Raw genomic sequence first — 115085 nt, 5'->3', positions numbered from 1 at the left:
CTGGTGCTGGTGATTCTGGTATTCCTGCACATTATGGCGCTGCATGAAGTGGGTTCGAACAATCCGGATGGTATCGACATTAAACGCGATAACGACGGTAGCGTTGAGCTGACTGAGGCCGATAAGAAATTTACCTTCCATCAATATTTCACCCGTGGCGGTAAAAAGGTGATTGTGGATGCCATTCCATTCCACCCGTACTACACAGTAAAAGATTTAGTCGGTGTGGCCGGCTTCCTGTTAGTCTTTGCCTTTGTGATCTTCTTCGTACCTGAGGGCGGCGGTTTCTTCCTTGAGCCACCAAACTTTGAAATTGCTAACCCGATGAAGACCCCAGACCATATTGCGCCGGTTTGGTATTTCACACCGTTCTACGCCATCTTACGGGCAATTCCGGATCCATTATTGGGTGCTATTGCGATGTTTGCTGCGATAATTGCGCTGGCGTTATTACCGTGGATTGACCGTGGCAAGGTGCGTTCTGTGCGTTACCGTTGTGAACTGCACCGCTGGAACCTGGTGATGTTCTGTATCAGTTTCGTTGTATTAGGTGTACTGGGCGTGTTACCAGCAACGCCAACCTATGCGTTACTGTCACAAATCTTCTCATTCACTTACTTCGCGTTCTTCGGTTTGCTGTGGTTATACAGTAAAAATGAGAAAACCAAACCACTGCCAGTGAGGTTAACCTGATGATGAAAAAGTTACTTTCAGCTGTTGCATTGTTAGCGTCGTCGCTGGCAATGGCAGCCGGCCCGAGCATTCCACTGGACAAGGCGCCGATTGATCTGCACGACAAGGCGTCACTGCAAAATGGTGCCAAGCTGTTCCAGAACTATTGTCTGGGCTGTCACCAGATGCAGTATCAACGTTACTCACGTACTTTTAAAGATTTAGGTATTCCGGACGATATCGGCATGGAAAACCTGATGTTTACCGGTGAAAAAGTGGGTGATCATATCACCAACTCGATGCCTGCCGATTACGCGGCCAATTCCTTTGGTGTTTTACCTCCGGATTTGACCAACGTAGCCCGGGTACGTGGTGCAGACTGGTTATATACTTACTTACGGACCTTCTATGTTGATGACAGCCGGCCCTTTGGCGTCAATAACAAAGTATTCCCGTTAGTCGGTATGCCACACGTACTGCAAGAGTTACAGGGTGTACCTTATCAGGCTTATGAAACCCGCCTGGTAGATGGTGAGTCCAAAGAAGTTTATGTCGGTATCCGTACCGATGGTTCAGGTGAATTAAGCCCGGAAGAATATGACCGTGCAGTAGCCGATCTGGTAAACTATATGGTCTATACCGGTGAGCCAAGCAAGCTGGAATCGCATTCACTGGGGATCAAGGTATTGATCTTCCTGTTAATCTTCTTCGTGCTGGCGTACCTGCTGAAGAAAGAATATTGGAAAGATGTTCATTAATCAGCTGATTTAAAATAAGTTATTTTTCGGGGGCCCTAGTGCCCCCTTTGCCGTTTTAACTGAACCGGAGGAATAGATGGCGATCATTGCCAATAAACGCCCTGTGATGACATTATTTTCAGCTGTTGATGATATGTTCAGCCATCAGGTCCGCATTGTGTTAGCGGAGAAAGGCGTCACGGTTGATATTCTTCAGGTAACACCGGACAACGTGCCGGAAGATCTCTATGAAGTAAACCCATACGGCAGTTTGCCGACGCTGTTGGATCGTGAGTTGGCGCTGTATCAAGCCGATATTATTATGGAGTATCTGGACGAGCGCTTTCCGCATCCACCTTTAATGCCGGTATATCCGGTTGCCCGTGGCCAGGCTCGCTTAATGATGTACCGCATCAAGCATGACTGGTACAGCCTCGCAGAGAAAATTCTGCAGGGTGACGACGAAGCGGCGATTGCCCGCCAGGAGTTAAAAGAAGGCCTATTATCGATTGCGCCACTGTTCAGCGAAGCGCCTTTCTTTATGAGTGAGGAATTTGGTTTAGTCGACTGCTATATGGCTGCTCTGCTGTGGCGCTTGCCGTTACTGGGCATAGAGCTAAACGGTACTGGCAGCAAACAGCTAAAGGCCTATATGAACCGGATTTTTGAGCGTGATGCCTTTCAAGCATCGTTGACTGATGCTGAGCGCGAAATCCGTAAGGGGATCCCGCTCTGATGCAAAAGATGACAGCCAACCGCCCTTATTTGTTACGGGCCTTTTATGACTGGATAGTCGATAACAAATGCACACCCTATCTGGTGGTTGATGCAACCTATCCGGCGGTAAAGGTACCGCAGCAATTTGTCCAGAATGGCCAGATTGTGCTGAATATTTTGCCTTCCGCTATTGGCAATTTGCAGTTGGGGAATGATTTAGTCACCTTTAATGCCCGTTTTGGGGGGCAACCTTTTGCACTGTCTATTCCGGTAAAAGCAGTACTGGCAATCTACGCCCGTGAAAACGGCGCCGGTACCGTCTTTACGTTGGAAGAAGACGAAGAGGATGATCAGGATTTTGTTTCTGATGCGGCGCCGGAAGACTTGCCGCCAGAGCCGCCTAAGCCAGGGCGTGGCAGCCACCTGAAAGTTGTGAAGTAATGTAAGTCAATAAAGCCGGGTTTCCCGGCTTTATGCATCTTATCCTGTTAGGTATTTCCAATCTTGTTTTAGCTGCTGCAAAGTTGGCGCGATGCCGGTGTGACCAACATTGGCTGTCAGCTTTTTTGCGCCAGCTGCCAAAAGCTTTTTATCAGCGGTTCCTGCTGCCGCTTTGCCAGCATACAGATCCCCAGGTCAAACGGCTGAAACGGATATTGATGTTCCAACACCCGAACCCGCTCTTTTACCGGGCTATGCTGCAACACCGGATCCGGCACTATGCTGACACCGCTGCCTAATGCCACCATCGAGACCAGGGCTTCGTGGCCATCAACCTTGGCCACCACAGCCGGATTAATATTGCAGTCTTTCAGCCAACGGTCAAAACGACTGCGCGCCGGACCATGCTCGGGCAGGATCAGCGGTATCTCATTCCAGTTTACCTCTGCACCGGCCAGTAAATCATTAACCCGGCACGGGATCACAGGTGCAATCAACCGCACCGGCAGGCTAGCAATGCTTTGAAAGTACATGGTAGTTGGCAGCTGCTCAGGGCGGGCGGCGATAGCAACATCGGCTTCATCCTGCTTAATGCGGTCAATAGCCTGCGCCGCATCACCGGTACTCAGCTGAATTTCTGCCTTTGGGCAGTGCAGGCGAAATTTATCCAGCAGCGCCGGCAGATGGCTATAGCTGGCGGTAACGGTACAGTAAATCCTTAAGGTACCGCTAAGCTCGCTGCTGGCTAGCTGTAAATCCAGTTGCAACTGATGCCATTCATCCAGCCACAGCCTTACAAAGCGTTGAAAGCGGTTGCCTGCCGTGGTCAGTTTCACCGTTCGGTTATCGCGTTCAAATAGGCTGCTGCCGAGCTCTTCTTCCAGCCGTTGGATCACCCGGGTTAGGGTGGAAGGGCTAACAAACATCTGCTCGCTGGTACGGGCATAATTCAGGCTGCTGGCCAGATGTAAAAACAGTTGTGCGCTACGAATATCCATCTTTATTGCAGAATGTGAAATACAGTATTGAAAATATATCACTTCACGCAATAAAAGTCGCGTTATAGACTGCTTTCATCAAAGCAGCGCATCCCTGATGAAAAACCCGCTGCTCCTGTTGGCAACAGCCACAGCACGAATGTTGGAACTGACGATGAGCAATTACTTTAATACCTTAAATTTACGCCAGCAGTTACGCCAGTTAGGCCAATGCCGCTTTATGGACAAAGCTGAGTTCGCTAACGGCTGCAGCTTTATCAAAGATTGGAATATTGTGATCGTCGGTTGTGGCGCGCAGGGCCTGAATCAGGGTCTGAATATGCGCGACTCAGGGTTAAACATCAGCTATGCGCTGCGTGATGAGGCCATCGCCGAAAAGCGGGCTTCGTACCAGAAAGCCAGTAGCAATGGTTTTACTGTCGGCACTTATCAGCAATTAATTCCGGGTGCCGATCTGGTGTTAAACCTGACCCCGGATAAGCAGCATAGCAGCGTAGTGGATGCCATTATGCCGCTAATGAAGCAGGGCGCGACCCTGGCTTACTCGCACGGCTTTAACATTGTCGAAGAGGGTAAGCAGATCCGGCCTGATATTACGGTGATTATGGTGGCCCCTAAGTGTCCTGGCACCGAAGTACGGGAAGAATATAAGCGTGGCTTCGGCGTACCTACCTTAATAGCAGTGCATCCGGAGAACGATCCTAAAGGTCAGGGGCTGGAAATTGCCAAAGCCTACGCTTCAGCGACAGGTGGTGATCGGGCCGGGGTATTGGAGTCGTCCTTTGTTGCCGAAGTAAAATCCGATTTGATGGGCGAGCAGACCATTCTGTGTGGCATGCTGCAAACCGGCGCGATTCTGGCCTTTGACAAGATGGTTGCCGATGGGATGGAAGCCGGTTATGCCGCCAAACTGATTCAGTATGGCTGGGAAACCGTAACCGAAGCCTTAAAGCACGGCGGCATCACCAATATGATGGACCGGCTGAGCAATCCGGCCAAGATTAAAGCCTATGATCTGGCAGAAGAGTTAAAAGGCACCTTACGTCCGCTGTTTGAAAAACATATGGACGACATTATCAGTGGCGAGTTCTCCCGCACTATGATGGCAGACTGGGCTAATGATGATAAAAATCTGCTGACCTGGCGTGAGCAAACCCGTGACTCGGGCTTTGAACAGGCGCCGGTATCCAGCGAGCAGATCAGCGAACAGGAATACTTTGACCGTGGCATCCTGTTGGTGGCGATGGTAAAAGCTGGAGTCGAGCTGGCCTTTGAAACCATGGTCGATGCCGGCATTATCGAAGAGTCGGCTTACTATGAGTCGCTGCACGAAACGCCATTAATTGCGAATACTATCGCCCGTAAGCGCTTGTATGAAATGAACGTGGTGATTTCGGATACGGCGGAGTACGGTAACTACCTGTTTGCCCATGCTGCAGTGCCTTTGCTGCGCGATAAGGTAAATAGTTTAAGCAGTGAATATATCGGTAAGGGTTTAAGCAGCAGTCAGAATGGTGTCGATAACCTGAAGCTGATTGCCGTCAATGAAGCCATCCGCCAGCATCCGGTGGAAGTGGTAGGTAAAAAATTACGCGGCTATATGACAGCAATGAAACGCATTGTTGAGGCAAATTAAGCCAGCGCGCAAAGAATGATGTGGTTACAGGTCGTCAGGCCAGACACAGTGTGCCGCCTGACACCTGACCAATAATGATGTTATACGTGGACCTTGGTTGTTTTGCCCCGCTTGTCGGGGCGTTTTTTTTAATGGTTATCGGCACAATTAAGACAAAAACGACAAGCAGGATTAATATGCAGGCGGGCAGCGTTGATGGATTCGTCGCAATCCTCGCAAAAGCCATATTCGCCAGTATCGATACGCTTTAAAGCTGCGGCTATCTCAAGCAATTGTCGGGTGCGGCGTCTGGCCAGCTCTTGTGCCATAGCTTGTGCCTGCAGCGCATCCATTCTGGAGAGGCGGCCCACACTTTGCTGATCCAGCTGCACGGTGGCACTGCTGTCTAGCGCCTGTACCGCTTCTTGCTGCAGCTTGTGTTGTTCGGTTAACAATTGCTGCTTTAACTGACTGATTTGATTTTTGCTTAACATAGCTTCAGGCTGTTTTGCTGTATTTAGGCGATGCAGCCAGTTAAACACTCCGCCGCGATGGTTTCAAGCAGCAGGGTTTCGCGCACTATGGATAAGCCGGTGGTCGCGGCTTCGCTGGCCATGACGGCTTTATTGTGTGCTATGGCAGCATGGATGTTTACCCAGCGCACCTGCATTCCGTTGGCCTGCTCGTGATCCTCCAGCTGGGGTGTACCAAGCTCGCCTTCGAGCTGGCACAAATAGCAGTATGAGCGCATAAACATCACGTCAATATTATTACGGTACCAAGGTCGGTATTCATCAACCATTCCAAACTCGGAAAGCACGCGAACATGCTGAGCGCCGGTCTCTTCGCCTAATTCGCGTACCAGCGCGTCCTGCAGTGTTTCACCCGCATCAACACCGCCGCCCGGCAGGCTATAATCGTTATAACGGCGGGTATAAAGCAGCAATATTTGCTCACCTTTTAGCACAATGGCGCGGGTAGCGATGCGCTCAGCCATAGTATGCTCAGCTTTTGGCTGAATATGCTTTAAACAGGTTATCAAGCGCATAATGCTCCTTCAATATTAACGGTTGCCAGCAGGCGTGGTGGGGCCAAACGCCTGCCAGGCGCTAAGCGCGGCGAATATGACGCTAAGCGCCAGTAAGGAAAAAAACTGCCTACCGGCGATGCCACTGTCGATAAACAGGCCAAAAACCCATGGCGCGGCAGCAGTGGCCAGCATCATAATAGATGTCGCTAGCGAGCGGATGGCCCCAATATTGGCGATACCATAGACCTCCGCCCATAAAGCACTAAACACTGGATGGGCGCAGCCAATCGCCAGACCTAGCATGGCCATAAACAGCGGTGCCAGCCAGTTACCATTCAGCATGGCCAGTGCAAAGAGTGCCAGACACAGTGGTAGCATTACAAAACGCACTAAGCGCCGTGCGCTAAAGCGATCTACCAGGGCCCCGGCCCACATCGCACTGAGCCAGTGCGTAATGCCGTACAGCACAAAACCTGTCGCTAGCAGAGTGGTAGACCAATTTTTCTCCGTCAGCAAATAGTGCTGTTGAATAAATAAACCGGTAACCATAAAGGGCCCTGCCAGGATGGCCGGTAGAATAAGCCAGAAGCGTTTATCGGCCAATACATGTCGTCGGCTAAGAGCAATGGCTGTCGTGCTTGTCGTCTCGATGTTTACACTCCGTTGTGTAGTCGATTTTTGCAGTAAATACACACTTAACGGGCCATACAACAGCAGTACACTCAGGGCCAACCATAACCAGCTCTGCTGCCAGCCGAAAGTGGCAATCAGCGACACAGCGATAGTCGGCAGTAGCACTTCACCGGCCGGTACGCCGCTGGCAGACACACTTAATGCCTTACCGCGATCGGCCACAAAATAGCGAGCCATCGTAGTTTGTGCAGTGTGCGGCATTAGGCCCTGACCGCACAGCCGTAGTAAAAACAGTGCCATGCCAAATACCATTAAGTTGTCGGCTTTAGATAGCAGCAAACAGGCTGCGACTAAACCACTTGCCACCAGTGCCGTGAAGAGGCCCAGCGGTAGACGGTCAATCTGGCCGCCCAATGCCATTATTAGTAAGCCGCTGCACAGAGTCGCCACAGCATAAATCAAGCCATAATCTGCCGCCGATAAACCGAAACTTTGTTGAAAATCAGCACCGAACCAGCTAATGAAAAACGACTGGCCTAAGTTACCCCAGAATACAGTAGCAAACCCAAAACCCAGCAATGGCCACTGCCGGGTTGTGAAGATCCAGTATGATTTAATCAACTGCTAACCACTGATGCCGAACACACTAAAGCTAGCCTCATTCAGCCATAGATGCGTAAGGACACTGGCGATATAACCAAGCAGAATTACCGGCGCCCATTTTAAATGGCCGGCAAAGGTGTAATACCCTCGAGCCTGGCCCATTAAAGCAACGCCTGCCGCTGACCCTATTGATAACAAGCTTCCGCCAACACCAGCGGTAAGCGTAATTAACAGCCAGTGGCCATGAGACATGTCAGGCTGCATGGTCAGTACGGCGAACATCACCGGTATATTATCGATTACCGCAGAAATTACGCCCAGCGCCACATTCGCCCAGGTGGCATCCCATTGGGTGTAGAGTAAGTCTGACATTTGTGCAAGGTAGCCAATAAAACCCAGTCCACCCACGCACATCACAACGCCGTAGAAAAACAGCAAGGTGTCCCATTCGGCGCGTGAAACCCGGCTAAATACATCAAAGGGTACAACCTGGCCCAAAGCACGGATGCGCTCCATGTCGCCCTCACGCTCGGCCAGTGCTCTTTTTCGCGCCAGTGAGCCTGGTAGCGTGACGCGCAAAAAATAGCCAAAAAATTGTAGATAGCCCAAGCCTGTCATCATGCCCAGAACCGGCGGTAAATGTAGCACCGTATGAAAAGCAACCGCAGTAGCAATAGTAAGCAAAAATAAGGTTAAGATGCGCAGCGCACCGCGCTTAAGCTCAATATCTTCTTCCAGAGCCACCGGTTTACGGTTTTCAACAAAAAAGCCCATAATGATGGCTGGGATTAGATAATTCACCATTGACGGTACAAACAACACTAAAAATTCAGCAAAGTTTAATAGCCCGGCTTGCCACACCATCAAGGTGGTAATATCGCCAAAGGGGCTAAAGGCACCGCCGGCATTTGCCGCTATTACGATATTAATACAGCACAGGTTAATAAATTTTTTATCGCCCTCTGCCACCTTCATCACTACGGCACACATTAACAACGCCGTGGTCAAATTGTCTGCGACCGGTGAGATAAAAAACGACAATATGCCGGTTATCCAAAACAACTGTTTATAACTAAAACCTTTACGCACCATCCAGCTGCGTAGTACATCAAACAGCCGGCGCTCCTCCAGGGCGTTAATGTAGGTCATAGCGACCAGTAAAAACAGCATCAATTCGGCAAACTCAAGCAGGGTGTGGCGAAATGCATCTTCGGATTCTGCCGGCATGCCAGCCTGTACATATTGCCAACCGATCATCGCCCAGATAATGCCTGCTGCAACAAGTACCGGTTTAGATTTGCGTAGGTGTATTTTCTCTTCAAGCATGACCAGCGCATAGGCCAGCACAAAGATGCCAATAGCGATAAAGCCGGTAAGGCTGGCAGTCAGATCCAGGCCGCCAACGGCAGCAAAAGCGCTGGGGGTAAATAGCAGCGCAGCGGTTACGCTAAGCAAAATAATGAAGTTTCGCATGATTAAGTTAACTACTCACGTATGACAAAAACGATAGACCCGGCATTGCACCGGGCCTGACGACATTAACGCAGGATCAGTAAGCTGCACTTGGCCTTGCTAATCATGGCAGTGGTAGTACTGCCAACAATAAATTGGCGGATACGGGAATGACCATAAGCCCCCATTACCAGCAAATCGATATTATGCTGTTGCTGGTACTGATGCAGCACCTCTTCGGGCTCTCCGCCAACAATTGCAACCTTGGTTTCAAAACCTGCATTACGAAGAATGCCGGCTGCAGCCTCCATATGTGCTTCAGTAGCCGCCGTAGTGGCACTGGCCATCACCAAATGAACCGGTAAGCCTTTACCCAGTGGACTGGCAGCTAGCATTTCCAGACCTTTCAATGCCGTAGCGCTACCATCAAAAGCCAGCATGATGCTTTTGGGTTCAGTATAACTTTGCTGCGTAAGTAGAATGGGTTTGTGCAAGGAGCGGATCACTCGCTCGACGTGCAGGCCAATATGACCGTGAGCGTCGGCACTGGTGAAACCGCGTTTTCCGAGCACCAACAAACGGGTTTCTTCCTCCAGCGCGGCTAGAGTTTCAACCAACTGACCATGGCGCAGACGCTCGTCTACCTCTTTTACACCTGCTGCTTCGGCGCGGGCTTTAGCGGCATCAAGCATAATACGACCACGCTGTAACGCCAATTTTGCATGTTGTGCATCTAATTCGGCCAGCTGCTGTAATAAGGCTTCCTGGCTTCCCAGACCAATGCTACCGCTAAAATCGGTATGTACTGCTTTATCTGCATTGTCCAGAACATGAATCACCGACATCGCAACTTGAAGCTTTTTAGCTGCCCAGGCCGCATAGTCACATACCGCTTGTGCATAGGGTGAGGCGTCGATACACGCCAGTACTTTTCTGCTCATATTGGTTCTCCTAGTGGCCCATCAGTTTTTCAACCGCATCAGGCTGGTTATGTACAGCAAACTTGTCTACCAGCGTTGCACTGGCCTCGTTCAGCCCAATCAGCTGAACATCGGTACCTTCACGGCGGAATTTAATCACCACTTTATCCAGTGAGCTAACCGCAGTGATATCCCAAAAATGCGCCTTACTCAAATCAATAGTTACTTTTTCAACGGCTTCTTTAAAATCGAAAGCGTTAACAAATTGCTCGCTCGAACTGAAAAACACTTGGCCAATAACGTGGTAAGTGCGTTCATGACTATCTTTCGACAGACTGGAACCGATGTACAAAATTTGCCCGACTTTGTTGGCAAAGAATAACGCGCTGAGTAAAACACCAACTAAAACACCATAAGCGAGATTGTGGGTTGCCACTACAACGATAACCGTCATAATCATGACGACCGAAGAGCTTTTGGGATTTTTCGTCAGATCTTTTACTGATCCCCAACTAAAGGTACCAATAGCCACCATAATCATTACGGCTACCAATGCCGCCATCGGGATCATACCAACCCACTTATCTAAAAACACCACCATAACCAAAAGGATAACGCCTGCCAGTAAGGTCGAAAGCCGGGTGCGGCCGCCTGACTGTACATTAATAATTGACTGACCAATCATCGCACAGCCAGCCATACCACCAATTAAACCTGAACCTATATTCGCAACACCCTGACCAACACATTCACGATTTTTATTACTGTTGGTATCTGTTAAATCGTCCACAATGGTTGCTGTCATTAGCGACTCTAAAATCCCGACTACCGCCAGCGCTAATGATGTAGGGAAGATAATTTGCAGAGTTTCAAAGTTAAGCGGAACATCTGGCCACAAAAAGATTGGTAAGCTGTCTGGTAATTCGCCCATATCGGCAACGGTACGGATATCAAAGCCAAAATAGGTCGCAATAACGGTGAGAACAACGATACATACCAGTGGTGATGGAATAGCCTTGGTGACATACGGAAATAAATAAATAATGGCCAGACCTAAAGCTGTCATGCCGTAAACCGTCACTGAGCCATAGGTGCCGCTCAATTCCGGTAATTGCGCCAAAAAGATGAGGATGGCTAGCGCATTAACAAAGCCGGTGACGACAGAGCGTGATACGAAACGCATCAGGTCACCCAGTTTAAACAGGCCAAAAACAATCTGGATTACGCCGGTTAATAGGGTTGCTGCCAGCAAGTACTGTAGGCCATGCTCTTTTACCAGCATAATCATTAACAGCGCCATAGCGCCGGTTGCAGCAGAAATCATACCGGAGCGGGCACCGGTAAAGGAAATAATTAAACAGATTGCAAAAGACGCATACAGGCCCACTTTCGGGTCGACGCCAGCAATGATGGAAAAGGCAATGGCTTCAGGAATCAGTGCCAGGGCTACAACGATGGCAGCAAGAAAGTCCCCTTTGATATTAGAGAACCAATTCTGCTGAATAGACTTCAACATAAAATATCCAATAAGTAAAAAACACGGTAATAACTGGGACAACACAGCATAAATTGCACTAAAGTTGCGCCTTTTGATGTACTGGCTCCCAACTCTCAACTTTATTAGCAATTTTTCAATGTGTTGTTTAATTACACCGGCCGATCCTCATTGAATAAAAAATGAACGCTACAATATTTGAAGCGCGGTATTATAGTGGTTTATGCGACTAGAAACCAGTTAAAGTCTGTTTTTAGGGCATAAAAATGCGTTAACGCCATATTTTCTGCGGTTTATTTATGCCATCAGCCTAGGCGACTTTTGTCTGCGTGGCTAGCATCGATTGGATGACCACTTTTTTATCGCCTGGTGGTTGGTGCCGAGCTGGCAGCAATTGTTCTGCAAAGCTCACTACAACAATATAAGCGAAAATGCCGCGCTCTAGCTTACCGTTATTGCTAGCGGCATCGAAATAAAAGTTAAAGCCCAAACTTTGCAGGCTGCGGGTAAGCCGCAGTTCAGCATTTTCGTCATCGGCGCCCAGATAGTAGGTGAGGTAAGTATCTTCCCTGAGGCCATTACGTTGTAGTTTTTCAACCTCGGACTGTGCCATCCCAACAAAACCTTGGTTCAAGACTTTGGCCGATTCAACCTCATCAAACTCTAACTGGTCACTATGACCGAACTGTACCGCAAAATCTTGATTTTTCATTGCGGTAAAGAACAACTGCAGTCGTTGCTCTGTCGTTTTATCTTTGCAGGCACTAACAATCGCCTGAATTTCCAGATAGCGTTGAAACCGATTTTGCCAGCGCGGAATAAAACCACTCCGGGTCGGGCAGAGCACGTCGTCAAAGTATTTTAAGGTGCGGCGTGAGAGTGATTGGTTTTTGTAGAGTCGTTTCATCTCACCACGGACAAAGGCCGCAAATTCTGACTCGTGACGAAACTTACGTAGCGGCATGGTCAGCAACTGTCGTAACTTTATCGTTTGCATGGCGCTATAAAGCGCGATATCTTCTTGATGCATATAAATTTACCCTTTAGTAAAAAGCGGCGCATCCATGTGCCGGTAGGCTCAGGAGAGTAAATCAAAGACGATCGATGATGGCTTGTGTAAATTGATCTGTGCCGGCGTTACCCCCTAAATCGCGGGTCTTGCGGTCGCCACTGGCAATCGCGTCTGTGAGTGCCAACAGAATTCTATCGGCAATGACGTGCATCTCCATATAGCGCAGCATCTGGATAGCGGCCAGGATCACTGAGGTGGGATTAGCCAGATTCTTGCCCGCAATATCAGGAGCGCTGCCATGTACAGCCTCAAATATTGCACAGTCGTGACCGATATTGGCGCCAGGGGCCATCCCCAGACCGCCAACCAGTCCAGCGCACAAATCAGAGATGATGTCGCCAAACAGATTGGTTGTAACAATAACGTCAAATTGATGTGGGTTCATCACAAGCTGCATACAGGCGTTGTCGATGATCATCTCGTTAAATTCAATTTCAGGATACTGTTCGGCTACGGCGCGGGCTGTTTTTAAAAATAAACCCGAGGTGCTTTTTAAGATATTTGCTTTGTGTAATGCAGTAACCTTTTTCCGCCCCTCGCGTCTTGCGGTCTCAAATGCAAATTCGACAATGTTGGCCGAACTTTCGCGACTTATAATGCTTGTCGCTTCAGCAATCTCTCCGTCTGCAGAGATCTTTTGACCATGACCTGAGTACATGCCCTGCGTGTTTTCGCGAATTGTTAGAATGTCTATATTGTCGTAGCGAGCCTTGGTACCGGTGAATGATTTTACAGGTCTAACATTAGCGTAAAGGTTGAATTTTTTTCTAAGCGTAACGTTAATTGAGGTGAATCCATCTCCGATAGGAGTGGTAAGTGGGCCTTTTAAGGTGATTTTGTTATTTGCAATAGCATCGAGTGTAGTTGCTGGTAGTAACTCGCCATAGTTTTGCATTGCCGCCAAGCCTGCGTCGACATACTGATAGTGAAAATCGCAGCCAGCTTTATCCAGTATCCTTAGCGTTGCTTCTACGATACTGGGCCCAATACCATCGCCTTTAATTACAGTAATTGTTTGCATGATTGTCCTCTTTTATTTGGTTAACTGACGCGCTGGTAGCCGCCGACAACACCGTGTTTACTTAACACCCATTGCCAAAGCTGAAGATCGCGGGCTCGGAAGGCGCCTGCGCAGGAAAGTAAGTAATAACGCCACATCCGGAAAAAGCGTGGCCCGAGTCGGGCCGAAAATTGTGGCCAGTTTTGCTCGAAGTTTACATACCAAGCCATCAGGGTTTTGTCATAATCAGCACCAAAGTTATGTAAGTCTTCTACGACAAACAATCTTTGGGCTGCATCGGATATTTGCCCAAGCGCCGGTAATTCGCCATTAGGGAAAATATACTTATCTATCCATGGATCGGTATGGCTGCTGCGTTGATTTTTGCCAATGGTGTGCAGTAAAAACAAACCTTCGTCTTTCAGGCAGCGGTGTGCAACCTCAATGTACTGACGGTAATTTTTACGTCCCACATGCTCGAACATGCCCACACTTACGATACGGTCAAATGGCTCATTAACGTCACGATAATCCTGCAGTCGGGCGTGAACGGGAAGGTGACTGTACAAGGTATTAACCCAGTTGGCCTGTTCTTTGGAAATGGTTACACCGACACAGCGTACACCGTAGTGTTGCGCGGCGTATGTCATAAAACTGCCCCAACCACAGCCGATATCGAGCACTTTCATACCTGGTTTTAATTGTAATTTCCGGCAAATTAAGTCAAGTTTGGCTTCTTGAGCCTGCTCTAATGTGACCGCGTCTTGCCAATACCCGCAGGTGTAAGTCATCCGTTTATCTAGCATGGCGGCGTAGAAATCATTGCCTAAATCATAATGTTGCTCACCGACCCGTCGGGCACGTTTTGGTGTTTGGCGATTGAAGAGTTTTACTTTTAATGCTTGTAGCAGGAGTCTTGGAGGTTGTATTTTCTCGGGTAAACGGCTGCGAAGTATACGGTAAATAAATTCATCTAATCGCGGCACATCCCAGTCACCATCCATATAGCTCTCACCCAAACCAAGGTTACCATCAGCAAAAACCCGTTCCGGGACATTAAACGCATTTAATTGCATATCCCAGGGGGCGCTACCGCCAGGTTCTATCCCAGCCAGGTTTAATAATTCAATAAAGTATTGGTGTAGAGTCGATTCCGGCAACAAAAATGCAGGACGCGATTGTGCCATTGCTGTAGGCATGGGCGCTCCTCTTGCTCAGATTTTTTATGTAAAGCGTGGTGCAGCCGGTCGGCTGCTAAAACTTGATAAAGAAGTGAAAAGAAGCGGGGATACTTACACTGGTCTGAGCCTTCTCTTAACCGGCCTAAACACCGATTGAAATAATCATGAAAACTGCCGTATTTTAGCACATTTTGTTTAAAAGTCCAGCTACAAATTAGCCGAGGCTTATGCTAGGCTACATCGCATTAACGGGAGGTATGATGAATAAGCCCACCAAAACCGCGTTAGTTGTGGAGGGTGGCGCGATGCGAGGCATCTTCGCCGCAGGTGTTTTAGACGCTTTTATTGAGCAACAATTTAACCCTTTTCATTTTGCAATAGGCGTGTCTGCAGGCTCCACTAATTTAATTGGATATTTATCTGGCGACCATGGTCGTAGTAGAAGAATCTTGCTCGATCACGCCCGTAGGGATGACTTTATTAACTGGCGCCGCTACCTAAAAGGCGGTCACTTTTGTGACGTGAGTTGGCTATGGCATGCCTCCTATGATGAGGTGCCGTTAACGTTTAGCCACTATCTTGCGCAGCAAATTCCGCTATTCGTTGTGGCCACCAGTGTGCAAACCGGGCAGGCTTGTTATTTCGAAGTGACAGAAAACAATATGCATCAGTTGTTTCCCGCATCCTGTGCCATACCTCTGGCTTACCGCGACTTCCCCGCGATCAATGGCGAATGCATGACCGACGGGGGGCTGGCAGACTCGATTCCGGTTATCAAAGCTTACCAGATGGGTGCGCGAGATATTACCGTCATTTTGTCACAACCTTACGGTTACAGAAAACGAAGCAGTCGTTTTCCGGGGTTAATGAAACCGCTATTCAGGCAATATCCCTGGTTGTTTACTGCTGTTCTTAGTCGGGCTTCGCGTTATAACCAGGCTTTGGATTTTATTGCTAGCCCGCCATCAGATTGCCGTATTCATGTTATTACCCCTCCTACGCCATTTGCGGTTGGTCGTTTCTGCCAGAACCTTGCCCTGTTAGAGGCTGGCTATCAGGCTGGTCGCAACGCCGGTCTTGAGCATTGCAGATTAGCCCAACGCGCGGAAAATCCGATTTAGTCACGTATCAGTGAGTTATCCGGCGAAATCCCGGGCAATACCGTTTTATCTTTATTACAGGTTGAACCACGATGACTGATTTTGAACTTGAGAGTGAAGTAGCGAAGCGCCGTACTTTTGCAATTATCTCGCACCCGGACGCGGGTAAAACAACCATTACCGAAAAAGTCATTTTGTACGGTAAGCTAATTAAGAAAGCAGGGACGGTAAAAGGAAAGAAATCAGGAGTTTATGCTACCTCTGACTGGATGGAGATGGAAAAAGAGCGCGGCATTTCGGTAACGACGTCTGTGATGCAGTTTCCTTATGCAGATTGTTTGGTCAATCTGCTTGATACGCCAGGCCATGCAGACTTTTCGGAGGATACCTATCGTACATTAACGGCAGTTGATTCTTGTTTAATGGTAATTGATGCTGCCAAAGGTGTTGAAGAGCGCACAGTAAAGCTGATGGAAGTGACCAGGCTGCGGGATACACCAATTATTACGTTTATCAATAAAATGGACCGAGATATTCGCGATCCTATTGATCTTTTAGATGAGGTTGAGCGCGTGTTAAACATAGCCTGCGCGCCCATTACCTGGCCAGTGGGATCTGGTAAAGAGTTTAAAGGGGTTTACCACCTATTACGTGATGAGACCATTCTCTATCAATCAGGGCAGGGCCATACAATTCAACCGATACGGGTTATTAAAGGTTTAAACAACCCTGAATTAAAGATAAGACTCGGATATTATGCGGATGAATTACGTGAGCAAATTACGCTTCTGAAAGGGGCGAGTCACTCCTTTGATTTGTCCGAATTTTTGGCCGGTCGATTAACACCAGTATTTTTTGGAACTGCCTTGGGGAATTTTGGTGTTGACCATATGCTGGATGGATTAACGGCTTGGGCACCGCCTCCCCAACCGAGAAAAACCAATAAGCGATTAGTATCACCTATTGAATCGGCTTTTTCGGGTTTTGTATTTAAAATTCAGGCGAATATGGACCCGAAACATCGTGACAGAATAGCTTTTATGCGTGTGTGTTCCGGACGCTTTGCTAAAGGTATGAAGCTACATCATGTGCGGTTGAACAAAGATGTTCTGGTTCCTCAAGTTCTTTCCTTTATGGCGGGGGAGCGCGACCATCTGGAGGAGGCTTATCCAGGGGATATCATTGGCTTACATAACCATGGAACTATTCAGATTGGTGATACTTTTACCTGTGGTGAACAATTTCACTTTGTTGGGATCCCTAACTTCGCGCCTGAGTTATTCCAGCGGATCAGACTTCGAGATCCGTTAAAGCAAAAACAGCTACTCAAAGGACTGATGCAATTGGCTGAAGAGGGCGCGGTTCAATTATTTCGTCCTGAACAGAATAACGATCTCATTGTCGGCGCAGTTGGTGTTTTACAGTTTGACATGGTAGTTCACCGCTTAATGGTAGAATATGGCGTGGATGCAATCTATGAGCCAGTGAAAATTGTAACGGCCCGCTGGGTATATTCCGAAAATCCCAGAGCTATGCAGCAGTTTATCCAAAAAAATAATTCGGCATTGGCTCTGGACGGTAACGGAAATTTAACCTATCTCGCCCCGACACAAGCGAGTTTGCAGTTGATGATTGAGCGATTCCCCGATATTCATTTTGCAAAAACACGCGAACAAAGACGTGCGGACGAGTAAATCAGTACCACTAGTTAGTCAACTGTTGCAGTGATATGCTGATGGTTCCAGTGGAGGGGGCAACATGCGTGATGTGATCGAAGTTAAACTTGAATGGTTGAACTTGCCAGCGTTAATAGTGGATGAGACCAGCGCGATTCAGGCGAAGAATACTGCCTTTAGTCACTTACCGCCTGGCACTCAGTATGCGTTACTTCATCAGGTCACTCTCATTGTTACTAACAGTGACTTGAGTGTTTCCGGACATAAAACTGTCGATGTTGCCTTGGGTGCGTTGCAGTATTTCACGTTACATATTGTGCGGCAAGCCTCCTCTGAGTCACTCTTTGCTGTTATTTTTTATCCACTGCAGCAAAGCTCTGCGTTAACTGAGTTGTATGCCTCAGTATTTGAGCATAGTGGTGAAGCCATTATGATTACCGATGTTAATGATGACATAGTGGCAGTAAACCAGTCATTTGTAGAAAGTACTGGTTTTGCTGTCGCTGATATTCTTTATCGAAAGCCTGATTTTCTGAGGCGAGATCTTAATGAAGAGGCCACCCTCGAAAAAGCCTGGAAAGCGGTATTTGAACACGGACACTGGAGTGGTGAAATTAAGAACCGAAAAGCAAACGGTGAGTATTACGTCTGCTGGTTGTCTTTGTCTGCGGTGCGCAATCAAGAGGGCATCATTACTAATTTTGTGTCAATCTTCTCGGATATCACCAGTCACATTCACGAGCATAAAAAGTACAAAAAAATGGCGCATTACGACTTCCTCACCGGCCTACCCAATCGCGCCTTGCTCGAAGATCGTTTTGAACAGTTTGTGTTGCAACGCCAACGCCAGAGTAGTCAGGTAAGCTGTGCTTGTATTTTTATTGATGTCAATGATTTTAAATATATCAACGATACCTATGGTCATAAGACAGGTGATAACTGCTTAATTGCGATTGCTGATGCATTAACCCGCTCAATTCGGCAAGATGATACCGCTTGCCGTTTTAGCGGCGACGAGTTTGTTTTGTTGGTAAATGATATTGAAAATGTAGCCGATATTCAGCGTATCATTACTGAGATACAACAAAATGTTGCCGCAATTGCTGGTAATTTGTCGCTTGATAAAGCGGTTCGTGTCAGTGTCGGTGTTAGTCTTTATCCGGAGGATGCGGTTGACTTTGAAGCGCTGATCAATCTTGCAGATCAGTCAATGTATCAGGAAAAACGACATAAGAAAGCGTTGGATTGAGCTCCGGTAGCGATCTGACTCACCGGCGCATTAGGCCAGGCATGAACAAGTTAGATAGCTTGTGCTGATAAAAGGAGTCAGAAAAAATGAAAACGATAGCGCTGGTCGCGCATGATGGCAAAAAAGCCGCTTTACTGGACTGGATCGCCAAACACCGTCAGTTTTTTGCGGATAAAAAGCTGGTGGCAACCGGCACCACCGGCAAACTGATTGGTGAGCGTTTACAACTGCCGGTGCAGTGTCTGGCCAGTGGTCCGCTCGGCGGTGACCAGCAAATCGGTGCTTTAATAGCCGAGCAGCAAATCGACTGGCTGATCTTTTTCTGGGACCCGCTGTCATCCCAGCCGCACGACCCGGATGTTAAGGCATTAATCCGGCTGGCAGTGGTCTGGAATATTCCGGTGGCCTGTAATATCGCCACCGCAGACTTTATTATCCATTCCAGTTTGTACCAGCAGGACTACCAGCGCCATGTGCCGGATTTTCAAGCCCATAACGATAGGTTTAGCGGTTAGTTTGATAGAAAAGTTGCAGCAGCGCAAAGTTTCTTATTGAGAATTGTTCTTGTTTATGTTTAGATGTGCGCAATCGTTCTTACCTAGTGCGGAGCTGTGATGAAACTGAATAAAATGCTGTTATTGGTTGCCGCTAGCCTGGCATCCTGTGCCTTACACACCAGTGCTGCTTTTGCGGCTGAAGTGAATGTTTACTCCGCCCGACAGGAGGAGTTAATCAAACCGTTACTGGACAAATTTACTGCCGAAACCGGGATTAAGGTCAATTTAATTACCGGCAATGCTGATGAGCTGATCACCCGCATCAGCAGCGAAGGTCGCAATAGTCCGGCCGATCTGCTGTTAACCACCGATGTTGGCCGGTTAGCCCGCGCTAAGCAGCAAGGCGTATTGCAGGCCGTATCCTCTGACACCTTACAACAACAGATCCCGGCTAATCTGCGTGATCCGGCTGGCGTGTGGTATGGCCTGACCGTGCGCGCCCGGCCTATTATGTATGTTGAAGGTAAGGTCGATCCGAAGCAGTTATCAACCATGGCTGATCTGGCCGATCCGAAGTGGAAAGGCAAGATTTGTGTGCGTTCATCCAATAATGTCTATAACCAGTCACATGTTGCCTCGTTAATCGCCCATGATGGCGCAGCAGCGGCAGAAGCCTGGGCAAAGGGTCTGGTTGCCAATTTTGCCCAGCCACCACGTGGTGGCGACCGCGATCAGATTAAAGCGGCGGCAGCCGGGGTGTGTGATATCGCCTTAGCAAATACTTACTACCTGGCTGGTATGCTGGCTGACCCGGCTGAACAGGCCGCAGCGTCTAAAGTCAAAGTGTTCTGGCCGGATCAGCAGGGTAATGGCGCTCATATCAATATTTCTGGTGCCGGTGTGGCGACTTTTGCGCCAAACAAGCAGAATGCGGTAACATTGCTGGAGTATATGGTACAGCCGGCAGCGCAACACTGGTATGCTGAAGCGAACCATGAATATCCAATCCGCGCTGATGTGAAAATCAGCACGCTTCTCGAAGGTTTTGGCACCTTTAAAGCAGACAATTTAGAGCTGGAGCAGTTAGGTGAACTCAATGCCGAGGCAATCCGCGTTATGGATCGTGCTGGCTGGCGCTAACACTATACCGCCAGAGCAAGGGGGGCTAACCCCTTGCTAAAATCACTGTTATTTGATCGTTGGCGCTGGGCAGTATTACTGCCCGCGCTACTATTAGCCCTGCCTGTTATTATTATCTTTGCCAGCTGGCTGGAACCGCAAACCGAGATCTGGCGGCATCTGCGCCAAACGGTGCTGGCCGACTATGTGGTTAACTCTTTGCTGCTTGCCGGTGGTACTGGTCTGGGGGCGCTGTTCCTTGGTACCGGCAGTGCCTGGCTGATTAGTCAGTATCAATTTATTGGCCGCCGCTACCTGCAATGGCTGTTGCTGCTGCCACTGGCGATGCCGGCCTATATTATTGCTTACACCTATACCGGCATGCTGGATTTTGCCGGCCCGGTGCAAACACAGCTGCGCAGCTGGTTCGGCTGGTCGTACGGTGATTACTGGTTTCCGGAGATCCGCTCACTCGGTGGCGCTATTCTGATGCTGGCACTGGTGCTTTATCCCTATGTTTATATGCTGGCGCGTAACGCCTTTGCTGAACAATCGGCGTCTTTGCTGGAAGCCAGCCGCACGCTTGGTATGACACCGCGGCAGCATTTCTGGAGGGTAGCATTACCACTGGCCCGGCCGGCCATTTTAACCGGCATGGCGCTGGCAATGATGGAAGCCTTTGCCGACTATGGCACAGTTCAGTACTTTGGCGTACCAACCTTTACCACCGGTATTTTCCGCACCTGGTTTGGTATGGGCAGTGCCCAGGCGGCAGCGCAACTGGCGGCGCTGCTGACCAGCTTCGTGTTATTTCTACTGTTACTGGAGAAATGGTCCAGACGCAAAATCCGTTACTTTTATCAGGGGCAGAAACATAGCGCTGCTGCACTGCGTAAAGTCGGGCCGCTGCGTCAGCTTGGCTTACTGCTGTTATGTTTACTGCCGGTATTGTTTGGCTTTATCTTACCCGCCTGGCGTTTATTAAGCTGGGCACTGGCTAACTGGCAACGCACCCTGAATGAGACGTTCTGGCAGTTGGTATGGAATAGCTTTTCGCTGGCAGCGCTGGCGGCAGTGCTATCGGTAGTGTTGGCATTACTCTTTGCGTACGCTAAACGTTTACGTCGCGATCCGGTCGTGCGCTTACCGGTACAACTGGCGGCGCTGGGTTATGCCGTTCCAGGTACCGTTATCGCCATTGGTGTGATGATTCCACTGGCCTGGTTCGACCGTAATGTCGATTTACTGGCGGAGCAGTGGTTTGGCGTGCGCACCGGTTTACTGCTCTCCGGTACCCTGTTGGCGTTGTTACTGGCTTACAGCGTGCGGTTTTTAGCCGTATCACTGCACGGCATTGAAGCAGGACTGGAACGGATTAAACCGAATATGGATAATGCGGCACGCTCGATGGGGCTAAGTCCGTTACAGGTACTGCGCCGGGTGCATGTGCCGTTACTTAGCGGCAGTGTGCTAACCGCGCTGTTGCTGGTGTTTGTCGATGTGTTAAAAGAGTTACCCGCGACCTTGATTTTGCGCCCGTTTAATTTTAATACCCTGGCGGTGCGGGCTCATGAGCTGGCGTCGGATGAACGACTGGCAGATGCGGCGTTACCGGCACTGGCCATTGTACTGGTCGGTTTATTGCCGGTGATTTTACTGGCGCGCTCCACCGAGCGTCGGATGCGAGGAACAGATTAATGTTGGCATTAGAGCAGTTGGCCATCGCTTATGGCCCGCATACCGTGGTGAAAGATATTACTCTGTCGCTGGCTGAGGGGCAGATTGGTTGTTTAGTCGGGCCCTCAGGCTGCGGTAAAACCACCATTTTACGGGCGATTGCCGGTTTTGAAGCGCCGCAAAGTGGTCAAATCCGTTTGCAAGGGCAAGCGGTCAGTACCGCTTTACAGCAGCAAGCGCCCGAGCAGCGCAAAGTTGGGATGGTGTTTCAGGATTTTGCGTTGTTTCCGCATTTAACGGTGGCTGACAATATCAGCTTTGGATTACAGCAGCATAGCAAGGCGCAAAAAGCCGCCAAGGTAAAGCAGTTACTACAACTGGTTGGCTTGCCTGATCTGGGGCAACGCTATATTCATCAGTTATCCGGTGGCCAGCAACAACGGGTAGCACTGGCGCGGGCACTGGCACCAGAGCCAAAGGTATTGCTACTGGATGAACCCTTCTCCAGTTTAGATGCCGAGTTTCGTGAAGTGCTGGCGCGGGATATCCGCAAGATTTTAAAACAACTGCAAATCACCGCCGTGCTGGTGACCCATGATCAGTTTGAGGCCTTTGCCATGGCCGATATGATTGGCGTGATGCAACATGGTCAGCTACAGCAATGGGCGACGCCTTATGAGCTGTATCACCGCCCTGCCAGCCGTTTTGTCGCTGACTTTGTTGGTCGCGGCGTGATGTTACCCGGCGTGATGCTGGATGAGCAGCGGGTAGAAACCTGTCTGGGGATTTTCCGCCAACGCTATCTGCCAGATGTGCGTGCCGGTGACCATGTCGATGTCCTGATCCGGCCGGACGATATCGTGCACGACGATGAAAGTGCGATTCAGGCCACTGTTGCCGATAAAGCCTTTCGTGGCTCACATATTCTGTATACGCTGGCGCTTACTGGTGGTGAGCTGGTCTACTGTCTGGCACTCAGCCATCATAACCATGCTATTGGTGAGCAGATCGGCATCCGCCTGGATTTAGACCATCTGGTGCTGTTTCCGCGCACCCTCGGCGCGGTCAGTGGTTTAAACTGAAAAAAAGGTGCGCTAAGCCAAGCCGCACCGCCAGGAAGAAAAATTATCTCAGCATCGAAGTTGCGGCTGAGGGTTAGTTCAGAAAAGCTGCGATCTTGGCACTCACCGCCTGAATATTAAAGACGCCGTCCAGATGCCCATAGTCACCGGGGATCTCTGCATATTGCACCTGTGCTGCCTGTGGCATAGCAGCGGCACTGTGCTGCGACATCGTCGGTAGCAGCAACTGGTCGCCGCTGGCTGGTAGGAACAGGGTTTTCGCTTTAACCTGTTGCAGCGCTTGTTGCCAGTTATCACCCATACCAGCACGATACAATTGCGAGGCGCGTACCAGATACAGAATATGGTTGGCATCCTGCAGTTTGCTGCGTTCCGCCGCCTGCGTCATCAGCTGCTGCCAGGCTGAAAAGGGAGCACGGATATCCTGATGTGGCGCTGCAGCACTGGCTGGTGCTGGATAGCGCTGATTAAAAGCTGTGGGATAGAGCGCATCCTGAGTAATATAGGCGACCGCCGTGGTTAAACCCTGCCGTGGTTGGCCATGCTCATAGTAGTTCCCGTCACGCCAGGCCGGATCCTGCTTAATAGGATAGGCCCAGCGCTCTAAGCGCACTGCGGCCCAGGCATCCAGATAGGCACTGCCAATCACCGGGATCAGCCGTTCAACCCGCTCCGGATAACGAACCGCCCATTCAATCGCCTGAAAGGAGCCCATCGAAGCGCCAATAACTGCGTGTAATTTCTGGATCCCCAGGCTGTCTAGCAGCTGGCGCTGTACTTCGACAAAATCGGCAATAGTCACCACCGGGAAACTCAGCCCCCAGGGTTTGCCCGTGGCGGGGTTAATGGTTGCCGGGCCAGTGGTAATCACATTGGGATCAAACACATTAGCGTTGACGAGGGTATCGACACTGATCACATAAAACTTATTAGTATCAATAGCTTTACCCGGGCCAATAATGGCATCCCAATAACCGACTACCGCGTCTTCCGGCTGATATTTGCCGGCAGCATGGGAGGTACCCGAGAAAAAGTGGGTAATCAGGATGGCGTTCGATTTGTCAGCATTCAGCGTGCCGTAAGCCTCCCAGCCAACCCGTACCGGGCTGATCGTTTTGCCTGACTGGGTGGTAAAGTCGGCGATTTCAAAGGCTTGCTTTTGAACCAGCAGTATTTCGCCATAGCTTAACAGCGGACTTAATAGCAGGAACAGCGCGGCCAGAACGCGGCACAGTGCAGTCATCAGTTTACTCCATTAAAACCATTGAAATAAAAGAATCGCCAGCGCAACGCCGAGTAGGGGCATCAGCACGCTGACTACCGCTACCGGCCAGTAGGCGTTTTGGTGACTCTCGCCACAGATAGCACGGATAGTGGTCACGACATAACCGTTATGCGGCAGGGAATCCAGCGCACCAGATGAAATCGCCACCACCCGGTGTAATTGCTCGGCATCGACACCGCGATCCAGATAGGTTGGAGCAATTTCCGGCAGTGCGATAACCTGGCCACCAGAGGCAGAGCCCGTCAGGCCGGCAATGGCGCTAACCGCAACGGCGGCACCAATTAACTCCGGGCCGGGCAGATGCGTCATATAATCTACCACCTGACTAAAGGCCGGAGTCAGTTTAGCTACGCCGCCAAAGCCGACCACGGCGGCGGTATTACCGATAGCCAGTAGCGCACCCAGTACCCCTTCGTTGGTGGCGGCCGCCGGGTTATGCAAAAAGCGGAAGTTCAGCAAATAAAGGCTAACGACGCCGCCCGCCAGTGCAATAATCAGCGCGGCTTGTTGTAAACTGTCATGCAGCAGAAAAGACGTAACCAAAACCACTAACAGTGGGATCAAGCCAGTCAGCCAGTGCGGCAGCGGTTTATCACTTAATTCCGGATCGGTCGGACGGGCGATAAAATGTTCGCCCCTGGCAACGGCGCTTTTAATCATCCACATCAAGGCGTAGTAGCCACCGACTGCCATAAAAGCCGCTACCACTAAACTGACTTCCCAGCCGGCGTAGGGTGTAGTGCCTAAATAGGGAATAGGGATCCAGTTTTGGATCTCCGGTGAACCGGCCGAGGTCATGGTAAAGGTAACTGAGCCAAGCGCTAGTGCCGCCGGAATAAAGCGTCGTGGCAGATTGGCGCCTTTAAATAAGCTGACTGCCATCGGGTAGGCCGAAAATGCCACCACAAATAAGCTGACGCCACCATAGGTCAACACTGCACAGGCCAACACAATGGCCAGTACTGCCCGGGTGTGCCCCAATCGTTTGACAATCGCCAGTGCCACCGCATCGGCAGCGCCAGTATGTTCCATCAGTTTGCCGAACAAGGAACCGAGCAGAAACATTAAGAACCAGGCCGCAACAAAGCCGGAAAAGCCTGCCATATAGCCATGCACGAAATCTACCTTGTCGGCGACTTGCCAGAACGGGATACCATTGGTTAGCGCCACCAACAAGGCACAGAGCGGGGCGGTGATAAATAAATTGAAACCGCGCATGGTCAGCACGATCAGCAAACCCAGGCCCAGTAGTAAACCGAATAAACTTAACATCGGATAATCCTTGTTCTTGTTTTTTTCTAGTCTGATACAGTCTGGCGGGGACAGCCATAGTACTAAGGTACAGGTTAATAATTCCGCAATCGCGGCTACTCTATGAACATAACAAAACCGGAACTGATGTTTCGGCAACTAAAAACCAGACAGCAACACATCGACCCAACAGGAGGGCCTGGTATGGCCAACAACAATAAGACGAAAAATCGCGCCGCTTATGCAAGCAATCTTAAACCCAGTATGCTGGCTCTGGCTGTCAGTAGCTGTTTAGCCTTCCCGGTACTGGCTCAGGACACGGCCAATACCGATGACGAAGCGGTGAAACTGGAGCGGATTGAAGTCACTGCCCGCCGTACCGTGGAAAACCTGCAAACCGTGCCGGTCGCAGTGACCTCTCTGGGGGAAGAGCAACTGGCACAACGCGGGATCGATAATATTACGTCGGTGCAGCAATACTCACCAAACACCACCTTACAAGTATCGCGCGGTACCAACAGCACCCTGACCGCTTATATCCGTGGTATTGGTCAGCAGGACCCTCTGTGGGGCTTTGAACCTGGCGTTGGTATTTATATTGATGACGTGTATCTGGCGCGGCCACAAGGCGCGGCGCTGGATGTGTATGACGTAGAGCGGGTTGAAGTATTACGTGGCCCGCAGGGTACACTGTATGGCCGTAATACCATTGGTGGTGCGGTGAAATATGTGACCAAGCCACTGACCGGCGACCGGCAGTTAGCGGTACGTGGTACCTTGGGCAGTTATAAACAACATGATTTACGCGTATCAGGTCAAACAGGTCTAACAGATACTTTATTTATCAGTGGTGCCTTTGCGTCTTTTAATCGCGATGGTTTTGGTAAGTTTATTAATACCGGTGACCACAACTACAACAAAGATCTGCACTCTGGTCGTATTAGTCTGCAATGGAATCTGGCTGACAATTTCCGCTTAAATCTGTCTACCGACAAGACGGTGGACAACTCTAACCCGCGAGGTGGTTTCCGCCTGTTCCCAAGCGCACTGGCGCCAACAGACACCCGGCCAACCAGCGTATATGATGCAAACATCAGTATGCCGGTCGAGAATAAAGTAGAGACCAAAGGCCATGCATTAACCCTGACCTGGGATGTTAGCGATAACTGGACTATTAAATCTATTACTGCCAAGCGCGAAGGTGTAACGGATACCAATATCGATTTTGACTCAACCTCTTTCCCAACCCTGGATATTCCGGCTTTCTATGAAGACGAGCAAACCTCGCAAGAGTTACAGTTCCTGTATACGGGGGAACGTTTGAAAGTTGCCAGCGGTCTGTACTATTACAGCGGCGAAGCTTGTGGTGCCTTTGGTCAGGTGGTTTACGGTTTATCCACTACAGAAAACGGTGGCTGTGTTGATACTGACAGCACCGCGTTCTATTCACAGGGTTCGTACCAGCTGGACGAAAAGTGGTCGCTGACTCTGGGTGGCCGTTACACCAAAGATGATAAAGATGCTTCTGTTTATCGCTATGTGTATAGCGGTTATAAATTCCCGCGGCAAACCGGCGGCACCCGCATTGGCGTGCAAACCGATTTTACTGACAGCGCCAGTTTCAGTCACTTCTCGCCACGCGCGGGGGTTGAGTACCAATACAGCCGCGATCTGATGTTATATGGTAGCTACACCAACGGCTTTAAGTCAGGCGGCTTCGATATGCGGGCAAACCAGGCAGTAAACCCTGATGCTAACAAGCCGTATACTGAAGAAACGGTAGATACCTTTGAGTTTGGTATGAAGAGCGAATGGCTGGATCAACGTTTACGTTTAAATGCCGCGGTCTTTATGTCGAAGTATGATGATATGCAGGTTACGGTGCAGCGTTCTGTCGAACTCAATGGCGCAGTCACAGTAGCATCTCAGGTATTAAACGCCGCTAACGCCGATATTAATGGTGCTGAAATCGAAGCGACCTTTGCTGCAACCCGCGATCTAAACTTAAGCCTGATCCTGGGCTATGTTGATGCCAAGTTTAACGAAGTGGAATTCTTCGATCCTAACCAACAACAGGTAATTAATGTTTCTAATCTGTGGTCTTTTGCCAATACGCCGGATCTGACAGCTACGCTGGCCGCTACCTATAGTATTGCCATCAGCAGCGGTGAGCTTGTCTTTACCGGTAATATGGCACATCGCGGTGCAACGCAAATCTTTGAAATCCCGTCGTTGTTAGATTACGGTAGTTATACCCTGTTTAACGCTGGTGTTACCTGGTACTCCAATGATGGCCACTGGGATATCTCGTTCCAGGGCAAAAACCTGGGCAACAAAGAAGCGCGTATTGCCGGCTATAACTTTGCCGGCCCGGTGTTGGATAACTCCGTACTGGGTTTCTATATTGACCCACGGACCTTTAGCCTGAGTGTCGGTTACCGCTTTTAACTAAAAAAACCTTGCCGGGGCGTCAGCCCCGGTTCATTATTGGGTAAAACTCCCAACACGAATTTTATGATTGCCATTATCGCTGATGATCACCCGCTGTTCCGCGTTGCCCTATCACAGGCTTGTGCTGCGATTCTGGGTAGCGATGCCTTATTATTACAAGCGCAAACCATGCAACAAGTTTGGCCGCTGTTACGCCAACACCCTGATACTCATCTGATTTTCCTTGATTTAAAAATGCCTGGCTCTGAAGGCTTTACCGGTTTGACAGCACTGCGCACCGAATATCCGGATGTGCCGGTGGTTATGGTCTCAGCGGAAGAAGATCCGGTAATTATTAAGCAAGCACTAACACTGGGTGCTGGCGCTTATATTCCAAAATCGGCACCCTTGGATGTGTTGTCCGAGGCGATTAATGCGGTATTAAATGGCGATAGTTGGATCCCAGCCGAGTTATCTGATGATGTAAAAAATGCCCGGCCGCTGATCGATAACGACTTTGCGCAGCGTTTGGAGCAATTAACCCCGCAACAATTCCGCGTGCTAAAGATGATCGCTGATGGTTTGCTAAACAAACAAATTGCTTATGAGATGCAGGTGCAGGAAACCACTATCAAGCAGCATGTGTCGGCAATTTTACGCAAGCTAAACGTCAATAACCGCACTCTAGCCGGTATCCTGTTCGATAAATTGCGCCTGCCAGAGCAGGGGTAGTTAGTTCAATAATCGCTTTCCGCAAAGTTGTTGCCCCTGTTACTGGTTTTGCCTCAGTGCGCTATTTTTGCCCGAGTTGGGCGCGGTAAGCCTGGGTGATATCTGTCAGTTGTCCGTGCTCTAACAATAAAATGCGCTCAGCTGCTGCTATCGTTTGCGGACGATGCGCAATAATAATCCGCGTCATTTTCAGCTGCTGAACTGCCTGATTCACATACTGCTCCAGTTGCAGATCCAAATGGCTGGTTGCTTCGTCCAAAAACAGAACTTTTGGTTGCCAACTATTTTTGTGTAATTTGAGGGATAAAGAAAGTTTCTGACAACTGATGAGCCATTCTAGAAATTTAACTCAGTTACCAAGTTGAAAATAGGTTATAAAAACAGATAAAAAACAATGACTAAAAACTCAACCTGTCTCTGGCAACATTATCGATAAATCAGTTGGGTTGTAGTGTGGTTTCAAAAAACGTCAATTAATGATAGATTGCTCAATTTACGATTAATTGATTTGTTCCAAAAAACTACAGGACGTCCTCAGTAACTGCCAAGCGCAATGCTGATCTTAGCAAAATATTGATGACTGAAAAGGGATTAAAGTTTGAATAACCGTGTCTACTCTCTGGATGTGCTCCGAGGCATCGCTGTATTACTTGTTCTAATCGTACACGTAGCACAAAAAACATTAAATTATGAGAGTCTTGGCTTTGAAGTTGCAAAGCTCGGTAGCCTGGGCGTGCAATTATTTTTCATGATTAGTGCATTTACAGTCTTTATGACATACGAAAAAACCATGTTGAAAGATAGAAAGCCAATCACTAGTTTTTTTATTAGGCGCTTTTTCAGAATAATGCCAATATATTGGATAGGTATTATCCTGTATAGCACTTATTATGGTGTCTATGGTGATAGAAACTGGGGTGATGCACCAGAGGGGTGGCACTACATACTCCACTTCCTAACTTTAAATATGTTGCACCCCAGTGTTCAGAGTACTGTTGTTCCAGGTGGGTGGTCTATAAGCGTGGAAATCATGTTTTATTTAAGCTTTCCAATCGCTTTTTACTTCGTTAGAACTTTGAAAAGCTCTTTCTATTTTCTGGTTGCAACTGTTGTGCTATCAGTATTCTTTAGAATGCTATTTACTGAGTATTTTTTTGAAGAATACCTCTATGGAATGATGGGTGATTCTACGGATGAGATTAAGAGTAGATTTGTTTATCGTTTCATAATAAATCAGTATCCGTTATTTGCGGCAGGTTTTTTTATGTATCACATGATTAAGTCTGGACAATATAACAAGTATATTGATGAGAAACTTATTTTATTGTCTACTTTTTCATTTTTGATTATTTCTTTATATGTTTTTCTCGTTTACTCAGGTTCCTTTTTGAAGCTACCATTAGAGGCATTTGTTCACATAGTAATTGGGTTCCCAATGCTCATTCTTTCAATTGTTTATTTGGTTCGTAAGGCTAAATCATCTCCATGCTTGCTCGAGATAGCATTCGCAAGTATCGGGAGGGTTAGCTTCAGCTTCTATATAGTTCATTTCATAATCGTTGATGAAGTATCCCGCGCAGTCATAGGGGTTAATGAAAGTTTTGGAATGAGCTTTGGGTTTTTATTTATTTCAACAATATTTTTGTCTCTAGTTATTACTTACTCTATTTCTAACGTTAGTCATTTTTTTATCGAGAAAAAAATTCAAAACTTTACAAAAACGGTATTGGCGCGTTTTAAATTTTCTTAGTTATCCTAAAGGTAAAATTTATGAAGAATATTGCTTTGCTGTTATTGCTAGTTACAATTGTAGCTTGCGGTGGATCAGGTGAGAATAAAAATAATGACGAGAAAAGAACGGGAAAAATCGTACTAACATTTGATGATACATGGGTCGATAATTGGGAGAAGTACAGTTACATCATTGACAGTAGATCAATACCTGCAACCTTCTTTGTCTCGAGGTATGGTGACTCAACGGCGCCTTTTAATACTAGAAACCCTGACTCTGTCTCTATTCTTCATAGCTTACAGCAACGCGGCCACGAGATCGCATCTCACACTCTAAAACACTTACGAGTTAGAGATTTTGTAGCCGAATTCGGTGAGGATGCTTGGATAAATGAAGAGGTATTACCTGCTCTTTGTAACAAAATAGAAGATGGATTTTCTGTTTATTCATTCGCATATCCAAATTCTAATTCCAACTCAGTCGGGACTGACTCACGTCTCAGTAATATTTTTGGAAAAATAAGGCTATTTGACGGTTCTGATAACACGCATTTAATCGGAATCAATAAAAATGAAAACAAAATTATATTAAGCACCGGGATAGATGAGCAGTTTCTTAATATGTCAGAGCTTAAAAAGGTTATTTCAAATGTAAGTCAAACCGGCGGTTTTCTTGTTCTTACCGCTCATGATATTACCGATGGCAAGGAATCAGGTTTATATATAAAACCAACGACTTTACAGGAAATTGTCGATTATTCTCTTAGCCTAGGGCTTGAATTCATAACAGTAAAAGAAATGTTCGGTTCCTCATCCAATAAAATCGAATTCGAAGATTTTTGTATATGAAATATTGCACTGACGAACTTTAAATAATCATTTATTGTAAAGATCATTGGCCTAAAGTTGTATCCATCACAACGGAAACAACAGGTTTAAGCTGGGAGTGATCAAAACTATGTGAGTAAGTAATTTTTACGCCTGGAATCGCGCTAAACGCAGCGAAGTGTGTTGTCGCTGCATTAGTCGCCAAGCTAGAAAATACCGACTTCATCGAACTAACACCCTGTTCAGTTTGCAGAAACGCCAGATTTTCATCATCGCTCTGTTGATTTTCCGCCGCCATTTCTTGTAAGAGGTGGGCGCTGGATACCACATAGTTATAATTCAGCAAACAATTACCCGATACGAACAGCGCCTGCACGCCGGTTAGTTTCGTCATATAGTCAACATCTTGGGGAAGTTGAGTTCGCAACTGGCTGACAACCGGCTGTAACTGCTCGCACATTGTTTTGGCATCCAGGGCTGATACACCAAAAGGTAGCAAGGTCAGTGCAACTAAGGTAAAAACTAGTTTCATAAAGGTCCCTCTATCATAAGTTCACTTTTACTATACCTAGTTTTATTAAAATTTCACTTTAATAATCGCTGAAACAAGCGCTTTAGCGCCACTGGCTTTAACGGTTTTAGTAAAAAGTAATAACCGCTATTGAGTGCCAGCTCGCGGATTTGCTGATCATGATCGGCTGAGTTAATAATAACGGGTGCAGTCAGTGCAAAATGAGCACTAAGTTGATTCGCGACCTCAATGCCGGTGGCATTATTATCCAGGTGGTAGTCAAAAAGGCACAGATCGGGCTGAAACCCCTGTTGCAGCGCAGCCAGTACCTCAGCCGGTTGTGATAACGCCCGCACTTCACACTGCCAGCTTTGCAGCAGGCTTTGTACGGCATATAACAACTGGGGTTCGTTATCCAGCAGCAGGATTTTTTTGCCGTTAAAGCTGGCGCTGATATCGTTGCTAAGTGCCGGGCTAACGCTAACCGCAGTGCTACCGCTGATCAGCGGCAGGGTAACGCTAAAGCAACTACCGCGTCCCTGTACCGATTGCAGCTGCAGTGGATGATCCAGAATAGTACTGATGCGATGGGCAATTGCCAGACCCAGGCCCAGGCCTTTTTGATCCGGCTGGCTGCCTTGTTGAAACTCTTCAAAAATCCGCTGCTGATCGGCGGTGGCAATGCCAACGCCGCTATCCAGTACGCAGAGCCTTAAGGTGTGGCCAGTGCGTTTTACGCCGAGGATCACACGGCCACTTTCGGTATAACGAATGGCATTGGCTAATAAATTCTGTAACACCCGTTTTAGCAGTTTCCGGTCGGTATTTACCACTAACTTGCTGCTATGCAGCTTAAACCTTAGCCCTTTACGTTCGGCGAGTACGGCTGCATCGCGGGCCAGATCCTGTAGTAACTGCGCCACGGCCACAGGTTGATGATGCGGTTTAACCACCCCGGAATCCAGTTTAGTCAGATCAAGAATGGCAGTTAGCAGCTCCTCTGCTGAATTTAGCGACTGGCTAAGGTTATCAGTTAATTGCCTTAGCTCTGGCTCGGCGATTTTTTGGCGCAACAGGCTGGCGAATAGAGCTGCAGCGTTAAAAGGTTGCATTAAGTCATGGCCGGCCGCGGCAAAAAACCGGGTTTTGGCCTGGGTGCTGGCTTCCAGCTGGCGCTGGGTTTTTTGCAATTGATCATTGAGTTGCTGCAGTTCGCTGGTGCGTGTTGCTACCCGTTGCTCCAGTAATTGATTACTTTGCTCCAGCTGTTGCTGCACAGCAATAAAAGAGCTGACATCAGTATAGGTGGTAACAAAGCCGCCACCGGGCAACGGATTGCCCTGAATTTCCAGCACCCGGCCATCTTGCTGCCGGCGCTGCACTTTATAGGGGCTGCCCTGGCGTAAATAGCCAATCCGTTTTTGCACCTCAGCTTCAATATCGGCCGAATCAATCAGACCGCGTTGTAAGTTAAAGCGAATCAGCTCGGCCACAGGCTTACCCACTTCAACCATGCCAGGTGGATAACTAAACATCTCAATGTAACGTGAATTCCAGGCGATTAACCGTTGGTCGGCGTCTACGACGGCGATACCCTGGCTGATATTATCAATGGTTGACAGCAGCAAGCTCTGGTTAAAACGAAACACCTGTCCGGCTTCATCAACAAAGCGTTCGACTGTCTCCATCGGTAGGCGGGCGTGACGGCCAATTGCGCCCATCACCAGGCGCATTGAGGCGCCACCTAATACCGCAGCTAAGCTACGCTCAGTGGCCTGAATAAAATTGGCGGATGCCTGGCGCTGTAAATCCGGTTCGCGTTCGCGCAGGTTGCGTTGCAGTAAACGCTGTGCCTCGCGTTCGCCGGCAAAACGGCGCACCAGCAGATAACATTCTTCAAAACTGAGTTGTTGTTGTGGCTTCGGTGCGGGTTCTTTGTTGCTGCGCAGAAAGCGGCCACTTTGCAAATATTCACCCAGTCCGGTTTGGGTTAACTGACTGACCACTATAATCATCAGGCTATTAACACTTAAACTCAGTACTACACCCAGGGTAATGCTATCACCCTGCCAGCCAAACAAATGCTGTGGTGCTAACATGGTCAGGCCGAACAAGCCTTGCTGCGGGATGCTACTGCTGATAATGCCGGCGCGTACTAACTCTGGAAACAGTAGGATATAAGCCCAGATCAAGGCGCCACTAACCAAGCCGGCAATAGCGCCGCTGCGGTTGATGCGCCGTGATAGCAAACTCATAATTAACACCGGCGCCAGTTGGGCAACCAGAGCAAAAGCAGTCAGGCCAAGCTGTGCCAGACCAGTACCACTGCCGATAGCGCGGTAATAAATAAAGCCCAGCAGCAACACAAATAGCATCGCCAGCCTGCGTAAGGTAGCAATTTTTATCGGGTTTTGCGCGGCGGTATCCAGTTTACTGCGCCGGAACAGCAGTGGGACTAACAGTTCATTGGTAATCAGAATACCCAGTACCACTGTTGCGACCACCACCATACTGGTGGCAGCGGAAAAGCCGCCCAGATAAGCCAGTAATGCTATGTCGGTGCGGTTGGCGGCCAGCGGTAATTGTAAAACCACCAGATCAATATTTGCTTGTTCACCCAGCAGCATCACCCCGGCCAGGCCCAGCGGCAGGGTAAAAATGCCCATTAACAGCAGATATAACGGAAATAACCAGCGCGCGCTGCGTAAGTGGCTGAGCCGTTGGTTTTCTACAAAGCTGACATGAAACTGGCGCGGTAAACACAGGGTAGCGGCAAAACCCAGCAGCACATGCACCCAATAGGTATGAGCCGGTAAAGCCTGTTGCTGAATTTTTTGCACTGCACTGCTTTCTGCCGCCCGGCTAAAAATATCCGCAAAGCCGTCAAACATGCCCCACACAACAAAGGCTCCAATTGCCAGTAAGGCCAGCAGCTTAACCAAAGATTCAAAGGCAATCGCCGTCATCAGCCCGGGGTTAGGTTGGTGTGCCTTAGCGCTGCGACTGACAAATAGCATGGCAAACACGGCCATCCACAAACAAACATAAAGCCCGGTATCGGTATACCAATCTTCGCCGGTGGCGCTGCCAACTAAGGTATTAATGCTGGTTGCGACGGCCTGCAGTTGCAACGCGACATAGGGCATTACGGCTAAAAACAGAATCACTGTAATTAAGATGGCCAGTAAGCGGGAGTGCCCAAAACGGGTAGCGATAAAGTCGGCAATAGAGGTAATACGGTAGCGGCGGCAGGCAATGGCAATACGTGCGACTAACTTAAAACCAAACCAAAACAGGATAAAGGAGCCGATATAGGTAGGTGGCAGCCACCAGCCATTAACCACAGCTTGTGCGGTAACACCATAAAAGGCCCAGGAGGTACAATAAATCGACAGCGCCAGGCTAAACACCCAGGGCGCCAAAGGGTGACGGGCGCTGACCCGGCGGCCAAATAAGCCCACCGAATACAGCACCAATAAGTAAAGTAGTGAAATGGCGGCAAGGGTCGCCAGACCGATGCCGCTGGCGTTTTGAATCATTTCAGCCGCAGAGTTCATCTCAGAATATTGGCTGATTGTGCCGAATAAGCGCGCAACTTGCTAGCGCGCCGTCCAGCCACCATCCAGCACCAGGGTTTGTGCCGTAATATGTTTAGCGGCGTCCTGGCAGAGAAACAGGGCGGTGCCGGCAATTTCACTCACGTCAATAAAGGCCTTTTGTGGCATCGGCGCTAACATAATCTGCTCTACCACCTGCTGTTCGGTCAGGTTATGCTCTTTGGCCTGGGCGGCAATTTGTTTTTCCACCAGCGGCGTTTTTACATAAGCCGGGCAAATGGTATTAATCGTAAAGTTACAGTCGGCATTCTCCAGTGCCACGACTTTACTAAAACCAAGTAAACCATGCTTGGCGGCAACATAGGCCGATTTAAACGGCGAGGCCACCAAAGCATGAATAGAGCCGATATTAATTACCCGGCCAAAGTTGTTGGCGCGCATTTGCGGCAACATGGCACGGGTTAACATCGCCGGCCCGGTCAGCATGACCTCAATTAGCAACTGCCACTTTTCCGGAGGAAAATCCTCCAGCCGAGCCACATGTTGAATACCGGCATTATTGACCAGAATATCGGCCGGAAAGCGCGCCGCGCAGTCGGCAATCTGTGCCGGGTTAGTCACATCCAGCACACAATAATCAGCATCATAGCCCTGTGCCTGTAACTGAGCTGCTTTTTCGGTTAACAACTGTTCGTTCAAATCGGCCAACACCACCTGGTGCTGCGCTTTGGCGAATGCCTGTGCCACAGCAAAACCAATGCCGCCGGTCGCGCCCGTAATAACAACCCGCATAATTACTCTCCGCTTAACTGCTATGGTCTGATACTAGAAAAGCCGGCGCCGTTACTCAACGGTACTTTAGTGCTATGTTGCAGTGCGATGTTGCCATCACCGGCTTCGCAAAGGGTCAGCTGCGAAGTGCCCCGCGGCTTTGCGAACCGGGGAACCTGTGATAGATTTAGCCACTTTAATAAAAACCAACGCGCTTCATTGAACCCTGTTATCAGCATACCGCAACAAATTTTTTTGCCGTATTCAGATCAACCGAAGCTAAAACAAAGGCCTGCCAAGACAGCGCCAAGCCGCAGACCAAGAGGATACACCTATGACAACTACCAGCAGGACGCCGCCAGGCGCCCCGGAAAAACGTGGCTGGTTTACCCGCTTTCTCGATACTGTAGAATTTTTAGGTAATTTATTACCGCATCCGGTTACCTTATTCGCCTGTTTTGCAATTGCCGTGGTAATCGGCAGCGGTATTGCCGCTTACTTTGATTTTAGTGCCATCGACCCGCGGCCAGAGGGCACTGCCGGCCGCGCAGCCGACGGTATGATTAAAGTCGTCAGCCTGATGAATGTTGACGGCTTACAGCGCATTGTCTCTAACCTGGTGACTAACTTTACCAACTTTCCGCCATTAGGGGTGGTGTTAGTGGCGTTACTGGGCGTTAGTATTGCTGAGCATTCCGGGCTCATCTCGGCCGCCATGCGCGGTTTGGTGATGAATGCCTCCAAGCGGATGGTGACGGTAACCATCGTCTTTGCCGGTATTATTTCGAATACCGCCTCTGAGCTGGGCTATGTGGTATTGATCCCGATGGCAGCGGTCATTTTCCACTCTTTAGGGCGCCATCCGCTGGCAGGTTTAGCGGCGGCCTTTGCCGGGGTATCCGGTGGCTACAGCGCTAACCTCTTTATCGGCACTGTGGATCCGCTGTTAGCCGGCTTTACTACTTCTGCTGCCAATCTGATTGACCCGAATTATGTGGTTGGTCCGGAAGCTAACTGGTTCTTTATGATTGCCAGTACCTTTGTTATTGCCGCTCTAGGTGCCTTTGTTACCGAGAAGATCGTTGAGCCCAAGCTGGGCAAATATAATGTCAGCGAAGCCGCTGTCGATTTGGGCGAGCAAAAGCTGGAACAGCTTACCGCTATTGAGCGTAAAGGTTTAAAACTGGCTGGTTTGGCGTTTTTGGCAATCGGGCTGCTGCTGGCGCTGAGTGTGGTGCCGGCCGATGGCGTTTTACGCCACCCAGACACTGGCCTGGTGGCTGACTCACCGTTCTTAAAAGGTATCGTAGTGTTTATCTTTGTGTCCTTTGCCATTCCGGGTTTTATCTACGGCAAGGTAGTCGGCACTATGCAAACTGATCGTGATGTGATCAATGCGATGGCAAAAAGCATCAGCTCCATGGGGTTGTATATCGTACTGGTGTTCTTCGCGGCGCAGTTTGTGGCTTTCTTCGGCTGGTCGAATCTGGGCGCGATTCTGGCGGTAAAAGGCGCCACCTTGCTGCAGGATATCGGGTTAACCGGCCCAATGCTGTTTGTATTTTTTATTGGCATGTGCGCCATTGTTAACTTGTCGTTGGGTTCGGCCTCGGCGCAATGGGCGATTTTTGCGCCGATCTTCGTGCCAATGCTGATGATAGTTGGTTATTCACCAGAAGTGATTCAGGCGGCATACCGGATTGGCGATTCGGTAACCAACCTGATCACGCCGATGATGAGCTACTTTGGCCTGATCCTGGCCGTTGCCGCCCGTTATAAGAAAGACTTAGGCATCGGTACCCTGATTGCGACCATGCTGCCTTATACCATGATTTTCTTTATCGGCTGGGTAGTGCTGTTTTATCTGTGGGTCTTTGTGCTGGGGTTACCGGTTGGTCCTGGCTCACCCACTTACTATGAATTCACGCAGTAATGGGCTTGAGGGTCTTACTGCTGTCATAAAGCTGTGATATAACAACGGCAGCTTAGACGCCAATTGCAAGCTTGGCGTTTGCCGAATCGAAGCAGGCTCCTGCCGATGTAGCGGGAGCTTTTTAAACATTCAGAGAATAGAGTTGTATATGGAACAGAATAAAGTTGTAGGGTTGCATAAAGAAAAACACGCCAAAACCAAAATCAGTTCAGTGCGCCCGTTTAATCATATCGCGCAGGAGCATATGCTGCCGGTGGTGGTACACGAGTTTGTGGTCGCGGGTGCCGAATTCCCGGTGGTGTTTGTTAAAGATCCCGCCAGTGAGCGCTTTCAGTCGGTGGTATTGCTAGGTCTGGCGGCCCGGCAGAATCTGCTGATCAAAGAAGACAAATGGGACGCCATGTATGTACCCCGTGTCGTGCGTAATTACCCACTGTTACTGGTACAGGAAGATCCAAATAGCGACCGCTTAATCGTCGCCATTGATGAAGCCTCTGAGCGCGTTAACGAAGCTGAAGGTTTCCCACTGTTCAACGACGATGGCAGCGAGAGTGAGTTTTTAACTGTACGTAAGCAGCAGATGGGCGAGTATGTTGATTTTGCGCAAATTACCCAAGCCTTTGTTGAAAAGCTGAAGAGCCTTGAGCTGTTAAAAGAGCAGGTGCTGACAGTGACCATCAACGAAGAAAAACGCAATATCAACGGCATTTACATGGTCGATGATAAAAAGCTGAATGAATTATCGGATGAAGCTTTCCTGGATCTGCGTAAACAAGGTTATTTAACGGCGATTTATGCGCATCTGATGTCACTGCAGCACACGCAGAAGCTGGTACAAAAATTAGCAGAGCGCGAAGAAGCTGCCAAGGCCTAAGCCTTGTACGGATAAATCGGCAAATAACACAACGGCAGCTCAGGCTGCCGTTGTTGTTTAAAAATAAAAACTAATTCAACAAGTTAACTGCGGCCAAATTTAGTCAGTAATGCCAGTCGCACATGTTCCGGTACAAAGCTTGAGACATCACCGCCATGCCGGCACACTTCTTTAACCAGGGTTGATGAGATAAAGGTATTTTTCTCGGACGGCGTCATAAAAATACTGTCCAGCTCCGGGTTTAATGAGCGGTTCATGCTGGCCAGCTGAAACTCGTATTCATAGTCGGCGACGGCCCGCACACCGCGGATCAACACCTGTGCCTGCTGGCTTTTGGCAAAATCGGCCAACAGACCGGAAAAACCAATCACACTGACATTACTACAACCGGCAAAGGCCTGTTTTGCCAGCGCTACCCGTTCATCTAAACTAAACAGTGGTTGTTTACTGGGGTTAGCTGCAACCGCGACAATCAGGGTTTCAAACAAGCGCGCCGCACGCAGTACAATATCGGCATGGCCATTGGTTAAGGGATCAAAAGTCCCGGGATACACAGCGCGAATATGCATTAAAAGCAGTTCCTGTAAGGGCCAGCATAGTGCCTGCTGGCAATTAACGACAGTTTGGCGTTACTATAGCAAAATAACCGCTTAAAAAAAGAAGCCTGCAGTTCGCAATGGAAAAGAAGCTCAGAACCAAAGACCGGATTATCCAAGCCAGTATCGCCCTGTTTAACGAAGTCGGTGAGCGTCAGGTTACCACTAACCATATCGCCGCCCATCTGGGCATCAGCCCCGGTAACCTGTATTACCATTTCCGCAATAAAGAAGACATTATCCGGCATATCTTCCGCGAATATACCAAGTTACTGGAAACCCGGATTAAACCGCCGTCAGCCCAGGCCAGGCCGCTGGATGCCCTGACTGATTATCTCGATGTGGTATTTGAGCTGATGTGGCGGTTTCATTTTTTCTACGCCAATTTGCCCGACATTTTGGCGCGCGACCCGGCGCTTCAGCAGGATTACCTGCAGGTGCAGCAGGGCGTACTGGCGCGGGTGATGACGGTAATTAAAGCCTTAAAATCCCAAGGCGTCATTGCAGTTGATGAAGCCGATATCCGCGATCTGGCGCACAATATCAAACTGCTGGTTACCTTTTGGATCAGCTATCTGAAAACCCAGGCGCCGCAGGCCGAAGTCAATCAGGCTAACCTGTACCGTGGCGTATTGAAAGTCCTGTTGTTATTTAAGCCCTATGCCACCGCCGCCGCCCGCGCTGATATGCTGCAACTGCAACATTACTACAGCCAGCTGGTCGGAACAGATCTGGCAGCGGCCGATTTGTAGCCAATTCTTTACAAGCGGGGCAGGCAAGCCCCGCTAATCTTCGGTATAATCGCTGCAGCGAGGGCCGCTAAAAAGTACAATAGCGCGTCAAATCAACTTACCCGCCTACATTGCCAGAGGAGGCTTTATGCGCAATGGCGCTTTTCTGCACCATCTACAACAACAAATCGAAGAGGTGAAAGCAGAAGGTCTGTACAAAGCAGAACGTATTATCAGCTCACAACAACAAGCCAGCGTTACCGTTGGCAGCGAGCAGGTACTAAACTTTTGTGCCAATAACTATCTGGGCCTGGCCAATAACCCCGAGCTAATTGCTGCCGCGCAGCAGGGCCTGCAAAGCCACGGCTTTGGTGTCGCCTCAGTGCGTTTTATCTGTGGTACCCAGGATATCCATAAACAGCTGGAAGCAAAAATCAGTGCCTTTTTAGGTACCGAAGATACCATCCTGTACTCTTCCTGTTTTGATGCCAATGGCGGTTTGTTTGAAACCATCCTCGGTGCCGAAGATGCGGTGATCTCGGATGCACTGAACCATGCTTCCATTATTGACGGTGTGCGGCTGTGTAAAGCCAAACGCTACCGTTATGCCAATAACAATATGGCCGAGCTGGAAGCCCAGCTGCAGCAGGCCGATGCCGATGGCGCCCGTTTTAAGCTGATTGCCACTGATGGCGTGTTCTCGATGGATGGCGTGATTGCCGACTTAAAAGCGGTCTGTGATCTGGCCGATAAATATAACGCCATGGTAATGGTTGACGATAGCCATGCCGTGGGTTTTGTGGGTAAAAATGGCCGCGGCACCCACGAATACTGTGAGGTGATGGACAGAGTCGATATTATTACCGGCACCCTGGGCAAGGCGCTGGGCGGTGCTTCCGGTGGTTATACCTCAGGTAAAAAAGAAATTATCGAATGGCTGCGGCAGCGTTCACGGCCTTATCTGTTCTCGAACTCGTTAGCGCCTTCTATTGTTACTGCGTCAATCAAGGTGCTGGAGATGCTGGAGCAGGGCGGCGCGCTGCGGGAAAAGCTGTGGCAAAACGCCAATTATTTCCGCGAGCAGATGACGGCCGCCGGCTTTACGCTGGCCGGTAAAGATCATGCCATTATTCCGGTGATGCTGGGTGATGCCAAGGTGGCCGCCGAAATGGCGAAACGCATGCTGGCCGAGGGCATCTATGTGGTTGGCTTCTCCTTCCCGGTAGTACCAAAAGGGCAGGCGCGGATCCGCACCCAGATTTCGGCGGCACATACAAAAGAGCAGCTGGATAAAGCCATTGCGGCCTTTATCCGCATTGGTAAAGACATGGGCGTGATCGCATAAGGCGGGGCGTAATAATGAAAGCATTAGCAAAATTAAAAGCAGAACCGGGCATTTGGCAAACCGAGGTTGAGAAACCGGAAGTGGGGCCAAACGATGTGCTGATCCGGATTAAAAAAACCGCCATCTGTGGCACAGACGTGCATATCTACAAATGGGATGAATGGGCGCAGAACACCATTCCGCATGGCATGGTAGTGGGCCATGAATATGTCGGCGTTATTGAAGGCATGGGCTCAGAAGTGCGCGGCTTTAAAGTGGGTGACCGTGTCTCCGGCGAAGGCCATATTACCTGCGGCTACTGCCGTAACTGCCGTGCCGGCCGCGTGCATTTATGCCGTAATACCATTGGCGTAGGGGTAAACCGTACCGGCTCCTTTGCTGAATATCTGGTGATCCCGGCTTATAACGCCTTTAAGCTGCCGGACAATATCCCGGATAATATCGCTGCGATCTTTGACCCCTTTGGCAATGCCGTACATACCGCCCTGTCTTTTGATCTGGTGGGTGAAGATGTGCTGATCACCGGCGCCGGCCCTATCGGTATTATGGCGGCCGCGGTAGCGCGCCATGTTGGTGCCCGGCATGTGGTGGTAACAGACGTTAACCCGTACCGGCTTGAGCTGGCGCTGAAAATGGGCGCCAGCCGCGCTGTTGATGTCAGCAAACAGAACCTGAAAGACGTGATGCAGGAGCTGGGCATGACCGAAGGCTTTGATGTTGGTTTGGAGATGTCTGGCGTTCCGGCAGCCTTTAACAGCATGCTGGATACCATGAACCATGGCGGTAAGATTGCCATGCTGGGTATTCCGCCATCGACCATGGCGATTGACTGGAATAAGGTCATCTTTAAAGGCCTGGTAATTAAAGGCATCTACGGCCGGGAAATGTTTGAAACCTGGTATAAGATGGCGAGCTTAATTCAGTCTGGTCTGGATTTAAGCCCGATTATTACCCACGAAATGCCGATGGAAAACTATAAAGAAGGCTTTGAGATTATGTGCTCAGGCCAGTCGGGTAAGGTGATCCTAAACTGGTCTTAAGCCCCGGCTTAAGCAGCCCCGTCCGCTGTGGCGGGGCAGTACACCTGATTACGTCCCTGCTGTTTGGCCTGGTACATCGCAGCATCAGCTGCTGCCAGCAGCGCACTTAAATCGTAACCGGCCTGATTGCTGTCTGCTACACCAAAGCTGGCGGTCACTTTAAATTGCTGCTGATAACCACTGGTATCAATATCTGCCAGCGCCGTACGACAAATTTCGGCCAGCATCGACGCCTGCTCGGCAGTGCAGTCAGTCAGCAGGATCACAAACTCTTCGCCACCAATACGGCCAAAAATATCGCTATGCCGGATAAAGTTACGGCAACTGAGTACTACCTGGCGCAAGGTCCAGTCACCGGCGGCATGACCGAAGCGATCATTGATATTTTTAAAGTGGTCTAAATCAAACAGGATCAGCGCTACCGGCCGTTTAGCCCGGATACAATGGGCAATTTCCCGCTGCGCCTGCTCGGTAAAATGATAACGGTTGCTAATGCCGGTAAGTTGGTCAAACTCGGCCATTTTGCGATAACGCTTACTGCGGGTCAGGCCACGGTAGGTCAGCAAGCCAAGGATTAAACTCAGGCTACCAATCAGTAATAGCAGCAGGTAACGGTTTTCCGCCTGCTGCTGATATAAATTACGTTCCAGCGTAAGCAGTTCATTATCTTTATCCAATAGCTGGATCCGTTGCTCTTTCAGACGGGCTTCGCCACTGGCCAGCTGGTAAGCCAATTGCTGCGAGGCTTTTTCTCTGGCAATCGCCAGCTCGGTATCACGGCGTTTTTCGCTATAACGCAGCAGGTTGTCAAAGTTACGCTCCGCCTGCGCCAGCAGCGTTAATACCCGGTAGGTACTCAGCACCGCCGGATCATTCCGATCGCCCGGTAAACTTTGCTCAGCGCGCTGCGCCAGCTCGCTGGCTGCAGCCAACTCGCCCTGTTGTAATAGCGCTTCTGCGGCGGCGGCGTTAAAACCGGCGGTTAAAATCGGATAATTAATCTGTTCAACCTGAGAATAATACTGCTGATAAAACGCCAGGGCAGCAGCGGCTTGCTGTTGTTCCAGTAAATAGAACATATGGTTGCGGATAATTAGCAGTGAGAAAATAACTTCGTTGGCTAGTTCGCATTTGGTTAGAGTTTCGCTAAATTTCGTAGCGTATATATCAAAGTTAGATGTGAAATAGTCGCCCTAGAGTCCGAATGAGTTTAATCTGCAAACCAAGCTGGAGCTATCTGTTAAATTCAATCCACGTTGAACTAGCTGCTTGGAAAGATCATAACGCTCAATGTTATTGAACAAAACGATAATCTGACCAACAAGCTGGTAGTATTCATTTGCATTATTTAACGCTGGCAATGCATTTAATAGCTGCTCAATGTTGATAAATGCATCGGTGTATCTAAAGCTCAAAGCATAGATATTGACCTTCAGTCCAGTCATTCTGAGAGATAAATGGCTGTCTGGCCGCAATTCGGTTTGCTCCAGCATATCAAGAGCAGTACTAAAATCACCCCTGGCTGTAAGGTCGTATGCTTTAAGTAAATTTAGATACTGTTGTTCTGTAGGATTTAAAGCTTCCGGTTTTAACGTGTCCGCCAGCTCAGCAAGCGTGCGTCTGAACTCAGCGAAATCTTTTAATCTCAGCTCGTCCAGAGTGCTAAGTTGCTCCGATATTGACTGCGCAGGTGCCTGATATGGCCAAAAGCCCATCAGCAGCAGAACGCACAGGAGCAACGAATTTCTCATCTGCATCGACAGCTAGCATGCGAGTTTAACGTTAAAGGACACTTCCTCGGGGACCTGCTCTGGAGTATCAGGCTCGTCAGGTTCAGGTTGCTGCGGTTCTTCAGGTTCAGGAGTGACAATAAAGCAGATAATCTTTTCCCGCAGTAATGCCTGCTCTGCCGTATTAAGCTTAGCCAATAGCTGAGCATTATCGGATTCGACGCTGGGTTGCCAGACCGGCGTAAGTGCCAGGCTTAGTAGTTGCTCAGATAAAGTAGACATTAGCAGGGCTCGGTAATTAAAGGTCGATATGCCTAATGTAGGCAGTTTTTATGACAGCAGCAAGGGGCCTTTGGTTTTATTTTCGGGATTCTTCCGCCGGGTTTAGCTTAAGTGGCCGGCTTAGCCGTAAAAAGCCATCCGCTAGTTCGGCACTGACCTTAAACCCCAGCTTGGCTGCCGAATGCAGGGCGGCGAGATTTTGCTGCTGGATCCTTTTGCTCAGGGTTTCAATTCCGCCCAGACACCCGGCCTGCGCAATCAACAATCGGCTAAGTTGGGTGCCGAGCCCCCGTTGTTGCCAGGCAGGTAACAGCATACGGCCAAGTTCAGCCTCGCTGGCATTGGCGCTCGGTAATAACATCGCCAGCCCGATAGCGCCCACTCCGGCCAGTTGTACCTGAAAATACGCTGCCGGCCAGCTGGTGGTTGTCGCTGTGGTCACAGGCAAAGAGGCAGGCTGCTGCAGGTGCTGTAGCAGCGTATTAAAACGCGCCCGCGCCTGCGTTATGCTTAGTGCCGGACCGATATGCCGCATTACCTGGGGTTCGCAAAATAACGCCAGAAATAGTGGCTCGGCCGCAGGGTCAAGAGCCTGTAACGTCAGGCCGGGTTGGCTGGTGCCGTTAACGGCTAACATCGGTTGCCTGATCCAGTGCGGCCAATTGTTGCAGCAGTTCCGTATTGGCCTGTAGCGCGCTACAGGGCGGGATCACCAGTGTGGTTTTACCGCTGACAGTGGCCTGTGCCAGCTCTGATAGAGGCAAATGCTCAATGCGGGCTTGCTGGGTCGGCAGGCTGGCCGCTTCATACAGGGTAACCTGATGTGCCGGCGGATAAAAACGGCATAAATAGTCGCTTAACAGCTGCCGGTATTGGCCGGGGGTGGCAAAGCGTGCCAGACTGCGGTCGCCGGCAACACCCAGTTGCCATAAAATAAGGTAGGCGGCGGTATCGATAGTGCGCTGATAAAACATAAACTGGCTGCATTCGTACAGCTGGCAACCATAGCGGCCCGGGTCAATCCCCAGATCGGCATACAGACAGTCTTCGGCTGAGATCGCCGGTAGCATCCGGCTAAAATAACCTTGTTGCTGCGCCTGTTTCACTGCCTGATGCGGTACCCAGGCAAAGACCCCCGGATGACCATAAAAGGCGCCAACCACCTTTTTACCGGCCGCGACTTCAGCCAGCATCGCCTCAACCATTAGCTGATAGCTATGCTGGCGTGATGGCCCCTGATGATAATAAGGCTGCAGTGAGCGGGCGTCCGGGCGCATTTCCAGTAACCATTGCTCGGTTAACGCATCGGCCATTAGCACAAAGACCACATCGGCAGCAGCGATATAGTTGCGGCTAAGCGGGTCCAGATGGGCGCCCAGCATAATGCCGGTACCCAGGCAAATCAGACTGCCCTGCGCCATGTGGTCTCCTAGTCGCTGCGTTGTTGCTCAAGTAACTGCAAAATATCCCGGCTTTTGGTCAGTAAGCGCAGCTGGCTAAATAACTGCTGCGCCTCAGGGTATTGCAGTTTCAGGTAACTAAACCATTGCTTTACCCGGTTAGCGTAATATTTGCCTTTATCGCCGGCAATTTCAAATTCGGAATAGTGCATCAATAACGCCAGCACCTCTGGCCAGGGCAGTGGGGCGGCCTGATCCCGGATATGCCGCGCCAGATTGGGCATCGCCAGTGCGCCGCGGCCAAGCATAATATCCTGGCACTGACTTTGCTGCTGACATAGCAGCGCCTGTTCGGCATTCCAGATCTCGCCATTAGCAACCAGCGGTATTTTTACCTGCTGCTTTATTTTGGCAATCCAGGGCCAGTACGCCGGTGGCCGGTACCCATCGCTTTTGGTGCGGGCATGGATCGCCAGGCTGCTGGCGCCGGCCTCGGCAATGGCCTTAGCATTGTCAAGCGCCAGGCTGGTATCGTCATAACCGAGCCGAATTTTGGCGCTGACCGGGAACTGCGCCGGTACGGCGTCGCGCACGGCTTTTACGATCCGATACAGGGTCTCGGTTTCTTTTAATAGCACAGCGCCGCCGCGACTTTTATTCACCGCCTTGGCCGGGCAACCAAAATTCAGATCGACGCCGGGTGAGCCCAGTTCCACCGCCCGCGCTGCATTTTCGGCCAGCCAGTGTGGTTCCTGCCCCAACAATTGCACCCGTACCGGGGTGCCGGCGCGGGTTTTACCACCTTGCAGCAGTTCCGGGCACAGCCGGGTAAATACTCTCGCCGGCAGTTTTTGGTCCACCACCCGCACAAATTCGGTAATGCACAAGTCATAGCCGCCAATTTGCGTCAGCATCTCGCGCATCAGGTGATCCACCACGCCCTCCATTGGGGCCAGTACGATTTTCATTTAGTCACTGTCTTGCGGCGAGGTGGCGTGCGCATGCTGGCGTTGCCGGCGGCAGCGTTCAGAGCAGTAGCGCACGTCATCCCAGTTACGCTGCCACTTTTTGCGCCAGCTAAAAGCTAACTGACACACCGGGCAGATTTTTTGCGGCAGGGTGGTTTTGTGGTGGGCCATAAAGCCGCCTTAAACGCTATAGATGGTGCGCAGTTCCTGGCGGTGCAACAGCTCGGCCAGCTCCGGTAATTGCAGCGGCTCCAGCTCCAGCACATCCAGAATACGGCTTTGATGCAGCTGCCATTCCGGATCCAGATTAACCTGAAATAGCTGCCGGCTTTCACCACTGAAAAATTCGGCAATTTTTAAAATGGCAAAGCGCTGATGTTCGGCCTGGTTATCGGTTTCCAGCAACAGCGCCGGGCTGTGGTGATAGGCAATAATATTACACAGTGTCTGGGTCAGACCCCAGGATTCGGCAATCAGATAGCCCAGCACTTCATGACTGGTATGAAAATGCTGCTCTTCAATGCTGCTGACCGCCTGCTGTTGCAGCAAACCTTGCTGCAGCACAGCGGCATATTGCGGCGCCTGTTGGCTAATCAGTGCCATGCCGGCGTTGCGAAATAACCCCAGCGAGTAACAATCGTCCTGACACTGCTGGTCAAAATTCAGCTGTTTCGCCAGCGTCATCGCCAGGGTGGCGGTATGCAGCGCATTGGTCCAGAGCTTGCGGCTAAACTCATCCTGACGGCCTTCTTCCAGCGTAAAGCGCAGCAGTACACTGCGTACCAGCATCACTACCCGGTTTAATCCCAGATAGCGGCAGGCTTGCTCCACCGAGGTAATTTTATTGCGTAGCCCAAAGTAGGCCGAGTTGACCACTTTTAGCGTAAAGCCGGCAATACCGATATCCAGCGCAATCAGCGAGGCAATACGGTTTAAGTCCGGTTCGGCGGCATTCAGTTGTTGCTGGATATGCCGCAGTACCTGGGGTTGTGGCGGAATGGTAAAGCCCTGCAGCGCATGCTCAACCAGGCTCATATCGATTGCTTTGACCATCTGCTGTACTCCCGCGCCCTTTTGGGTATGCCTTTTGTCGTGCGCTGCTGCTAATCAGAATTAAGGATTTACGAATCGAGGTAAGGCCGGCCCAGCATCAATTGCTGTGCCAGTTGCGTTTCTGCCTGCTGATCAGTGAGCTGCAGGTCGAGAAACTGCACATCAAATTGCAGCAGGTCGTCGTCTGCTAAATGCACCGCCACCAGCTTATCCGGTACCTGATGCACCTGACGGTAGGCATTAATTGCCACCTGGGCGGCTTGCTCCATTAAGGCCAGAAAATGCCCGAGCGGATAGCGCTGAAATACCGGATCATCCAGATGCGCCCAGCCTAATAAGTCACCGCTGATGCTGCCATCGGCATGATCGGTAAACAGCATTGAAACGGCGGCGCAGCTGGGGTTTTCACCCGGGGTAAATTGTTCGGCATCCTGCTCGGAAAACAGCAGTACATAGCCAAAACCCGGGCAGCCTTCGGCATCCATTTCGTCGAACGACGGATCGTACAACAGGAACAAACGATTATCAGACATGGGCACCCCGGCTAGCTAAACAAAGCGCTATTCTACCTGAGGTCGGAGCTGCACTAAAGCCCTCTGGCCGGATCCTGCTGCGAATTAACCGCAAGCGTGTTTAGGCGGTAGAGTTTGGCGTTGCAGTTTTAGCTGAAATCGTCGGTAACGGGTAATGGCATTTCCAGCAGCAGCGCCAGCAGGTTAAGCAGACCTTGTTCCGCAGCAGAAGCGGTTTTATCAGCGGTAACAGCGGCGAGTATGGCTTGCCATAATTGCTGCTTAACTGCCGGTGACGCGGTAAGCAGTGGCCGTAGCGCCTGATCTAACTGGCTAAATTGCACTGCCGGTTGTGCGGTGGTCGTGTCCAGCTGCAGGGCAAGGAGTGCGGCCTGCCAGGCTTGCTGTTGCCGGCTGCTGTCGCCAGCGGCATTGGCCACAGCGCTTAGCAGCGGTAGCAACGCAGGTAACAGCTCCGCCAGATTATGCCGGTTGTATTGGCGTACTAGTTCCTTACTGTCGAACTCGCTGGCGACCACATGCTCCAATAAGCTTAAACTTAACCACTGCGCCAGATCCGGCGTGTTACCGGCAAGGTGTCGCAGTAACTTGTCAAAGGCGCGGAACTCTGACTCACTCAGCTGCTTAAGCGCTGGTACCGACATTTGTAATAACTGTACCTGCTGTGGCAGGGCCAGGCGTTGTACCGGATCGGAGAGCTGATCGACTTCGGCCAGCAGCTGGCTGCCACCATAGGCTTTAATGGCGGTTAACTGCGCAGCTAAGGTGTCGGTTCTAAGGAGTAAAGCACAGGCGATGGCTTGTGCCGGGCGGGTCTGATGACTGCTTTGCGTCAACAATACCGGGATCGCCGCCAGCATGGCCCGACGTTGCCGTTCCTGCGGTTGTTCTGCTGCTTGTGATGGCGAGGGTTTAACCGGCGCCTGACTTGCCGGGTAGCGGCCATTCCAGCTCGGGTCGAGCCGGCGAATACGCTTTTCCAGTGGCGGATGAGTGGCAAAGATAGATACCCAGCGGCTTAGCGCTTCGCCAAAAAATAAATGACTGACTTCATCGGCATTGGCGTGCTGCACTTTGGCGCCGTATTGATGGCCACCGATACGCTTTAAGGCGCCGGCAATACCGCTTGGATTACGGCTAAACTGTACCGCCGAAGCATCGGCCAGATATTCACGCTGCCGGCTGACGGCCGCTTTAATCAGATTACCAAAAAATGAACCAAGGTAGCCAATAACAATCAGGCCAACCCCTAACAGCAAAATGGCGCCGGCACCCTCATTATTATTGCGTCTGGAGCGGGCATAGCTGGCGCCGCGGCCAGCGCGTAACAGGTAATAACCGAGATGGCCAATAAATAAAATGCCATTCAGTACCGCGATGAGTCGGATATTCATCCGCATATCGCCGTTTAGAATATGGCTAAATTCATGGGCGATTACGCCTTGCAGTTCGTCGCGGCTAAGTTGCTCCAGCGCACCTTGGGTGACACCTATCACGGCATCGGCCGGGCTGTAACCGGCGGCAAAGGCATTAATGCCTTTTTCCGGTAACAGGTAGACCGGCGGTACCGGCAGGTTAGCGGCCAGCGCCATTTCCTCAACCACATTTAACAGCCGGCGTTGCAACGGTTCCTGGGCTGAGGGGGATACCCGGTTACCGCCAAGTGCTTCGGCGATGGTGCGGCCACCGAGCTTTAAGCGCTGCCATTTTGCCATTATGGCCAAACCAACCACGGCAATGACCACCAGACTGATACTGCTGATCACTTCCCACGGCAGTTGTAAGGGTGCGCCCTGAAACAGGCTGAAACTGACCATCACCAGCAGGTTGGTCAGAACTATCAACGCCAGCACCGCCAGCGCGAACAACAGGATCAGCACCTTAGTATTGCGCCGGGCCAGATCCTGTTGCTGAAAGAAATTGGTGGCCATTATTTAGAAGCTGACTTTTGGCGCCTGTTGAATTTCTGCGCTGTCGGCAAACTCCAGCAGTTTGGCATCCTGTTTGTGGCCAAAGCTGGCGGCAAAAAACATCGGCGGGAAACTTTGTTTGTAACTATTGTATTCGGTTACCGCATCGTTAAAGGCCTGCCGGGCAAAGGCAATGCGATTTTCGGTGCTGGTCAGCTCTTCCGACAGCTGCTGCATATTGGCACTGGCTTTTAGGTCAGGATAGGCTTCCATCACCATATTAAAGCGGCTCATCGCCCCTTGCAGCGCCCCTTCGGCCTGGGCTAACTGGCTGATGGCGCCGGCATCGCCCGGATTATTGGCGGCGACTTTCAACCCGGCCAGCGCGGCGTTACGGGCCGCGATCACCGCTTCTAAGGTTTCGCGCTCATGCTGCATATAGGCTTTGGCGGTTTCGACCAGATTAGGGATCAGATCATAACGGCGCTTAAGTTGTACTTCGATTTGCGCAAAAGCATTTTGAAAGCGATTCTTCAATTTAACCAATTGGTTAAAGATACTAATAATGTAGAACACCAGGGCGGCGATGATCGCCAGAATAATTAACAGGGTCATGCTAAACTCCGTCAGTAGACTTTTATCTATTGTTAATGAAAGTTTAAACTATTGTCCAGTGCTGTGGTAGCGGATTTCGCCAGAATAGTACTAAAGTGCGGCAACCTACGGTATGATAGCGGCCTTGCATCGGGAGTAGCTATGAGTGATTTTAAACGTATTTCAGTGGCAGAAACACTGGAGTTATTAGCACAGCAGGCGGTGGTTGCCGATATCCGCGACGAACAAAGCTTTGCCAGTGGTCATATGGCGGGCGCCTTTCATCTGACCAACACCAGCCTGGGGCAGTTTATGCGTCAGGTGCCGTTCGAACAGCCGGTGGTTGTGGTCTGCTATCACGGTAACTCCAGCCAGGGCGCCGCCCGCTATTTGGCCGAACAGGGTTATGAACAGGTCTACAGTATGGACGGTGGTTTTGAAAGCTGGCGTACCCAGCAGCCTTTTGTTAGCGGCCAAAGTGATAGCTGATGCTAACTAAAGTTGCTGAATTCCGCGCCCAGCCGGCGGCGTTATTGTTTGCCGATTATTGTCGTAGCCAGGGATTGCAGGTCAAACTTGAACTGCAGGGTGAAGTCAGTGTGTTAATGGCAGCTGCGGATGATGTGCCTCAGGTCGAAGTGTTGCTAACTGAGTTTATCCGCCAGCCGGATCATCCGCGGTATCAGGCGGCGGCCTGGCAACAAAGCCAGAGTGTAAAGCTGGCGCACAAGGTTAATTTAAGACCCCAGCTGGCATGGCGGCAAATGCCGTTAACGCTGTTAGTTTTGCTGCTGACACTGGCGGTCTATGCCTGGCAGCAAATTGATTTTCGTGCCGCGGCGGCCAGCCTGATGCTGCTGGATCAGGCTGAGCTCTGGCGTTGGATTACGCCAATTCTGCTGCATTTCTCATTAACCCATCTGGTATTTAATCTGGCGTGGTGGTGGCTGTTAGGCAGCAAAATTGAACGCTATCAAAGCAGCGGTTTTTTACTGCAACTGGCACTGAGTAGTGCAGTGATATCCAATGGTTTACAACTGGCATTAGCCGGTCCGAATTTTGGTGGCTTATCTGGCGTGGTGTATGCCCTGGTTGGCTATTGTTACTTAAGCGACCAGCTGAGTGGTCGGCAACGTTATTTGCTAAGCCATGGTTTATTTGGCTTTATGTTAGTCTGGCTTGTTCTGGGCTTTATGGATCTATTATGGGTTAATATGGCAAATTGGGCACATTTAGGCGGCTTGGGTTGTGGGCTGTTGTGGGCTTTTTTAAGCCGGGACCGGCGCCGGCCTTAGCCAGCGCTATTGGTACAGATACTTGGTAAATAAAATATCCTGCACTATGGTTTGACCGGTTTCGCGTTTCATCACGGTTTGCAACTGTTCCAGAATTTGCAGTCGGATTTCTTCGCGACCACTCAATGATTTAACCCGCTGCTCGGGTTGTTTGCTAAGAATGCCGATGATGGTATCCAGTATTAGCGGCTCGTGGTATTCAATGGTTTTTAACAGTTCTTTGTTTGGCAGCATCAGCTCAACTGATACCCGTAAATAGCCCAGACTACGGCGATTTTCCGACACATAGTTGGTCACAATATCGGGGTCAAAACCATAATACACCACTTCTGCAGGCGGTTGTTGCGCCAGCGCAGTGCCAGCACTCATCAGCCAAAGAGAAACAGACAATATTGTAAGTTTAAGCAAGCGCAAGGGCAGTAGTCCGGAAGTTGGCAATTACTATTTATCATATCAGCAGCATCAGACTTTGCCTAATTACCGGTGAAATCTTCCTTAAAAAAATCATCACCCTTGCTATAATGCCGGCACTTTTACAGGCCGACTCCGAATTGTTATGACCGCAGTAATATCACTGAATGCGCCCTGGCTAGCGGCTGACACCCTGCGTTTACCTGAAAAACTGCAGCCCTGGTTATTAGAGCCTGCCTCTCTTACGGCGCGGTTAAAGGCACATTGTCAGCAGTTTCGTCTGGCACTGTTGGCTGAAACCACAACAGAGCTGCCAGACTTTTTGTGGCCTTGTTTACCGGCGATTAGCGGTGCCTGTGTGCGGCGCGAAGTTTTGATGTCGTGTAACCAGCAACCGGCGGTGTATGCCCAAAGTTGGCTGCCCGAGAGCAGCCGGCGGCAGTTGCACCAGCTCACTGCACTGGGTGAACAACCATTAGGCGAATTTCTGTTTCAGTTTCCTGATTTATGCCGTGGCCCGATTGAGGTGGCCCGTTTGCAGCTAGCTGAGGCGACCGCAGGTATAGCTGCCGGGGAGTACTGGGCCAGACGTTCGGTATTTTCGGTCGCTGATGCACCGTTACTGGTGGCCGAAGTGTTTTTACCGGCCGTGGAGTTATTATGATGGCACTAAGTTGGCAACAGCGAAACGCATATTGGCAGCTGATGCGGCTGGACAAGCCCATTGGTATTTATTTGCTGTTGTGGCCCACCTGGTGGGCGTTGTGGCTGGCAGCAGATGGTATTCCACCTTTTGATTTGTGGTTGATTTTTACGCTGGGCGTGGTGTTAATGCGCTCCGCCGGTTGCGTGATCAACGATTATGCCGATCGGCAGTTTGATGGTCAGGTTGAACGGACCCGCGACCGGCCTCTGGCCAGCGGTCAGGTTAGCGCGACGGAGGCACTACAACTCTTTGTCCTGTTGTTACTGCTGGCTGCCAGTCTATTGCTGTTTCTTAATCGGGCAACGCAATTGTTGGCGCTGGTAGCCGTGCTGCTGGCCAGCAGCTATCCCTTTATGAAGCGTTTTACTCACTTACCGCAGGTCGTATTGGGTGCCGCTTATAGCTGGGGTATTCCAATGGCTTTTATGGCATTACAGGGTGAGATCCCCAGTTATGCCTGGTGGTTGTATCTGGCCAATTTGTTGTGGACAGTGGCTTATGATACCTTCTATGCGTTAGTCGATAGGCCCGATGATCTGAAAGCCGGCATTAAATCTACTGCGGTATTGTTTGGTGGTTGGGCGTTGCCGATTATTGCCGTCTTCCAGTTAGGCTTTCTGTTGCTGTTAGCGCTGATTGGGCAGCAGTTAGCATTAAGCTGGCCGTTTTTTCTGGCGTTGCTGTTAACCGTTGTGGCTTTTGGCTGGCAGCATTATCAGGCTGCGCAGAGTCGGCAAGGGGCTTTCGCGGCTTTTTTACATAACCATTATGTCGGATTAATGCTGTTTACCGGGCTGGTATGCAGTATGGGGTTTTAACATGAAGAAATGGCTGTTTTCGTTGCTGCTGGTGCTCAGTAGCTGTGCGGCAGTGCCGGATAGCAGCGGTTTTCCGTTGGTGAAACTACAATTGGACCAGCAGGTTGTTGCGGTGCAGCTGGCTGATACCCCCGAGCTGAGAGCTCAGGGCCTGATGTTTCAGGACAGTGCTGAGCCGGGGATGCTGTTACTGTACAGCACGCCACAGCAAATTAGTTTATGGATGCGTAATACCGGTATTGCTCTGGATGTCGCTTTTATTGATGCCAATTGGCAGATCCATCAAATCCGGCCGTTAGAGCCTTTTGATGAAACACCGGTGCCTTCAGAAATTGCGGTGATCGCTGCATTGGAAATGCCGAGAGGCTGGTTTGCCGCCCGCAATCTGGGGGTGGGGAGTCAGCTAAAGTTGTTGGCCGATTAAGTTCCCGGATCGACCATACCCTGCAGACTGTTGTTACGCCTGAACCAGCCAGCGATGCTCAGGCGCTCGCTGGTTGCAGGTAACACCTCGTGCGGAAAGCGCTCACTTTCAAACAGGATTAAGCCTCCCGCGGCCGGCGGCAGCCGTTGCAGTAGCTGATCCTGCTCATCATAAAGCACCAGCTCGCCACCGGATTCCGGAGTATTCAGATAGGTTACGGTGGTAAGTACCCGGTTTGAACGGCCGCGAAACGCATCCAGATGTTTTTGATAAAAATCACCCTGTTGGTAGCGTGCATAGTGGCATTCATAATCAAATAAGCCAAGAAAGAAGCGTTGATTAAAGGCTTGCTGTAACTGCTGCATCAATTGCAGATAGTCTTGCTGGGCGCTACTGCTGCCATCGAGCCAGGCAGTCTGATCGCGCCGGATCTGCTGGTTTTGCAGATGATCTTGTTGGCGGCCGACACCGGCACTACGTAACTGCTGTTGCTGTAAATCATCACAGAGTGCAGCGATGAGAGCGGGCGACAAGAAATGAGGCAGCCATACCCAGCCGTGCTGATAAAAGGCGCTGGCCAGCTGTTCCCAGGTCGCCACAGTAATTGATGACATGATGATTCCGCTTAGTATGGGGCCGTTGCTGATCTGGCGGCTAGTTTGCCATAGCACCGCGAGGCCTTCAATGTGTTGCCTGATTGCCGGGTGAGCCAGTAGGGGCTTTGCTACGTATAGCTTGCTATCACATGGAGGAACCTTTATGCGTATTGCTTTTCTGGCTGCGGCAGCCTTGCTTGCTGGCTGCAGTCAATCGGTCACAGATTACCGGCAGCAAACACCGGTATTACAGCTAGACCAGTTTTTTGCCGGCAGTGGCCGCGCTTATGGCGTATTGCATGACTGGCGAGGCCGGCAAACCTTGCGTTTTACCGCTGATCTTTGTGGTGAATGGCAGCAAGGTCGTGGCGATTTATACGAAGTGTTTTATTTTAGTGACGGCAGGGTGGAACAGCGGCATTGGCAGTTGCAGCAGGATAGTCAGGGCAAAGTTAGCGGTACGGCCGGCGATGTGATTGGCGAAGCAGCAGGACAACTGGCGGGTAATGCCTTGTACTGGCAATATGTGCTGCGCATTCCTTATGATGGCAGTACGCTGGATGTCACGGTAAAAGACTGGTTATATCTGATCGACCCACAAAACCTGATTAATCGCACGACGATGCATAAATTTGGCATTAAGGTCGCAGAGCTCACCTTATCGATTCAACAAACCGATGCCGGGGCCGATTGCACTGACTTAAAGCGAAAGGTGGCGGAAGTGGCGGCTACACAGGGGCAAATCTTGTAAGACTGCAGGCGTTCCGCCGTATTACGCGGTCGCCTGCTACCATCGCATCCTTAGTTAGTCGGGCGACCAACCGGAAATTGACTGAAAATCTGGCTGACAACCCGTGCTGTTGCTTCACGCGGTTGTTGTAAATCCTGCTGTTTCAACACCCCTTCTGCAATACCTTCCCATACCAGTTGCTTACGGCCGGCGTCTACAACATCAATATTCACAGTGCCGACTTTATAATGCACGGTTTCAACTTCAGTCTGATAGTACGGGAAAGGGCTGTAATAACCGCGGCGGTAATGATAATAACCGTAATATGGTACAGCTGAGGTTGTCGTGGTGCGAATATCAGACCGTTGCTGCACGTTAGAGTTGAAATTAATCAGTAAATCAGGCTGTTGCTCGCTAAATTGATAGCCGCGGGCAGTCATCTCGGCGCTGATTGCCGCTTTCATATGCTGCGTGACCAGGCTGGTATAGCCGGCACGATCTGTGGCTAATTCAGTCATAAAACCAAAGGTGCGATAATTACTCAGGTTGGCATCCGGTGCCTGATCAGACCGCACATTCGGGCCAACCGCACAGGCGCTTAACCAAAGGACACTACTTACAACTAAGGTCCGCCAGACTACAGATAACAGCTGCATTTTTATCACCCTTTGCTATTGCATTCAGTTATAGAATATACCAAACAATCGGGCAACACGATCAGTTGGTTTTGTGCTTCAGTTGCCAGATTAGATAACTGAAAAGGTTCGAAGTTCCAACAGCATTGTTGTGCGATTCGCTTTCAGTCCGCAGTCATATTACACTTAGCAAAGCAGATTGCCAGATCAGGCCACTGGTATGAATGAGAATAACATGAAAACGCCAGCTCAACCCAACGCCAAGCCGGACCCGGATAGCCTTAGCCAACAGGCGGCCAGTGCTTTGCAGCAAAGTATGCAAGGCTTTGCTGCTGAACTTGCACAGCAACAGCAACACTGGTTAAGTCAGATGCAGCAGCAGGTCGAAGCGCGCTGGCAGCAGCGGTTAATCGCGCATGAACAGGCGTATCAGAAGCTTTACAAGGATTGGCAGCAAAGCCGTCAACAATTAGATTTCAGTGTGCCGGCACCGGGTGCTGACCCACGGATCCAGGCCGGGCTGGAGAAACATAACCAGCAACTGTTACAAAAACTGCAGCAAACCGAGGCAGAGCTGGCCGCTGTCCAGCAACAATTAGTGCAGCTTGGTGAAAGCCACACGGCACAACAAAACCAAAGCGAGAATCAGCAAACGCAGTTAGCTGAGCAAGCTGAGCAGTTACAGCTGGCACTACAACGTCAGCTTGCCGCCGAACAGGCACTACAACAGACGCAACACGCCTTGCAGCAGGCCGAGCAAGATAGGCTGCAACTGCAGCAGGCGGCAAAGCTCGAGCAGCAACAAGCGGAGCAAAACGGGCAGCAAGAAATCGCCCGCTTGCAGCAACACCTATCTCAGGCTACGACAGCTTTACAACAGCAGCAGGTGCAAGCTGCAGCGCAACGCAGCGAGCTGACCGCACTGGCACAGCAACTGGCAGCTGCCAGAGCTGAGTTACAGCAAGAACAGGCGCAAGCTGAGTTGCAGCACAATCAGATCACAGACTTGGAGCAACAACTCGCCCGGGCAAGTGCTGCCTTGCAGCAAGCACATAACCAAACAGAGCAATTACAAAGCCAGATTTCAGAGTTGGAATCACAAGTCGCCGCTCAGACCTCACAAAACGCCGACTTGCAGCAGCAGCTGGCTGCCTTACAGCAACACGTACAGGAGCAGCAACAAAAAGCACAATTTAAACATCAACTTAACCAACAATTGCAGCAAGAAAACCAACAGCTAACTGAAACTCAGCAAGCATTGCAGCAACAACTGGCAACTCTGCAGCAGACGGAAACGGCGCTGCGCGAGCAGAGTGAGCGCAATGAATTATTACTGCAGCAGGCGCGTTTACGCTTAGATATTGCGCTGGAGAAACAGCAGCAGGAGAGCGATCAAGCCCGGGAAACCATTCGGGTACTGCGGATGGAATTAAGTCAGCTTACCGAACAGTATCAACAGCAAATCTCTGATCTGGAACAACGTGTTACCGAATTTAAGCTGAAGTTTGAATACGCGCAGCGACAACTTTCAGCGACCTCATAGCGCGGCGGGTGTTTAGCAGGGTGTAAACACTGCCGCGCGCAATTTACAGGAAATCTATGAAACAAAAAGCCAATAATTTTCAGCAAATGCGGGATTTAACCTTAGCGCAGCAAGGTGCCATTGCTGCGACGCTACTGGAGCGGATGTTACCGAATTATCAGTTGTTTTCCGAAGTCAGTCAGTTTGGTGATCCACAGCTGGTGCGGAAGATTCTCGATTTGTGCTGGGAGTGGTTGACGGTACCCAAAGCCAAAATTAACTTTGAACGCCTGGCCGAAGAGCTGGAGTTAGCGACACCTGAAGTTAATCATTACGATATGTTTGGTGTGTATCCGGCCGTCGACTGTGCCACAGCACTGGATATGATGCTAAATGGGATCAGTCAGCAAGACGGTGCTGAGTTTATTAATGTGGCAAAGATTTCTCAGGCTACCGTCGCGCGCTTAGTGGAATATCAGGCGACTGATGCTGAGATCACCACCGAAGCCGAGTTGAAAAAGCTGGTGCGTGATGATCCCTTGATGCAATACGAAATGGAGTGTCTGGCCGAGCTGATTGCGCTGGTGCAACCGATGCAGCGCATCGGCCGCGAACAAATGCAACAACTGAAAGCCTGGGTGAAGGAGTTAGGGCTAACCAACCTTGGTATGGAGCTGACTCCGGCAGAATCCTGAGTTCTCAGCGGGCAGCGGCTAAGCCGTTGCCCCTGCTCTTAACCACAGCCGGTACGCCAATTGCCCGGCGATTTTCTCTTTTAATAATTGCCAATTTGCCGGCATCGCATTAAGTGCCAGCTCTTTCTCCGTTTCCAGATAAATCAAAGCGCTGTCGCTTAACCAGCCATGCTGCTCCAATGCCTGACAGCAAGGTAAGGCCAGACCTTGCCGAAAGGGGGGATCGATCAGGACCAGATTGTACTGTCGCAAAGCCGGGCGTTGCAGCCACTGCAGACAATCCGCGTTGACCACCTCGGCATTGCTGGCGCTCAGGCTGTCTAAATGCCGTTGTAATTGCCGGGCTAGGGCCGGTGCTTTTTCTACTAGCGTGACATAGTCAGCATAGCGTGACAGCGCCTCTAAACCCAGGCTGCCGCTGCCGGCGAAACAATCCAAGACTGTACTTTGCGCAGTGTCGTGCATCAGCCAGTTAAACAGCGTTTCTTTCACCCGATCCGTGGTGGGGCGCAGCCCCAGTGCATCCGCTACCGGTAGCTTTTTTCCGCGCCATTTGCCGCTGATAATTCTGACAAATCCACTTTGCCCGCCGCTGGCGGCGCGGCTATTCGATTGTTTCATTGATTCGTTTTTGCCTGACAGATAAAGGTGTTAGTATAAGTCCAATTTTATCCTAGTTTTCACTCTCTGACCTAACAGCATATGACAAAACAAAACAAACTCTTCTCCTGGCTCGGGTTTGGCAAAAAACCAACACAGCCGGAGCCGACTCCAGAGCAAGCACCAGAGCAAGCACCAGAGCAAGCATCAGAGCAAACAGCAGAGGCCGCAGCCATCGCGACGCCAGAACAGGTTGCCGCTACGGTAATGGTCGCGCCGCCGGTAGTGGCAGAGGCCAAGCAGAACGTTGCTGCGCCACAGGCACCAGCAGAATCAAGCCTGGTGTCGCCTAACGAGCCCACAGCCACCGCTGAAAGTCAGGCTGGTAAGTTAGTGGTTGAGGTACCTGCAGTGAATACAGTGCCGACACTAACGCCAGCTGCTGCACCGGATAATCCGAAAAAGCCCGGTTTTTTTGCCCGCCTGAAGCAAGGTTTGGCAAAAACCAGCCAGAATCTGGGTGCCGGTCTGGCGTCATTATTTGTCGGTAAGAAAATTGATGATGAGCTGTATGAAGAGCTGGAAACGCAGTTACTGCTGGCGGACGTGGGTATGGATACCACACAGAAACTGATTAAACAGCTGACCAGCCATGCCGATCGGAAAGCGCTGAAAGATGCCGGTCTGCTATACGAAAAATTGCAGCAGGATATGGCAGAGCTGTTACAGCACGTGGAGCAGCCGTTGCTACCTGTCGCCCAGGATGGTCCTTTTGTGATCCTGATGGTTGGGGTGAACGGTGTCGGTAAAACGACTACGATCGGCAAGATGGCGCAGCAATTTAAACAACAGGGTAAATCGGTGATGCTAGCCGCCGGGGATACGTTCCGCGCCGCTGCCGTAGAGCAATTACAGGTTTGGGGCGATCGTAATCAAATCCCGGTAATCGCCCAACATACCGGTGCTGACAGTGCCTCTGTTATCTTTGATGCCTATCAGGCGGCGAAAGCCCGCAAAGTGGATGTGCTGATTGCTGATACTGCCGGTCGGTTACAGAATAAAGCGCATTTAATGGAAGAGCTGAAAAAGATTGTGCGGGTGTTACAAAAAATTGATGCCACAGCCCCACATGAAGTGATGCTGACGCTGGACGCCGGCACGGGTCAGAATGCGCTGAGTCAGGCCAAATTATTTAACGAAGCCGTGCCGCTGACCGGTATCAGTTTAACTAAGCTGGATGGTACCGCCAAAGGTGGGGTGATTTTTGCCATCGCTGATCAGTTTCAGGTGCCGATCCGCTTTATCGGTGTCGGCGAGGCCATTGATGATTTGCGGCAGTTTCAGGCGCAAGACTTTATCCGGGCGCTGTTTAACAAGGAATAACCGCTATGCTGCAGTTTGATCATGTTAGTAAAAGCTATCCGGGTGGTTTTGTCGCACTGGAGCGGATTAATTTTCGTATTGCCAAAGGTGAGATGGTGTTTTTAACCGGTCACTCCGGTGCCGGCAAAAGTACCATTTTAAAGCTGATTAGTATGATTGAACGGCCCAGCACAGGGCGGGTGATGATTAATAATATCGATCTGAGCCGATTGAAACGCAGTCAGGTGCCCTATGTGCGGCGCGATGTCGGTATTATTTATCAAAATCACCGCTTACTGATGAATCATACAGTGTTTGATAATGTGGCGCTGCCTTTAGTGATTGAAGGCTTTACTGGCAAAGAAATGGTGAAACGGGTGCATGCAGCGCTGGACAAGGTCGGCTTGTTAGATAAGCAGCGTTGTTTACCGCAAACGCTGTCTGGTGGTGAGCAGCAGCGGGTTGGGATCGCCCGGGCCGTAGTAAATAAACCGCCGTTACTGTTAGCAGATGAGCCAACCGGGAACCTGGATCCGGAATTGTCGCGCGACATTATGCGGGTGTTTGAAGCCTTTAATCAGGTTGGCGTCTCGGTGCTGGTGGCAACTCACGATCTGGGGCTGATCGCGCGAATGCGTTACCGGACACTAACGTTAAAGCAAGGGCGGATGATTAATGATGGCCTGATGCCGGTGCAGGAGCCACTATGAGTATTCTGTTCAGTGGTCGCGCCAGCGGCGCCAAAGCCAATAAAATCAATTTTATCCGCCGCTTTGTCATGTTTTTCGTTAATCATTTGCGCCAGGCGCTGTTTAGTCTCGGTGAGTTATGGCGAACCCCGGGTTCGTCTTTAATGACCATGGCGGTACTGGGCCTGAGCTTAACCCTGCCAACCACCCTGCATTTACTGGTAAAAAATGTGCAGCAGGTTAGCGGTGGTTTTGCTAAAGCTGCTGAGATCAGCCTGTTTATCCGGGACAGTGCTACCAGCCAACAAGTGCAGGGACTGAAAACTATCCTCGAGGGTGATCCGCAAATCGCGGCGGTACGGCATATCTCTAAAGATGCCGCGATGCAGGAATTTCAGCAGGCTTCTGGTTTTGGCGCCGCGCTGAACTATCTGACCGAAAATCCGTTGCCGGATGTGTTGGTGGTGTTGCCGCTGCATACTGAGCCGGCTGCTGCGCGGGCGTTGCAGCAACAGCTAGAGAAAGAACGGATTGTTGAGTTTGCCAAGTTGGATCTGGAATGGTTGCAACGCCTTGATGCCGTGGTACTGCTGTTACAACAAGCGGTGGTAGCGATTGGTTTGTTGTTACTCAGTGCCGTGCTGTTGATTGTCAGCAATACTATCCGGCTGTCGATTATCAGCAAACGGGAGGAGATTGAAGTTATGAAACTGGTGGGTGCCACTGATGCCTTTATTCAGCGGCCTTTTCTATATACCGGTTTCTGGTTCGGGGTCTTTGGTGGCTTATTGGCTTTTCTGGTAACCGAAGTTCTGCTGTGGTGGCTAAGGGGCGCGATAGCCGGTATCAGTGATCTTTATCAGAGCGACTTCCGGCTGCAGGCGATGAGTTTGCAGGAGTTTGGCGGTTTAATTCTGTTAGCGGTGCTGCTGGGGGTCATTGGTTCCTATTTATCTGTACGCCGCCATTTACGTGCCATTGAGCCATCCTAGCGGCTTAACGCTAGCCCTAACAACCGTGTTATTAAAAATCCTTTCTTTATAAGAAGCAGATCTAAAAAGAGATGAAACTAGTATTAGCACTCTCAGTCAAAGAGTGCTAATATCATCTCACTTAGCTCAATACAGGATAAGCAAAACCATGACGAAATCAGCTTATATGCCACTTACGGTAGCAGCCAGCGGTAGTCTGGAGGCTTACACCCATGCCGTCAGTACCATTCCGATGCTTAGCGCTGATGAAGAGCGCAGTCTGGCAGAACGCCTGCAGCAGGATGGTGATTTAGAAGCGGCCCGCCAGTTGATTATGTCGCATTTACGCTTTGTGGTGCATATCGCCCGTAGCTATGCGGGTTACGGCCTGCCAATCAGTGATCTGATCCAGGAAGGCAATATCGGCCTGATGAAAGCCGTCAAGCGCTTCGACCCCACTGTCGGTGTGCGTCTGGTGTCCTTTGCGGTACATTGGATTAAAGCAGAAATTCATGAGTATGTGCTGAAAAACTGGCGCATTGTAAAAATTGCCACCACTAAGGCGCAGCGCAAACTGTTTTTTAATCTGCGTAAAGCCAAAAAACATTTAGGCTGGTTTAATCAGCAGGAAGTACAGCAGGTTGCGGAATCGCTGGGCGTGGCTGAACACGAAGTACGCGAAATGGAATCGCGAATGAGCAACTATGATATGCCGTTCGATGCGCCGGATGAAGATGACGAGCAGGCGTATACCGCACCGGTATATTACCTGGAAGATAAAAGTTCAGATTTGGCGGCGCAGGTCGCGGATGATCAGTGGGATACTGCAGCAGTAGACCGGTTACAGGCTGCTATCCGCACCCTGGATGATCGCAGCCAGGACATTGTGCGTGCCCGTTGGTTGGATAATCACAAGCTGACCTTACAAGAGCTGGCGGATCGTTATCAGGTTTCAGCAGAGCGGGTGCGGCAGTTGGAAAAAAATGCTATGAAGAAACTGCAGCAAGCGTTACAACACTAAGCCATCATAGCTTCGAACACGGCGCCTTTTGGCGCCGTTTTGCTATTAAGAACCTCTAGGGCGTGTTGACGTTTGCTGCTTGTTTTTGCAGCCGTTTGGCTGGTGTTTATACAAGGCAGAGCTTGTGATGTGTAGTTATTCTACATGAACAAGCGATAACGCAGTAGAAACGCCAGCCAAACGCTGCCCGAAGGGTTCGCGCTGGCGGCGCTTTGCTCTTTGTCACTCGTCACTTATTTAGAATAACTAAACTGCGCTCCTCGTTTCGCGATCAAAGCGCCGCCAGTGCGAACAAAATCTAAGCAGAAAACGTCAACACGCCCTAATGCTTTATTGTCTATTCTTGCGGTGCGGCAATGGCGGGAGCGGTAAAGCCGGCGGCAATGACGGCATGGCTCTCCGGTAATAAGGCCGAAATACCAACCAGTTCAATCCCTTCTGCCTCTAACTGCGGTAGGCGTCGCTTTAGAAAGCGGTAAGTTTCCGGATACGGGTGGCCAATGGCAATGGCCACCTGGTGACGGCGCGCGATCTGCAGTAGCTGTTTAAACTGGCGCTCCAACGCGGCTTCTGTTAATTCATTATCCAAAAACACATGGCGCGCCAACAGCGTCACGCCATACTGGCCGGCATACTTTTTGGCGGTGCTTTGTGGCGTGGTCAGACTATCAACAAAAAACAGCTGCCGCTGTTGCAGATATTCCATGGTCCAGGCCATCGGCTTGTCCAGAGCGGTAAACAAACTGCCCATATGATTATTGATGCCAATAGCGTACGGAATATCGTCGAGCGCGTGTTGCAGGCTATGACGAATTTGCTGGCGACTCATATGTTGCGTTAGGGCACCCGGGCCTAACGCATTTTGTTGACTGGCTTCCATTGGCATATGCAGCATCACGTCTTTTTGTGAGCGTGAAGCTTGTCTTGCCGCCTGACGGCCATAAGGCGTGTGCGGTAAAACAGCATAAGTCAGGGCGTGCGGCAACTCGACCATCTTTAAGTCTGCTCGCTGATAACCAATATCATCGATAATGATGGCAATGCGGGGATTAGCGAAAGCCAGGCTGCTTACGCAGAACAGACTTAAGCACAGAGCACGAAACAACGGCACAGCAATTCCTTTTCAAAGCCGGTTTTGCAGCTTGCCAGACGCAGCACGCTGTAAAACCTCAGTTTTACCTCACCCATTCAGGTTATAGGACAGCGCGAGTCTGGTGCAAGTTTTTTATTGTTTACCGAGCCAGTTTAATGGGTTGACTGCATCGCCTTTTTCACGGATTTCGAAATACAGGCCCGGATCGGCTTGACCACCGCTGGCGCCGACTTGCGCAATCGCTTCCCCGGCTTCGACATTGTCCCCTGGCTGTTTTAGCAAGCTTTGATTATGGCCGTACAGGCTCATAAAACCTTTACCATGATCGACGACGATGACCCAACCATAGCCTTTTAACCAGTCGGCATAAATCACCCGGCCGTTGGCGATGCTCTGCACATTAGCGCCGCTGACGCCCTGGATCAGAATGCCGCGAGACGCCAGCCCGCCCTGGCGGTTTTGACCAAAGCGCTGCAGCACCCGGCCGCGTAATGGCCACGGATATTGGCCGCGACCTGCGGTCAGACCGGACAGATCTTTATTGCGCTCTGCCAGGCGACGCAGCTCATTAATGGTATTTTGTAGGCTGGTTTCGTTCTGACGTAAATAGGCTAACTGGCTGCCTTGCTGTTTTAGTAGTGCTTGCAGGTTGCTAACCGATTCCTGCTGGCTACTGCGAGCCGCCGTTAATTGCTGCTGCTGTTGTTGCAACGCGGTCAGTTCAGTTTGCAGCTGTTGTTGTTGGTTGTTTAGCTGCTGTTTCACCTGCTCCAGCTGGGTAACGGTATGATTAATCTCGGCTAACTGCCGCAGCCTGGCTTGGTTAAAGTATTGATAATAAGTAAGAATGCGCTCCAGCTTGCCGGTTTCCTGTTGGTTCAGGATCAGTCTGGAGTAATCATGCTGGCCCAAACTGTAGGCACTTTTCAGCTGCGCCGCTAACAACTGTTGTTGCTCAGTCAGTTGCTGTTGCAGTTGTTGCTGTTGTTGGCTGAGGCGGGCACTTTCTTGCTCCAGCCGTTGTTTACGGCTTGCTGTATCGCGGAGTTTTTTCGCCGCTTCGGCCAGCGCTTTATCTGCAGTTTGTAATTTTTGTTCAGCTTGTTGTAGTTGGCGCCGTTGCTGCCGTACCTGCTGTTCAGTTTGCTTAATCTGCTTTTGCAGTTGTTGCAATTCCTGTTCAGCCTTTGGCGCTTGCTGGGCGACTGCTACAGGCAGCATCAATACTGCCAGTAGCATACTATTGATTCCCAGACAACTTAGCCGCATCTGCATTAAGCCAACTGCATCAATACTTTGCCGGTCATTTCAGCCGGAACGGGCAGGTCCAGCAGCGACAACATCGTAGGGGCAATATCACTCAGCACGCCGCCGGCAACTGCGGTTGCGGGCCGGCCAACATAGATTAAAGGCACAGGATCACTGGTATGGGCCGTATGGGCCTGACCAGAGACGGCATCCTGCATCTGTTCAGCATTGCCATGGTCTGCGGTAATCAGGCATTCGCCACCTACCTGTTGTAAGGCTGCAACAACGCGACCAATACTGCGATCAACCGCTTCCACTGCTTTAATGGCGGCAGACATTACACCGGTATGGCCGACCATGTCGCCGTTTGGATAGTTACAGATAATCACATCAAACTTGCCGCTTTGAATAGCCGCGACCAGTTGATCGGTGAGTTCTTCTGAGCTCATTTCTGGCTGCAGATCATAGGTTGCAACCTGTGGTGATGGCACCAGAATCCGCTCTTCACCCTGAAACAGCTCCTCGCGGCCACCACTGAAGAAAAAGGTGACGTGGGCATATTTTTCGGTTTCTGAGATCCGTAGCTGGGTTTTTTGATGTTTGGCCAGCCATTCGCCGAGCACATTATTAAGGCTCTCTGGTGGATAGGCGCAGGGCGCCTTAATATCTGCGGCATACTCGGTCAGCATCACAAAGCTACTGAGCTGCGGTCGTGCCTGACGGGCAAAACCCTGAAAATCAGCATCGACAAAGGCGCGGGTAAATTGCCGCGCCCGGTCGGCCCGGAAATTCATAAAAATCAGCGCATCGCCATCCTGTAGTGCTATTGCCTGGCCCTGCGGATCGAGAATTGCTGAGGCTTTGACAAACTCATCATTTTCATCTCGGGCATAAGCCGCCTCAAGCGCTGCGCTGGCACTGTCAAAGCGGTAGGCTGCTTTACCCTGGGTAATCAGATTATAAGCCTGTTCGACCCGATCCCAGCGCTTATCCCGATCCATGGCATAGTAGCGGCCGATAACCGACGCAATCTGGCCTTTACCTGAGCTGGCAAAATGTTGCTCAAACACCTTAATCGAGGCAGCAGCGCTGCGTGGTGGCGTGTCACGGCCATCCAGAAAGGCATGCAGATAAACTTGAGTTGCGCCGCGTTGTTCGGCCAGTTTTACCATCGCTAATAAATGTTCTTCATGGCTATGTACGCCGCCGGGCGACAGTAGCCCCATCAGATGTACGGCTTTACCCTGGCTGACGGCCTTATCAACAGCTTCAACCAGCACCGGGTTGTGATAAAAGTCACCATCGGCAATGGCTTTGGTAATGCGGGTAAAGTCCTGATAGACAATGCGACCGGAACCCAGATTCACATGGCCGACTTCTGAGTTACCCATCTGTCCATCAGGCAGACCAACGTCCAGACCCGAACCGGAAATCAGCGTATGCGGATACTGTTGCCATAAGGCATCCATTACCGGCGTGGCTGCCTGCGCAATGGCATTATGCTCTCTTTCCTCACGGTAGCCCCAGCCATCCAGGATCAGTAAAACCAGGGGTTTCTTCGGTGTGGACATACAGTCTCCCTTAACAGGTCAATCGATTTTGCGGAAATAGCGGAATAATGCTGCTTATCTTACCGTTTTTTTGTTTTTGCACCAGCGATCATTCGCCATCAGTGGCCTCGCGTTGTGGCTTGCGGTGTTTTTTAGCTGTCGATTTGCCATAAAATCGGTATACTCAGCGCTGTTTTTAATCTCAATCAGAAGAAAAGTTGCGCTATGGACCAATTACTCGAATTTGCCGGAAATCATCTGCTGTTAGCGATCATTTGGCTGGTGTTAGTGATGCTGATTATTGGCAGTTGGCTGAAGTCCAAGCTGTCGCCAATCAAAGCGATCAGCCCGACTGAATTAACGCTGAAAGTGAATCGCGAAAACGCTGTGGTGTTGGATATCCGCGGGGAAGAGGATTATCGCAAAGGGCATATTACCGACGCCCGTAACGTAAAACTGGACCAAATTGATAAACAGCCACTAACCGGGCTTGAAAAGCAAAAAGATACGCCCATTATAGTAGTGTGTCAGGTTGGGGTTACCGCGCAAAAAGCGGCAGCCGCACTGGCGAAACAAGGTTATAGCCAGGTATCCATTCTGCAAGGTGGCATGAATGCCTGGACCGGCGCCAGTTTGCCGGTAGTAAAAGCGAAGAGGTAAGCATGGCTGAAGTCACTATTTACACTAAAGCCTATTGTCCTTACTGTGTAAGGGCGGTGGGTTTGCTGCGCGAGAAGCAGGTGTCTTATCAGGAAATCCGCATTGATTTGCAACCCGAGCGCCGGGATGAAATGATTAACCGCGCTAACGGCCGCACTACGGTGCCGCAGATCTTTATTGGTGAGCAGCACATTGGTGGCTGTGACGATATGTTTGCGCTGGATGCCCAGGGTAAACTTGATTCATTATTACAAGCATAACTTAAAACAGGATCTATCATGGCAGAACAACAAGCCAACGGCGTAGCAGCAGAGCAGGCTGCACAGGGCGTACAATTTGCAATTCAGCGTATTTTCGTAAAAGACATTTCTTTTGAAGCACCGAATGCACCGGCGATTTTCCGCAAAGAGTGGAAGCCAGAAGTCAAATTAGATCTGGATACCCGCAGCGAAAAGCTGGATGACAGCACTTATCAGGTGATTCTGTCTTTGACCGTGACCACCACTGTGGGTGAAGAAACCGCTTTCCTGTGTGAAGTACAACAAGCCGGTATCTTCTCTATCAGCCAGCTGGAAGAGGCGCAGATGGCACATATGCTGGCAGCATTCTGCCCGAACATTCTGTTCCCATACGCCCGCGAAGCCGTATCGAACCTGGTTAACCGTGGCACCTTCCCACAGTTAAACCTGGCGCCGGTCAACTTTGACGCCTTATTTGCCCAGTATCTGCAGCAGCGTCAGTCTGAAAGCCAACAGCTGAACGCCTGATGAGCCGCACCTCAGCGATGACGGTCTTAGGAGCAGGGTCTTATGGCACTGCTCTGGCAATTTGTTTAGCCCGCAATGGTAATCCTATTACCTTATGGGGGCGCAATACCGCAGAAATCGCCCTGATGCAGCAACAACGGCTAAATCAGAAATATCTGCCGGATATCCCGTTACCTCCGAGTTTAAGCCTGACGGCCGACTTAGCCTCCGCTATTCAGCAAAGTCGCGACATTCTGGTAGTGGTACCGAGTCATGCTTTTGCCGATACGTTAAAGCAAATCAAGCCGCTGTTAGCGCCGGATGCCCGGGTTGCCTGGGCAACCAAGGGGCTGGAACCAGAAACTGGCCGTCTGTTACAAGAGGTCGCACGGGAAATTCTCGGCGAGCAGATCTCGCTGGCCGTATTGTCCGGGCCAACCTTTGCTAAGGAGATGGCCGCGGGTTTACCAACAGCCATATCGTTATCTTCGGCTGATCCAGAGTTTATCCGGCAACTGTCTGATTTATTGCACTGTGCCAAGACATTCCGGGTCTACACCAATAGTGACTTTATTGGCGTACAGCTGGGTGGTGCCGTGAAAAACGTGATCGCCATCGGTGCCGGTATGGCAGATGGTATTGGTTTTGGTGCCAATGCCCGTACTGCGCTGATTACCCGTGGCCTGGCCGAAATGTGTCGTTTAGGCTGTGCTATGGGTGCCCAGAAAGATACCTTTATGGGGATGGCGGGGCTGGGCGATCTGGTGCTGACGTGTACTGATAACCAGTCACGTAACCGGCGCTTTGGCTTATTACTTGGTCAGGGTAAAGGGGTTGAGGAAGCGATGCAAAGCATCGGCCAGGTGGTCGAAGGCTATCGCAATGCCAAAGAAGTCTTTAATCTGGCACAGCGGGTCGGGGTCGAGATGCCGATTACCGAGCAGATTTATCAGGTGTTGTATCAGGGTAAAAACGTCAAATTGGCAGCCCAGGATCTGCTGGGCCGCGAACGCAAGGATGAAATCAGTTAGCTATCTGGCGCTGGTTATTCAACAGTTGGTTCTCTTTCAGCAATAACTGACCTATGTCTTCAGCCGGGATCGCCCGGCTGAATCTATGGCCCTGCTGACAATCACAGCCCATCACATGCAGCAAGTAAGCCTGCATCTCAGTTTCGATATTGGTTGCGGTCACATCCAGCTCCAGATATCCGGCTAACCGGATTAAGGTGGCGCAGATATTGCGCTGTTGTTCTTGCTGTTCGACATAACGCACCAGTGATGGCGCCAGCTTTACGCCGTTAAACGGAAATTGCCGTAGTTGCGTCAATGAGGAGACGCCCTCGCCGAAATTATCCAGAATCAGCCGAAAACCAAGCCGTTCCAGGCTATTCATGCGTTCGCGCAGCCAAATTGTCGGGTGTCCGAAGATCGCTTCTGACAGCTCTAACTCAAACAGGCTGGCCGTTAATTCAAATTCGGCTAAGGTGTCCTGCATAAAGCGCAGAAAATCTTTTTGCGCAAACTGTTGAGCTGAAATATTCAGTGCCAGCCTGCCGCGCATCAGGCCGGTCTGCTGCCAGTAGCTGACTTGCTGACAGGCTTTACGGAACACCAGGCGATCCAGGCTGATAATCAGGCCGGTTTCTTCAACCACCGGCAAAAAAGTCGGCGGCGGCAACATGCCCCGGCGTGGGCTGGGCCAACGTAATAAGGCTTCAAAACCAACAATGCGGTTGCTGCTGATACTGAATTTAGGCTGGTAGTACAGTTCAAACTCACCTTGTGCCGCACTACGATACAGCTCAGCCTCCAGCGCTAATAAATCTGGCGCCTGTTGCTGGCTGGCGCTATCGGCAAAGCAGAGCGCACTTTCGGCTTGCTGTGCGGCGCGACCGGCAGCTTTTTCAGCACTGCTGAGTAGACTGCTGACATCCTCACCATCATTTGGGCTAATGCTGATGCCAATATAGATCCGTAGCGGAGAACGCAGCCCCTGCGCATCTTGTTGATTAAAACCACCGATCACTTTATGGGCTAACTGGTTGAGAATAATATTATTATTGTAAAGGCATAAATGAGGTGGGATCAGGATACTAAAGTTTGCGCCAGCTTGCCGTGCCAGCAGAAATTTACTGGGTATCAGTGCTTGTAGTCGCTCGGCGGCCTCACTCAAGCGAGCATCTGTCAGTTGTTCGGGGTGTTGCGCCAAACTGCTATCATGCAACCGTAGAAACATCACTGCCACTGAGGGGTAGTGTGCGTCACAGCTGAGTAATGCCTGACGTAGTTGCTCTTCAAAGATAAAGGGGTTGGGTAGTAGCGTCAGGTCATCCCGTACCTGCAGCTGCTGCTGACGTTCGTTTTGTTGCCGTAACTGGGTAATATTTTGTCCGTAGAGCAAATAGAAAGGGCCTTTTACACTTTCGGTTGCCAGCGCGTGAATACTGATTTTATAGGCTTCAGCATAACGTTCTGTTTTCAGCCAGACTTCGCCGTGCCAGACACCGTGCTGACGTAGCTGGCTTTTCAGGGTGCTATCCAGACTAACACTGCCCTCGGCATCCGCATACAACGGCAGCGCTGAGGCCAGGGTACTATGATCCTGCACCTGCAGCAGACTTTTTAACGAGGTACTGGCATTTCGCAGTAACAGGTTCTTGTCGAGCACGGCTATAATGCCGGGTGTTTCTGCCAGTAGCTGCTGAAAACTGCGCTGCTGGCGTAACAGCCTTTTGCTGCGACGGCTCAGGCTGCTCAGGGTGAGTAACAGTGCTAAACCCATTAAACAAAGCACGGCTGTAGTCAGTAACAGACCGCCTTCGAGAAAGGTTTGCTCGGCATAGGCAGGGGTTGCCAGTGTCATCAGCAAAATGATCAGGCCGGAGCTGAGCTGCAGCATGCTGTTATCGTCCTTGGTTAATTAATGACCACTATTGAATATAGTTGGTTTGAGCTAACAGGCACAAGTACCTGACAGAAAAATATTTTGTGTTGTCATGACTGCGTAGCGCTGATGACGGCAAAGGAGCTTTAGCATGTTACATATTGCGCTTTTTCAGCCACAAATTGCCCCTAATACCGGTAATATTATTCGGCTGGCGGCGAATAATGGTTGCCGCTTACATATTATCGAACCGATGGGCTTTGATTTTGAAGAAAAGAAATTACGGCGCGCGGGATTGGACTACCATGATCTGGCGAATGTCAGCCGTTATCCGGATTACGCCCATTTCTTACAGGCGATGGCCGGTAGACGGATTTATGCTATTACCACCAAAGGAAGTCGCTTTTATCATCAGGTGAGTTACCAGAGCGATGATGTGCTGTTGTTTGGTTCAGAAACCAGCGGCTTACCGGATAGCGTACGCGATAGTTTGCCGGCAGAGCAGAAAATTCGTATTCCGATGCAAGCCGGTGCCAGAAGTTTAAATCTGTCGAACAGTGTGGCTATTGTCAGTTATGAAGCCTGGCGACAACTACAATTCGCCGGTGGTGTCTAGAGCACCATATAGCTGGCGCTAAGCCAGTTGCTGCAGAAACTGATTAATGGCAGCAAACACCTGTTGGCGCATGGCATCCTGCTCCATCAACAACTCGTGCCGGCCAGCGTTAATACTGCACAGCGTCTTCGGTAAAGCTGCTGGCAGGGCATTAAACCATTGCCGCTGCGCAGTATTGGCAACCACTTTGTCGGCGCTGCCTTGTATTAGCAGCACCGGCGTTTGACAGTTCACCACATCCCGCCTTAGCTGACGCATAGCCAGAATGGCCTGCACCAACCACTGGCAACTGACACCACCCAATTGCAGTTGCGGTTCACGTAAATAGCAGTCACGCAGTGCCTGATAGCGGGCCGGGCTGGAGGTCAGATCATTACCGGCAAAGACTTTATCACTATAAGCTTGCTGGCCCGGAAAATAGCCCGCCTGCGCCAGTGGGTTGGCCCTTAAGCGACGGCAATAGGCTAATGCCAGACCTTCAGCTACGCGGGTCGGGACCGGCCCACTGTGAATACCAAACATCGGAGAGCAAAACACGGCAGCACTGAAAAAGCTATGCCATTCCTGCCACATGGCACCAGTCAGTAAAGCGGCGGCAATAGCACAACCCATTGAGTGAGCTAATAACAGATGCTGCTGGTGACCGTTCGGTTGCACTATCTGGCGTAGAAACTGTGCTAAATCCTGCTGATAACATTGAAATGATTCAACATAACCTGGTTGTGGATCGGGCAATAAGCGGCCAGAGCGCCCCTGACCGCGATGATCCAGAATAAAGACACTGTAGCCCGCACTTACCAGCTCGTACATCAGTTCACTGTATTTGACGGCGGTTTCGATGCGGCCACTGCTAATCACCCAGGCCGCAGTGGCACCTGGTGTCAGCTGGTAACTGTAATGGATGGGGATACCGTTGACACCGGTAAAATGGCCGTGCTGCAGCTGCTGCCAGAAGGGGAGCAAGGTTTGTTGCCAGTGATCACTCAGTGTCGTCTCGTTGGCAAGTTGTCGGAGTTCAGGAAAGCAGCGGTTAGTCATCTGGGTCAAGCGTCTGGTTTGGCGGTGGCAGCGGCAGTGTAACATTGATTTGCAGGCCGCCACCAGCCGGCAGGCTGGCACTGACCTGGCCGTGATGCTGGCGAATAATTTGCGCGACTATCGCCAGGCCAAGGCCTGTACCGCCGGTTTGGTTGTTGCGGCTATCACTGACCCGATAAAAAGGCTGAAAGATATCACTTAGCTGCGCCTGCGGAATACCTGGTCCATAATCGCGCACTGTCAGCAGGAGTTGTTGCGCCTGCACTGTAATGGTGCAGTCAATATGCGAGTTAGTTGGGGCATATTTCAAAGCATTGCGCACGATATTCTCAATTGCCCGTCCCAACAGGTGGCTGTCGGCCAACAGCCACACCTGAGCCGGTGCCTGGAACCGGAAGTGCTGTTGCTTCGCATCGGCTTCCAACTGATTAATATCCAGCACCTGTTCGGTCAATGCCACCAGATCAACCGGGTGGTACTGTAATTGATACTGACCGGCGTCGAGTTTGCTATAGGTCAGCAGTTCATCCAGCATCGCCTCCAACCGTTCCAACTCGCTTTTCAGTCGTGGTAATTGTTGTAAATCCTGCTGGCGCTCGCTTAAACCCAAAGCCAGTTGCGCCCTGGCCAGTGGCGATCGTAATTCATGTGAAATATCGCGCATCAACCGCTGTTGATTATGCAATAGCGCACTGATCCGCTCGGCCATGGTATTAAAACTGCGGCCAAGCTGCCCCAGCTCATCCTGACGCTTGGCTAACTGTTCAACCCGGCTATCTAACTGACCATGCGCAAAGCGCAGGTTTTGCTGCAATAGTTCGCGCAAAGGTCGCGAGATTGAAATGGCCAGGACAAAGCTGGCCGCGGCGGAAATCAGTAATAGCAGCAAGACTAAAATGGGCTCTGACAAACTACTTAACCGCCACCAGGGCTGCGATGGGCGCTGGCGTAATTGATACAACGCCAGTTGCTCGTCAGCCAGTTGCAGCATAAAGGGGCCGGCGAGATGAATATTATTATGCCGTAACAACCGTGGCCGGTTGAGTTGGTTAAGTTCCGTTAACCAGTTCAGGTTGAAGTTGCGTGGCAGTAACTGCGGCGTCAGTAACTGATTGTCGCGGCTCCGGACTATCACCCAGCGCTGCTCGGCCTGCTGCGACAGGAGTTGTAATAGTGACGGCGTGTCCGGTAACTGTTGCCATTGCAAAATCTGCTGCTGCAATTGCGCAGTAATACCGGGGGGTAGACGGCGGATATCGGTATCTTCAATTAATTGCCTGGATAGCAACAAGGTGAGGGCGACCGTCAGCATTAACACTAACCAAAACCAGATAAAGATGCGTCCAGCCAGTGAATTAACCGGGTTGAGCCAGCCGAACTGCATCAGGATCCCTCCATTAAAAACAGATAGCCACTGCCACGTAAGGTTTGGATTTTTTCACTCTGGCTATGCTGCGCCAGCTTTTTCCGGATATTACTGATATGCATATCCAAACTGCGATCATACTGTTGTAAGCGCCGTCCTAATACAGCACGGCTTAAATCATCTTTACTGACCACCTCTCCGGCCCGACGCATCAGCTGCTCGAGTAATTGAAATTCGGTGGCGGTAAGGCTGATCGGATGACCGGCACAACTGACCTGGCGGTTTTGTGCATTCAGACGGACCTCATTCAGCTCCAGTAGCGGTGAGAGATCGTGTTGTTCTTGCTGTAACAGTTCGATACGGCGCAAGATGGCTTTGATCCGTGCTACCAGTTCGCGCGGATTAAAGGGTTTTGCCAGATAATCGTCTGCCCCGAGTTCCAGTCCCAGAATCCGATCGATATCGTCACCGCGGGCCGTTAACATTAATACCGGACAGTAGGGGCCCTGACGTAGCGCCTTTAATACCGACAAGCCATCACGTTTTGGCAGCATCACATCCAGCAGAATCAAATCGCAATTGCTGTCATTGGCCCGGGCCAGCCCTTGCTCCCCATCATGCACCGCCTCAAACTCGAAACCGTCCAATGCCAGGTATTCCGCCACCAGTTGGGTCAGTTCGGTGTCATCATCAATCATCAAGATTTTGGGCATAGCTAACCTCCTGCTTTAGCTCAGTTTACGTGGTTGTCAGCATACTGTCAGGTCCTTTACAGAACCTTTACCTGAGGTTTGCGTTGCTTTGCACTTGGCGGGCTAAACTGAAAGCGTCAACAAAGTGGAGTGCACAAAATGAAGGTTAAAACGATTTTAGTCAGTATCACTAGCGGTTTATTATTAATCAGTAGCCTGAATCCGGCGCTGGCCGGCGACAAAGGCGAGTGGCGGCAGAACATGACCGGCGCCTGGCAGCATGGTCAGCTCTGGCAGCAACTGGACTTAACTGACCAGCAACGCCAACAGATCCGCGAGTTGATGCAAGCGCATCGAGCGGCTAAGCCAACAGCACAACGTGAGGCGATGCAAGCGCTGCTGGACGCTCCGCAGTTCGACGAGCAAGCTGCGCGCGACTTACTGGCGCAACGCGCGGCACAGCGTGAACAAAGGCAACTGGCCGGTTTAAAGCTGCAGCATGAGATCCGGCAGTTGTTAACCAGTGAACAACGTGAACAATTGCAGCAATTGCAGCAACAACGCCACAGCAAGCGGCATGACAAAGCCGGCAAGCCAGGACGTTGGCATAAACAAAGCGCCGATAATAACTAATCGACGCCGAGCTCTTTCAGTTTCCGTGTCAGGGTATTGCGGCCCCAACCCAGTTTGCGGGCCGCTTCTTGTTTATGGCCATGGGTATAACGTAGCGCCTGTTCCAGCACCACTTTTTCAAAAGCGGGTGCTGCTTCGGCCAGGATATTATCCTGCCCGGCTGCCAGGCGCTCACTGACCCAGCTCGCCAGTAAGGCTTGCCAGTTATCTGCGGTTAAACCGCTACCGTTAACCGGCTGCGGCTTGGGCTGCTGCAGCAATTCTGGCGGTAAGTCCGATACCACTATATGCTTGCCACTGGCCATCACGGTTAGCCAGCGACAGGTATTTTCTAACTGCCGGACATTACCTGGCCACTCCAGATTGCACAGTACTTGTTCTGCTTCTTTACTTAGTGTCTTCGCTTCAACGTTAAGCTCAGTGGCAGCTTGCTGTAGAAAGTGTCGCGCCAACTTGCCGATATCCTCGCGCCGATCTTTTAACGCCGGCAAATGAATCCGAATGACATTCAGGCGATGAAATAAGTCTTCCCGGAATTTACCTTCCCGTGCTAATGATTCCAGATTTTGATGCGTGGCGGCAATGATCCTGACATCCACGCCAACCGGCTGATGACCACCTACCCGGTAAAACTGACCGTCGGCCAGCACCCGTAGTAAACGGGTTTGCACATCCAGTGGCATATCTCCGATTTCGTCGAGAAACAGGGTGCCACCATCTGCCTGCTCAAAGCGGCCTTTGCGGGCATTATTGGCACCGGTAAAGGCGCCTTTTTCATGACCAAACAACTCGGACTCAATCAGATCTTTTGGAATGGCCGCCATATTTAGCGCGATAAAGGGCTGCTCATGTCTTGGGCTATGTTTGTGCAGTGCCCGCGCCACCAATTCTTTACCGGTACCGGACTGACCATTAATCAGCACACTAATACTAGAGCGGGCCAAGCGGCCAACTGCTCTGAATACCTCTTGCATCGCTGGTGCCTCACCGATGATTTCGGTGCTCAGCAGCGGTGGCGTCGGTTGCTGTTTCGCCCGGCGGTTTTTGTGATGTTCCAGCGCTCTGCTGATCAGTGCTACCGCATCATTAACGTCAAAGGGCTTAGGCAGATACTCAAAAGCGCCGCGTTTAAAGGCATTGACTGCGCTGTCCAGGTCGGAGTGCGCGGTCATAATGATGACCGGTAATTCCGGGCTGAGCTGTTGTAATTTACCCAGTAACTCCATGCCATCGGTACCCGGCATCCTGATATCGGATACGACTACCGCCGGCTGCTCGTAATCGAGTCGTTGTAACATTAAATCGGCGGAGGCAAAGCTTTCACAATGAATGTCATTGCGACTAAGGGCCTTTTCCAGCACCCAACGGATCGAATTATCATCATCAATTATCCAGACATCCTGGTTCATAGTGGGTCCTCATGGTCTGAAATTGGCAGATAAAGCGTGAAAGCGGTGTAGCCTGGCCAGCTTTCACAATCAATCCAGCCACGCAGTTGATGGATAAGCGTTTGTGCAATAGATAACCCCAGGCCGGTCCCGCCGGCTTTACCACTGACCATTGGGTAAAACAAGGTGTCTCGGATCTCGGCCGGAATGCCGGGGCCGTTATCAATTACCTTGATACAGGCTACCAATTTATACCTTTTGCCATGTAGGGTATGTTGCGACAGAATCCGGGTCTGCAACGTAATATCGCCGCCCTGGGCCAGGGCTTGTTGGGCATTGCGCACAATATTCAAAATGGCCTGTTGCAACAATTCCGGATCAAAGTAGAAATCCGGAATACTGGGATCGTAGTCACGATGAAAATGGATCGGTGCCGGGTTATCAATGCGGGCCAGTTGCAGCACCTGCTCGACCATCTGATGCAGGTTGCTCAATAACAGCTGTGGTGGTCGGTAAGGCCCGAGCAGACGGTCGACCAAATTACGTAAACGGTCAGCCTGAGCAATAATTAATTGCGTATATTCTTTTTGTTCTTCGCTTAATGACTCTTCCAACAATTGTGCGGCGCCGCGCAAACCACCAAGTGGATTTTTGATTTCGTGCGCCAGATTGCGCACCAGCTCCCGTGCTGCCAGATGTTGATGCTGCTGTAAGCTCTCCATACTAATTTTACGTTGCTGATCAACCTGCCTCAGTTCCAGTAATAATTGCAGTGGTTGCTGGTCGAGCAGGGTGACGGCGATATCGAGCAGTAAATGGCGCCCATCCGGTGTGACCGCCTGCACGTCGCTTACGCTAAATGACTGCCGGTGCAACAGTGCATTCTGCAGGTGTGAGGCTTTTAAATCCAGATGCTGAAATACGGTTGGAAAATGTTGATTACTGAGCCGTTTCTCACCCAAACCCAAGACAGCACAGCTGGCGGTATTGAAATAACGGATATGTAATTGCTGGTCGAGCACCAGCACAGCGGTGGTCAGCTGGTCGGCAAGCGCACTGGCAAACAGATCCTCGGGCATAAGCTATCCTCTTGCACCAAATTGGTGCTTTCGACCGGTAGTTTAGCCCGAGCGGTGTCAGATTACACTGACTTTGCACTAATTTGGTGAAATTACACTGGCACGGTGTAAGTAAAACGTTGTTACAGGACTTATTGCAATTAGCTTGCCGTTTTGATCGATGAGTTCTAATTGAATGGTGTGTTCGCCACGGTCAATATCACGTAACACAAAGACCGCACTATTTTGGGGTTCGCCATAAGCCAGGCCGTCGAATACCAGCCGCACCCTTAAGCCGCGCTGAAAACGTGGTTTGATCCGACCTTCAATATAGACTGAGCCGGTATTATCACGCAACGTCGCCTGATCTTCTGGTTGAAACACCTGGACTTTAAAGGGCTCTGGCGCAGCAGGCTTGGGCTCGGGGAATTTGACTTCAGTCGGATCCATCAGATTAGGCCGAACGGTAAGGGTAATTTCCTCCGCTCCTGGCGATGGACTATCAGAGAAAATCACCACTCCGTTGGCATCGCGGCTGACATAAATACGTTTCTCCTGCGCCAAAAGGGTGCAGCTTAGCGTGAGCAACGTCAGTATTAAAATCAGTATCCGCATCTAGCCTTATTCCCATATTGTCATCCTGACCCAGTTTTATAACTCTAGCTGGAAAATGTTAAATTTTCTACAAAAAAAAGCCCACCGAAGTGAGCTTTCTGTTTTAGTACTTTTGCACTAGTCGGGCTTAGACACTGTAGTACAGTTCGAATTCCAGTGGGTGCACAGCCATTGAAACCTTGCGGGCTTCTGCGCGCTTGATAGCGATGTAGGCATCGATCATTTCGTCGGTCATTACGCCGCCTTTGGTAAAGATCGTGCGGTTTTTGTCCAGTTCGTTCAGTGCTTCATCCAGTGAGGTGGCAACCTGTGGAATATTCGCTGCTTCTTCGGCTGGTAAGTCGTACAGATCTTTATCCATCGCATCGCCTGGGTGGATCTTATTCTGGATACCATCGATACCGGCCATCAACTGAGCGGCAAAGGCCAGGTATGGGTTAGCTGCCGGATCCGGGAAACGACACTCAATACGACGCGCTTTAGCACTTGGTACCAGTGGGATACGGATTGACGCTGAACGGTTACGGGCTGAGTAAGCCAGCATCACCGGCGCTTCAAAGTGGGGTACCAGACGCTTGTATGAGTTAGTCGACGGGTTGGTAAAGGCGTTCAGCGCCTTGGCATGCTTGATAATACCGCCGATGTAGTACAGTGCCAGCTCAGATAAACCGGCATATTTGTCACCGGCAAACAGGTTTACCCCGTCTTTAGCCAATGACTGGTGGCAGTGCATACCTGAACCGTTATCACCAACCAGCGGTTTTGGCATAAAGGTCACGGTTTTACCGTACATATGTGCCACGTTGTGGATCACGTACTTTAATTGTTGAATTTCGTCGGCTTTTTTCGTCAGCGTATTGAAACGGGTGGCAATTTCGTTCTGACCAGCGGTCGCCACTTCATGGTGGTGTGCTTCTACGGTCTGACCCATTTCTTCTAACACCATACACATGGCGCTACGGATATCGTGGCCTGAATCGACCGGCGGTAATGGGAAGTAACCGCCTTTCACGCCCGGACGGTGGCCTTTGTTGCCGTCTTCATAAGCAGTACCTGAGTTCCAGGCAGCTTCAGTCGAGTTAATTTTGAAGAATGAGCCCGACATATTGGTTTCAAAACGAATATCGTCGAACATAAAGAATTCAGGCTCTGGCCCGAACAACACGGTATCCGCAATACCGGTCGACTTCAGATAGTCTTCAGCACGCTTGGCAATAGAACGTGGGTCGCGGTCATAACCTTGCATGGTGCTTGGTTCAATAACGTCGCAGGTGATGTTAAGGGTGGTTTCTTCGAAAAACGGATCCAATACTGCAGTGCTTGGGTCCGGTAACAGGATCATGTCTGAATCGTTGATGCCTTTCCAGCCAGTGATCGACGAACCATCGAACATTTTGCCGTCTTCAAACATCCCTTCTGAAACCTGACTAACCGGCACTGTTACATGCTGCTCTTTACCTTTAGTATCGGTAAAACGCAGGTCAACAAACTTTACTTCGTTTTCTTTGATTAACTTTAATACGTTTTCTACAGACATGTAATCCTCCAACTAACCCATTTTGAGCATTGCGCTGATTGCTTGCCCCAATAATGCCAATACCATGCCAATATATTAAGTGTATGTATTACATGATTTTAGTATTTTTGCACCCAGGCTTAAACACTGGTCATGCACCAAGTTGGTGCGCTTGTGCGCTAATTTGGTGCCTGTCTGGCAAGGCCTTGAGTGTAGCTGATAATCAGGCTGTTGAAAAAAAATACCAAAATCCTTACAGGAGTTTTTTATTTCAGTGCAAAAACAGAGTAGAATACGCGCCCTTTAGTTTTTATTTGCGTTCGCCTGGTGGTCATTCTGGTCATCTAGTGCCACACAGAGGATAGTTATTCATGAGCGTCACAGCGTCATCCATCGACAAACTTCGTAATATTGCCATTATCGCCCACGTTGACCACGGCAAAACCACTATGGTTGACCGGCTGTTGCAACAATCCGGTACCCTGGATTCACGCGCCAAGCTGCAAGAGCGGATCATGGACTCCAATGCTCAGGAATCTGAGCGGGGTATTACTATCCTGGCAAAAAATACGTCTGTGCGCTGGAATGGCTATCAGATTAACATTCTGGACACGCCGGGCCACGCCGATTTCGGTGGTGAGGTTGAGCGGGTACTGTCGATGGCCGACTCAGTTTTGCTGCTGGTTGATGCCGTAGAAGGCCCGATGCCACAAACCCGTTTCGTAACGCAAAAAGCCTTTGCGCATGGTTTAAAGCCAATCGTTGTCATTAACAAAGTCGACAAGCCTGGTGCCCGGGTAAACTGGGTTATCGATCAGGTGTTTGATTTATTCGATAACCTGGGCGCCTCTGACGAGCAGTTGGATTTCCCGATTGTATATGCATCGGGCTTAAACGGCTGGGCATCTTTAGAAGCCGATGTGAAGAAAGACGATATTACTGATCTGTTCGAAGCCATCGTGAAATATGTCGAGCCACCAAAAGTTGAACTGGAAGGTGAGACTCAGGTGCAGGTATCACAGCTGGATTACTCAAGTTACTTAGGCATTATTGGGATTGGTCGGATCAAACGTGGTACCTTAAAGCCAAACCAGCAAGTGACCATCATCGGTGCCGATGGCAGCAAACGTAACGGCAAGGTCGGTCAGGTATTCGGTTATTTAGGTCTGGAACGGCATGAAACACTGGAAGCGACTGCGGGTGATATCGTCGCATTCACCGGTTTAGGCGAGCTGAAAATCTCTGACACTATTTGTGCCACCAGTAAAGTTGAAGCCTTACCAGCGTTACAGGTTGATGAGCCAACTGTAACCATGACGTTCCAGGTTAATACCTCTCCGTTTGCAGGTAAAGAAGGTAAGTTTGTAACTTCGCGCCAGATCCTGGAGCGTCTGAACAACGAGCTGAAGCATAACGTGGCGCTGCGGGTAGAAGAAACCGAAGACGGCGATAAATTCCGGGTTTCAGGCCGCGGTGAATTGCACTTAGGCGTATTAATTGAAAATATGCGTCGCGAAGGCTTTGAATTAGCAGTATCACGGCCGGAAGTGATTATGAAAACCATCGATGGCGTGAAACAAGAGCCATTCGAGGTAGTGACCATCGACGTGGAAGAGCAGCACCAGGGCTCGATCATGGAGAAGATGGGTGAGCGTAAAGCAGAAATGACTGATATGCAGCCGGATGGTAAAGGCCGGATCCGGATGGATTTCGTGATGCCAAGTCGCGGTTTAATTGGTTTCCGTACCGAGTTTATGACCCTGACCTCAGGCACAGGTCTGATGTACCATACATTTGACCATTACGGCGACTTTAAAGGTGGTAACATTGGTCAGCGTAACAATGGCGTACTGATTTCTAACGCGACCGGTAAAGCGCTGGCTTATGCGTTGTTCACGCTGCAGGAGCGCGGTCGTTTATTTACCAGCCATGCAGACGAAGTATACGAAGGCCAGATTATCGGTATTCATAGCCGTAGCAATGACCTGACTGTTAACTGTTTAAAAGGTAAGCAGCTGACCAACATCCGTGCCGCCGGCACAGACGAAGCCTTAACCCTGACGCCACCGATCAAGTTGACGCTGGAAAGCGCACTGGAGTTTATCGATGATGACGAACTGGTTGAAGTGACGCCAAAATCAATCCGGATCCGTAAGAAGTTCCTGACGGAAAACGAGCGTAAACGCGCCAGCCGTAATGCTGAATAAGCGTCTTACCCGGTAACAAAAAGCCCCGGCAACCTTGCCGGGGCTTTTTTTATCGGCTTGGGTTACCGATGCTTAGGGCGCGACCTGCTGCAGAATCAAACCACAGATATAGGCTCCGTAAGTGCCTAAACCATAACCTAACACAGCCAGCAAGACACCAACCGGTGCCAGCGATGGATGAAAGGCTGCGGCAACTACCGGCGCAGAGGCTGCACCGCCGACATTAGCCTGACTCCCGACTGCCATATAAAATAACGGCGCCTTTATCAGACGTGCGACAAACAACATCAGGCCGGCATGACAGGCCATCCAGACAATACCCACCAGGAACATCTCCGGATAGTCTAAGATCGCCGTGACGTCCATATGCATACCGATGGTGGCGACCAGAACATATAAAAATACGGTGCCAAGCTTAGAGGCGCCGACCGCTTCCAGTTTCCGGACCTTAGTACCGGATAACAGTAAACCCACGGTAGTGGCAATCACCACAATCCAGAAAAAGGAGCTGGTCAGGCTGTACATTTCTAAATGTGGGGCCTCGCGCTCAATCCACGGCACAATCAGATCGGCCAGTAAGTGCGACAAGCCGGTTACACCAAAGGCCACCGCCAAAATCAGTATTAAGTCGGTAACCTGAGGAATTCGCGCATTTTCAGCATGATATTGTTCAATTTTCTGCTGCAGATGACGAATCGCACTGGTATCGGCGCCGGTCTTATGATCGAAATAGCTGGCACGGCTGGCCATAAACAGCAGTACCGCCATCCAGATATTGGCAACGATCACATCGACCGTGATCATCACTGAGAAGATACTGCCATCGACGTTAAACACTTCTTTCATAGCAGCCTGGTTGGCGCCACCGCCGATCCAACTACCGGCAATGGTGGTCATGCCACGCCAGATATCGCCACCAAGAGCCTCCGGGTAGAGACTCCCAAGCATCAGTAGCGCCAGAGGGCCACCGATAATAATGCCAGCGGTACCGGTTAAAAACATGATTAAGGCTTTAGGGCCGAGACCCAGGATGGCTTTAAAGTCGACACTTAAGGTCAGCAACACCAGACTGGCCGGTAACAGATAGCGCGATGCCATCTTGTATAGGGATGACCCCTCACCGTCGATAATGCCAAAGCTGTTAAGTAACGATGGGAGAAAGTAGCAGAGTAACAATGCCGGAACGTAACGGTAAAAGGCTTTGCAGTAACGGTTTTCGCTATGGCTGGTATAGAACACCAGCCCCAGGATCACCGCCAGGATGCCCAGTACTACGGCATCATTAGTGATCAGAACAGTGGTTTCTTGCATATATTATTCTTGTAGTTAAGGCCGCAGCCTGGATTAAAGTCGCAACATAACGCAGCAGGGTTAATGTTTGCCAGCTGCCTGCGGCAGTGTGCCGTAAAATGTGGTCTGCTGGCAACACGCTGACACAGCCAGGCACAAAAATCGGCAGTGGCTTAAACACAATTAATACCTAATATAGGTCGCCCGGTATGGCGTTATCTGCTAACCTCTAAAGCGGCTAAAGTTGATATTTATCAAATCCGCGCAGACGGATCCCCAGTATTATTTACTAAACAATGCAGGAGTTTCAGAATGAATAATATTAACCGTCGTAATTTCTTTAAGATTTCAGCCGGCGCCGTCATCGGTATGACTGTTGGTGGCGTCAGTTTGCGCGCCTTTGCCGCTGAGCCGGTAAAGCTGGATGATCCCCTGGCTGCCGCCATGAAATACACCCATAAATCAGAAAAAGCTGATCAGAAATGTGCCAACTGTAATCTGATCCAGGGTGAAGATGGTCAGGAATGGCGGCCATGTGCCATTTTCCCGGGCAAGTTGGTGGCTGCGGAAGGCTGGTGCTCTGCCTGGGTGAAGAAGGTGTAAAACTTTTTCCTGGTACAAAAGCGCCGGCAATTTGCCGGCGTTTTTTATCAGGGTAACGAATCAGGGCAGGTTTAAATGCCGTCCGCCGTCCAAAGCTAACACCCGGCCGGTCAGGTATCGGCTGCTCAAAATATAATTGACCGCCTTAACCACTTCCTGTGCACCCGGTTCGGTTTGCAGTAACGACTTTTGCAAAGCCTGCTGTTTATAGTCTTCGCCATCTCCGGCATTAAACATCAGTAGGGCTGGCGCTATGGTATTGACCTTAATGCCGGGGGCAAACTGGCGGGCAAAGGAGAGTGTCAGATTTTCCAGCGCGGCTTTTGAGGCGGCATAGGCAATATGTTTAGCACTGCCAACACTGGCGACAAAATCACTTAACTGAATAATATCCGCCTGCTCACTTTGCTGCAGTTGCGGCAGCAAGGCCCGGTTCAGTAAATAAGGCGCTCTGGCATGCACCTGCTGCAGATAATCAAAACTGGCTGCTTCGGCTTCCAGTTGTTGTAGCAGGCTCTGGTGCTGTGCTGGCGGATCTTTGCGCCAGTCTGAGGCATTGTGAATCAGTGCCCGCAGTGGGCCCAAGCTTTGTAGCTGGCTGATAAAGTTCGCCAGGCTGGGTAAGTCGGTTAAATCACATTGTAGAGTTATGACGCCGGCGGCCTGCAACTGCTCCAGCCCGGGCCGCACCGATCGGTAGCTGGCGACAACCTGATAACCCGCTTGTTGTAGATCTAACGCCAATGCCAGGCCAACGCGTTGCGCGGCGCCGGTGATTACAATAATTTCGTTCTGCATAAGGTGTTTATTCGCTTGATTCGGATACGTTCGGCTTTTTACGTGCAATACGCGGTTTAGCTCAGTTGCTGCGATCACTTCGTTGTCATAAAAAAGTCATATCGCACTGCTAAGGTTCGCCGCAGCGAAAGGCTGGCTGAGGAGAAAGCGATGACGTTCGGGATAAAAATTGCGACCAGGGTAATGCTGTTAGGGTTGGTACCTCTGGGATTACTGGTCGCGGTGTTATTGGCTTCATTTTATGCTGCCAACGAGAAAGATCAACTGTTTAACCGCTTATACAGCGAACACCTGGTGATTCTGGCTGACGTCATGCATACGCAGAAGATCCTGCAGCAACAAGGTCTGGCTGAGCTCCAGCAATATCGAACTGGTTGGGCTTCAGCCGAGGCAACCCATACTAAGGTCACCACTCTGCTGCAACAGGCCGAATTACACTGGCAGCAATTTCAGGCGCAGCGGGTCGTAGATAGCGAAGAGACAGCCGCGGCCTTTACCGAGCTGGATCAGACGTTTGCCCGGGCTTTGAAGCACTATCAGGACTGGATTGGTTATGTCGGAACAGACGCTTTGCTGGTCAGAATTTTAAATGAGTCGACGATTAGTAACGAGGTGAAGCAGCAGATCCAGCCGTTTACCGATCTAGCTGACCAATTTATTCAGCAGCAAATTGCGACGGCGGCGAAAGTACGGGATCAAGCCACAGCCCTGACTCAGCTGATGTTGCAAGTTTATCTGCTCGGGGGCCTGTTATTAGCGCTGCTGATTTTGGCGTTGATTTGGCGCACCCGGCGAGCCGTTAATTTGCCACTGCGCCAATTACGCGATTTGTTGTTGCGATTGGAGCAGGATGCGGATTTAACGCTGCGTGCCAATGCGCAGGGCCAGGACGAAATAGCAGAAGCCGCAACCGCACTTAATCGGATGTTGCAGCGATTTGCAGACTTGCTGCAACAATTAGGGGTGAGCGCAGCCCAGCTTAGTCAGCAGGCAACAGAGGTTTCTGCCTTTGGTGAACAGGTTAAGGGCGGGGCGGCTGAACAAGCTCAGCAAGCAGACCAGCTGGCGCTGGCAGCCGCTGAAATGCAGCAGGCATTACAGCAGGTAACCGCGCAAACGCAAGCGGCATCGGAAACTGCCCAGGAGGCGACAGAACGCTGCGCCAACGGGCGACAGGTGAGTCAAGCCAGTATGCAGAGTGCCGAACAACTTGCGGCAGAATTGGCACAAAGTGCTAAGCTTACCGCAGCCTTGCAGCAAGACTCGGCAAAAATTTCCGGGGTGCTGGAAGTGATAGGCAAGATCTCCGAGCAAACCAATTTGCTGGCGCTGAATGCCGCCATTGAAGCGGCACGCGCTGGCGAGGCCGGCCGGGGCTTTTCGGTCGTTGCCGATGAAGTCCGGACCCTGTCTGCGAATACGAAAGCGGCAACGGAATCGATCCGGCAAATGATAGTCAGCTTGCAGCAACAAGCTGACAAGGCGTTGGCAGGGATCAGTGTCGCCGATCAGCGGGCATTACACAGTGTGCAGCTGGCACGGCAAACCGAGCAGATGTTTGGCGAGTTAGCCAATGAAGTCACAGCGCTACACAATTTTAATGCCAGAATTGTCAGCGCCAGTGCCGAGCAACAGCAACTGGCCGTGCGTTTTAATCAGGGCATTAATCGCTTACATGATGCCAGCCAGCAGTTGCATCAGGGCACAGCGGCATCCGCACAGGCCAGCGAACAACTCTCAGCTGTCGCTGCACAGCTGGAGCAGGGGTGGCGTTCATTTAAAGTGGTTTGATTTGCCGTTTGTCATATTAGTGTCACAAAAATATCGCAAACTGAGTGCATCAACTAAGCAGGTACTGAGGGTACTCCAGATGAAAATGTCAAAATTACACACCGTTGTCGTCGCTGCAGCTGTCAGCATCAGTCTGCAGGCCGTTGCGCAAAGCACGCGTGATACTATCCAAATTGCCGGTTCGTCGTCGGTATTACCGTTCTCATCGGTTGCAGCAGAAGAATTTGGTAATAACTTTGCCCAGTTTAAAACACCGGTCGTCGGTTCAGGTGGTTCGTCAGGCGGTTTACGCCAGTTCTGTCAGGGCGTCGGTACCAACACTATTGATATCGCCAATTCATCACGGCCAATGCGTCCGGGTGAAGTAGAAGCCTGTAAAGCCAATGGTGTAAATTCAATTATTGAAGTCAAAATCGGCTATGACGGTATCGTGTTTGCGTCACGGATTGATGCCGGTGATTTTGCGTTGAAACCAGAACATGTGTTCCTGGCGCAGGCAGCGCAAGTACCACAAAATGGCAAAATGGTCGCTAACCCTTATACTAACTGGCGCCAGATTGATGCCAGCTTACCAGATCAAAACATTCTGCTGGCGATCCCGGGTTCTAACCATGGTACCCGTGAAGTCTATGAAGAGAAGGTTGTGGTTCCGGGTTGTCAGGAATTACCGGAAGTCAAAGCCATGAGCAAAGATGACCAGGGTAAATTCTGTGTTGCGATGCGTACCGATGGCCGGGTAGTAGAAATTGCCGGTGACTACACTGAAACTCTGGCGCGTTTACAAGCACAGAGAGATGCGATTGGTGTCTTTGGGTTAACCTTCTATGAAAATAACCGTGACCGGATCAAGGTAGCGACCGTTAGTGGTGTCGTGCCGACCGTTGATACGGTGTTGTCTGGTCAGTATCCGGTAGCCCGCCCATTGTTCTTCTATGTCAAAGGCGCACACATTGGTGTGATCCCGGGTTTACAGGAATTTGCCGAGTTCTTCGTAGCAGATGCCACCTCAGGTTTTGGTAGCCCGTTAGAAGCGGTAGGTTTAATTCCGTTATCAGATGATGAGCGTGAGCAGATACTGCAGCAAATTCGCAGCAAGCAGTCACTGTAATCTGAACTATGCTTAATAAAAAAGAGTCGCCCGTCGGCTCTTTTTTCGCCACTTACGCTGGCTGTAATAAAACTGTCATTTTTGGCGTTTATGCTGTCGACCTTTGGCTGCAGGGCAATGGCGCACTGCTAACACGGAGCAAAGATGAGTAACCTAACGTTAATTGTATGCTTGCTGGTAGTGATGGCAATGGCCTATCAGCTAGGCATGGTGCGCAGCCGCAAGGTAGCGACAATTAACCCGGTACAGCGGATGCATTCGCGACCACAGCACTACGGCATGATGGTTGCGCTGTGGGCCGTATTACCGGCTTTTTTTATCTTAGTTATTTGGAATCTGTTGGCACCTGATGTGATAGCTGCACTGGTACAGCAGAGTTTACCGCCGGAAATTCAGAGCCAGGATGCACAGGCAGTGGCGGTAACGCTGCGCCGGATTGCCAATCTGGCGGCAAATTTCGGCATCGTCGCGGAAGCCGCTGATTGGGAACTGGCAGCAGCAGCTTATATGCAGCAGTTACAGCATAGCAGCGGTCTGATGCTAACGGCGTTGATGGCGGCGATTGCGGCAGCAGGCCTGACCTTCAGTTACTTTAAAATTGCACCACAGCGCCGCGCCCGGCATCAGGTGGAACGGGTCGTGAAGGCAGTGCTGGTGATCTGTTCAACTATCGCCATTTTGACCACTATCGGCATTGTGTTGTCGATGGTGACCGAGACGCTGAAATTTTTTAGTTTTATCAAACCGACAGACTTCTTTTTTGGCACGACCTGGAACCCGCGGTTCTCGACTACCGGCGCCACCGACCAGGGCAGCTTTGGTTTATTGCCGTTGTTAAGCGGTACCATGATGATTGCGGTTATCGCATTATTAGTCGCGATTCCACTGGGTTTAATGGTGGCGATTTATCTGGCTGAATATGCGCCCGCTAAGTTACGTAATACGGTAAAACCGGTGATTGAAGTTTTGGCCGGTATTCCGACCATCGTCTATGGCTTCTTTGCGTTGGTGACTGTCGGTCCTTTTCTGTCCGATCTGGGGCAAACACTGGGCCTGACCATCCGTGCCACTTCCGCATTAACTGCGGGGGTAGTAATGGGGATTATGATTATTCCTTTTATCTCGTCTTTGTCTGATGACATTATTACTCAGGTACCCAAGGCACTGCGCGATGGCTCGCTGGGCCTGGGCGCCACTAAGTCAGAAACGATTCGTAAGGTGGTATTACCTGCTGCCTTACCCGGTATTGTGGGGGCTGTGTTGCTGGCCGCGAGCCGGGCAATAGGTGAAACGATGATCGTGGTGCTGGCCGCTGGTAATGCGCCGGCGCTGACGGCTAACCCGTTCGAGGCGGTATCGACGGTCACAGTAACTATTGTCAATCAGCTGACCGGTGATAATGACTTTGCCAGCCCACAATCGTTAGTGGCCTTTGCCCTGGGTCTAACCCTCTTCGTGATTACCTTATTGCTGAATATTATTGCGCTGGTGATCGTCCGTAAGTATCGCGAACAATACGAGTAAGCCAAGATGACTGTCGCAGAAACTGAAAAGAAACCCTTGCCGGCGCCGTCTAAGGTGCAGCAAAAGGTGCAGCAATCGCTGGCACGGCGCCAGCGCCAGGAAAAACTATTCCGTGGTGTGGGTATCAGTGCGGTCGCCTGCAGTTTGTTGTTGGTGGCGCTGCTGTTTATTAATATCTTCTCCAAAGGCTTGCCGGCGTTCTGGCAGGCCACCATCACGCTGGATATTTACTTTGATCCGGCAATAGTGAAGATTCCGGAGCAGCCGGTGCAGGGCGCAGAGGAATCTGATAATGACTTTCGCGAGCGCGATCTGGCGTGGCGCTCGGCGGTGGGAATGGTCAATTACAACCGGCTGATTCAGGCCGGTCTGGAAAAAGTGATCCCGGATGCGTTGCAGCATCGCCGTGATCTGGCACGTATCGTGACTTCGGGTGAACGTTTCGCGCTACGGGATCTGGTGATTGCTGATCCAACTTTGGTTGGTCAAACCAAAACCCTGCATTTACTGACCGATGCTAATATCGACGTCTGGTTAAAAGGCAATATCGATCGCAGTTTGCCGGATGCTCAGCAGCAGCTGAGTGCCAAGGTGCGGGAATGGGTTGACCAATTAGCTGCCGAGGGCGTGATCCAGAATCGTTTTAGTTTTGCACTCTTTATGAACCCGGATTCGCGCAGCTCGTTGGCCTCCGCCGGTCTGGCTGGCGCCTTTATGGGCTCCTTATATATGATGCTGGTGGTGATCCTGCTGGCAGTACCTATGGGTGTCGCCGCCGCGATTTATCTGGAAGAGTTTGCACCAAAAAATAAACTCACCGATTTGGTTGAAGTGAATATCAACAATCTGGCAGCGGTACCTTCTATCGTGTTTGGTTTGCTCGGTGCCGCGGTGTTTATCGGCTGGTTTAACCTGCCGATGTCGGCGCCGGTGGTCGGTGGTTTGGTGTTATCATTAATGACCCTGCCAACTGTCATTATCGCCACCCGCTCGACCTTAAAAGCGATACCGCCATCGATCCGGCAAGCGGCGCTGGGCTTAGGTGCCTCGAAGATGCAGGCAATCTTTCACCATGTATTACCGTTAGCCATACCGGGCATTTTGACTGGCGCCATTATCGGGGTGGCGCAGGCGCTGGGCGAAACCGCTCCGTTGCTGTTAATCGGTATGAAATCCTTTGTGGCGTCGGTACCGGCAGGTCCATTTGAACAATCTACAGCTTTGCCGGTACAGATTTATCTGTGGCAAGGTAATGAATTACGTAATTTCTTTGAGGCCAGAACCTCAGCGGCGATCATCGTGCTGCTGGCGTTAATGCTGAGCCTGAATGCGCTGGCCATCTGGCTGCGGAAAAAATATGAGAAAAGGTGGTAAGGCCGATGAGTAATGACAAGCTTCAGACTGCGACCGTAACAAGCGCTGATATCAACGACATTAAGCTGCAGGAGTCGCTGGCAGCGACTGCGGCGCAGCCGGTCAAGATTACGGCACGGGATGTGAAAGTATTTTACGGCGATAATCAGGCGATTCACGGTATTGATTTAGACGTTTACCAAAACGAAGTCGTCGCCTTTATCGGGCCGTCTGGCTGCGGTAAATCAACCTTCTTACGTTGTCTGAACCGGATGAACGATACCATTGATATTTGTCGGGTAACCGGTGAGATTAAGTTGGATGACCGGAATATCTATGATCCGACGCTGGACGTGGTGCAATTGCGTGCACAAGTTGGCATGGTATTCCAAAAGCCGAATCCGTTCCCAAAGTCCATCTATGAAAATATTGCCTACGGGCCAAAATTGCACGGTTTAGCCGAGAAAAAGTCGGATCTGGATGATATTGTCGAGTCGAGTTTGCGACGTGCCGGTTTATGGAATGAAGTTAAAGATCGTTTAAATCAGCCAGGCACCGGTTTGTCCGGTGGTCAGCAGCAACGGTTGTGTATTGCTCGTACTATTGCGGTGAGTCCGGAAGTGATTTTGATGGATGAACCCTGCTCGGCGCTGGATCCGATTGCGACCTCGATTATTGAAGAGTTGATCGACGAGTTAAAGCAAAACTTTACCATCGTTATTGTGACTCACAATATGCAACAGGCCGCCCGGGTATCGGATCGTACCGCTTTCTTCCATTTGGGCAACCTGATTGAGATTGGTGCCACTAACGAGTTATTTACTAACCCGAAGCAAAAACGCACCGAAGATTATATTACCGGCCGTTATGGTTAAGGGTGATAGTGAAGGTTTTGCAAACCCGCCGCCATGGCGGGTTTTTTGTTTGCTGATCAGGGCGTGTTGACGTGAGATTTTATCTGAGGTTATGACAAGTCTAAGCTTAAAGTCATTAATATGACAAAAATATGACATTATTATTAAGCGCTGCATTTTAAAATTTTATAAAAATCATAAGCTTAAAATAAAAATAAATAATTTTATCACCTTCATTAAACTGTAACAAAAATCTGCTAGACAGGCCGATTTTTGCTGTCTATAGTTCAAGCAAGTTCACAGGTGAGGGCAGGCAGATGAAAAAATCCATTCCAACCATAATCGCAGTCGCCGCCGCTTTGGCATTAACCGGCTGTTCGACTTTAGATACTAACCGTTATACCTACCAACTGGATGAAGAGCGGATGAAGCAGGCGCCGGCATTAACCCGCACTGCTGCACATACCGGCCATGTTGTCTGGGTTAACCCACCGCAAAAGCGGGTTAAAGCTGAGCAAAAATAACAGGCAGATACAAGGTTAAGTTGTAAAAAGGCCCGCATTGTGCGGGCCTTTGTCTTTGGGGCTCAGAGTGTGGTTAGTACTTATAGGAAAAGCTTAACGAGTAACTCTGGCCTTCGGTACGCTGCTGTAGGATTTCACCTTGTTGCAGAATTTCGACCTGCTCATCCAGTAAGTTCTTTAAGCCCAGCTTCACCGTCATATTGTCCAGCGGACTGTAGCTGTAGGTAAAGTCCAGCGAGTGGAACGGCTGCTCAAAGGCATCGTCTTTCTGGTTTACCCCGGCAAAGGCAATGCGCTTGCCAAAGACGTTATAGGTCAGGGTCGCGTTGTGCTTGTCATCATCCGAGTCAAAGCCCAGCTGGAAGTTAACCACATATTTAGAGTGACCACTTAAGCGCCGCTCCAGGTTGGTCAGGTTAGCGCCCGGGAAGCGTTGGATCTGGATTTCTGAGTCGCTTAACGTCAGGTTACCGGCAACGAAGAAATTATTGGCAAGACTGCCAAAATCGCCGCTAAACATATCGAGCTGTTGTAAAAACTCCGCTTCGATACCATAGACTTTACCGCTTTCTGCGTTACGGAATGACATCAGCAAGTTACCGTCAGAGCCAGACAGTTCAATGGCTTCGATCGGATTATCCAGCTTCTTGTAGAAAGCACCGATACTGTAGTTGCTGTTATCGTAATACCACTCTAAGCGTGCATCGACGCTGTCGATATCAGTACTTTGCAAACCGGCAAAACCTGTGACCTTAAAGTCGGTCAGCGGGTCAACATACAGCACCGGTGTCACTTCCCGTAAGTCCGGGCGGATCACGGTCTGGCTGTAACCAAAGCGGGCTTGCAGCTCGTCATTGATAAACCAGGTTAGTGATAGTGCCGGGTAGAAGCCATCCTCCAGCAACGCCGACTCTGCCGGGTTGGCCGAGACTTCACCACGGGCATTTAACGGCAACGAGATTTGTTTAAAGTCCTCATAGCGTACACCCAGGTTTAAGCGCCACTGATAATCATAATTGATTTCCAGCGCGGCATAACCTGCATCCAGCATCTGTGCCGCCAGATAATCATCTGCCTGAGTGGTAACGTTTGAGACCTGGAAGCCATTAGCCGGGTTCAGAATATTGGCATCGGAGAAAATCTCTGAGAAGCTGCCGCTTAATTGCTGCAGGCTATAACCAACAGTATTGAAGTTAAACAAGTTAGTGCTGGCATCACGGCTGCGCTCAAAATAGGAATAGCCACCGCTCAGTACCATTTCGGCTTTGCCGAGGCTCAGTGGTAATTTGGCGTTCCAGCTACCGTTTTGCGTTTCGTCCTGCATATCGCCAAAGCTGTAGTTCACTGCATTTTGATTACGACGCAGGAAGCGGAACAAACTGTCATCAGCCTGCCGTTCGTTCAGATAACGGAACTCGACTTCAGAGGGCGCATAACGACGGGCTTTGGCATCGGTAAATTGCCAATCTACTGCTAAGTCAGACAAAAACGGGAAATTATGCCGGCCACGTAACTGATTGCTCAGCATAGTGCGCTCTTCGTAGCGGATGCTGGTGTCGGTATTAAAGCGGTTCGTTTCATTGATGGTTTCAATGGAGTCACCGGTTTTAATTTTGATTTCGTCCTTGGTATCCAGCAGATAGATGGTTGAACTTTCCAGCCGGTGGTCGACACCCAGCTCTAAACCGAAGTTCAGCATGCCAGACAGTTTGACCTGATGCTCAGTACCACGGATATCATCGTAACGATTTAACGGCACCAGATTGTCGCCGGAAACGGAGAAATAGCGTTCTTTCTCTTCAATGTTCTGAGTTGAACGGTCATAGCTAACACCGGTCATCATACCAAAGACGACGTTTTTGCTGAGTTCAAACCGCTCACCATAAGACAGACTGCCATCAAAATCCGGCTTAATACTGGTTTCGCGCAGATCGAGATCCCGGTTAAAGCTCAGGCCCAGCTCGCGCAAAATGGTGTTGGCCTGCGCCAGAGTACCAGCATTCAGACCGCCCAGGCTTTCAGCGATATTAATTTGTGAGATGGTGCCATATTGCTGCAGCGCATTTGCCAACACCGGGCTGATACCACGGGTGCCATCATCACGACCACGCCAGTCATCACTACCGCCGGCATAATCGACGCCTTTGTCACTGTTCAGGCTGTTATAGCCAGTGCCAACAGACAGGTTAAAGCTACGTTGTAACGGAATGGTCGCGGTACGGATATTCACATTACCACCGCCAAAGGCTGCCGGTAGCTCCGGAGAATAGGCTTTTTGTACCACTAAACTTTCAATAATACCGGCTGGAAACATATCCAGCGGAATCACGTTCCGGGTCGGATCCGGGCTCGGTACCATAGCACCGTTTAACAAGGTGCTGGAGTAGCGTTCACCCAAGCCGCGGACATAAATAAACTTGTCGTTCACCAGTGTTAAACCGGTAACCCGACGTAGCGCAGTGGCGGCATTACTGTCGCCGGCGCGGGAGATTTGTTCCATGCCGAGTAATTCGGCGACATAAGGTTGCTCGCGGCGCTCAGCGGCAGCGGAGGCGGCTGAGCTTAGCAGGCGGCCCGACACGGCAATGCGCTCCAGCTCTTCATCAGTAGGAGCCGGCGCGGTGTCCTGAGCGAGGGTAGAAAAAGAAACCAGGGCGGTGGCGGTCGCCAGGGCCAGCATTACGCTGCGGCCAACCCGGTTAATGGTAAAACTTGGCATGCTGCTCATCTGAACGTTGTCCTGTAAGCTTATTTTCTGCAACAACGCCGGTGTACTACCGGCTTCAGGTCAAAAAAAGGGGCTGCTGCAGCCTGGCTGCAGCAGCACTCTGACTTAACGCTCTAAGCCAACGGTCCAACCGCGGGTCCAGTCCTGACCTTCTTTAACCGCGCCGATAAAATCGACATCTTCAAAGAAGCTATTCACGGTTGACAGCGCTTTTGGCTGGGTAGTGTCGATAGTGAACACGCCATTTAATACTGCACTCATACCCGCGGCGGTACTGTTACCTTCTTGCGCCAGGAACCACTGTTCTACGGTAGTATTGGCATCGACGGTGCCGCGGAACGGCTCACTACAAGCGATCACTGAGTGAGTCATTTGCAACTCACCACTGGCTGCCAGAGCGCGGGACTCGTTCGATTCAATCTCTAAGCATTCACCCATGCCGGTTGGGCCGGTAATAATAAAGTTGTGCAGCTTGGCGTTAGTACCGGCACGCAGCAGAACACCCTCAGAATCATCATCACCGTCAAAGGTGTTACCAATAATGGTCATGTTGGCGATAATCGGGTTAGAGATTGGCAGGGCACCAAAGTTACCTGATTGGTTATCGGCTTCGATACCACGGTTGGCTTTCGCGCCGTCAGTAGCGTGTTGTACCAGCACAAACTGCATATTACCGCGCCAGCCATCAGCCCAATCCAGAGAGTCATCACCGTTGGCGGTTAACACCACGTTTTTACAGCTGACCGCACCACCGAAGAACTCCACGCCGTCATCAACGTTTTGGTGTACCTGGATGTTTGAACACTGAGTACCTGAACCGACACCAGCAAAGGTGATACCGTTCAGCTCGTTATCCGGAATAACTTCAAAGCCGGCATGTTTTACTACTACATAGTTCAGCACACCACTGTTATCTTCCCAGTTAGCACCGCCGTATGGACCAGCATCACCCTCGGCTTCTACCCGGCAGTTAGCCAGATCGTTCTGATCACATTTATTCGTTGGTGCATTGCCCAGTAACACCAAACCACCCCACTGACCAGCAGCTGTCGGTGAGCCGATCACGTCCTGTACTGACGTCATCACGATTGGGTTAGCGGCGGTGCCGTTAGCATTAATTTTCGAACCGCGGGTAATCACCAGGAAATCAGCACCTGACTTACCATAAATCCGTACGCCCGGCTCAATATTCAGAGTGGCATTATTCTGGTTGTCCTGGCCGATACGTACCCGACCGCTTAACACATAGTCAGCACCGGCTTGCAGCGTAATACTGGTGGTAATATCACCCGTCAGCTGACAGTTAATACGGCCAGTCAGGCTGGCGACTTCAGTGGTGCCAGTCGGGCAGGCTGCCAGGTCGTTATCTGGATGCAGGCCAAAGGTCCAGCCAACCGTCCAGTCATTTTCGCCATCAAAGGCACCGATATAGTCAACGTCATCAAACCAAGGGTCAATAAAGTTAGACACATTGAGGCCATTGCCCAGCGCCGGTGAGTTCGGTGCCGGAATATAACCGCCTAATAAGGCATCGGCCACGATATTGCCTGGTTGTGCGCGGAACCATTGTTCTGCATTGAAGGTGCTGTTACCTGAACCATCAACGGTGTCTTTGAATGGCTCGGCACAATCGATAATTGAATGTTCAAAACGGATCTGACCACCGTTCGCATTGGCGACTGATTCATCTGAGTTAATCTCAAAACATTCACCCATACCCGCCGGGCCGGTAATAATGGTGTTGTAGATTTCACCGGCAGTACCAGCGCGCAGCAGGATACCTTCAGAATCATCGTCACCGTCAAAGTTATTACCAATAATGGTCATATTGGCAATGCGCGGGTTAGAAATTGGCTCAGCGGTAAAGTTACCAGATTGGTTATCTGCCTCGATACCGCGGTTAGCTTTGGTATCGTTAGGGTTATGGCGGATTAAGATATGTTGGGCTCTGCCGGTCCAACCATCAGCCCAATCCAGCGAATCATCGCGGTTGCCGGTTAATACCACGTACTTGGCATCAACGGTACCACCAAAAAACTCAACACCGTCATCCAGATTATTATGCACCTGAATATATTCTACGCGGGTGCCTGAACCGACACCGGCAAAGGTAATGCCGTTTAATTCGTTGTCCGGGATAACTTCAAAGCCGGCATATTTCACCTGTACATAACGCAGCGCACCGCTGTTATCTTCCGGGTTATTACCGCCATAAGGGCCCGCTTCACCTTCGGCTTCTACCTGGCAACTGGCCAGGGTGGCAGGGTCACATTTATTGGTTGGGGCATTACCCAGAATAACGACGCCACCCCATTCGCCAAAGGAGTTTTCATCCGATAAGCCCAGCATGTCGTTGACAGAGGTAAAGACGATTGGCTCGCTACGGGTACCAATGGCCTGAATTTTTGAACCACGAGCGATAACCAGATAGTCGGCACCGCTTTTACCAAACACCTGCGTACCCGGCTCGATGGTCAGGGTAGCGCTATTGGCATTATCATTACCGACAGTCACCTTGCCGCTTAACGCCCAGGCAATGTCTTTGGTCAGGCGGGTATCTGCAGTGATAGTGCCTGTGACTTCACACACTGGCTTCGCTACACCAGCCAGGCTGGCGCCTTGGGTAGCAAAAGATGGACAAGCACTGACTGGTGGGGTAGTACCGCCGCCTGAGCCACCACCATTGTTACCACCACTATTACCGCCTGTATTGGTGTTTACCACCAGATCGCCGCCACAGCCGGCTAGCATTAAAGCCGAAGCCACAGCACTTAATTTCAGGAAGTTGCGTAACGCCATTACCATCTCTCCGTTGGATTTAAAGTTTATCGGGTCAGTGTTAACTCGGTGGCTGTAAACTAAAGCAGGGCTGTGACGCTTTTATTACAATTGGCTGCGCTGATATCAGTACCTGCCGCCAAGCCAGTAAAAATGGGCTTAGCGGAGCTGGCTGCAATAAAAAATTCATCCAGCTGTCATTTTTCAGTGGGTTGATGGGAATTCTGGCTGGCGTGATAACTGCTGTTATTTTTCATAAAACTGTCATAATTTAAGAAGATACTAGGTCGCAACCCGATTAGCTGGAACTCAGGTAGGATAAGATGTCGTCACGAAGAATATTGGTGGTAGAGGATGAAGCACCAATCCGCGATATGTTGTGCTTTGTATTAGAACAAAACGGTTATCAGGCTGCGACCGCTGCTGACTACAACAGCGCGTTGAACATGTTGGCTGAACCCTATCCGGATCTGGTGTTGCTGGACTGGATGCTACCCGGTGGTAGTGGTATTCAGATTGCCAAAAAAATGAAACAACACGAGATCACCCGCAATATTCCGATTATTATGATCACGGCACGTGGTGAAGAGGAAGACAAAGTGCGTGGTTTGGAAGTCGGTGCTGATGATTATGTGACTAAACCTTTTTCGCCAAAAGAGTTAATGGCACGCATCAAAGCGGTGATCCGCCGCGTTGCACCGACCAGCCTCGATGATGTGATTGAAGTACAGGGCTTAAAACTGGATCCGGTATCACATCGGGTGTCAGCGGAAGAGCAACCACTGGATATGGGACCGACCGAGTTCCGGTTACTGCATTTCTTTATGACCCACCCGGAACGGGTTTACAGCCGGGAGCAGTTACTGGACCATGTCTGGGGCACCAATGTTTATGTCGAGGATCGGACTGTTGATGTACATATCCGCCGCTTACGTAAAGCCATTTCGCCGACCGGGCACGACCGTCTGGTACAAACGGTGCGTGGCTCTGGCTACCGTTTTTCGGCGAAGTAACGGCTGATGCGCCTGCTGCTGTCGAAAAAACGGCTGGCCAGCAAGGCGCTGCTCTACTATGGGCTAACGGCCTTTGTCGGCTGGATGTTCGGCCAGGTGCTGCTATTTTTATTGCTGCTGAGCCTGGGGCATCTGCTGTGGCAATATAAACATATTTTTCTGCTCGATAAGTGGTTATGGCGCGATCGCAAGTTAACCCCACCCGCCGGTGATGGCAGCTGGCAGCAAATCTTCGATGGTATTTACTTTCAACAACGTCGTGAGCGCCGTAAACGCAAAGAGCTGCGCACTCTGGTGCGGCGCTTTCGCGACGGTGCCGAAGCGCTGCCTGAAGCGGTAGTGGTATTAAACGAAGACTGGAGCATTATCTGGTGTAACAAGCTGGCACAGTTGCTGGTCGGGTTGCGTTGGCCGAGTGACGAAGGTCAGCGTATCGATAACCTGATCCGCTCGCCGGAATTTCATCATTATCTGAAACAACAAAACTTTCAGCAGCCGTTGGAAGTGATGTCGCCCACATCATCCAGTGTGATGCTGGAATGTAAGATGATGCCTTATGGCAAAGCGCAATTTTTGTTGATAGTGCGTGATATCACCCAGCTTAAACAGTTAGAGCAAATCCGCAAAGACTTTGTTGCCAACGTTTCACATGAACTGCGCACGCCACTGACGGTATTACAGGGTTACCTGGAGGTGATGGATGGTGAGCAGCAACCGCCGGCTGCCATCTGGCAAAAAGCGCACGGCGTGATGTTGGAGCAAACCCGGCGCATGGATAGCCTGGTGCAACAGTTACTAACCTTATCGCGAATTGAAGCCGCAGCGCGGGTGCAATTTGATCAGGAGGTGGATGTGCCGGCAATGTTGCAGCTGATTGCGACGGAAGCGGAAACCCTGAATCGGGATAAGCAGCACAAATTACACTTTTCGATAGACACCACGCTGAAAGTCACCGGCGCGCCGGATGAGCTGCGTAGCGCTTTCTCGAATCTGGTGACGAATGCGATTAAATATACGCCGGCTGGTGGCGAAATCGAGGTCAGCTGGCAGCGCGATGGTCAGCGCGCCCTCTTTACCGTTACCGATAACGGTGAAGGGATCGCAGCGCATCACGTTAAACGCCTGACTGAACGGTTTTACCGCGTCGATCAGGCCAGGGCGCGCAATACCGGCGGCACCGGGCTGGGCTTGTCGATCGTTAAACATGTATTATCCCGGCATAACAGCCAATTATTGATTTTTTCTGAGCCGGGGAAAGGCAGTAGCTTCTCTTTTGCCTTACCACCAGAATTGGTGATAGGCGTGCAGACACCGAAGAAGCGTGCCAAGTTTAAAGTGAAATAATGCTAGAGCGTATCGAGCGCGGGCAAATCGCGATAGCCAGCAATAATTTGGTCGCGCCGAAAACAATCCAGGCTGTGATCATTGACCATACCACAGGCCTGCATATGGGCGTAAATAATGGTCGAGCCGACAAATTTAAAACCACGTCGCTGTAAGTCTTTACTAAAGGCGTCCGAGATGTCAGTGCGCGCCGGATAGTCACTGAGTTGCTGGCGCTGATTCAGCAGCGGCTGGCCATTGACGAACTGCCACTGATAACGGGCAAAGCTGCCAAACTCTTGTTGTACCTCTAAAAAGCGTGCTGCATTATTCACCGCAGCCCGAACTTTGAGTTGGTTACGGATAATGCCAGGGTTTTGCAGCAGGCTCTGGATTTTAGCCTCGTCGAACATTGCGACTTGCACCGGGTCAAACCCGGCGAACGCCAGCCGGTAATTCAGGCGCTTTTTTAACACCGTATACCAGCTTAAACCGGCTTGCGCCGCTTCCAGAGTCAGATATTCAAATAACTTGCGGTCATCAAATACCGGCACGCCCCATTCCTCGTCGTGGTAAGCGACATAGTCGGCTTTGCTTTGATCAAGCCAGGGACAGCGACACATCAGGATGCCAGCTCGGTAAAAACTGCACCATCGGGCAGATCCTGCAAAGTCGGGATCTCCAGTTTAAAAGCAATTTTCTTCAGAATTTTCTGCTCTTGCAGTAAGTCGGCGGCCAGCACGCTTTGCAGTTGCAACCATTCCGGAGCCAGTTGTAACTGCAGATATTGTACCTTGGCGGTTGCGGTCAGAGGCGGTAGAAAATCATCGCGGCGTTTTTGATTTAACAACACAGCCAAGCGTAACAGTACCAACAAGTTAATCACCTTCGGCAACTCATACAGGCTGAAATAGGGGATTTCATCAGCACGAATTTTACGGCGGTGAAAGCGCACCAGACAGGCCAGCAAACTTTGTTGCTCCTGATTGAAGCCCGGCAGGTTAGCGTTTTGCAGAATGTAAGCCGAGTGTTTTTGTACCCCGGATGAGTTAATATGCAGGCCGATTTCATACACGGTTGCGGCAAAACCGAGCAGCAAGGCATCTTCGTCATCCAGTTGCCAGCTATCGCGCACCAGCGCCAACAGCGCCAGCGCCGTTCCCTTAACCCGATTGGCTTGGGCCTGGTCGATATCATAGCGTTGTAGCAAGCTGTACATAGTTTGTTCGCGAATATCCAGATGTTGCATCCGATCACTCATCTCATACAGCACGCCTTCACGCAGTGCGGCGTCAACATAGACCAATTGTTCAATTTGCAGCATCTGAAAGGCGGCAATCAGAATACTCAGACCCGAGCAGAGCAGTAGCTTGCGGTCATCGGTGAGGCCGGTTAGTTCCAGCTCTGCACTGTTGTCAAAGTTAAGCAGGTAATCGCGTAATTGCAATAAATGACATAACTCAACCGGTCCGTTGGTCCAGCCAAAGTTGACCACAATATCACGCAGTGTTTTGATGGTGCCCGAGGTACCGACGACTTGCTGCCAACCCGTAGCCCGGAAGCTGCTGATAATCGGCTCCAGTTCCTGCTCGGCCTGAATAATGGCCTTGTTAAAGCGCCGGGCACTGATTTTCCCTGCCGGAAAATGGCTCTTCGCGTAGCTGACGCAGCCCATATTGCGACTGCTCAGCCGCAGTGGCTGGGCGCCGTCGCCGATGGCAAACTCGGTACTGCCACCACCGATATCGATGACCAGCCGCTTGCCACTAAAGTGCTCAAAATGTGCGACGCCCTGATAGATAAAACGTGCTTCTTCCTGACCGGAAATCACTTCAATCGGAAACGGAAATAAGGTTTTTGCCCGTCGTAAAAACGTGGCGGCATTTTTGGCGCGACGCAAGGTATAGGTGGCAATCACCCGCACGGACTGCGGTGCGAAAGGTTGCAGAGTATCGGCAAACTGCCGCAGCACATTCAACCCGCGCTCGATGGCTTCTTCACTTAGTACCAAGTCTTCGTTTAAGCCTTCGGCCAGTTGAACTTTCTGTTTTTCCCGATGCAGCAGTTGGATGTCGCCCTTGACAATCCGGGCGATCACCATGTGAAAGCTGTTCGAGCCCAAATCAACTGCGGCGATATAAGGGCTGGTGGTGCTGGCTGATTCAGTTATGCTCAAAATTCCGGTTCAGTCTGTTGCAGTAACAGCTGGCTTTGGGCAGCAAAGAAATCATAGATGCTTTGCTGCGAGCGGATATTCCGCTTATTGCCACGCTTTACATAAGGGTTACTCTGTTTAGCGTCAATCATACGGGCTTTGACGTTATCCCGCCACTGGATATCCAGAGTGGTTAAAATCGTTTGCTTAATTTTTGCATCCAGAATCGGCACGCCAACCTCAACCCGCTGGTCGATGTTACGCGTCATCCAGTCGGCCGAAGATAAGTATAAATCAGTGTCACCGCCATTGTGGAATACATACACCCGGGCATGTTCGAGAAAACGGTCCAGAATACTGATCACTTTAATATTCTGGCTCTTGCCGGGAAGGCCGGGTACCAGGGTACACATTCCACGAATAATCATCCGGATCTTGACACCGGCCTGACTGGCTTTGTACAGCAACTGCACAATTTCTTCGTCGACCAGATTATTCACTTTCAGGAAAATCTCTGCTTTACGGCCACTCACCGCGAAGTCGATTTCACGCTGAATTAACTGCAGCAATTTCGGCCGGCTCCAGGTAGGCGACACAATTAAATGATTAAACTGGAATGGCCGGTATGAGTATTGAATAAACTCAAAAACCTGCTCAATTTCAGCGGTGATTTCCGGATGGCAGGTAAATAAGCTCATGTCGGTGTAGATACGCGCTGTTTTTTCGTTAAAGTTACCACTGCCGATATGGCCATAGCGTACCGGCTTACCTTTCTCAAGCCGGGTAATTAGACAAATCTTCGAGTGAATCTTTAGCGTGGTCTGGCCAAAAATGACTTCAATACCGGCATCGGTCATTTTTCTGGCCCAATTGATGTTGTTTTCTTCATCAAAACGCGCTTTTAATTCGACTACCACGGTAACTTTCTTACCATTACGCACCGCATCCAGCAGCGAATGAATAACCCGCGAATGTTTCGCTACCCGGTACATGGTGATTTTGATATGGGTGACCTTAGGGTCGAATGACGCCTGCCGTACCCACTCGGTAAAGTAGCCAAAGCTGTGATAAGGGTAGTACAACATAATATCGGCATTACGAATGGCGTCAAAAGTAGTGGGATGCGCTTCAAAATCTGCACTGGGCAACGGCGGCAGCGGCGCAAACTCCATACTCTGGTGGCCCAGGTTGGGAAAACCGATAAAGTCTTTGAAGTTACGGTAGCGGCTACCGGCAATTAACGCATCCATCGAGCCGGTGCCAAGCTGTTTAGTCAGCACTTTTAACATTTGCTCCGGCATAGCAGCATCATAGACCAAGCGCGTCGGTTCTGATTTCAGCCGCTGGCGGATCCCTTTGGACATTTTATCAATCAAGCTCTGATCCAGCGTATCGCTGATATTGTACTCAGCGTCACGGGTCAGCTTGAGCGAGAAGGCACAGATTTGGTCAAACTCAAAAAAGCCCTGAAATAAATCGCCAATACAGTGATTAATAATATCGTCCAGTAACAAAATCTGCCGGCGGTAATGACCGTTCTTCTTCCGGGTATTCAGATTTAGCGGCAGCTCAATAAAACGCGATACTTCATCTGTGGGTACCTGCACTATGGCATATTCCGGTTTATTACTGCCGGTCATTTCCACCATCAGATAGGTCGTATTATCTTCAAGGATCTTACTGAGCGAGGCATCAGTGCTGGACAGAATGATCGGTGAGATATGCTTTTTAACTTCATTTTTAAAAAAGCTTTTTACCCAGCCGGATTGCAACTCGGTCAGTTTACTGTCGTCAATTAACTCAATATTGTGTTTACGCAGCTCCAACTGAATATCCAGGTAGATTTTGTTGAACTGCTTACCCAGCTGCAATACCTGGTTTTGAATTTCAATCAGCAGCAGCTCAGCATCTTCGTGTTCATAGGTTTGATATTTTTTCAGCAGAATACGGCGTTTCACATCGGCAACCCGCACCCGGAAAAACTCATCCAGGTTGTTAGAATAAATACCGAGAAATCTCAGCCGCTCAATGGGTGGGTTGCGGGTATCGGCGGCTTCCTGTAACACCCGGCCGTTAAAGGCCAACCAACTGAGTTCTCTCGGAAATAATGGATACTCAGAGGACGGGGCCGGGGTGTGCTGCTGTTCCATGAATTTGCTCCTGCTTACTGCTTGCAAAGCACTCTATGTCAGTTTTGTGACAAAGCGATGACAGTGCCGTGCGAGGGCACTGTGGGTCCTGGTTATTCTAGATCGACAACAATATCGGTGGCGATAGCCTCGAGTGCGGCAGTGACATCATCCCGCTTTAATCCTGCTGGCAATTGCACGGTCGCTTCGGCATGAAATAACGGCGAGCCCCAGTTCGGCGCGCTTTGTTTGCTGCTTTCAAAGGCAATAATATTGGCACCTTTGTGGCTTAATACCGTTGAGAGTTCGCGTACTATGCCGGGACGGTCGTTGCCGGTAATGACAAAGCGTAATTGCTGTTGCTTATCCAGCTGGCTATCTTCGCCTTGCTGCACCCGGATATCCAAATCTTTCACCTGGCCAAGCGCCTGGGTCAGATCAGCCAGGTCCGGCTCAGCAACTTCAATTTGCACTATACCGGCAAAATAGCCAGCTAAGTGACTTAAGTTACTGGCCATCCAGTTACCACGATGCTCATTGATTACCCGGGATAATTGCTCAACGAGGCCAGCTTTATCTTTACCGATAATGGTTAACACCAACTGCTTCATGCGAACTCCTGTATTAGGGAAGATATAATGCTTTTGGGTATCGTTTTTTCTCTGCATAGAGTTTAGCGGCAACTTGATGTTTTTACAGTTATCTGTGAATTTTTATTTACTCTGCTAGGCGTCAGCGCAGTCGCTGCGCTAAGATGGCGTTTTTGACAAGATGCTTAGGCTTTGATGTTAGTTGCAACCGCAAAATTGCGCCTGATGATAATTAGCTTAGTGCTGGCGGCGTTAAGCCCGGCACTCAGGGCAGTCTCGCCTGAACAAAGCGCAACGCTTGCTGTGGCCGAGCCCACGCCGCTCAGCGGCACCTTGTCCAGCACCGGCTCTGACACCCTACATAATATGATGATGATCTGGCGGCGGCAGTTTGTGGCGTTACATCCGCAATTAAATTTACAGATCCAAAGCAGTGGCTCGGCGACAGCGCCGGTAGCACTATTAGAGGGCACTGCCAGCTTGGGGCCAATGAGCCGGCCGATGCTGGCCGTCGAGCAAGAACGGTTCCGGCGTCGCTTTGGCTACGATGCTATAGCCGTGCCTGTCGCGCTGGATATGCTGGCGCTCTATGTGCATCAGGACAATCCGCTGCGCAGTATCAGCATGGCGCAGCTGGAAAGTATTTATGCTCAAAATCGCTTATGTCATCGCCAGGCCGCGATTGAGCGCTGGGGTGAACTCGGCCTCGCTGGCACCTGGCAATCCCGTCCAGTCGCCGCTTATGGCCGCAATCCGGCCTCCGGAACCTATGGTTTCTTCCGCCAGCAGGTGCTGTGTGAGGGCGATTATCAACAACGGGTGCAGCAATTACCCGGCGCGGCGGCGGTGGTGCGGGCGGTGAGTCAAAGTGTCAATGCCATTGGCTATTCTGGGCTAGGCCAGCAAATTGCCGGTGTGAAAATACTGGCGCTGCAGGCTGACGCCAACAGCCCGGCGCTAATGCCGACGCCGGAACACGCCATCAGTGGTCGTTATCCACTGGCCAGGGTACTCTATATTTATCTGAATAAAGCGCCGGCGCGCGCCCTGCCTGCCGCTGAACAGGCATTTTTGCGTTTTGTGTTATCGGCCGAGGGACAAGCCTTACTCAGTAATGATGGTTTAGTACCAGTGCCAGCGGCACTGCGAGCGCAGGCGATTCAGGAGTTGGGATTATGACACAAGGCACCCCGCCGCTGAGTCGCTTACCCGCCGGTAAACAGCGGCAGCGTCGAACGCAGCAGCGCCGCTGGTTGAACCGACTCTGGTCCTGGTTGATTACACTGGCAGGTGGCAGTGTGATTCTGGCCTTGCTTGGGATCTTCGTTTATCTGCTGACAGAGGTCACGCCGTTGTTTAAACCGGTTTCTGCTCAGCCGATAGTGGTAGAACACTCCCCCCCCGCTTTTGACATAACGCCAGCTCCGATACCGGCAGCAGCGGCGACTGCTGCCGGTTTTGAGGTGGCCTTTAGCTTAGTCGAGCCATTGCAAGGTTATCTGTTGTTGGCTGCCAGTAATGGCGAGGCTTGTTTATGGTGGCAACGACAACCTGAAGCGGGCTGTTTGCAGCGTTTATCGTTAACGGATCGCACTGTGAATTTAACGACGCTGCGTTGGTTGGCAGGCAAGCAAAGTATTGTTTCCGGTGACAGTAGTGGCCAGCTGAAACAATGGTTTTTCTTGCCTGATGAGCACGGGCAGCTCCGTATCAGTTGGATTAAGCCTTTTGCCAGACGCAATGCGGCCATTGTCGATATTGCACCTGAACAGGGCCGCAGTGGTTTTGCTGTGCTGGATGCCGCGGGGGGCGTGAGCCTGTTTTACGCCAATCTGACTAAACCTTTGTGGCAGGGGCAGGCTGCGGAGTATCAAAGGGCGACCAGGTTACAGTTTAGCCAGCGTAACGAACAGTTATGGTTGCTGGGGCCAGGCGAACCAACTGCATTACAACTGGACAACCGTCATCCGGAAATCTCCTGGCGCACCCTGTTCCAGAAGGTCTGGTACGAAGGTTGGCAGCAGCCGGAGTATGTCTGGCAAAGTAGTGGCGGCGCCGAGTTAAGACAGGGTAAGTACTCACTAGTGCCTTTGACTATTGGCACCTTGAAAGCCGCATTTTATGCCATGCTGGTTGCGGTTCCGCTGGGCATACTGGCGGCACTTTATACCGCCTGTTTCCTCAGTGAGCCGTTACGTAGCAGGCTCAGTCAGCTGATTGAGCTGTTGGCCTTGTTTCCAACGGTAATTATCGGTTTTCTGGCCGCGATCTGGCTGGCGCCGGCGTTGGAGCAACATTTGCTGGCATTGCTGCTGTTTTTATTGCTGCTGCCCTTGCTGGTGCTGGCTTTGGCGCGGCTGTGGCCGCGGCTGCCGAAGCGCTGGCAACAGATCCCTGGCAGCGGCTGGGATTTAATGCTGCTGGCCGCCTTGCTGTTTGTTACAGCTTATCTGGCGTTACTGGGCGGTGACACCCTGCAACAACAGTTTTTTAGCGGCAGTTTTCGGTTTTGGTTAAACGAGCAGGGCGTCAGTTATCAGCAGCGTAATGCCTTGGTCGTTGGTCTGGCAATGGGCTTTGCGGTGTTACCAATCATTTTTAGTATTTGCTACGATGTGATGTCACAGGTACCGCGGCAGTTAACGCTGGGGGCATCAGCACTGGGCGCGACGCATTGGCAAATCGTGCGGCGGGTGATTTGGCCACTGTCGTTGCCAGGCGTCCTGGCTGCGGTCATGTTGGGGCTGGGCCGGGCGCTGGGCGAAACGATGATTATTTTAATGGCAACCGGTAATGCGCCAATCAGCAACTTTAACCTGTTTGAGGGGCTACGCAGTTTAACTGCCACTCTGACCATTGAGTTACCGGAAGCTGCAGTTGACAGTAGCCATTACCGGATGTTGTTTTTAGTCGCTATTCTGTTATTTATTTTCACCTTTATGGCTAACACCCTGGCTGATCTGGTACGCCAGCGGCTAAAACGCAATTTCCAGAGGCTGGACACATGACGCCGGATTACCATCAGCGCAATTACTGGTTCTGGCTGGCCGCCCTGGCCAGTGCTTTTGTTTTGATGCTGCTGCTAGCGCTGTCTTATCTGATGTTAAGCCGTGGTCTGGGGTTGTTCTGGCCGGCTGATATTGTGCAATTTCGGGTTAGTCAGAACGCAGAATCACCACATGAGGCTTCTTTGGTGCTGGGTGAAGTGGTTAGTCAACAGCAGTTGACGGCTCCACAGTTGGCCGCGGCGGGGTTAACTTTTTCTGCACCTGCAACGCGTATATTAGTCAAGCAAGGATATCAACCGTCAGGCGCACCGGCTTTTCGCTGGTACTGGCAACAGCAGCTTAGTGACGTGCAGCGACCACCAGAGGTCTTGCTGGTCAGGCATCGGCAGTTCGGTGAGCTGTATGGCTGGCCGCAAGCGATGTCAGAGGGCCAGTTACTATTGCAACTGGCAAATGGCCAGCAACTGCGGCTGCAGCAAGCAGATATTATGCTGCAGTTGGCACCCAATAGCTTAAGTTGGTTGCAAAAGATGCGCTGGTTTGCCGGGCAATGGTGGTCTTTTCTCAGTACTGAACCGCGTGAAGCGAACAGTGCCGGTGGCATACTGCCGGCTATTACCGGTACGCTGTTGTCGGTGTTACTTATGGCGGTAGTCGTAGCACCGATCGGTATTATGGCGGGGATTTATCTGCACGAATATGCACGGGATGGCCGTTTGGTGCGTCTGGTGAGACTCAGCGTACATAATCTGGCTGGCGTGCCGTCTGTGGTATTTGGCGTCTTTGGCCTGGGCTTTTTTGTCTATGTGTTGGGTGGCAGTATTGACCAGCTGTTTTACCCGGAGCGATTACCGCAACCCACCTTTGGCACCCCCGGCCTGATCTGGGTATCGCTGACGCTGGCGCTACTGACTCTGCCGGTGGTAATAGTCGCAACCGAGGAGGGATTGGCGCGGATCCCATCCAGTTTACGCTTAGGGGGTTATGCGCTGGGCGCGACCAAAGCCGAAGTGTTGCGTAAGCTGATCCTACCGGCTGCCCGCCCGGCGATGTTAACCGGTATTATCCTGGCGGTATCTCGCGCCGCTGGCGAGGTAGCGCCGTTGATTTTTGTTGGCGTAGTAAAATATGCGCCGGTATTGCCGCTTAGTAGTAGCGCACCTTATATCCAACTGGATCAGCAAATTATGAGTCTGGGCTTTCAAATCTATGATGTCGGTTTACAGAGCTCGAATGCGGATGCCGCTGAACCCAGAGTATTTGCGATTGCTCTGGTGCTGCTCGTGTTGATTGGTGTATTAAATTTACTGGCGATGCGGTTACGGCGTTACTATCGGCGTCGGGTGGTCTAGGTCGAGTAAACGTCAACACGCCCTATTAGTCATAAAATTGTCATATTATCCGGTTACACTGGCCGGCAGAGGATTAAGGTTTGAAAATATCAGTTCGGGATTTGTCAGTGAGTTTGGCAGGGAAAAAGGTGCTGGATAATATCAGCCTGAACATCCCTGCTAACCAGGTCACCGCCCTGATCGGCCCTTCCGGTTGCGGTAAATCCAGTTTATTGCGGAGTTTTAACCGCATGAATGAGTTGCTGGATGACGCTGTAACCGAGGGTGACGTCTTGCTTGATGAGCTGAACATCTATGGTCCGGGTGTTGACCTGGCTGAGCTTAGGCGCCGGGTCGGTATTGTGTTTCAAAAGCCTAACCCTTTTCCATTGTCAGTCTATGAGAACGTGGCGTTCGGCTTACGCTTACAAGGTGTGAACAGTTCGCGACAGCTCGATGAGCTGGTAGAGGAGGCGTTGGTCAAGGCAGCGCTGTGGCAGGAGGTCAAAGAGCGGCTGTTCGATAATGCTCTGACCTTATCCGGTGGCCAACAGCAGCGTCTGGTTATTGCCCGGGCGATTGCAATTGAACCCGAGGTCTTGCTGTTGGATGAACCCGCCTCGGCTTTGGATCCAATCTCGACTCTGAAAATTGAAGAGCTGATTTATGAATTAAAGCAGCACTACACTATAGTTATTGTAACGCATAATATGCAGCAGGCAGCTCGAGTATCCGACTTCACTGCGTTTATGAACTTGGGGCGGCTGGTTGAGTTTAATACCACCAACCGGATTTTTACTGATCCCAGCGAGCCACAAACAGAAGATTATATTACCGGGCGCTTTGGTTAAGGCTGTCTGGACGTCGTCAACAGACCACAGTGGGGTGTACCAACATGGATAAACTGAATTTATCGAAGCACATTTCCAGCCAGTTTAATGAAGAGTTGGAGCAAATCCGCAACCATGTGATGTCGATGGGCGGCCTGATTGAGCGTCAGTTGTATGATGCGCTGACTGCTATCGCCAATAACGACAGTGAGCTGGCGCAGCAGGTGATTGAAAACGATTTGAAAGTTAACGAGTGGGAACTGCAAATCGACAAAGAGTGTACCCGGATGATTGCGAAGCGGCAGCCAGCGGCCAGCGATTTACGCTTAATTATGGCGATTTTAAAAAGTATCGCGGATCTGGAACGGATCGGTGATGAAACCCGCCGTATTGCTAAGGTGGCGCTGGAATCCTTTAACAGCGATCAGCAAGATCTGTTAGTTAATCTGGATAATCTGGGACGCCATGTGGCGCAAATGCTGCACGACGTGCTGGACGCCTTTGCCCGGATGGATGTTGAAGCAGCCTTAACGGTACACAAAGAAGATAAAAAAGTGGATCGGGAGTATGAAGCCATTACCCGCCAGCTGATGACCTATATGATTGAAGATCCGCGTTCTATTCCAAAGGTGATGAATGTGCTGTGGTCTGCCCGCTCGCTGGAGCGGATTGGTGATCGTTGTAAAAACCTGTCCGAGTACATTATTTTCTTTGTTAAAGGTAAGGTAGTACGGCATAGCAGCCAGGAGCAGCTGGAGCAGGAAGTACGTAGTTAATTCGACGCCGCAGCTCGCTTTTTGACAGCGCCTTAGCCAGAATAATGGCTAAGGCGTTTTTGTTACTGGTCCGATATTTCATTTTTATTGCATTCTGATTGCGGTTACAATGCGCGCCGACTAGAGTCATTCAACACAAAGAGGCCTTTTATGCCCGCTAATACTTTTTTATCTGTGTTTGCCAAATCGCCGATTAAGCCGATTGAAGAGCACATCCGCAAGGTGTACGAAGCCAGTACCTTGTTACTGCCTTTTTTTGCTGCGGTATATCAAAAAGATTGGATTCAGGCTGCCGATGTTCGGAAAAAAATTGTCGCGCTGGAAAAAGAAGCCGACAAATTAAAACGCGAGATCCGGGTTAATTTACCCCGTGGCTTATTTTTACCGGTCGACCGTACCGATATTCTGGAGCTGGTGTCGCAGCAAGATAAGATTGCCAATAAAACCAAAGATATTTCTGGTCGGGTGCTGGGGCGGGAGTTAGAAATTCCGCTGCCGTTACAGGATGATTTTACCGCCTATATCAAACGCTGTTTAGATGCGACAGAGATGGCGTCACAAGTCATCAATGAGCTGGATGAACTGCTGGAAACCGGTTTCCGTGGTCGAGAAGTGGATCTGGTGATTAAGATGGTAGAGCAATTGGATGCCATCGAACATGATACTGATGAAATGCAAATTAAACTGCGCAAGGCCGTGCGGTTAGCCGAGAAGGATTTAAACCCGGTCGATGTGATCTTCTTATATCGCACACTGGAATGGTTAGGCGATCTGGCTGACGTAGCACTGCGCGTTGGTTCTCGTCTGGAAATTATGCTCGCCCGCTAACCACACAGGTATTTTTTATGGGAATTTTAGAATCTTACGGCCTGATCCTGATTATTCTGGCCGCCGTTTTTGGCTTTATTATGGCCTATGGCGTTGGTGCAAATGATGTTGCCAATGCGATGGGAACTTCGGTCGGCTCCAAAGCCTTAACCATCAAACAGGCGATTTTTATCGCAGCAATTTTTGAGTTTGCCGGCGCTTATCTGGCCGGTGGCTCTGTTACTTCGACCATTCGTTCCGGCATTATTGACCCGAGTTATTTTGCTGAAGTACCGGAATACCTGGTTTACGGCATGATTGGTGCCTTACTGGCAGCCGGTACCTGGTTGTTGGTGGCGTCATACTTTGGCTGGCCCGTTTCTACCACGCACTCGATCGTTGGTGCGATCATCGGTTTTGCCCTGGTTGCAGTGGGTTCGGAGGCGGTACAGTGGAATAAAGTATCGGGTATTGTTGGCAGTTGGGTAGTGACACCGATGCTGGCCGGTATTTTAGCCTATCTGATCTTTATGAGTGCGCAGCGGCTAATCTTTGATACTGAGAACCCCATCGCTAATGCAAAAAAGTATGTACCATTTTATATGGTGTTTGCAGGCTTTATTATGTCGTTAGTGACAATTCAGAAAGGTTTGACCCATATCGGTCTGAATATCTCAACAGCGAACGGTATCTATCTGGCGTTAGGGATTGGCTTAGTAGTCGGCCTCATTGGTAAGGTGGCGATTTCACGCTTGAAAATCGATCCGGAAGCCGATCGCGAAATGCACTTTAATAATGTCGAGAAAATCTTCGGTATTCTGATGATCACAACCGCCTGTTGTATGGCCTTTGCCCACGGTTCAAATGATGTCGCCAATGCTATCGGCCCGGTGGCAGCTGTGGTTAGTGTGGTCACTTCAGGTGGTGAAATTGCTTCCAAAGCGACCTTGGCGCCCTGGGTACTGCCATTAGGTGCTGTAGGTATTGTGATTGGTTTGGCAACACTGGGTGCCCGGGTAATTAAAACTATCGGTACTGCTATCACGCATTTAACGCCAAGCCGGGGTTTTGCTGCTGAATTATCAGCGGCTTCTACGGTGGTTATCGCATCAGGTGCTGGCTTACCTATCTCTACCACGCAAACGCTGGTGGGTGCCGTACTGGGTGTGGGTTTAGCTCGCGGCATAGCGGCACTAAATCTGGGTGTGGTGCGGAATATCTTTATCTCCTGGGTCATCACCTTACCGGTGGGTGCCGGTTTAGCGGTTATCTTCTTCTATCTGCTAAGAGCGATTTTTAGTTAAATCAGCCGAGGCCAGCGTTAGCTGGCCTTTTGCTATCAGCTCAGGCGTTAACTTAGCGCCAGACGCACCTGATTGCGGCCGGTTTGTTTGGCGCGATACAAGGCTTCATCCGCCTGCTTTAAAAACAGCTCGTGTTCCAGATTGTCTGGGGTGAACGGAGCAACCCCAATGCTGACGGTGACCTTACCGACTTGAGGAATATGCAAAGCTGCAGTACTCACCCGCAGCTTTTCGGCCAGCAAAACAGCATCGTCCAGATTGGTTTGGGTAGCAAGTACCAGAAACTCTTCGCCACCTAAACGCGCCAACAGATCACTGCTGCGTAGTTCGGCTTGCCAGGCTTGCGCCAACTGTTTTAACACCAGATCGCCGATATCATGACCAAAGTTGTCGTTAATCCGCTTAAAGTGGTCGATATCCAACAGTAAAACAGTAGCCGGGGTTTGATAGCGTTGAAATTGAGCTATCGCCAGTTGCAGCTGCTGTTCAGCCCGGCGGCGGTTTGCCACCCCGGTTAAGGGATCGGTCAGGGATAATTGCTGCAGTACCTGATTCGCGTGTTGTAATTCCAGAGTGCGCTCCGCAACTTGCTGCTCCAGCGTATTATTTGCCTCGGTCAGTTGCTGCTGTTTGTGCTGTAACGATTGCAGCATAGTATGTAGGGCGTTGGCTAATTCACGGATTTCAGTCAGTGATGACTCGGTCTGAAAGTCCTGCAATTTTGCGGACGAGATACTGCGGGCATCACGCGCCAATTTAATAATCGGCAAACTGAATTGACGGGCTAGTACTAATGACAGTAACAGCCCAAGCGCAATCAACGCCAGTGCCAACCACAATATTTGTTGGTGTAATAGTTTTACCGGTGTCAGTGCCGTATTGACGGGTTGGCGCAGTACCAATTGCCATTGCAGGGCAGGCTGGTTGGTTTGGATCTGAACCACAGAGGTCAGATAGTGTTGTTGATCTGGCCAGCGTATGCTGGTTGTTTGGCCTGTGTCTGGTAACGGAGGTACAGCTGTGTTACTGGCGCTAAAGGGATACAGCCACTGCTGCTTTGCATCCAGAATAAAGAATTCAAGCTGTTGCTCAGTCGCACCGTCTAGGATGCCACTGAGTAATTGCGCCACCCAGGCCCAATCGACATGGGTGCCAAGTACGGCTTTTACCTGACCTGTTTCATCGTATAGCGGGGCAACAAAATCAATAAAGCGTAAAGGCTCGGTGCTGTTAGGTCGTAACAATTGCTCTAGTAACAAGGCTTTATGGACGTCACCGACATAAGGTCCTTTTAGCCCGGCCTGAAACCAGGGGCGAGCTGCCACATTTTCGCCAACCAGCAGTTTTCCGGTGGCATTCAACACCTCGCCATCTGGTGCTGCGATACCAATCCAGGCGTAGTAGGGGTAGGACTGCTGAATATCTTGTAATCGGTTACTGACCAGGCTAGTGCGCAGATCGGCTGTTTTTAGCAGATGGCTACGACTGAGTAACAGTACCTCCCGTTCCCGTTCCTGCATATTAACAGTGATCTGCATGGCGGCGGAACGGGTAGTATTAAACAGGTTACGGGCAGCGGCTTCAGTGAGTGCCAGGGTCGCGAGCCGATCGAAATGGAACGCCAAAAGTA

General features: G+C 50.5%; 108 protein-coding genes (2 of these 108 only partly in view). 56 read left to right on the top strand and 52 right to left on the bottom strand.

Annotated elements, in window-relative coordinates; all coding sequences use genetic code 11:
• The 4 genes from AGRI_RS08835 to AGRI_RS08820 all read left to right on the top strand — a co-directional run.
• Positions 1 to 693: the 3' portion of a cytochrome b gene (locus AGRI_RS08835; RefSeq protein ID WP_008984607.1), read on the top strand. 582 nt of this gene lie to the left of the window's left edge; the window shows 693 of its 1275 coding nt (coding positions 583-1275); the start codon falls outside the window, past its left edge; the stop codon is at positions 691 to 693.
• 2 nt (positions 694 to 695) lie between these two features.
• Complete coding sequence (locus tag AGRI_RS08830) at positions 696 to 1430, top strand: cytochrome c1 (RefSeq protein WP_008984606.1); 735 nt, start codon at positions 696 to 698, stop codon at positions 1428 to 1430.
• A gap of 76 nt (positions 1431 to 1506) precedes the next feature.
• Positions 1507 to 2145 carry a stringent starvation protein SspA gene (gene sspA, locus AGRI_RS08825; RefSeq protein WP_008984605.1) on the top strand — a complete coding sequence of 213 codons (639 nt, stop codon included), beginning with the start codon at positions 1507 to 1509 and terminating at the stop codon, positions 2143 to 2145.
• An 8-nt stretch (positions 2146 to 2153) separates the two neighbouring features.
• Entirely contained in the window at positions 2154 to 2567 is a 414-nt protein-coding gene (locus AGRI_RS08820; protein WP_040291758.1) for a ClpXP protease specificity-enhancing factor, read from the top strand.
• Positions 2568 to 2683: 116 nt separating this feature from the next.
• On the opposite strand, the gene ilvY is transcribed toward AGRI_RS08820, so the two are convergent.
• Positions 2684 to 3565 carry an HTH-type transcriptional activator IlvY gene (gene ilvY, locus AGRI_RS08815; protein ID WP_008984603.1) on the bottom strand — a complete coding sequence of 294 codons (882 nt, stop codon included), beginning with the start codon at positions 3563 to 3565 and terminating at the stop codon, positions 2684 to 2686.
• Positions 3566 to 3719: 154 nt separating this feature from the next.
• On the opposite strand from ilvY, the gene ilvC reads away from it, so the two are divergent.
• Positions 3720 to 5201 (top strand): ketol-acid reductoisomerase, encoded by a 1482-nt coding sequence (ilvC, locus tag AGRI_RS08810; RefSeq protein WP_008984602.1) that lies wholly within the window; start codon positions 3720 to 3722, stop codon positions 5199 to 5201.
• Between the two features lie 128 nt (positions 5202 to 5329).
• Here the strand turns inward: ilvC and AGRI_RS08805 are convergent, their stop codons facing one another.
• The 9 genes from AGRI_RS08805 to cfa form a co-directional block, all read right to left on the bottom strand.
• Complete coding sequence (locus tag AGRI_RS08805) at positions 5330 to 5674, bottom strand: TraR/DksA family transcriptional regulator (RefSeq protein WP_008984601.1); 345 nt, start codon at positions 5672 to 5674, stop codon at positions 5330 to 5332.
• Positions 5675 to 5697: 23 nt separating this feature from the next.
• Positions 5698 to 6228 (bottom strand): NUDIX hydrolase, encoded by a 531-nt coding sequence (locus tag AGRI_RS08800; RefSeq protein ID WP_008984600.1) that lies wholly within the window; start codon positions 6226 to 6228, stop codon positions 5698 to 5700.
• A 15-nt stretch (positions 6229 to 6243) separates the two neighbouring features.
• Positions 6244 to 7464 carry an MFS transporter gene (locus tag AGRI_RS08795; RefSeq protein ID WP_202800794.1) on the bottom strand — a complete coding sequence of 407 codons (1221 nt, stop codon included), beginning with the start codon at positions 7462 to 7464 and terminating at the stop codon, positions 6244 to 6246.
• A 3-nt stretch (positions 7465 to 7467) separates the two neighbouring features.
• Positions 7468 to 8919 carry a sodium:proton antiporter NhaD gene (gene nhaD, locus AGRI_RS08790; RefSeq protein ID WP_008984598.1) on the bottom strand — a complete coding sequence of 484 codons (1452 nt, stop codon included), beginning with the start codon at positions 8917 to 8919 and terminating at the stop codon, positions 7468 to 7470.
• Positions 8920 to 8984: 65 nt separating this feature from the next.
• Positions 8985 to 9839, bottom strand: a complete 855-nt coding sequence (locus AGRI_RS08785; RefSeq protein ID WP_008984597.1) for a universal stress protein — start codon at positions 9837 to 9839, stop codon at positions 8985 to 8987.
• 10 nt (positions 9840 to 9849) lie between these two features.
• On the bottom strand, positions 9850 to 11334 hold the full coding sequence (locus tag AGRI_RS08780) for a SulP family inorganic anion transporter (RefSeq protein ID WP_008984596.1): 1485 nt from the start codon (positions 11332 to 11334) through the stop codon (positions 9850 to 9852).
• A 289-nt stretch (positions 11335 to 11623) separates the two neighbouring features.
• Positions 11624 to 12343: a hypothetical protein gene (locus AGRI_RS08775; protein WP_008984595.1), complete on the bottom strand. Its 720-nt coding sequence runs from the start codon at positions 12341 to 12343 to the stop codon at positions 11624 to 11626.
• A 61-nt stretch (positions 12344 to 12404) separates the two neighbouring features.
• Complete coding sequence (locus AGRI_RS08770; protein ID WP_008984594.1) at positions 12405 to 13406, bottom strand: isocitrate dehydrogenase; 1002 nt, start codon at positions 13404 to 13406, stop codon at positions 12405 to 12407.
• A gap of 20 nt (positions 13407 to 13426) precedes the next feature.
• Positions 13427 to 14572, bottom strand: coding sequence for a cyclopropane fatty acyl phospholipid synthase (gene cfa, locus AGRI_RS08765; RefSeq protein ID WP_008984593.1), 1146 nt, complete (start codon positions 14570 to 14572; stop codon positions 13427 to 13429).
• Positions 14573 to 14826: 254 nt separating this feature from the next.
• Between cfa and AGRI_RS08760 the strand changes: the two genes are divergently transcribed.
• The 7 genes from AGRI_RS08760 to AGRI_RS08730 all read left to right on the top strand — a co-directional run bounded on the left by AGRI_RS08760 (position 14827) and on the right by AGRI_RS08730 (position 22966).
• Positions 14827 to 15687, top strand: a complete 861-nt coding sequence (locus AGRI_RS08760; RefSeq protein WP_008984592.1) for a patatin-like phospholipase family protein — start codon at positions 14827 to 14829, stop codon at positions 15685 to 15687.
• 71 nt (positions 15688 to 15758) lie between these two features.
• Positions 15759 to 17360 (top strand): peptide chain release factor 3, encoded by a 1602-nt coding sequence (gene prfC / locus AGRI_RS08755; RefSeq protein ID WP_008984591.1) that lies wholly within the window; start codon positions 15759 to 15761, stop codon positions 17358 to 17360.
• A 64-nt stretch (positions 17361 to 17424) separates the two neighbouring features.
• Positions 17425 to 18591 (top strand): sensor domain-containing diguanylate cyclase, encoded by a 1167-nt coding sequence (locus AGRI_RS08750; protein ID WP_008984590.1) that lies wholly within the window; start codon positions 17425 to 17427, stop codon positions 18589 to 18591.
• A gap of 86 nt (positions 18592 to 18677) precedes the next feature.
• Positions 18678 to 19106: a methylglyoxal synthase gene (locus AGRI_RS08745; protein ID WP_008984589.1), complete on the top strand. Its 429-nt coding sequence runs from the start codon at positions 18678 to 18680 to the stop codon at positions 19104 to 19106.
• Positions 19107 to 19205: 99 nt separating this feature from the next.
• Positions 19206 to 20228, top strand: coding sequence for a Fe(3+) ABC transporter substrate-binding protein (locus AGRI_RS08740; protein WP_008984588.1), 1023 nt, complete (start codon positions 19206 to 19208; stop codon positions 20226 to 20228).
• A 33-nt stretch (positions 20229 to 20261) separates the two neighbouring features.
• A complete protein-coding gene (locus AGRI_RS08735; RefSeq protein WP_008984587.1) occupies positions 20262 to 21905 on the top strand; it encodes an ABC transporter permease in 1644 nt (547 codons plus the stop codon).
• Positions 21905 to 22966: an ABC transporter ATP-binding protein gene (locus tag AGRI_RS08730; RefSeq protein WP_008984586.1), complete on the top strand. Its 1062-nt coding sequence runs from the start codon at positions 21905 to 21907 to the stop codon at positions 22964 to 22966. The genes AGRI_RS08735 and AGRI_RS08730 overlap by 1 nt, the downstream gene beginning before the upstream one ends.
• A gap of 73 nt (positions 22967 to 23039) precedes the next feature.
• Here the strand turns inward: AGRI_RS08730 and AGRI_RS08725 are convergent, their stop codons facing one another.
• Together AGRI_RS08725 and AGRI_RS08720 are read right to left on the bottom strand one after the other, a co-directional pair.
• The gene (locus AGRI_RS08725) at positions 23040 to 24209 is read right to left on the bottom strand and encodes an E22 family MetX-like putative esterase (RefSeq protein ID WP_008984585.1); all 1170 of its coding nucleotides are present in this window, start codon (positions 24207 to 24209) and stop codon (positions 23040 to 23042) included.
• 12 nt (positions 24210 to 24221) lie between these two features.
• Entirely contained in the window at positions 24222 to 25523 is a 1302-nt protein-coding gene (locus tag AGRI_RS08720) for a GntP family permease (RefSeq protein WP_008984584.1), read from the bottom strand.
• Between the two features lie 183 nt (positions 25524 to 25706).
• Here AGRI_RS08720 and AGRI_RS08715 point away from each other — a divergent pair, with 183 nt between their 5' ends.
• Both AGRI_RS08715 and AGRI_RS08710 read left to right on the top strand, forming a co-directional pair.
• Positions 25707 to 27950 carry a TonB-dependent receptor gene (locus tag AGRI_RS08715; protein WP_008984583.1) on the top strand — a complete coding sequence of 748 codons (2244 nt, stop codon included), beginning with the start codon at positions 25707 to 25709 and terminating at the stop codon, positions 27948 to 27950.
• 66 nt (positions 27951 to 28016) lie between these two features.
• Positions 28017 to 28664, top strand: coding sequence for a response regulator transcription factor (locus AGRI_RS08710; RefSeq protein ID WP_008606904.1), 648 nt, complete (start codon positions 28017 to 28019; stop codon positions 28662 to 28664).
• A 61-nt stretch (positions 28665 to 28725) separates the two neighbouring features.
• Here the strand turns inward: AGRI_RS08710 and AGRI_RS08705 are convergent, their stop codons facing one another.
• A complete protein-coding gene (locus AGRI_RS08705; RefSeq protein WP_008984582.1) occupies positions 28726 to 28923 on the bottom strand; it encodes a P-loop NTPase family protein in 198 nt (65 codons plus the stop codon).
• 339 nt (positions 28924 to 29262) lie between these two features.
• Here AGRI_RS08705 and AGRI_RS08700 point away from each other — a divergent pair, with 339 nt between their 5' ends.
• Both AGRI_RS08700 and AGRI_RS08695 read left to right on the top strand, forming a co-directional pair.
• Positions 29263 to 30414 carry an acyltransferase family protein gene (locus tag AGRI_RS08700; RefSeq protein ID WP_008984581.1) on the top strand — a complete coding sequence of 384 codons (1152 nt, stop codon included), beginning with the start codon at positions 29263 to 29265 and terminating at the stop codon, positions 30412 to 30414.
• Positions 30415 to 30434: 20 nt separating this feature from the next.
• Positions 30435 to 31244: a polysaccharide deacetylase family protein gene (locus tag AGRI_RS08695; protein WP_008984580.1), complete on the top strand. Its 810-nt coding sequence runs from the start codon at positions 30435 to 30437 to the stop codon at positions 31242 to 31244.
• A gap of 43 nt (positions 31245 to 31287) precedes the next feature.
• On the opposite strand, the gene AGRI_RS08690 is transcribed toward AGRI_RS08695, so the two are convergent.
• The 3 genes from AGRI_RS08690 to AGRI_RS08680 are packed head-to-tail and all read right to left on the bottom strand — an operon-like array spanning position 31288 to position 36083.
• On the bottom strand, positions 31288 to 31755 hold the full coding sequence (locus AGRI_RS08690) for a hypothetical protein (RefSeq protein ID WP_008984579.1): 468 nt from the start codon (positions 31753 to 31755) through the stop codon (positions 31288 to 31290).
• A gap of 53 nt (positions 31756 to 31808) precedes the next feature.
• On the bottom strand, positions 31809 to 35273 hold the full coding sequence (locus AGRI_RS08685) for a PAS domain-containing hybrid sensor histidine kinase/response regulator (protein ID WP_237713052.1): 3465 nt from the start codon (positions 35271 to 35273) through the stop codon (positions 31809 to 31811).
• Positions 35274 to 35333: 60 nt separating this feature from the next.
• Positions 35334 to 36083 carry a 3-hydroxybutyrate dehydrogenase gene (locus AGRI_RS08680; RefSeq protein WP_008984577.1) on the bottom strand — a complete coding sequence of 250 codons (750 nt, stop codon included), beginning with the start codon at positions 36081 to 36083 and terminating at the stop codon, positions 35334 to 35336.
• A gap of 313 nt (positions 36084 to 36396) precedes the next feature.
• Between AGRI_RS08680 and AGRI_RS08670 the strand changes: the two genes are divergently transcribed.
• Both AGRI_RS08670 and AGRI_RS08665 read left to right on the top strand, forming a co-directional pair.
• Positions 36397 to 37995, top strand: a complete 1599-nt coding sequence (locus AGRI_RS08670) for an AbgT family transporter (RefSeq protein ID WP_008984576.1) — start codon at positions 36397 to 36399, stop codon at positions 37993 to 37995.
• A 148-nt stretch (positions 37996 to 38143) separates the two neighbouring features.
• On the top strand, positions 38144 to 38869 hold the full coding sequence (locus tag AGRI_RS08665; RefSeq protein WP_008984575.1) for a SapC family protein: 726 nt from the start codon (positions 38144 to 38146) through the stop codon (positions 38867 to 38869).
• Positions 38870 to 38952: 83 nt separating this feature from the next.
• On the opposite strand, the gene coaD is transcribed toward AGRI_RS08665, so the two are convergent.
• Positions 38953 to 39438, bottom strand: coding sequence for a pantetheine-phosphate adenylyltransferase (gene coaD / locus AGRI_RS08660; RefSeq protein ID WP_008984574.1), 486 nt, complete (start codon positions 39436 to 39438; stop codon positions 38953 to 38955).
• Positions 39439 to 39545: 107 nt separating this feature from the next.
• On the opposite strand from coaD, the gene AGRI_RS08655 reads away from it, so the two are divergent.
• The 3 genes from AGRI_RS08655 to tdh all read left to right on the top strand — a co-directional run bounded on the left by AGRI_RS08655 (position 39546) and on the right by tdh (position 42581).
• A complete protein-coding gene (locus AGRI_RS08655) occupies positions 39546 to 40217 on the top strand; it encodes a TetR/AcrR family transcriptional regulator (protein ID WP_008984573.1) in 672 nt (223 codons plus the stop codon).
• Positions 40218 to 40344: 127 nt separating this feature from the next.
• Positions 40345 to 41541 (top strand): glycine C-acetyltransferase, encoded by a 1197-nt coding sequence (locus tag AGRI_RS08650; RefSeq protein WP_008984572.1) that lies wholly within the window; start codon positions 40345 to 40347, stop codon positions 41539 to 41541.
• A 14-nt stretch (positions 41542 to 41555) separates the two neighbouring features.
• Complete coding sequence (gene tdh / locus AGRI_RS08645; protein ID WP_008984571.1) at positions 41556 to 42581, top strand: L-threonine 3-dehydrogenase; 1026 nt, start codon at positions 41556 to 41558, stop codon at positions 42579 to 42581.
• Positions 42582 to 42589: 8 nt separating this feature from the next.
• Here the strand turns inward: tdh and AGRI_RS08640 are convergent, their stop codons facing one another.
• The 11 genes from AGRI_RS08640 to AGRI_RS08595 all read right to left on the bottom strand — a co-directional run bounded on the left by AGRI_RS08640 (position 42590) and on the right by AGRI_RS08595 (position 51072).
• Complete coding sequence (locus AGRI_RS08640; RefSeq protein WP_008984570.1) at positions 42590 to 43660, bottom strand: GGDEF domain-containing protein; 1071 nt, start codon at positions 43658 to 43660, stop codon at positions 42590 to 42592.
• A gap of 114 nt (positions 43661 to 43774) precedes the next feature.
• The gene (locus AGRI_RS08635; RefSeq protein ID WP_156808371.1) at positions 43775 to 44332 is read right to left on the bottom strand and encodes a hypothetical protein; all 558 of its coding nucleotides are present in this window, start codon (positions 44330 to 44332) and stop codon (positions 43775 to 43777) included.
• 12 nt (positions 44333 to 44344) lie between these two features.
• On the bottom strand, positions 44345 to 44593 hold the full coding sequence (locus AGRI_RS08630; protein ID WP_008984568.1) for a hypothetical protein: 249 nt from the start codon (positions 44591 to 44593) through the stop codon (positions 44345 to 44347).
• Positions 44594 to 44669: 76 nt separating this feature from the next.
• Positions 44670 to 45230, bottom strand: coding sequence for a GNAT family N-acetyltransferase (locus tag AGRI_RS08625; protein ID WP_008984567.1), 561 nt, complete (start codon positions 45228 to 45230; stop codon positions 44670 to 44672).
• Positions 45217 to 46014: an SAM-dependent methyltransferase gene (locus AGRI_RS08620; protein ID WP_008984566.1), complete on the bottom strand. Its 798-nt coding sequence runs from the start codon at positions 46012 to 46014 to the stop codon at positions 45217 to 45219. Before AGRI_RS08620 ends, AGRI_RS08625 begins: the two co-directional genes overlap by 14 nt.
• A gap of 8 nt (positions 46015 to 46022) precedes the next feature.
• Positions 46023 to 46961, bottom strand: a complete 939-nt coding sequence (gene dusC, locus AGRI_RS08615) for a tRNA dihydrouridine(16) synthase DusC (protein WP_008950109.1) — start codon at positions 46959 to 46961, stop codon at positions 46023 to 46025.
• Positions 46962 to 47132 carry a DUF2256 domain-containing protein gene (locus tag AGRI_RS16380; protein ID WP_008984565.1) on the bottom strand — a complete coding sequence of 57 codons (171 nt, stop codon included), beginning with the start codon at positions 47130 to 47132 and terminating at the stop codon, positions 46962 to 46964. It abuts the gene before it with no gap.
• Between the two features lie 9 nt (positions 47133 to 47141).
• On the bottom strand, positions 47142 to 48014 hold the full coding sequence (locus tag AGRI_RS08610; RefSeq protein ID WP_008984564.1) for an HDOD domain-containing protein: 873 nt from the start codon (positions 48012 to 48014) through the stop codon (positions 47142 to 47144).
• Positions 48015 to 48082: 68 nt separating this feature from the next.
• Positions 48083 to 48547, bottom strand: coding sequence for a hypothetical protein (locus AGRI_RS08605; RefSeq protein WP_008606942.1), 465 nt, complete (start codon positions 48545 to 48547; stop codon positions 48083 to 48085).
• Between the two features lie 128 nt (positions 48548 to 48675).
• On the bottom strand, positions 48676 to 50478 hold the full coding sequence (locus AGRI_RS08600) for a M48 family metallopeptidase (protein WP_008984563.1): 1803 nt from the start codon (positions 50476 to 50478) through the stop codon (positions 48676 to 48678).
• Positions 50479 to 50481: 3 nt separating this feature from the next.
• Positions 50482 to 51072 carry a LemA family protein gene (locus tag AGRI_RS08595; protein WP_008984562.1) on the bottom strand — a complete coding sequence of 197 codons (591 nt, stop codon included), beginning with the start codon at positions 51070 to 51072 and terminating at the stop codon, positions 50482 to 50484.
• 141 nt (positions 51073 to 51213) lie between these two features.
• On the opposite strand from AGRI_RS08595, the gene glpE reads away from it, so the two are divergent.
• Together glpE and glpG are read left to right on the top strand one after the other, a co-directional pair.
• A complete protein-coding gene (gene glpE / locus AGRI_RS08590) occupies positions 51214 to 51540 on the top strand; it encodes a thiosulfate sulfurtransferase GlpE (RefSeq protein ID WP_008984561.1) in 327 nt (108 codons plus the stop codon).
• Positions 51540 to 52346 (top strand): rhomboid family intramembrane serine protease GlpG, encoded by an 807-nt coding sequence (gene glpG, locus AGRI_RS08585; protein WP_008984560.1) that lies wholly within the window; start codon positions 51540 to 51542, stop codon positions 52344 to 52346. The genes glpE and glpG overlap by 1 nt, the downstream gene beginning before the upstream one ends.
• Positions 52347 to 52352: 6 nt before the next feature.
• Here glpG and AGRI_RS08580 read toward each other — a convergent pair whose 3' ends face one another.
• Entirely contained in the window at positions 52353 to 52736 is a 384-nt protein-coding gene (locus tag AGRI_RS08580) for a flagellar basal body-associated protein FliL (protein WP_237713051.1), read from the bottom strand.
• Positions 52737 to 52902: 166 nt separating this feature from the next.
• Between AGRI_RS08580 and AGRI_RS08575 the strand changes: the two genes are divergently transcribed.
• Genes AGRI_RS08575 through AGRI_RS08565 form a run of 3 tightly spaced genes read left to right on the top strand, consistent with a single transcriptional unit; the run spans position 52903 to position 54705 of the window.
• Positions 52903 to 53421, top strand: coding sequence for a chorismate--pyruvate lyase family protein (locus AGRI_RS08575; RefSeq protein WP_008984558.1), 519 nt, complete (start codon positions 52903 to 52905; stop codon positions 53419 to 53421).
• Positions 53418 to 54281, top strand: a complete 864-nt coding sequence (gene ubiA / locus AGRI_RS08570) for a 4-hydroxybenzoate octaprenyltransferase (RefSeq protein ID WP_040291701.1) — start codon at positions 53418 to 53420, stop codon at positions 54279 to 54281. Before AGRI_RS08575 ends, ubiA begins: the two co-directional genes overlap by 4 nt.
• 1 nt (position 54282) lies before the next feature.
• Positions 54283 to 54705: a DUF192 domain-containing protein gene (locus AGRI_RS08565; RefSeq protein WP_008984556.1), complete on the top strand. Its 423-nt coding sequence runs from the start codon at positions 54283 to 54285 to the stop codon at positions 54703 to 54705.
• On the opposite strand, the gene AGRI_RS08560 is transcribed toward AGRI_RS08565, so the two are convergent.
• A complete protein-coding gene (locus tag AGRI_RS08560) occupies positions 54702 to 55319 on the bottom strand; it encodes a 2OG-Fe(II) oxygenase (RefSeq protein WP_008984555.1) in 618 nt (205 codons plus the stop codon). The two genes, AGRI_RS08565 and AGRI_RS08560, sit on opposite strands and share 4 nt — an antisense overlap.
• Positions 55320 to 55464: 145 nt before the next feature.
• On the opposite strand from AGRI_RS08560, the gene AGRI_RS08555 reads away from it, so the two are divergent.
• A complete protein-coding gene (locus AGRI_RS08555; protein ID WP_008984554.1) occupies positions 55465 to 56052 on the top strand; it encodes a DUF3833 domain-containing protein in 588 nt (195 codons plus the stop codon).
• A 50-nt stretch (positions 56053 to 56102) separates the two neighbouring features.
• On the opposite strand, the gene AGRI_RS08550 is transcribed toward AGRI_RS08555, so the two are convergent.
• Positions 56103 to 56687: a DUF4136 domain-containing protein gene (locus tag AGRI_RS08550; protein ID WP_008984553.1), complete on the bottom strand. Its 585-nt coding sequence runs from the start codon at positions 56685 to 56687 to the stop codon at positions 56103 to 56105.
• 214 nt (positions 56688 to 56901) lie between these two features.
• On the opposite strand from AGRI_RS08550, the gene AGRI_RS08545 reads away from it, so the two are divergent.
• Together AGRI_RS08545 and AGRI_RS08540 are read left to right on the top strand one after the other, a co-directional pair.
• Positions 56902 to 58209, top strand: a complete 1308-nt coding sequence (locus AGRI_RS08545) for a coiled-coil domain-containing protein (protein WP_008984552.1) — start codon at positions 56902 to 56904, stop codon at positions 58207 to 58209.
• 56 nt (positions 58210 to 58265) lie between these two features.
• Complete coding sequence (locus tag AGRI_RS08540) at positions 58266 to 58883, top strand: YjaG family protein (protein ID WP_008984551.1); 618 nt, start codon at positions 58266 to 58268, stop codon at positions 58881 to 58883.
• 18 nt (positions 58884 to 58901) lie between these two features.
• Here the strand turns inward: AGRI_RS08540 and rsmD are convergent, their stop codons facing one another.
• Positions 58902 to 59504, bottom strand: coding sequence for a 16S rRNA (guanine(966)-N(2))-methyltransferase RsmD (gene rsmD, locus AGRI_RS08535; protein ID WP_008984550.1), 603 nt, complete (start codon positions 59502 to 59504; stop codon positions 58902 to 58904).
• Positions 59505 to 59585: 81 nt separating this feature from the next.
• On the opposite strand from rsmD, the gene ftsY reads away from it, so the two are divergent.
• From ftsY to rpoH, 4 genes are all read left to right on the top strand, one after another.
• On the top strand, positions 59586 to 60866 hold the full coding sequence (gene ftsY, locus AGRI_RS08530) for a signal recognition particle-docking protein FtsY (protein WP_008984549.1): 1281 nt from the start codon (positions 59586 to 59588) through the stop codon (positions 60864 to 60866).
• 5 nt (positions 60867 to 60871) lie between these two features.
• Positions 60872 to 61555 (top strand): cell division ATP-binding protein FtsE, encoded by a 684-nt coding sequence (ftsE, locus tag AGRI_RS08525; RefSeq protein ID WP_008984548.1) that lies wholly within the window; start codon positions 60872 to 60874, stop codon positions 61553 to 61555.
• Positions 61552 to 62526: a permease-like cell division protein FtsX gene (ftsX, locus tag AGRI_RS08520; RefSeq protein ID WP_008984547.1), complete on the top strand. Its 975-nt coding sequence runs from the start codon at positions 61552 to 61554 to the stop codon at positions 62524 to 62526. The genes ftsE and ftsX overlap by 4 nt, the downstream gene beginning before the upstream one ends.
• Positions 62527 to 62674: 148 nt before the next feature.
• Positions 62675 to 63526, top strand: coding sequence for an RNA polymerase sigma factor RpoH (gene rpoH, locus AGRI_RS08515; RefSeq protein WP_008984546.1), 852 nt, complete (start codon positions 62675 to 62677; stop codon positions 63524 to 63526).
• Between the two features lie 337 nt (positions 63527 to 63863).
• Here the strand turns inward: rpoH and AGRI_RS08510 are convergent, their stop codons facing one another.
• The 3 genes from AGRI_RS08510 to gpmM all read right to left on the bottom strand — a co-directional run bounded on the left by AGRI_RS08510 (position 63864) and on the right by gpmM (position 67438).
• Complete coding sequence (locus tag AGRI_RS08510) at positions 63864 to 64637, bottom strand: divergent polysaccharide deacetylase family protein (RefSeq protein ID WP_008984545.1); 774 nt, start codon at positions 64635 to 64637, stop codon at positions 63864 to 63866.
• Positions 64638 to 64751: 114 nt separating this feature from the next.
• The gene (locus tag AGRI_RS08505) at positions 64752 to 65894 is read right to left on the bottom strand and encodes a murein hydrolase activator EnvC family protein (protein WP_008984544.1); all 1143 of its coding nucleotides are present in this window, start codon (positions 65892 to 65894) and stop codon (positions 64752 to 64754) included.
• The gene (gene gpmM / locus AGRI_RS08500; RefSeq protein ID WP_008984543.1) at positions 65894 to 67438 is read right to left on the bottom strand and encodes a 2,3-bisphosphoglycerate-independent phosphoglycerate mutase; all 1545 of its coding nucleotides are present in this window, start codon (positions 67436 to 67438) and stop codon (positions 65894 to 65896) included. Before gpmM ends, AGRI_RS08505 begins: the two co-directional genes overlap by 1 nt.
• A gap of 204 nt (positions 67439 to 67642) precedes the next feature.
• On the opposite strand from gpmM, the gene AGRI_RS08495 reads away from it, so the two are divergent.
• From AGRI_RS08495 to gpsA, 4 genes are read left to right on the top strand one after another with little or no spacing between them, the layout of a single operon-like run.
• On the top strand, positions 67643 to 68077 hold the full coding sequence (locus AGRI_RS08495) for a rhodanese-like domain-containing protein (RefSeq protein WP_008984542.1): 435 nt from the start codon (positions 67643 to 67645) through the stop codon (positions 68075 to 68077).
• Between the two features lie 2 nt (positions 68078 to 68079).
• Positions 68080 to 68337 (top strand): glutaredoxin 3, encoded by a 258-nt coding sequence (grxC, locus tag AGRI_RS08490; protein WP_008984541.1) that lies wholly within the window; start codon positions 68080 to 68082, stop codon positions 68335 to 68337.
• Between the two features lie 18 nt (positions 68338 to 68355).
• Complete coding sequence (secB, locus tag AGRI_RS08485) at positions 68356 to 68844, top strand: protein-export chaperone SecB (protein ID WP_008984540.1); 489 nt, start codon at positions 68356 to 68358, stop codon at positions 68842 to 68844.
• Positions 68844 to 69854: an NAD(P)H-dependent glycerol-3-phosphate dehydrogenase gene (gpsA, locus tag AGRI_RS08480; RefSeq protein ID WP_008984539.1), complete on the top strand. Its 1011-nt coding sequence runs from the start codon at positions 68844 to 68846 to the stop codon at positions 69852 to 69854. The genes secB and gpsA overlap by 1 nt, the downstream gene beginning before the upstream one ends.
• Here the strand turns inward: gpsA and AGRI_RS08475 are convergent.
• On the bottom strand, positions 69847 to 71724 hold the full coding sequence (locus AGRI_RS08475) for a putative bifunctional diguanylate cyclase/phosphodiesterase (protein WP_008984538.1): 1878 nt from the start codon (positions 71722 to 71724) through the stop codon (positions 69847 to 69849). The two genes, gpsA and AGRI_RS08475, sit on opposite strands and share 8 nt — an antisense overlap.
• A gap of 136 nt (positions 71725 to 71860) precedes the next feature.
• Between AGRI_RS08475 and AGRI_RS08470 the strand changes: the two genes are divergently transcribed.
• A complete protein-coding gene (locus AGRI_RS08470; protein ID WP_008984537.1) occupies positions 71861 to 72325 on the top strand; it encodes a tRNA (cytidine(34)-2'-O)-methyltransferase in 465 nt (154 codons plus the stop codon).
• 18 nt (positions 72326 to 72343) lie between these two features.
• Here the strand turns inward: AGRI_RS08470 and AGRI_RS08465 are convergent, their stop codons facing one another.
• The 3 genes from AGRI_RS08465 to AGRI_RS08455 are packed head-to-tail and all read right to left on the bottom strand — an operon-like array spanning position 72344 to position 75442.
• Positions 72344 to 73363, bottom strand: a complete 1020-nt coding sequence (locus AGRI_RS08465; protein ID WP_008984536.1) for an alpha/beta fold hydrolase — start codon at positions 73361 to 73363, stop codon at positions 72344 to 72346.
• Complete coding sequence (locus tag AGRI_RS08460; RefSeq protein WP_008984535.1) at positions 73356 to 74747, bottom strand: ATP-binding protein; 1392 nt, start codon at positions 74745 to 74747, stop codon at positions 73356 to 73358. The genes AGRI_RS08465 and AGRI_RS08460 overlap by 8 nt, the downstream gene beginning before the upstream one ends.
• On the bottom strand, positions 74747 to 75442 hold the full coding sequence (locus AGRI_RS08455) for a response regulator (RefSeq protein WP_008984534.1): 696 nt from the start codon (positions 75440 to 75442) through the stop codon (positions 74747 to 74749). Before AGRI_RS08455 ends, AGRI_RS08460 begins: the two co-directional genes overlap by 1 nt.
• Positions 75443 to 75580: 138 nt before the next feature.
• On the opposite strand from AGRI_RS08455, the gene AGRI_RS08450 reads away from it, so the two are divergent.
• Complete coding sequence (locus AGRI_RS08450; RefSeq protein ID WP_008984533.1) at positions 75581 to 76054, top strand: Spy/CpxP family protein refolding chaperone; 474 nt, start codon at positions 75581 to 75583, stop codon at positions 76052 to 76054.
• On the opposite strand, the gene glnG is transcribed toward AGRI_RS08450, so the two are convergent.
• The 4 genes from glnG to glnA form a co-directional block, all read right to left on the bottom strand.
• Positions 76051 to 77463 (bottom strand): nitrogen regulation protein NR(I), encoded by a 1413-nt coding sequence (gene glnG / locus AGRI_RS08445; protein WP_008984532.1) that lies wholly within the window; start codon positions 77461 to 77463, stop codon positions 76051 to 76053. The genes AGRI_RS08450 and glnG overlap by 4 nt on opposite strands.
• Positions 77460 to 78521 carry a nitrogen regulation protein NR(II) gene (gene glnL / locus AGRI_RS08440; RefSeq protein WP_008984531.1) on the bottom strand — a complete coding sequence of 354 codons (1062 nt, stop codon included), beginning with the start codon at positions 78519 to 78521 and terminating at the stop codon, positions 77460 to 77462. Before glnL ends, glnG begins: the two co-directional genes overlap by 4 nt.
• A gap of 78 nt (positions 78522 to 78599) precedes the next feature.
• Positions 78600 to 79115, bottom strand: a complete 516-nt coding sequence (locus AGRI_RS08435) for a DUF4124 domain-containing protein (protein WP_008984530.1) — start codon at positions 79113 to 79115, stop codon at positions 78600 to 78602.
• A 127-nt stretch (positions 79116 to 79242) separates the two neighbouring features.
• Positions 79243 to 80652, bottom strand: a complete 1410-nt coding sequence (glnA, locus tag AGRI_RS08430) for a glutamate--ammonia ligase (protein WP_008984529.1) — start codon at positions 80650 to 80652, stop codon at positions 79243 to 79245.
• A 350-nt stretch (positions 80653 to 81002) separates the two neighbouring features.
• On the opposite strand from glnA, the gene typA reads away from it, so the two are divergent.
• Positions 81003 to 82838 carry a translational GTPase TypA gene (gene typA / locus AGRI_RS08425; RefSeq protein ID WP_008984528.1) on the top strand — a complete coding sequence of 612 codons (1836 nt, stop codon included), beginning with the start codon at positions 81003 to 81005 and terminating at the stop codon, positions 82836 to 82838.
• 72 nt (positions 82839 to 82910) lie between these two features.
• Here the strand turns inward: typA and AGRI_RS08420 are convergent, their stop codons facing one another.
• Positions 82911 to 84149, bottom strand: a complete 1239-nt coding sequence (locus tag AGRI_RS08420) for a DUF819 family protein (protein WP_008984527.1) — start codon at positions 84147 to 84149, stop codon at positions 82911 to 82913.
• Between the two features lie 291 nt (positions 84150 to 84440).
• On the opposite strand from AGRI_RS08420, the gene AGRI_RS08415 reads away from it, so the two are divergent.
• Positions 84441 to 84731: a high-potential iron-sulfur protein gene (locus AGRI_RS08415; protein WP_008984526.1), complete on the top strand. Its 291-nt coding sequence runs from the start codon at positions 84441 to 84443 to the stop codon at positions 84729 to 84731.
• Between the two features lie 60 nt (positions 84732 to 84791).
• Here the strand turns inward: AGRI_RS08415 and folM are convergent, their stop codons facing one another.
• Positions 84792 to 85529: a dihydromonapterin reductase gene (gene folM / locus AGRI_RS08410; protein WP_008984525.1), complete on the bottom strand. Its 738-nt coding sequence runs from the start codon at positions 85527 to 85529 to the stop codon at positions 84792 to 84794.
• A gap of 150 nt (positions 85530 to 85679) precedes the next feature.
• On the opposite strand from folM, the gene AGRI_RS08405 reads away from it, so the two are divergent.
• From AGRI_RS08405 to AGRI_RS08380, 6 genes are all read left to right on the top strand, one after another.
• Positions 85680 to 87320, top strand: a complete 1641-nt coding sequence (locus tag AGRI_RS08405; protein ID WP_008984524.1) for a methyl-accepting chemotaxis protein — start codon at positions 85680 to 85682, stop codon at positions 87318 to 87320.
• A 79-nt stretch (positions 87321 to 87399) separates the two neighbouring features.
• Entirely contained in the window at positions 87400 to 88428 is a 1029-nt protein-coding gene (locus AGRI_RS08400) for a substrate-binding domain-containing protein (RefSeq protein WP_008984523.1), read from the top strand.
• A gap of 144 nt (positions 88429 to 88572) precedes the next feature.
• On the top strand, positions 88573 to 89952 hold the full coding sequence (gene pstC, locus AGRI_RS08395; RefSeq protein WP_008984522.1) for a phosphate ABC transporter permease subunit PstC: 1380 nt from the start codon (positions 88573 to 88575) through the stop codon (positions 89950 to 89952).
• Between the two features lie 6 nt (positions 89953 to 89958).
• The gene (gene pstA, locus AGRI_RS08390) at positions 89959 to 91326 is read left to right on the top strand and encodes a phosphate ABC transporter permease PstA (protein WP_008984521.1); all 1368 of its coding nucleotides are present in this window, start codon (positions 89959 to 89961) and stop codon (positions 91324 to 91326) included.
• Between the two features lie 5 nt (positions 91327 to 91331).
• Positions 91332 to 92180 carry a phosphate ABC transporter ATP-binding protein PstB gene (gene pstB / locus AGRI_RS08385; protein WP_008984520.1) on the top strand — a complete coding sequence of 283 codons (849 nt, stop codon included), beginning with the start codon at positions 91332 to 91334 and terminating at the stop codon, positions 92178 to 92180.
• A 296-nt stretch (positions 92181 to 92476) separates the two neighbouring features.
• On the top strand, positions 92477 to 92683 hold the full coding sequence (locus tag AGRI_RS08380) for a hypothetical protein (RefSeq protein ID WP_008984519.1): 207 nt from the start codon (positions 92477 to 92479) through the stop codon (positions 92681 to 92683).
• Positions 92684 to 92756: 73 nt separating this feature from the next.
• Here AGRI_RS08380 and AGRI_RS08375 read toward each other — a convergent pair whose 3' ends face one another.
• Both AGRI_RS08375 and AGRI_RS16665 read right to left on the bottom strand, forming a co-directional pair.
• Positions 92757 to 95411 carry a TonB-dependent receptor domain-containing protein gene (locus tag AGRI_RS08375; protein ID WP_008984518.1) on the bottom strand — a complete coding sequence of 885 codons (2655 nt, stop codon included), beginning with the start codon at positions 95409 to 95411 and terminating at the stop codon, positions 92757 to 92759.
• A gap of 105 nt (positions 95412 to 95516) precedes the next feature.
• Positions 95517 to 98210 carry a hypothetical protein gene (locus tag AGRI_RS16665; protein ID WP_008984517.1) on the bottom strand — a complete coding sequence of 898 codons (2694 nt, stop codon included), beginning with the start codon at positions 98208 to 98210 and terminating at the stop codon, positions 95517 to 95519.
• A gap of 302 nt (positions 98211 to 98512) precedes the next feature.
• On the opposite strand from AGRI_RS16665, the gene phoB reads away from it, so the two are divergent.
• A complete protein-coding gene (gene phoB / locus AGRI_RS08365) occupies positions 98513 to 99202 on the top strand; it encodes a phosphate regulon transcriptional regulator PhoB (protein ID WP_008984516.1) in 690 nt (229 codons plus the stop codon).
• A gap of 6 nt (positions 99203 to 99208) precedes the next feature.
• Positions 99209 to 100546, top strand: a complete 1338-nt coding sequence (gene phoR, locus AGRI_RS08360; protein WP_008984515.1) for a phosphate regulon sensor histidine kinase PhoR — start codon at positions 99209 to 99211, stop codon at positions 100544 to 100546.
• Positions 100547 to 100548: 2 nt separating this feature from the next.
• Here the strand turns inward: phoR and AGRI_RS08355 are convergent, their stop codons facing one another.
• The 4 genes from AGRI_RS08355 to AGRI_RS08340 form a co-directional block, all read right to left on the bottom strand.
• A complete protein-coding gene (locus tag AGRI_RS08355; protein WP_008984514.1) occupies positions 100549 to 101148 on the bottom strand; it encodes a DNA-3-methyladenine glycosylase I in 600 nt (199 codons plus the stop codon).
• Positions 101148 to 102701 (bottom strand): Ppx/GppA phosphatase family protein, encoded by a 1554-nt coding sequence (locus AGRI_RS08350; RefSeq protein ID WP_008984513.1) that lies wholly within the window; start codon positions 102699 to 102701, stop codon positions 101148 to 101150. Before AGRI_RS08350 ends, AGRI_RS08355 begins: the two co-directional genes overlap by 1 nt.
• Positions 102698 to 104830, bottom strand: a complete 2133-nt coding sequence (gene ppk1, locus AGRI_RS08345) for a polyphosphate kinase 1 (protein WP_008984512.1) — start codon at positions 104828 to 104830, stop codon at positions 102698 to 102700. The genes AGRI_RS08350 and ppk1 overlap by 4 nt, the downstream gene beginning before the upstream one ends.
• 92 nt (positions 104831 to 104922) lie before the next feature.
• Positions 104923 to 105420 carry a glycine cleavage system transcriptional repressor gene (locus AGRI_RS08340; protein WP_008984511.1) on the bottom strand — a complete coding sequence of 166 codons (498 nt, stop codon included), beginning with the start codon at positions 105418 to 105420 and terminating at the stop codon, positions 104923 to 104925.
• Between the two features lie 204 nt (positions 105421 to 105624).
• Between AGRI_RS08340 and AGRI_RS08335 the strand changes: the two genes are divergently transcribed.
• From AGRI_RS08335 to AGRI_RS08305, 7 genes are all read left to right on the top strand, one after another.
• Positions 105625 to 106578 (top strand): PstS family phosphate ABC transporter substrate-binding protein, encoded by a 954-nt coding sequence (locus AGRI_RS08335; protein ID WP_156411317.1) that lies wholly within the window; start codon positions 105625 to 105627, stop codon positions 106576 to 106578.
• Complete coding sequence (locus AGRI_RS08330; RefSeq protein ID WP_008984509.1) at positions 106575 to 108407, top strand: ABC transporter permease subunit; 1833 nt, start codon at positions 106575 to 106577, stop codon at positions 108405 to 108407. The genes AGRI_RS08335 and AGRI_RS08330 overlap by 4 nt, the downstream gene beginning before the upstream one ends.
• Positions 108404 to 109759 (top strand): phosphate ABC transporter permease PstA, encoded by a 1356-nt coding sequence (gene pstA, locus AGRI_RS08325; protein WP_008984508.1) that lies wholly within the window; start codon positions 108404 to 108406, stop codon positions 109757 to 109759. The genes AGRI_RS08330 and pstA (AGRI_RS08325) overlap by 4 nt, the downstream gene beginning before the upstream one ends.
• An 86-nt stretch (positions 109760 to 109845) precedes the next feature.
• Complete coding sequence (gene pstB / locus AGRI_RS08320; protein ID WP_369815358.1) at positions 109846 to 110589, top strand: phosphate ABC transporter ATP-binding protein PstB; 744 nt, start codon at positions 109846 to 109848, stop codon at positions 110587 to 110589.
• Positions 110590 to 110633: 44 nt separating this feature from the next.
• Positions 110634 to 111344, top strand: a complete 711-nt coding sequence (gene phoU / locus AGRI_RS08315; RefSeq protein WP_008984506.1) for a phosphate signaling complex protein PhoU — start codon at positions 110634 to 110636, stop codon at positions 111342 to 111344.
• A 150-nt stretch (positions 111345 to 111494) separates the two neighbouring features.
• Complete coding sequence (locus AGRI_RS08310) at positions 111495 to 112172, top strand: TIGR00153 family protein (protein ID WP_008984505.1); 678 nt, start codon at positions 111495 to 111497, stop codon at positions 112170 to 112172.
• A gap of 17 nt (positions 112173 to 112189) precedes the next feature.
• On the top strand, positions 112190 to 113455 hold the full coding sequence (locus AGRI_RS08305; protein WP_008984504.1) for an inorganic phosphate transporter: 1266 nt from the start codon (positions 112190 to 112192) through the stop codon (positions 113453 to 113455).
• A 47-nt stretch (positions 113456 to 113502) separates the two neighbouring features.
• Here AGRI_RS08305 and AGRI_RS08300 read toward each other — a convergent pair whose 3' ends face one another.
• Positions 113503 to 115085, bottom strand: partial view of a sensor domain-containing diguanylate cyclase gene (locus AGRI_RS08300; protein WP_008984503.1) — the 3' portion only. Its footprint extends 67 nt past the window's final position; 1583 of the gene's 1650 nt are visible here — the last part of the coding sequence; its start codon lies off the right edge, out of view — the gene reads right to left on this strand; it ends in the stop codon at positions 113503 to 113505.

Origin of the sequence: Alishewanella agri BL06 (assembly GCF_000272005.1) — a bacterium.
GTDB lineage: Bacteria > Pseudomonadota > Gammaproteobacteria > Enterobacterales > Alteromonadaceae > Alishewanella > Alishewanella agri.
Note: the sequence above shows the minus strand (reverse complement) of the source record. Positions and strands in the feature narration are given on the sequence as shown.

Excerpts from the sequence above, each read along its gene's own strand:
- ubiA (WP_040291701.1), top strand. The coding sequence starts at position 53,418 with ATGATGGCACTAAGTTGGCAACAGCGAAACGCATATTGGCAGCTGATG.
- AGRI_RS08655 (WP_008984573.1), top strand. The coding sequence starts at position 39,546 with ATGGAAAAGAAGCTCAGAACCAAAGACCGGATTATCCAAGCCAGTATC.
- AGRI_RS08715 (WP_008984583.1), top strand. The coding sequence starts at position 25,707 with ATGGCCAACAACAATAAGACGAAAAATCGCGCCGCTTATGCAAGCAAT.
- AGRI_RS08600 (WP_008984563.1), bottom strand. The coding sequence starts at position 50,478 with ATGGCCACCAATTTCTTTCAGCAACAGGATCTGGCCCGGCGCAATACT.
- AGRI_RS08380 (WP_008984519.1), top strand. The coding sequence starts at position 92,477 with ATGAAAAAATCCATTCCAACCATAATCGCAGTCGCCGCCGCTTTGGCA.
- AGRI_RS08555 (WP_008984554.1), top strand. The coding sequence starts at position 55,465 with ATGCGTATTGCTTTTCTGGCTGCGGCAGCCTTGCTTGCTGGCTGCAGT.
- AGRI_RS08565 (WP_008984556.1), top strand. The coding sequence starts at position 54,283 with ATGAAGAAATGGCTGTTTTCGTTGCTGCTGGTGCTCAGTAGCTGTGCG.
- AGRI_RS08465 (WP_008984536.1), bottom strand. The coding sequence starts at position 73,363 with ATGACTAACCGCTGCTTTCCTGAACTCCGACAACTTGCCAACGAGACG.
- AGRI_RS08805 (WP_008984601.1), bottom strand. The coding sequence starts at position 5,674 with ATGTTAAGCAAAAATCAAATCAGTCAGTTAAAGCAGCAATTGTTAACC.
- AGRI_RS08625 (WP_008984567.1), bottom strand. The coding sequence starts at position 45,230 with ATGTTAGCCGTTAACGGCACCAGCCAACCCGGCCTGACGTTACAGGCT.
- glnA (WP_008984529.1), bottom strand. The coding sequence starts at position 80,652 with ATGTCTGTAGAAAACGTATTAAAGTTAATCAAAGAAAACGAAGTAAAG.
- AGRI_RS08740 (WP_008984588.1), top strand. The coding sequence starts at position 19,206 with ATGAAACTGAATAAAATGCTGTTATTGGTTGCCGCTAGCCTGGCATCC.
- AGRI_RS08335 (WP_156411317.1), top strand. The coding sequence starts at position 105,625 with ATGATAATTAGCTTAGTGCTGGCGGCGTTAAGCCCGGCACTCAGGGCA.
- dusC (WP_008950109.1), bottom strand. The coding sequence starts at position 46,961 with ATGAAAATCGTACTGGCCCCAATGGAGGGCGTGGTGGATCACCTGATG.
- nhaD (WP_008984598.1), bottom strand. The coding sequence starts at position 8,919 with ATGCGAAACTTCATTATTTTGCTTAGCGTAACCGCTGCGCTGCTATTT.
- phoU (WP_008984506.1), top strand. The coding sequence starts at position 110,634 with ATGGATAAACTGAATTTATCGAAGCACATTTCCAGCCAGTTTAATGAA.
- AGRI_RS08545 (WP_008984552.1), top strand. The coding sequence starts at position 56,902 with ATGAAAACGCCAGCTCAACCCAACGCCAAGCCGGACCCGGATAGCCTT.
- folM (WP_008984525.1), bottom strand. The coding sequence starts at position 85,529 with ATGCAGAACGAAATTATTGTAATCACCGGCGCCGCGCAACGCGTTGGC.
- AGRI_RS08595 (WP_008984562.1), bottom strand. The coding sequence starts at position 51,072 with ATGACCCTGTTAATTATTCTGGCGATCATCGCCGCCCTGGTGTTCTAC.
- ilvC (WP_008984602.1), top strand. The coding sequence starts at position 3,720 with ATGAGCAATTACTTTAATACCTTAAATTTACGCCAGCAGTTACGCCAG.
- AGRI_RS16380 (WP_008984565.1), bottom strand. The coding sequence starts at position 47,132 with ATGGCCCACCACAAAACCACCCTGCCGCAAAAAATCTGCCCGGTGTGT.
- AGRI_RS08610 (WP_008984564.1), bottom strand. The coding sequence starts at position 48,014 with ATGGTCAAAGCAATCGATATGAGCCTGGTTGAGCATGCGCTGCAGGGC.
- tdh (WP_008984571.1), top strand. The coding sequence starts at position 41,556 with ATGAAAGCATTAGCAAAATTAAAAGCAGAACCGGGCATTTGGCAAACC.
- AGRI_RS08460 (WP_008984535.1), bottom strand. The coding sequence starts at position 74,747 with ATGCAGTTCGGCTGGCTCAACCCGGTTAATTCACTGGCTGGACGCATC.
- AGRI_RS08405 (WP_008984524.1), top strand. The coding sequence starts at position 85,680 with ATGACGTTCGGGATAAAAATTGCGACCAGGGTAATGCTGTTAGGGTTG.
- AGRI_RS08550 (WP_008984553.1), bottom strand. The coding sequence starts at position 56,687 with ATGCAGCTGTTATCTGTAGTCTGGCGGACCTTAGTTGTAAGTAGTGTC.
- AGRI_RS08690 (WP_008984579.1), bottom strand. The coding sequence starts at position 31,755 with ATGAAACTAGTTTTTACCTTAGTTGCACTGACCTTGCTACCTTTTGGT.
- AGRI_RS08785 (WP_008984597.1), bottom strand. The coding sequence starts at position 9,839 with ATGAGCAGAAAAGTACTGGCGTGTATCGACGCCTCACCCTATGCACAA.
- cfa (WP_008984593.1), bottom strand. The coding sequence starts at position 14,572 with ATGGCACAATCGCGTCCTGCATTTTTGTTGCCGGAATCGACTCTACAC.
- ftsE (WP_008984548.1), top strand. The coding sequence starts at position 60,872 with ATGCTGCAGTTTGATCATGTTAGTAAAAGCTATCCGGGTGGTTTTGTC.
- AGRI_RS08710 (WP_008606904.1), top strand. The coding sequence starts at position 28,017 with ATGATTGCCATTATCGCTGATGATCACCCGCTGTTCCGCGTTGCCCTA.
- AGRI_RS08475 (WP_008984538.1), bottom strand. The coding sequence starts at position 71,724 with ATGCTGCAGCTCAGCTCCGGCCTGATCATTTTGCTGATGACACTGGCA.
- AGRI_RS08560 (WP_008984555.1), bottom strand. The coding sequence starts at position 55,319 with ATGTCATCAATTACTGTGGCGACCTGGGAACAGCTGGCCAGCGCCTTT.
- AGRI_RS08775 (WP_008984595.1), bottom strand. The coding sequence starts at position 12,343 with ATGCATCAAGAAGATATCGCGCTTTATAGCGCCATGCAAACGATAAAG.
- AGRI_RS08575 (WP_008984558.1), top strand. The coding sequence starts at position 52,903 with ATGACCGCAGTAATATCACTGAATGCGCCCTGGCTAGCGGCTGACACC.
- rsmD (WP_008984550.1), bottom strand. The coding sequence starts at position 59,504 with ATGAAACAATCGAATAGCCGCGCCGCCAGCGGCGGGCAAAGTGGATTT.
- AGRI_RS08505 (WP_008984544.1), bottom strand. The coding sequence starts at position 65,894 with ATGCAGATGCGGCTAAGTTGTCTGGGAATCAATAGTATGCTACTGGCA.
- AGRI_RS08720 (WP_008984584.1), bottom strand. The coding sequence starts at position 25,523 with ATGTTAAGTTTATTCGGTTTACTACTGGGCCTGGGTTTGCTGATCGTG.
- glpE (WP_008984561.1), top strand. The coding sequence starts at position 51,214 with ATGAGTGATTTTAAACGTATTTCAGTGGCAGAAACACTGGAGTTATTA.
- AGRI_RS08330 (WP_008984509.1), top strand. The coding sequence starts at position 106,575 with ATGACACAAGGCACCCCGCCGCTGAGTCGCTTACCCGCCGGTAAACAG.
- AGRI_RS08760 (WP_008984592.1), top strand. The coding sequence starts at position 14,827 with ATGAATAAGCCCACCAAAACCGCGTTAGTTGTGGAGGGTGGCGCGATG.
- AGRI_RS08635 (WP_156808371.1), bottom strand. The coding sequence starts at position 44,332 with ATGAGAAATTCGTTGCTCCTGTGCGTTCTGCTGCTGATGGGCTTTTGG.
- AGRI_RS08685 (WP_237713052.1), bottom strand. The coding sequence starts at position 35,273 with ATGATTCAAAACGCCAGCGGCATCGGTCTGGCGACCCTTGCCGCCATT.
- AGRI_RS08640 (WP_008984570.1), bottom strand. The coding sequence starts at position 43,660 with ATGTTCTATTTACTGGAACAACAGCAAGCCGCTGCTGCCCTGGCGTTT.
- AGRI_RS08310 (WP_008984505.1), top strand. The coding sequence starts at position 111,495 with ATGCCCGCTAATACTTTTTTATCTGTGTTTGCCAAATCGCCGATTAAG.
- phoR (WP_008984515.1), top strand. The coding sequence starts at position 99,209 with ATGCGCCTGCTGCTGTCGAAAAAACGGCTGGCCAGCAAGGCGCTGCTC.
- ppk1 (WP_008984512.1), bottom strand. The coding sequence starts at position 104,830 with ATGGAACAGCAGCACACCCCGGCCCCGTCCTCTGAGTATCCATTATTT.
- glnL (WP_008984531.1), bottom strand. The coding sequence starts at position 78,521 with ATGCCCGAGGATCTGTTTGCCAGTGCGCTTGCCGACCAGCTGACCACC.
- AGRI_RS08470 (WP_008984537.1), top strand. The coding sequence starts at position 71,861 with ATGTTACATATTGCGCTTTTTCAGCCACAAATTGCCCCTAATACCGGT.
- secB (WP_008984540.1), top strand. The coding sequence starts at position 68,356 with ATGGCAGAACAACAAGCCAACGGCGTAGCAGCAGAGCAGGCTGCACAG.
- AGRI_RS08730 (WP_008984586.1), top strand. The coding sequence starts at position 21,905 with ATGTTGGCATTAGAGCAGTTGGCCATCGCTTATGGCCCGCATACCGTG.
- AGRI_RS08305 (WP_008984504.1), top strand. The coding sequence starts at position 112,190 with ATGGGAATTTTAGAATCTTACGGCCTGATCCTGATTATTCTGGCCGCC.
- AGRI_RS08830 (WP_008984606.1), top strand. The coding sequence starts at position 696 with ATGAAAAAGTTACTTTCAGCTGTTGCATTGTTAGCGTCGTCGCTGGCA.
- AGRI_RS08780 (WP_008984596.1), bottom strand. The coding sequence starts at position 11,334 with ATGTTGAAGTCTATTCAGCAGAATTGGTTCTCTAATATCAAAGGGGAC.
- pstB (WP_008984520.1), top strand. The coding sequence starts at position 91,332 with ATGAGTAATGACAAGCTTCAGACTGCGACCGTAACAAGCGCTGATATC.
- AGRI_RS08435 (WP_008984530.1), bottom strand. The coding sequence starts at position 79,115 with ATGCGGATACTGATTTTAATACTGACGTTGCTCACGCTAAGCTGCACC.
- AGRI_RS08630 (WP_008984568.1), bottom strand. The coding sequence starts at position 44,593 with ATGTCTACTTTATCTGAGCAACTACTAAGCCTGGCACTTACGCCGGTC.
- prfC (WP_008984591.1), top strand. The coding sequence starts at position 15,759 with ATGACTGATTTTGAACTTGAGAGTGAAGTAGCGAAGCGCCGTACTTTT.
- AGRI_RS08695 (WP_008984580.1), top strand. The coding sequence starts at position 30,435 with ATGAAGAATATTGCTTTGCTGTTATTGCTAGTTACAATTGTAGCTTGC.
- AGRI_RS08750 (WP_008984590.1), top strand. The coding sequence starts at position 17,425 with ATGCGTGATGTGATCGAAGTTAAACTTGAATGGTTGAACTTGCCAGCG.
- gpmM (WP_008984543.1), bottom strand. The coding sequence starts at position 67,438 with ATGTCCACACCGAAGAAACCCCTGGTTTTACTGATCCTGGATGGCTGG.
- AGRI_RS08800 (WP_008984600.1), bottom strand. The coding sequence starts at position 6,228 with ATGCGCTTGATAACCTGTTTAAAGCATATTCAGCCAAAAGCTGAGCAT.
- AGRI_RS08450 (WP_008984533.1), top strand. The coding sequence starts at position 75,581 with ATGAAGGTTAAAACGATTTTAGTCAGTATCACTAGCGGTTTATTATTA.
- AGRI_RS08820 (WP_040291758.1), top strand. The coding sequence starts at position 2,154 with ATGACAGCCAACCGCCCTTATTTGTTACGGGCCTTTTATGACTGGATA.
- phoB (WP_008984516.1), top strand. The coding sequence starts at position 98,513 with ATGTCGTCACGAAGAATATTGGTGGTAGAGGATGAAGCACCAATCCGC.
- AGRI_RS08680 (WP_008984577.1), bottom strand. The coding sequence starts at position 36,083 with ATGCGGGTTGTTATTACGGGCGCGACCGGCGGCATTGGTTTTGCTGTG.
- pstA (WP_008984521.1), top strand. The coding sequence starts at position 89,959 with ATGACTGTCGCAGAAACTGAAAAGAAACCCTTGCCGGCGCCGTCTAAG.
- typA (WP_008984528.1), top strand. The coding sequence starts at position 81,003 with ATGAGCGTCACAGCGTCATCCATCGACAAACTTCGTAATATTGCCATT.
- AGRI_RS08420 (WP_008984527.1), bottom strand. The coding sequence starts at position 84,149 with ATGCAAGAAACCACTGTTCTGATCACTAATGATGCCGTAGTACTGGGC.
- AGRI_RS08540 (WP_008984551.1), top strand. The coding sequence starts at position 58,266 with ATGAAACAAAAAGCCAATAATTTTCAGCAAATGCGGGATTTAACCTTA.
- gpsA (WP_008984539.1), top strand. The coding sequence starts at position 68,844 with ATGAGCCGCACCTCAGCGATGACGGTCTTAGGAGCAGGGTCTTATGGC.
- glpG (WP_008984560.1), top strand. The coding sequence starts at position 51,540 with ATGCTAACTAAAGTTGCTGAATTCCGCGCCCAGCCGGCGGCGTTATTG.
- AGRI_RS08770 (WP_008984594.1), bottom strand. The coding sequence starts at position 13,406 with ATGCAAACAATTACTGTAATTAAAGGCGATGGTATTGGGCCCAGTATC.
- AGRI_RS08340 (WP_008984511.1), bottom strand. The coding sequence starts at position 105,420 with ATGAAGCAGTTGGTGTTAACCATTATCGGTAAAGATAAAGCTGGCCTC.
- AGRI_RS08415 (WP_008984526.1), top strand. The coding sequence starts at position 84,441 with ATGAATAATATTAACCGTCGTAATTTCTTTAAGATTTCAGCCGGCGCC.
- AGRI_RS08605 (WP_008606942.1), bottom strand. The coding sequence starts at position 48,547 with ATGTCTGATAATCGTTTGTTCCTGTTGTACGATCCGTCGTTCGACGAA.
- AGRI_RS08650 (WP_008984572.1), top strand. The coding sequence starts at position 40,345 with ATGCGCAATGGCGCTTTTCTGCACCATCTACAACAACAAATCGAAGAG.
- coaD (WP_008984574.1), bottom strand. The coding sequence starts at position 39,438 with ATGCATATTCGCGCTGTGTATCCCGGGACTTTTGATCCCTTAACCAAT.
- sspA (WP_008984605.1), top strand. The coding sequence starts at position 1,507 with ATGGCGATCATTGCCAATAAACGCCCTGTGATGACATTATTTTCAGCT.
- ftsX (WP_008984547.1), top strand. The coding sequence starts at position 61,552 with ATGAGTATTCTGTTCAGTGGTCGCGCCAGCGGCGCCAAAGCCAATAAA.
- AGRI_RS08745 (WP_008984589.1), top strand. The coding sequence starts at position 18,678 with ATGAAAACGATAGCGCTGGTCGCGCATGATGGCAAAAAAGCCGCTTTA.
- ftsY (WP_008984549.1), top strand. The coding sequence starts at position 59,586 with ATGACAAAACAAAACAAACTCTTCTCCTGGCTCGGGTTTGGCAAAAAA.
- AGRI_RS16665 (WP_008984517.1), bottom strand. The coding sequence starts at position 98,210 with ATGGCGTTACGCAACTTCCTGAAATTAAGTGCTGTGGCTTCGGCTTTA.
- pstA (WP_008984508.1), top strand. The coding sequence starts at position 108,404 with ATGACGCCGGATTACCATCAGCGCAATTACTGGTTCTGGCTGGCCGCC.
- pstC (WP_008984522.1), top strand. The coding sequence starts at position 88,573 with ATGAGTAACCTAACGTTAATTGTATGCTTGCTGGTAGTGATGGCAATG.
- AGRI_RS08455 (WP_008984534.1), bottom strand. The coding sequence starts at position 75,442 with ATGCCCAAAATCTTGATGATTGATGATGACACCGAACTGACCCAACTG.
- glnG (WP_008984532.1), bottom strand. The coding sequence starts at position 77,463 with ATGAACCAGGATGTCTGGATAATTGATGATGATAATTCGATCCGTTGG.
- AGRI_RS08725 (WP_008984585.1), bottom strand. The coding sequence starts at position 24,209 with ATGACTGCACTGTGCCGCGTTCTGGCCGCGCTGTTCCTGCTATTAAGT.
- ilvY (WP_008984603.1), bottom strand. The coding sequence starts at position 3,565 with ATGGATATTCGTAGCGCACAACTGTTTTTACATCTGGCCAGCAGCCTG.
- AGRI_RS08620 (WP_008984566.1), bottom strand. The coding sequence starts at position 46,014 with ATGGCGCAGGGCAGTCTGATTTGCCTGGGTACCGGCATTATGCTGGGC.
- AGRI_RS08670 (WP_008984576.1), top strand. The coding sequence starts at position 36,397 with ATGACAACTACCAGCAGGACGCCGCCAGGCGCCCCGGAAAAACGTGGC.
- AGRI_RS08495 (WP_008984542.1), top strand. The coding sequence starts at position 67,643 with ATGGACCAATTACTCGAATTTGCCGGAAATCATCTGCTGTTAGCGATC.
- AGRI_RS08400 (WP_008984523.1), top strand. The coding sequence starts at position 87,400 with ATGAAAATGTCAAAATTACACACCGTTGTCGTCGCTGCAGCTGTCAGC.
- AGRI_RS08355 (WP_008984514.1), bottom strand. The coding sequence starts at position 101,148 with ATGTGTCGCTGTCCCTGGCTTGATCAAAGCAAAGCCGACTATGTCGCT.
- grxC (WP_008984541.1), top strand. The coding sequence starts at position 68,080 with ATGGCTGAAGTCACTATTTACACTAAAGCCTATTGTCCTTACTGTGTA.
- AGRI_RS08375 (WP_008984518.1), bottom strand. The coding sequence starts at position 95,411 with ATGAGCAGCATGCCAAGTTTTACCATTAACCGGGTTGGCCGCAGCGTA.
- AGRI_RS08665 (WP_008984575.1), top strand. The coding sequence starts at position 38,144 with ATGGAACAGAATAAAGTTGTAGGGTTGCATAAAGAAAAACACGCCAAA.
- rpoH (WP_008984546.1), top strand. The coding sequence starts at position 62,675 with ATGACGAAATCAGCTTATATGCCACTTACGGTAGCAGCCAGCGGTAGT.